We start from the raw sequence: 115,343 nt of genomic DNA on the forward strand, positions 1-115,343 counted from the left end.
GGAACGCCGATCGAGAATCCGCCCGGCGTCCGCGAGGGCGCGGGAAACAAGCTCTATCTCGCCTATTTGCGCGATCTCGACGGCAACAAGATCTGCGCGATGCATCGGATGCCGAGCTGATTGAGCGACAACCACTCCTGTCATGCCCCGCGAAGGCGGGGCATCCAGTACGCCGCGGCTTCTCGATTTCTATCGCTGCGGCCTCTGGAATTCTGGATCGCCCGGTCTTCGCCGGGCGATGACAGCGGAGCGTGTGGCGCACGCAACAGCGGCCTCCTCACCCCCATTCAAACAACATTTCAAACGCGCTCGCGAAAATTCCATCGCGTGGCATGGCGCGCGTGAGAAATACACGCTCGCACTTTCGCGGCGCTGCGACTATTCTCCCGGCCAACACGATCTCAGCGTCCCCCGGGAGGAACAATGACAAAGCACAGCTATATTCCCCGTACGACCAACTACACGCTCAATCCGGGCGATGAGCTCAATGACCTCAGGATGTCGGACCAGGTCCGGCCGCTCTACGATCACGTCAAGAAGTTCATCCGCGAGACGGTCGAGCCGATGTCAATCGAATTCGCCAAGGCGGGCGAAGGCAAGGAAGATCGCTGGAGCTTCACGCCGAAGCAGCTCGAGGTGCTCGAGGTCGCCAAGAACAAGGCCAAGAAGGAAGGTCTGTGGAATTTCTTCCTGCCCGATGACGAGACCGGCCAGGGCCTGAAGAACCTCGATTACGCCTATATCGCCGCCGAGCTCGGCAAGAGCCCGCTGGCGTCGGAGACCATGAACTGCTCGGCGCCCGACACCGGCAACATGGAGGTGCTGGAGCGTGTCGGCACCAAGGAGCAGAAGGAAAAGTGGCTGAAGCCGCTGATGAACGGCGAGATCCGCTCGGCCTATGTCATGACCGAGCCGAACGTCGCCTCCTCCGACGCCAAGAACATCTCAACGACCGCAAAGCTCGTCGGCGACGAATGGGTCATCAACGGCGAGAAGTATTACATCTCCGGCGTCGGCGATCCGCGCTGCAAGATCCTCATCGTGATGGTGAAGACCAATCCGGATGCGGCGCCGAGCAAGCAGCAGTCGCAGATCCTGGTGCCGCGCGACACCCCCGGCGTCGAGGTGCTCGGCCCCATGTACGTGTTCGGTCAGGACCACGCGCCGCGCGGCCACATGCACATGCGCTTCAACAATGTGCGCGTGCCCAAGGAGAACATGCTGCTCGGCGAAGGCCGCGGCTTCGAGATCTCGCAACTCCGCCTCGGGCCCGGCCGCATCCATCATTGCATGCGCACCATCGGCAAGGCCGAGAAGGCGCTCGATTTGATGGTGCAGCGTGGCCTCACCCGCGAAGCTTTCGGCAAGAAGATCGCCTATCTCGGCGGCAACATGCAGATCATCGCGCAGGCCCGCTGCGAGATCGAGGCGATGCGGCTGATGGTGCTGAAGGCGGCCAAGGCGATGGACGTGCTCGGCAACAAGGAGGCCCGCGTCTGGGTCTCCATGGTCAAGGCCATGGTGCCCGAGCGCGCCTGCAAGATCATCGACCAGGCGATCCAGATGCACGGCGCCACCGGCATCTCGCACTGGACCCCGCTCGCCGAGATGTACCAGGACGTCCGTCACCTCCGCTTTGCGGACGGCCCGGACGAGGTGCACTGGATGGTGGTGGGCCGCCACGAGCTGAGCATGGCGTAAGAGACTCTCTCCTCTTCCTCTCCCCGTTCTGAGGAGGAGAGCCCGGATCGTAGGGCGGATTAGCAAGGCGTAATCCGCCCTTTTTCTTGCGAGATGGCGGATTACGCCTTCGGCTGATCCCCCTACGAAGTCTCCCGGTAATCGGAGCCGCCATGGACTACGCCGCCAGCGACCTGACGCCACGCGAGCGCTACAAGGTGCTGACCTCCTTCATGCTGCCGCGGCCGATCGCGTGGGTGACCTCGGCGGGACCGACCGGCGTCGTCAACGCCGCCCCGTTCAGCTTCTTCAACGCCTTCTGCGAGGATCCGCCGCTGTGCATGTTTGCGGCGAACCGCAAGCCGAACGGCCAGGACAAAGACACCTTCCTCAACATCCCAAGGGATAGCTGACACAGGGAGCGAGACGATGCCGGAAACCTTTCACGACAACGAGGAGCGCAGCCGGTTCGAGCTCGATGTCGACGGGCCCGTTGCCTTCGTCACCTACCGCAAGAGCGACGGCGCGATCACGCTGGTGCACACCGAGGTGCCGCCCGAGCTCGGCGGCCGCGGCGTCGGCTCCAGGCTCGGCCGCGCCACGCTGGAGGCGGTGCGTGCACAGGGACGCAAGCTTTTCGTCGAATGCGACTTCATCCGCAATTTCATGACCAAGAATCCTGGCTACAACGATCTTCTTGCCGAGGGCGAGGACGCGCATGAGCAGCGGCTCGCAAGCTACCGTGGGGGTTGTTTTTGCGGCGCCGTTGAGGTCGAGGTTACGGGCAAGCCGGTCTTCGCCGGCTATTGCCGCTGCGCCGATTGCCAGGCCTGGTCGGCCGCACCGATCAATGCCTTCAGCTTGTGGAAGTCGGACAGCGTCCGCATCACCAATGGAGAAGCGGAGCTCGGGACCTTCAACAAGACCGAGCACTCCTATCGCAAATTCTGCAAGCGCTGCGGCGGCCATGTCATGACCGAGCACCCGCGCATGCGGCTGATCGACGTCTATGCCAATCTTTTGAAGGGCTACCAGCACCAGCCGACCCTGCATGCGAACTACGCGAGCAAGATGGTATCGGTGAGGGACGGCCTGCCGAAATACGCCGATCTGCCGGCGGAGCTGGGTGGATCCGGGGAGATCTTACCGGATTGATCGTGCATCCTCGCCCCGCTTGCGGGGGGCGAGGCGAAGGACGCGACCTGTTACGTCGCCGGCGCGACCTTGTCCTGCGTCTTGGTCTCGAAATCGGATGCGTCGTGGCGCTCGTGGAGCTGGCTGGCGGGATCGCCGGAGACGCGGTTGACCATGCGGCCGCGCTTCACGGCCGGACGTTTGGCGATCTCATCGGTCCAGCGCTGCACGTTCTTGTAGTCCTGCACGGACAGGAACTCGCCGGCGCCATAGACCAGCCCTTTGGCGAGCGCGCCGTACCACGGCCACACGGCCATGTCGGCGATGGTGTACTCCTTGCCCGCGAGATATTCGTTATCGGCAAGGCGCCGGTCGAGCACGTCGAGCTGGCGCTTTACCTCCATCGCGAAGCGATCGATGGCGTATTCGATCTTGAACGGCGCGTAGGCGTAGAAATGGCCGAAACCGCCGCCGAGATAAGGCGCGCTGCCCATCTGCCAGAACAGCCAGGACATCGCCTCGGTTCGGGCCTTGATCTCCTTGGGCAGGAAGGCGCCGAACTTCTCGGCAAGATAGAACAGGATCGAGCCGGATTCGAAGATGCGGATCGGCTCGGGGCCGGAGCGGTCCATCAGCGCTGGGATCTTCGAGTTCGGGTTGATGTCGACGAAGCCGCTGCCGAACTGGTCGCCATTGCCGATCTTGATGAGCCAGGCGTCGTATTCTGCGCCCTTGTGGCCCAGTGCGAGAAGCTCCTCCAGCATCACCGTGACCTTCACCCCGTTCGGCGTCGCCAGGGAGTAGAGCTGGAACGGATGCTTGCCGACCGGCAGCTCCTTGTCGTGGGTGGGGCCCGCGATGGGCCGGTTGATGCTGGCGAACTGACCGCCATTCTCCTTGTTCCAGGTCCAGACTTTGGGCGGCACGTAGGGGGTATCGGTCATGCGGGAGCTCCGGCGAAAGATGCGCCTGCATTAATTAGCCCGCGGATGGCCGATGGCAAGCCCCGCCGGCTCTGCGTCCGGCGCGGGCCTCAGGCCGGCGCCATGCAGACTGGCCTGTCGCCCGCCGGCGCCGCCGATGATCTGGATCGTTCGTTGACATCTGTTGACGCTCGCGCTTCGCCCACGACGCAACGCCTGCGCGCAAGATGCTCGCCCAAATCCGGCGTGGCATCATCGGCAACGAAGGGCTGGCGTCGAACGGCCCCTGCAAGGCAAAACAACAAAACAAGAAGAGCAAGGCCGCCGGGAGAGGACCATGAAATCGCCGATCTGCGACATGCTGGGGATCGAGTTCCCGCTGCTCGCTTTCAGCCATTGCCGCGACGTCGTCGCCGCTGTCAGCCGCGCCGGCGGCTTTGGCGTGCTCGGCGCCACCGTGCACACGCCCGATACGCTCGAGCGCGAGCTCAAATGGATCGACGATCACGTCGATGGCAAGCCTTACGGCATCGACGTGCTGATCCCGGAGAACATCTCCACATCGGGCGAGAAGGACGTCACCTGGAAGAGCCTGGAAGCGCGCGTGCCGCTGGAGCATCGCGCCTACACGCGCGACCTCCTGAAGAAGTACGACATCGAGCTGACGACGACGGAGGTGGACGACAACCAGCCGCAACCGTTCGACGCCGGGACCGCGCTGGAGCTGCTCAAAGTCTCGTTCAATCATCCGATCCGCCTGATCGCGAATGCGCTCGGCGTGCCGCCGAAGGCGATGATCGAGATGGGCAGAAAGCACAACGTGCCGGTTGCAGCCCTCGTCGGCGCCAAGGAGCACGCGTTGCGCCAGGTCGCGGCTGGCGTTGATATCCTCGTCGTGCAAGGCACCGAGGCCGGCGGCCATTGCGGCGAGGTTTCGACCATGGTGCTGGTGCCCGAGGTGATCAAGGCCATCAAGCCGATCCGCGACGTGCCGGTGCTTGCGGCCGGCGGCATCATGACCGGCCGGCAGATGGCGGCCTGCATGGCGATGGGTGCGGCCGGCGCCTGGACCGGTTCGGTGTGGCTGGCGACCGTCGAATCCGAGACCAGCGAGATCTTTCGCGAGAAGATGATCGCGGCCTCGTCGCGCGATGCGATCCGCTCGAAAGGCCGCACCGGCAAGCCGGCGCGGCAGCTCCGCTCGGTCTGGACCGACGCTTGGGACCGCGCGCCGGAAAGTCCGGGCGCCCTGCCGATGCCGCTTCAAAGCATCATCAGCCGCGACGCCTTCAATTCGATCGACCGGGCGGCGGCCGCCGGCAACGCCAAGGCGCGAGATCTCGTCAGTTATTTCGTCGGCCAGGGTGTCGGCCTGATCGACAGCGTGAAATCCGCGGGCGCCCTGGTGCAGGAGTTCAAGGAAGAGTTTGCCGAAGCCGTCGAGCACATCAATGCGCTTGTGGCGGAGAGCGGAGCGAAGCAATGACGAAACAACAGAAATCGTGAATCTGGATTATGACTGACAAGAGCCCTATCCCCGAAGACCGCATTCCCGTCATCGTCGGCATCGGCGAGATCGTCGACCGCCCCCAGGAGATCACCGAAGGCCTCGAACCGCTCGACCTGCTCGAACAGGCGCTCCGACGCGCAGAAGCTGACGCCGGCGCAAAGCTGCTTGGCGAAGTGCAGTCGCTCGACGTCGTCAACTTCCTGAGCTGGCGCTATCGCGATCCCGAGAAGCTGCTGGCGCAGCGCCTCGGCATCTTACCCGCACATTGCTATTACGGCCCGGTCGGCGGCGAGACCCCGATCCGCTACATCCACGAGGCGGCAAAGCGCATCGCGCGCGGTGAATGCAACGTGGCTGCGGTCTGCGGCGCCGAGGCGCAATCGACCGTGACGAAAGCCGATCGCGCCGGCGTCAAGCTGCCATGGACGCCGTTCGCCCATGATGTCGCGGAGCCCAAGCGCGGCGCGGCATTCCAGAAGCCGCTCGCCATCAAGCTCGGCGTGTTTCGGCCCGTCACGGTCTATCCCTTCTATGAGGCCGCCTCCTCCGCGCATTGGGGCCAGACGCCGCACGAGGCGATGGCGGAATCGGGCACGCTGTGGTCGCGCTATTCGGACGCCGCTGCGCAAAATCCAAATGCCTGGCTGAAAAGGCGCTATGCGGCCGAGGAGATCACGACACCGACAGCGGACAACCGGCTGATCGCCTGGCCCTACAACAAGCTGATGGTGGCAAACCCCAGCGTCAACATGGGCGGCGCGCTGCTGCTCACCAGCCTTGCCAGGGCACGCGCGCTCGGCATTGCGGAGCAGAAGCTGGTCTATCCGCTCGGTGGCGCGTCAGCCGAAGACCCGCCCGACTATCTCGTGCGCGACCAGTTCTTCGAGAGCCATCCGCAGAACGCCGTGCTGAAGGCCGTGATGGATCTTGCGGGCGGCGACGGCAAGAAGTTCGACGCGATTGAGCTCTATAGCTGCTTTCCCTGCGTTCCGAAGATGGCGCGGCGGACGCTCGGCCTTTCCGCCGACGTGCAGCCCACCGTGAACGGCGGTCTCACCTTCTTCGGCGCACCGCTCAACACCTACATGACGCATGCAGCTTGCGCGATGGTGCGCCGGATCCGCGGCGGCGACAAGCTCGGCCTGCTCTACGGCCAGGGCGGTTTTGTTACCAAACATCACGGGCTGGTCGTGGCGAAGGCGCCGCCGCGCGATGCACTCGCGCAGGAGACGAGCGTGCAAGCGGAAGCCGACCGCAACAAGCGTGCGGTGCCGGAGTTCGTTAACGAGGCCTCAGGCAAGAGCAAGGTCGAGAGCTTTACGGTGCTCTATGGCCGCGGCGGAGATGTCGAGCACGGCGTGGTGATGCTGCGGACGGAGGATGCCAAGCGTACCCTGGCGCGGATTCCGGCGGGCGACAGTACGACGCTGGTACATCTTCTGAACATGGACCGCACGCCGGTCGGCTCACTGGGCGAGATCACCATGGCCGCGGATGGCGTGCCGGAGTGGCGCGTGGCGTGATCTCGTAGGGTGGATTAGCCGAAGGCGTAACCCACCACTGTTTGTATCCGCTGGGAAAGAAGAGGTGGGTTGCGTCGAGCAGATGCGCTTCGCGCATCTGCAGGGCTAACCCTCCCTACGGCACTGCGCCTAGCTCTTCGGCGGCTGCTTCTCCGACGCGGTGGCCGGCTTGCCGCCGGCACCGACCACACGCACCTGGTCGCCGTTGGACAGGCCATCCGGCGGGGCAGTGATGACGCGGTCGTCAGGCGCGATGCCCGAGGCGAGTTCGATCTCCTTGCCGAGATCGCGGGCGATGGTCACGGTCTTGAACTGCACTTTGTCATCGGCTCCGACCGTTGCGACGCGCAGGCCGCTGCCGTTGAAGATCAGGGCGCTGGCGGGAATGCTGAGCGGCGCCGAGTCGCGCTGCAGGCTGAGCTTCACGCTGGCATAGCCGCCAGGCATCAGCTCGCCAGTGGAGTTGTCGAGGCCGAGTTGCATGCGCGTGGTGCCCGACGCGACATCGACGGCCTGCGAGGATGCCTCTACCGTGGCCTGAAAAGTCCGGTTTGGATATTCCGGCAGCGAGATGGTGGCCTTGGCGCCGATCTTGATCGCCGGCACGTAGTTCTGGGGAACGTTGACGTAGACGCGCAGCTTGGTGATGTCGGAGACCACGAACATCGCCGGTCCCGAGCCGCCGCCCGCATTGATCAGCGCGCCGACGTCGGTGTCACGCGAGGTCACCACCCCGTCGAACGGCACCGTGATTTTCTTGTAGCCGGCGAGCGCCTCGAGCCGTTCGACATTGGCCTGGCCGGACTTGACCGCCGCGTTCTTGTTGGAGAGATCGGCGGTGCGCTCGTCGATCTCCTGCGCGGAAACGAAGTTGGAGGCGACCAGCGTCTTGCGCCGGTTCAGCGTGGCCTCTGACAGCCTGGCGCTGGCCTGCTGGCTGGCGAGGTCTGCGCGCGCCTGCAGGAGTTGCTGGTCGAGGTCGGGGGCTTCGATCTCCGCGATCACCTGCCCTGCCTTGACCCGCGCGCCGATGTCGGCGCTCCAGCTTTTGAGATAGCCGGAGACACGCGCAAAAATCGGCGCGCGGTAATAGGCTTCCAGCCGGCCCGGCAGGTCGATGGCGAAATTGAGCGCCTTGGCGTTCGGCAAGGTCACGGCCACGCTGGGAATGGCCTGGTCGTCGGTCCATTCCTTCAGCTTGGAGTCCTGGTCCTCGCGAGCCCGGATGCCGGTGCCGACCACGAGGCCTGCCGCAATCAGCGCCACCACGCCGAAAATGCCCAGTTTCCGGTGCGACACCGGGGAGCGGGATTCAGTGGGCGACATGCGGAGTCTCCAAAGGGGCGGCGGCTTTGGCGCCTTGTTTCTTGTGTACCATACTGAACACCACGGGAACAAACATCAGCGTGGCGAAAGTTGCAAAGATCAGACCGCCGATCACGGCGCGGCCAAGCGGCGCATTCTGCTCGCCACCCTCACCGAGCCCTAATGCCATCGGGGCCATGCCGATGATCATGGCGAGCGCCGTCATCAGCACCGGGCGGAACCGGACGAAGCCGGCTTCGAGCGCCGCGGCGATGGGATCGCCCAGCTCCTGATAGCGCTCGCGGGCAAACGAGATCACCAGCACGCTGTTGGCGGTGGCGACGCCCATGCACATGATGGCCCCGGTCAGCGCCGGGACCGACAGCGTCGTCTGGGTCGTGAACAGCATCCAGACGATGCCGGCGAGCGCGGCCGGCAGCGCGGTGATGATCACGAACGGATCGGACCAGGACTGGAAGTTCACCACGATCAGGAAATAGATCAGCACGACGGCGCCAAGCAGGCCGAACAACAGGCCGGTGAAGGCACTGTTCATGGTCTGCACCTGGCCGAGCAGCACGACCGACGAGCCCTTAGGCACCTCCTTGGCGGTGTCCGCAATCAACTGGCGGATGTCATTGGAGACCGCGCCGAGATCGCGGCCCGAGGTCGTCGCAAAGATCTGCACCATCGACTGGATGTCGTATTGCGAGACCACCGCGCTCGAGGTCGAGCGCTTGATGTCGGCGATGCCGCCGAGGATCGGCGACTGCGAATTGCCTGATGCCGTGATCGGCAGCGTCTGCAGCGCGCTGAGCGAATCGATCTGATATTGCGGCGTCTGCATCACGATCGAATAGGACACACCGTTATCAGGATTCAGAAAATACGTCGGCGCGACCTGCGAGGAGCCGGCGAGGTTGACCACGAGGCTGTTGGTGACGTCGCGCTCGGTGAGGCCGACATATTGCGCGCGGGTGCGGTCGACATCGATGTTGAAGGTCGGGTTGCTCGGCGACTGCTGGATGCGCGCATCGGCAACGCCCGGGATCCGGCGGACCTTGGCCAGCAGGTTGTTGGCATAGGCGAAGTTGGCGCCGAGATTGGCGCCGCGGATCTGCAGGTCGATCGGCGCCGGCGCACCGAAGTTCAGGATCTGGCTGACGATGTCTGCGGGGAGGAACGCGAAGCTCACGCCCGGGAACAGCCGCGGCAGCTGCTCGCGCAGCACTTTCACGTGCTCTTCGGTCGGCTTGTGGCCTTCCCTGAGCTTGATCTGGATGTCGCCGTCCTGCGGACCGATCACGCCGGTGTTGTTGTAGGTCATGTTGATGCCGGAGATCGGCATGCCGATGTTGTCGGTCATGGTCTCGATCTCGCCTGGAATCAGCTTGCGGACAGCCTTCTGCACGTCGGCGAGCTGGTTGGCCGTCTCCTCGACGCGGGTGCCGACCTGGGTGCGGACATGCATCAGGATGTTGCCCGCGTCCACCGCAGGGAAGAAGTTGCGTCCGAGGAACGGCACCAACGCGAAGGACGCGCCGACCACGCACAGGAAGCCGATGACGAACACCGGACGATGCGCCAGCGCCAGACCCAGCAGACCGCGGTAACCGCCCCGAATGCGTTCGAACCGGGCCTCGAAACCGCGCTGGAACCAGACGAGGGGATTGCGCGACTTCGGCGGTTCGCCCTCGTGATGGACATGCGCATGCAGCAGATAGTTCGCCATGGTCGGCACCAGCGTACGCGACAGGATGAACGACCAGATCATTGCGAACATCACCGCTTCGGCCATGGGCACGAACAGGAAGCGCGCGACGCCGGTGAGGAAGAACATCGGCACGAACACGATGCAGATACAGAGCAGCGAGACGAAGGCCGGCGTCACGATCTGGTTGGCGCCATCGAGGATCGACTGCTCGACAGGCTTGCCCTGCTCGAGGTGGTAATTGATGTTCTCGATGGTGACAGTTGCGTCGTCGACGAGGATGCCGACCGCGAGCGCGAGACCGCCGAGCGTCATGATGTTCAGCGTCTCGCCGATCGCCGACAGCATGATGATGGCGCCGAGCACCGAGAGCGGGATCGAGACCGCGATGATGATGGTCGAGCGCCAGCTGCCAAGGAACAAGAGGATCATGACACTGGTGAGCAGCGCTGCGATCACGCCTTCGAAGGCGACGCCTTCGATCGCGCCGCGGACGAACACCGACTGGTCGCCGATGAAGCCGATCTTCAGCGCATCCGGCATCTGATCCTTGACGTCGATCACCTTCTGCTTGATGCCGGCGATGATGTCGAGCGTGGAGGTCGCGCCCGCCTTCAGCACCATCATCAGTACCGAGCGGTTGCCGTCGACATGGACGATATTGGTCTGCGGGGGATTGCCGTCGCGCACGGACGCGACGTCGCGCACATAGACCATGGCGCCGTTGACCGTCTTGATCGGCAGGTTGCCGAGCTCGTCGATCTTGAGCGGCGAGTTGTTGAGCTGGATGTTGTACTCGAAAGTCCCGATCTTCTGGGTACCGACTGGCGTGATCAGGTTTTGCGCGGCGAGCGCATTGGCGACATCCTGGCCGGACAGGCCGCGCGCCTGGAGCGCGGTCGGGTCGAGATCAATCGTTACCTGGCGCTGCTTGCCGCCGAATGGATACGGGATCGCCGCGCCCGGCACGGTGACGAGCGGGGTGCGAAGCTGGTTGATGCCGATGTCGGCGAGGTTCTGCTCGGTCAGGCCGTCGCCCGACAGCGCCACCTGGAGGATCGGCACGGTCGAGGCGGAGTAGTTCAGGATCAAGGGCGGGGTCGCGCCCGGCGGCATCTGCTTGATCAGCGTCTGCGAGATCGCGGTCACCTGCGCATTGGCGGTGCGGATGTCGACATTGGGCTGGAAGAAGATCTTGATGATGCCAAAACCGTTATAGGAGTTGGCGGTGATGTGCTCGATGTCGTTGACGGTCGTCGTCAGCGCCCGCTGGAACGGCGTGGTGATGCGGCCCGACATCTGATCGGGCGGCAGACCCGTATACTGCCAGACCACACCGATCACGGGGATGCGGATGTCCGGAAAGATGTCGGTCGGCGTCCGCAGCGCCGCGAGCGGTCCGATGATCAGAAGCAGGAGCGCCAGCACGACAAACGTGTAGGGCCGGCTCAGGGCAATACGAACCAGAGCAATCATTCGTCAGGCAATTCCAGGTCAAGCGAGAATGCGGAATCCGCCCCCACGGCGATCCCGCCCCCGGTTTACCTGAGCACCGCCGGAAACGCTAACCTCCGGCGGCATGCCTGAATTCACTTCCCTGCTACCGCACTGCGGAATCTACATCGCAGCTATGCGAAAGCCCGTTCAGGCAGCACGCACGGAATTCAGGAACTTGCCGACTTCGAGCTTGAGCCGGCTCGAGTCGCGGGACAGCATTTGTGCCGCCGAAAGCACCTGGGAGGACGCGGAGCCCGTCTCTGAGGCGCCGCGCTGGACATCGCCGACGTTGGACGAGACCTGCTGGGTGCCCTGAGCTGCTTGCTGCACGTTGCGCGCGATCTCCTGGGTCGCCGCGCCCTGCTGCTCGACGGCTGCCGCGATCGCGGAAGAGATCTCTGACAGGCGCGCGATGGTGCCGCTGATTTCGCTGATGGCTGTCACCGACTCCTGGGTCGCGGCCTGGATGCCGCCGACCTGCTGGCCGATTTCGCCGGTCGCCTTGGCGGTTTGCTCGGCGAGCGCCTTCACTTCGGAGGCGACCACCGCGAAGCCGCGGCCGGCCTCGCCCGCCCGCGCGGCCTCGATCGTCGCGTTCAGTGCGAGCAGGTTGGTCTGGCCGGCGATGGCATTGATCAGTTCGACGACGTCGCCGATCCGCGATGCGGCCCGCGACAATTCGCTGACACGATCAGTGGTGGCCCGGGCCTGACTGACCGCGTCGCCGGCCATCCTGGAGGAATCCTGAACCTGCCGGCTGATCTCGCGTACCGTGGACGACATTTCCTCTGCGGCCGATGCCACCGAATGAACGTTGGCGGAAGCCTCCTCGGACCCGGCTGCAACGACGACTGACAATTCCTGCGCCCGCCCGGCGGTCGAGGACAGCGTCGATGCAGAAGCCTCGAGCTCGGTTGCCGCCGACGACACAGTCTCGACGATCTCGCCGATTGCGGCCTCGAAGCCATCGGCGAGCTTGGTCATGTCGGCCTTGCGCTGGCCCTCGGCACGGCGCTGCACCGCCTGCACCTCGTCGCGGCTGAAACGGATGATCGTCTGCACGGTCTGGAGATTGCGCAGCGCCTCGCCGATCTCGTCGTCCCGCGTGACGACGATGCGGTTATCGAGCTTGTCCTGGACCAGGTTGACGAGGGTGTCGTTCAGGTGCTGCATCGGCTCCCGGATGGCCCGCATGGTTGCAAGGCCGGCGAAGCCGACGATGCCGGAGCCGACGACGCCCAGCAGCGACAGGATCGAGCTGGCCGAACCACTGGTGGACAACGCGCCGCCGACCGCAAGCGCGAGGATGAACAGAGTCTGGAGCGTCATCATCGTGACGAGCCGCGCCTTCAGCGTCCTGGTGAGGATGGCAAAACGGTCGAGCCAGGAGCGGCGGCGGATGATGCCGGCATCGACTCGATAGCCGTGCGGCTTCTTTTCGCGAATCGCGGCGTAGACCTCTTCTGCAAGCTTGCGCTGATCGGCCGGCAGCCTGGTGCGAATGGAGGTATAGCCCTTGACCTGACCGTTCTCGCGGATCGGGGAGGCTGTCGCCAGCACCCAGTAGAAGTCGCCGTTCTTGCGTCGGTTCTTGACCGCGCCAAGCCAGGGCTTGCCGGCCTTCAACGTATCCCAGAGGTTGTCGAACGCCTCCGGCGGCATATCAGGGTGACGGACGATGTTGTGCGGCTGGCCCATGAGCTCCGCAGACGTGAAGCCTGCGGCGGCGAGGAAGTCCTCGTTGAAATAAGTGAGCTTGCCCTTGAGGTCGGTGCGGGAGACGATCAACGTCTCGTCGCTGACGGGATATTCGACGTCTGTAACGGGAAGGTTCTTGCGCATCGGGCCTCCAAACGAACGACCGGGGTTCATTCCAATCGAACGGCCGATATTCGAGTCGTCTGCAGCAATCCTCATAAAGCGAATTTAACTATCAATGAAGCTGGACTCCCGTGGCTCTACGGGCAGCTCCCCATGATGCTACCTGCAAGCGACACCGGGCTACCAATGGCATAAAGAAAATGAGCGGCGCTGGGGGCGCCGCTCATTTTTTTAAACCACAGATGCTCGAGAGCTACGCGGCGCGCACGTTGGTCAGGAACTTGCCGACCTCGGTCTTCAGCCGGCTCGAATCGTTGGACAGCATCTGCGCCGCCGAGAGCACTTGCGAGGAGGCCGTGCCGGTCTCGATCGCACCGCGCTGCACGTCGGTGATGTTGGAGGAGACCTGCTGGGTGCCCTGGGCCGCCTGCTGCACGTTGCGGGCGATTTCCTGGGTCGCAGCGCCCTGCTCTTCCACCGCAGCCGCGATCGCCGAGGAAATCTCCGAGAGACGCTCGATGGTCGAGGAGATCTCCTTGATCGCGCCGACCGAGTCGTTGGTTGCCGCCTGGATGCCGGAGATCTGCTGGCCGATCTCGCCGGTCGCCTTGGCGGTCTGCTCGGCGAGCGCCTTCACTTCGGAGGCGACCACCGCGAAGCCGCGGCCAGCTTCACCGGCGCGCGCCGCCTCGATGGTGGCGTTCAGCGCCAGCAGGTTGGTCTGGCCCGCAATGGTGTTGATCAGCTCCACGACGTCGCCGATGCGCGCGGCAGCCTTGGACAGCTCGCTGACGCGCTCGGTGGTGGCACGGGCCTGGCCGACGGCGTCACCCGCCATCCGCGCCGATTCCTGCACCTGGCGGCTGATCTCACCGACCGAGGAGGCCATTTCTTCGGTCGCGGAAGCGACCGACTGGACGTTGGTGGAGGCTTCTTCCGAAGCCGAGGCAACCGTCGTCGCCATCCGCTGCGAGCGGTCGGCGGTCGAGGTCAGCGTCGAGGCGGAGGCCTCCAGCTGGGTCGAGGCAGACGATACGGTCTGGACGATCTCGCCGATCATCGTCTCGAATTCGCGGGTGATGTTGTCGACGCGGCGGCCGCGCTCGATCTTGGCCTCGGCGTCGGCCGCGGCGGCCTCGTCGGCTGCCTTCTTGGCGATCAGCGCCTCCTTGAACACCTGGAGCACGTCGGCCATTGCGCCAATCTCGGTCTTCTCGCCGCGGTGCGGGACCTCCGCGGAGAGATCGCCGCGGCCGAGCGCCTGCATCGGCTGCGTGATCGAGTTGATACCGTTGGAGACGTCGTGGACGAGGGTGAAGCCGACGCCGATGCCGGTGATCACGGCAGCACCGAGGATGACCGCGACCAGCATGAACGCGAACGAATAGCTGTCGGCGGCATCCTGAGCCGCCTGATCTCCGCCCTTGGTGTTCAGCTCGATATCCTTGGCCAGGATTGCATCCGCCTCAAGCCCGATCTTGTTGACAGTCTTCGCGTTCAGCTCGTGCGCCTCGTGGGGGATCTTGCCGGCCTCCTGACGCGACAGCGCCATAACTTCCTGCGTGCCCTTCTTGTAGGCATCCCAAGCCTTGGACCACTGGTCGTAAAGCGCGCGCTCTTCGGGCGACGTAATCATGGTCTCATACGTCTTGCGGAATTTGGTATTCGCCTCGACGACGGTCGCAAGCGTCTTCTCAGCCGCGAGTTTCTCTTCCAGAGTTTCCGCCAACATGTGCTCGCGGATAACGTTGCGATAGGTGATGACGCCGGCGCGGAGATCGCCGATCACCCGCACGCTCGGCATCCAGCTTGTCGTGATGTCGCTGGTGTTTGCATTCATCGACCGCATCTTCATGACGGCGAGCAGGCCCATGCCGGCCATTGCGACCAGCAGGAACGCCACGACACTGATGATCTTGGCGCGGATGGAAATCTTGGCGAGCATAGGCAGGTCTCTTTGCGTTGGCGCGGCGGCGCGTCCTGAAATAAGGGATCAACCAAAAGCAGCGGCGCCGACACCCAACAACAAAGCGACTGGGCAGTTGTTAACTACGACTCCGTACGAGCACGGAACCTCAAAGAAGTGAATGAGGACCTAAAAATGCCCTGCGCTCAGCGCATGAGCCTCATCGCATCCGAGAAAAACTCCGGCCCGCCGAAGTTGCCGGACTTAAGCGCGAGCAGCATCTCACCTGCCGTGGCACCTACCGCGCGCAGCACCGGGACGCCCGCGGCGATCTCCGCTCCCACGAGAAATCCGGGAATCCTCAACCGATCAACCACCGCCCCTGAGGTCTCGCCGCCTGCGACGATCAGCCGCCGCACACCTGATTTCACGAGATTTTCGGCGATGTCGGCCATCGTCTGCTCGATCGCGTGTCCGGCAGCGTCGCGGCCGTGGCGCGCCTGAAGCGCGGCGACGTCGGCAGGCGTCGCGCTCGACGCAATCAGCACGGGACCCTGGGCCAATCGCGGCCCCGCCCAATCCAACGCGCGCTGCGCTTCATTGGCACCCGTAAGAATACGGTCGGTGTCGAGATGTAACACCGGCATGACACGCTCGGCATTGGCGATCTGCTGCAAGGTGGCTTGCGAGCAGCTTCCGGCGAGGCACGCCACCTGTCCGCCGACGGTGGCATCCCGCCCGCTACTGGCAGCCGACTTGACCTTGCCGGTCGACACCAGCGCACGGGCGAGCCCAAGGCCGATACCCGAAGCGCCGACCGACAGCCGGTGCTCCGCCGCGACGAGGCCGATGGTCTCGAGGTCGCGGTCGAACACGGCATCGATGATCGCGGCTCCGATACCCTTGCCCGAGAGTTCGGCAAGCCGGCTTCGTACCGCCTCCGCTCCGCGCGAGAGGGTCGGGAGATCGACGAGACCGATCTGCGTCCTGCTCTGCCGCGACAGGACGCGCACCAGGTTTGAATCGTGCATCGGGTTGAGCGGGTGATCCTTCAGGGGGCTCTCGTTCAGCGGCACGGCGCCGACGAACAGATTGCCCTGATAGACGGTGCGGCCGTTCTCGGGGAAAGCCGGCGTCACCAGGACGACGGCCTCGTCGCAATCGGCGCGCAGCGCGTCCATGACCGGTCCGATATTGCCCGCGTCCGTGGAATCGAAGGTCGAGCAGATCTTGAACAGCACATTGCTCGCGCCGCGGCCGCGCAGCCATTTATCGGCCGCACGCGAACGCGACACCGCGAGCCCCGGCTCGATCGAACGGCTCTTCAGCGACACCACGACGGCGTCGACCTCCGGCAGATCAAGATCGTCGGCGGGCACGCCGATGGTCTGGACTGTGCGCAGGCCCGCGCGCGTCAGCGTATTGGCGAGATCGGACGCGCCGGTGTAATCGTCGGCGATGCAGCCCAACGCAAGGGTCACGGCTTCACTCCGGCATAGGGCTTGAACCAGGCGAGGCCATCATTGGTCTTGCCGCGTGGATTGTACTCGCAGCCGACGAAGCCTGCATAGCCGAGACGGTCGAGCTCGTCGAACAGGAACGGATAATTCAGCTCCTCGCCGTCGGGCTCGTTGCGCGAGGGAACGCTGGCGATCTGGATATGGCCGATGATCGGCATCATCTCGCGCAGCCGCATGGTGACGTCGCCATGGATGATCTGGCAGTGATAGATGTCGAACTGGAGCTTCAGGTTGGGAAGCCGCAACTCCTGGATCAGATCGCGCGCGAAGCCGAAATCGTTGAGGAAGTAGCCGGGCACGTTGCGCGGATTGATCGGTTCGAGAACGATATCGATGCCGTGGGCTGCGAAGAACTCGGCGGCCCATGCCACCGATTTGTAGAAGGCCTCGATCGCGAGGCGCTCGCCGCGGTTGGCGATGCCGGCCATCAAATGCAGCCGCTTGACGCCGGTAGCCTTGGCATAAGGCAGCGCCGTCTCCAGACTCGCCTTGAGATCGTTGAAGCGTGCGGGAAGCGCCGCAAAACCCTTCTCGCCGGCATTCCAGTCGCCCGGCGGCAGGTTGAACAGCGCCTGGGTCAGTCCGTTGCGCTCGAGCCGCTCGCCAACCGCTTCGACCGGATGATCATAGGGAAAGAGAAATTCGACGGCCGTGAATCCGGCCTGCGCGGCAGCATCGAAGCGATCGAGGAACGGCACCTCGGTGAACATCATCGAGAGGTTGGCGGCGAAACGGGGCATTGGATATCCTCTTCTACTTGTCGCCGGGAAGCTTGACGCCGGTGACTTGCGCGTACATCCGCGCCACCGAAGCGTCGTCGTCGCGGCCCATGCCGGCGGCCGACGTCATCAGGAACATCTGAAGGGCCGCGGCCGAAACCGGCACCGGAAATCTTGCGCTGCGTGCCATGTCCTGGATGATGCCGAGGTCCTTCACGAAAATCTCGACGGCACTGCGCGGCGTGTAGTCGCCGTCGAGCACATGCGGCATGCGGTTCTCAAACATCCAGGAATTGCCGGCGGATGCCGTGATCACCTCGTAGACCTTGCGGATGTCGAGGCCTTGCTTGGCCGCAAACGCCATCGCCTCCGAGGCAGCGGCGATGTGCACGCCGGCGAGCAGCTGGTTGATCATCTTGAAGGCCGCGCCCTGTCCTGCGGCATCGCCGAGCTCGTAGAGCTTTGCCGCCATGGCATCGAGTGCCGGACGCGCTTTGGCGAACGCGGCCGCGCTGCCGGAAGCGAGGATCGTCAGCTCACCTTGCGCGGCGCGCTGCGCACCGCCGGAGATCGGCGCATCCAGATAATGCCGGCCGGTCGCCTCCAATTGCCTGGCGAGGCGCCGCGCCACATCCGGATCCATGGTGGCCGAAGAAATGAAGACGCTGTCATCAGGCAGGGTCTCGGCGACGCCGCCCTTGCCGAACAAAATCGTCTCGGTCTGCGCCGCGTTGACGACGACGCTGACGACGATGTCCGCCCCCTTGGCCGCCTCGGCCGGCGTTGCAGCGCCAGCGCCGCCGTCCTTGACGAAACGCGCGACCGCATCAGCCGAAACGTCGCAGCCGGTGACGGCGTGGCCGGCGCGCTTCAGCGACGTCGCCATGCCATATCCCATCGAGCCGAGCCCGATGACGGCGATGCGCTGATGTTGTGACGTTGAGGCGGACATGCAACTGACCCTTCGACTAGACCTTGCGAACGTTTCCCGGACGGCCGCCCTTTGCGGCGGCTCACGATCTCGAATAACACGGCTTGGCCGCGCTGCCAAAGCGTGAGACAAGCGGGCATGACGGCCATGAGCACTGAAACGAGCAACGAAACAAGGCTGCGTGAGGATATCTGCCGGTTCGGACGGTCCCTGTTCGAGCGCGGGCTGACGCCGGGCTCGTCAGGCAATATCAGCGTCAGGCTGGATGGCGGCGGCTGGTTGGTGACGCCGACCAACGCCTCGCTCGGTTTCCTCGACCCGGCCAAGCTGTCGCGGCTGGACGAGCAAGGCCGGCTGGTGTCGGGCGACGCCCCCACCAAGGAAGTTCCGCTGCACACCGCGCTCTACGACACGCGCGGCAGTGCACGCGCGATCGTGCATTTGCATTCGACGCACTCGGTCGCGCTCTCGATGCTGCCCGAGATCGACCCGCGCGCCGCGCTGCCGCCGCTGACGGCCTATTATTTGATGAAATGCGGCGCCACCGCCCTCGTGCCCTATTACCGCCCCGGCGATCCCGCGGTCGCCGATGCCATCAAGGGGCTGGCCGGGAAATACTCATCCGTGCTCCTCGCCAATCACGGCCCTGTCGTTGCCGGCGACACGCTGGAAGCGGCGGTGTTCGCGACTGAGGAGCTGGAGGAGACGGCGAAGCTGTACCTGCTGCTGCGCGGGATGAACCCGCGGTATCTGTCGCCGGAGCAGGTCGCGGATCTGGTGAAGGTGTTCGGGGTGACGCTACCGCAGCATGGGCATGGGCATTAGTCCCTTGCTGAGGTGAGCACACCAGCACGCTCCCCCACCGCTGTCATTCCCCGCGAAGGCGGCAATCCAGTACGCCGCGGCCTATCCGCATTTCTCTGACGTCTCTGGATACTGGATCGCCCGATCAAGTCGGGCGATGACACCGAGAGTGTTGAGCGAGCTTGCTCCACACGTCCCGCCTACAGCCCCAGATACGCCTTGCGCACGTCCGGATTGCCCTTGATCTCGGCCGACGGGCCCTGCATCAGCACGCGGCCGGTTTGCAGGATGTAGGCGCGGTCGGCGATCTCGAGGCACTCGGCCATCCGTTGCTCGACGATCAGCACGGTCATGCCGGAGTCGCGGATCAGCTTCACGGCCTGAAAAATCTCGTCGACGAGTTTGGGCATGATGCCCTGCGACGGTTCGTCCAGCATCAACAGCCGCGGCCGCGTCATCAGCGCACGGCCGATCGCGAGCATCTGCTGCTCGCCGCCGGAGAGCGTCTCGGCGCGCTGCTCGAGCCGTTCGGACAGGCGCGGGAACAGCTTGAAGACGAGATCGAGGGGCCCTTCGCGATCCGCCTCGCCGCGATAGAGGTAGCTGCCGAGGCGAAGGTTGTCGCGCACCGACAGACGCGGAAACAGGCGGCGGTTCTCCGGCACATAGGCGATGCCGGCCGCAGTGATGTGGTGCTGCGCCATGCCGTTGATCCGCTTGCCGTCGAAGGTAATGGTGCCCCCGCGCGGACGCTCGGCACCGGCGATCGATTTCAGCAGCGTCGATTTGCCGGCCCCATTGGCGCCGGCGACGCAGACGATCTCGCCCTTGGTGACCTCGATGCTGACCGCGGAGATCGCGACCAGGCCCTGATAGGCGGTCGTGACTTCACGCACCGACAGCATGACGATCTCCCAGATATGCCTTGATCACCTTGGGATCGCGGACGACCTCGGCGGGCTTGCCCTCGACGAGCACTTTGCCGAGGTCGAGCACGATGGCGCGATCGACCAGCGGCATCACGATCTCCATGACGTGCTCGACCATCAAAACGGTGATGCCGGTATCACGTACTTTTCGCACCAGCGCCACGCCGGTCTGCGCCTCGGTCGGCGTCAGACCGGTGAGGACCTCGTCGAGCAGCAGCAGCTTTGGCTCGGTCGCAAGCGCACGGGCGACTTCGAGCCGGCGCTTCTCGGCCGGCACGAGGTCACTCGCGAGCACATCGGCGCGCGCGGCGAGGCCGGTGAACTCCAGCACCTCATGGGCCTTGCGGCGTGCTTCGCGCATCACCGTATTACGCACGAGCGCACCGACGATGACGTTGTCGATGACCGTCATGGTCTCGAAGCTCTTGACCACCTGGAAGGTCCGCCCCACCCCGCGCTGGCAGCGCTCGGCCGCCGGCAATTTGGTGACGTCCTCGCCGTCGAACCAGATCGAGCCCTGCGTCGGCGGCAGGACGCCGGCGATGAGATTGAACAGTGTCGACTTGCCGGCGCCGTTCGGGCCAATCAGGCCGACGATCTCGCCCCGACCGACCGAGATCGAAACATCGCTGTTGGCAACGAGGCCGCCGAACCGCTGCCAGACGCCGCGGGTTTCAAGGAGCGCGGTCATCGCGTTGCCCCCTTCGCTTTGGAGCGGGAGAACAGGCTCACCAACCCCTGTGGCAGGGCCAGCGAGATCGCGACGATCAGCGCGCCGTAGACGATGAGGTCGACGCCGCGGCCGGAGCCCCCGATATAGGAGCGCGTCAGCTCCGTCATCGGGATCAGGATCGCCGCCCCTAACACCGGCCCCCAGAGCGTGCCGATGCCGCCGAGCACTGCCGGCAGTGCCATCAGCAGCGAGAACTGGAAGCCCATCACGCTTTCAGGATCGATATAGGCGAGGAACTGCGCATAAAAGGCGCCGCCGATGGCAACAAGGAACGCCGAGACCGCTGCCGCACCCATCTTGGAGTTGAAGACGACGACGCCAAGGCTTTCGGCGGCTTCCGGATTGTCCTTGACCGCGCGCCACCAGAAACCCCATTTGGAGTCCTCCAGCCACCAGGTGACGAACCAGGCGAGGCAGCACAGCCCCAACGCAAAATAGAAATACGGCAGCTTGCTGCGCATGAACTGGAATTTCAGCCAGCTGTCGCCGCGCACGGGAATGGTGATGCCCATTGCAGCGCCCGCCCATTCCCAATTCTGGAACAGCAGCAGGCCGATTTCGGCGATGACGATGGTCGCGATCACGAAGTAATGGCCGCGCAGGCGGAAGAAGGGATAGCCGAGCCCCATCGCGATGATGGCCGCGATCCCGCCGCCGGCGAGCATGCCGAACCAGGGCAACACGCCGAACTTGGTGTACAGGAGCTCGGTGGTATAGGCGCCGATGCCGAAATAGAGCGCATGCCCGAGCGAGATCTGCCCGCAATAGCCGGACAGGATGTTCCAGCTCTGCGACAGCGCCGCATACATCAAGGTCAGCACCAGGATGTTCTGGACGTAGACGTCCTTGACGAACAACGGCGCGGACGCGGCAAGCGCCGCCAGCACCGCGGCAATGATGAGGTCGCGGCGACGCCGCGCGGCAAAATTCTTGTCCATCACATCGACCCGAACAGGCCACGCGGCCGAATGAAGACGACAAGCAAGTACACGGCATAGATTCCGACCGACTTCAGCGAGGGCGGCAGCATCAAGGCTGTTACGGCTTCGACCAGGCCGACGACGATGCCGCCGGCAAAGGCACCGAACACGCTACCGAAGCCGCCGAGCGCGACGGTGACGTAAGCAATCAGGGCAAAGGAGGCACCGACGTCGGGATAGATGTAGAAGAAAACTGCCATGATCGCGCCGGCCAGACCTACCAGCGCGGCGCCAAGGCCCCAGCCGAGCGCGAACACGCGGTTCTTGTCGATGCCGACGAGCGCGACAGCCCCGGGATCTTCACGGGTGGCTTCCAGCGCGCGGCCGAAATCGGTGCGATTGATGAAGAAATAGAGACCGGCAAAGGCCGCGATCGACACCAGGGCGCCGACCAATTGCGGCTCCGGCAGGAAGATGCCGGCGATCGAGACGGTCTTTCCGCCAAGCCAGGACTGCGGAATGCTGCGATAATCCGGCGTGAAGAAGAACTGAGCGAGGCCCCGCATCACGATGGCAAGGCCGAAGGTGGAGAAGATCTGCACCATGCCGGCATTGGCCTTGGCCCGCATGGCGAAACGTACCACCAACAAATAGACCACGGCCCCCAGCACGAAGAGCGCGGCGGCAACCAGCGGCGCCGACAGCAGGGGATCGATGGCGAAGAACGTGAACAGGAAGAAGGACACGTACATCGCGATCATCAGGAACTCGCCATGGGCGAAGTTCACGACGTCCATCAGGCCGAAGATCAGCGCGAGGCCGACTGCGATCAGTCCGTAGAGCAGCCCCATGAGGAGGCCGCTCGCGAGACTTTGGATAATGGCTTGGGCTGTCACCTCTAGTCCCCCGTTCGAAACGTCACGACAGGCTTCGTCATTGCGAGCGAAGCGAAGCAATCCAGAAAGGAAGCAGCCTGGATTGCTTCATCGCCAGCGCAAAATTGCTCCACAATTTTGTCGCGGGCTCCTCGCAAGGACGGTGTGGGAGCACTCCGATCGTCCTACCCCCTCACAGCGCCTGGGCCCCGACCGTGCGCCGCTTACTTCATCGGCCACGTCGCTTCCGCAATAGCGGCCTGCGGCGGGAAGATGGTGACGAACTTGCCGCCGACATATTGCAGCAGCACCGGGTTGGCGTCGTTGTTCTGGCCCATGTCGTCGAACTTGATGCGCTTCCAGGGCATGATGGTCTGCTCGCCCGGGATATCCGTCGCAGCCAGGGCATCGCGGATCTTTTCGCCATCGGTCGACTTGGCGCGGCTGATCGCATCGGCCAGCACGATGAGGCCCATGAACTGGCGTGAGGTGAGATCGTTGAGATCCTTGCCCGACTTCGCTTTGAACATGTCGTTGACCTTACCGACCATCGGACGCTTCTGCGCGAGATCGAGCGAGAAGGTGCCGCGCGAGATCACGCCTTCGAGCTTGTCGCCGACGGCGTCATAAAGCGCCTTCTCGGAGAAGCCGGCATCCTGCGCCACGATGGCATTCGGCTTGTAGCCCAGCTCGGCCATGGTCTTGACCAGCAGAATACCGTCGGTGGTGTAGCTCGACGGCATCAGCACGTCGGCATTCGCAGTCTTGAGCTGCTGCACTTCGGCGGAGAGCGACGGCGAGTTGGCGCGGTACTTGATGTCGGAGACGATCTTGTAGCCGCGCTCGCCGGCGATCTTGGCTTGCGCGTTGCCGGAGTCGGTGCCGAAGATGGTGTCCTCGTGGAACAGCGACAGGGTCTCGATCTTGTTGCCCTTCTTCTTCATGGTATCGAAGAAGTCGAACATGGCGGCCGAGTACATCTCGTCATGCGGCGCGGCACGGAAGTAGTATTTGAGGCCGCGGCGATGCAGGCTCGGCGAGGAATTGTCGGCCGAGACGAACGGGATCTGGTAGCGTTCGCAGATCTGGCTGACAGTGACGGCCACCGCGCTCTGATAGGTCCCGATGATGGCGCAAACCTTCTCCTGCGTGATCAGGCGCTCGGCTTCGGCGCGGCCCTTCTGCGGATCGGCCTGGTGGTCGGCGAACACGAGGCGGACCTTGGCGCCGCCGAGGCCCGGCAGACCTTCGCCCTTGGCCAGCGGCAGATCCAAATCGGTGTCCTTGTTGATGACCTCGAGCGCAGTCTCATAGGCCTTCTGCGCGTCGACACCCTGCTGTGCACTGCCGCCGGAGAACGGATAGATCACGCCGATCACGACTTCCGATGTCTGGGCCCGTGCAGCGAGCGGCACCAGCGCGGCAGTGGCGGTAGCACCGAGCAGAACGTCGCGGCGAGAGATCGTCATGGCAGAGTTCCCTGTTTCTGAATTTCAACTGATCGAATGAAGCGATTGACTGGTATCGTAAAGCCCGAAGAAGCAGCAAACGCTGCCTACTAAATCACGGCCATGTTCCTGTTTCTGAGATCCGTCACCAGCATCAGGCCGGGCGAATGCGTGATCGCGAAAGGTACCTTGGCGGCGTTGATCACCGATTGCGGCGTCACGCCGCAGGCCCAGAACACCGGGATCTCGTCGTCGGCGACAGGGACGGGATCGCCATAATCGGGCTTGGCGATATCCTTGATGCCGATCAGATGCGGATGGCCGAGATGCACGGGCGCACCGTGCACGGCGGGATAGCGCGAGGTGATCTGCACCGCGCGGATCGCATCGGCCGGCCTGAACGGGCGCATCGAGACCACCATCGGCCCCGCGAACGGACCTGATGCGCCGCAGGCGATGTTGGTGCGGTACATCGGCACGCGCACGTTCTCTTCGATGTGACGGATCGGCATGCCCTCATCGAGCAGCGCCTCTTCGAACGAGAACGAACAGCCGAGGACGAAAGTCACGAGATCGTCGCGCCAGTACTTGGTGACGTCGGTCGGCTCGTCCACGACTTCGCCGTCGCGCCAGACGCGGTAGCGCGGCACGTCGGTGCGGATGTCGAGATCGGCGCCCAGCGAGGGGATGTGTGGGCTGCCAACGTCGGACATGCCGATGATCGGGCACGGTTTCGGATTGAGCTGGCAGAAGCGGTGAAAGGCGCTGGCGTAGTCCGCCGGCAGGATCGCCAGATTGCCCTGGACGAAGCCGGGGGCAACACCCGCCGTGGAACCGACCTGGCCGCCGCGATAGGCAAGCCGCGCCTGGTGGCTCGGGAGCGTGTCGGGCGTTTCAGTTTGCTGCGCTGCCACCAAAACAGTCATTTCATCGACCTGCCTATGAACTCGACAAGCCTAGCCAACATCAAGCATACTATAAAGTCTAATCGTCCTTTTTAATCAATATCGATAAAGCTACTTTATCGATCGGGAAAATCCTTCCAATGATGGACTTCAGGTCGATCGAAACCTTCCTCTGGGTTGTGAAGCTTGGCAGCTTCCGAGGTGCCGCGGCGCGGCTCAATACGACCCAGCCGGCGATCTCCCAGCGCATCGCCCAGCTCGAGCGCGAGATGGGCGTGAAGCTGCTGAACCGCGATCATCGCGTGGCGTCACCGACCCCGAGCGGACGGCAGATGATGGTCTACGCCGAGAAGTTGATCGGCCTGCGCGCCGCGATGATGGCCGAGATCGGCGACGCTTCCGCAATGCGCGGCGTGATGCGGCTCGGTGTCGCCGAAACCATCGTGCACACCTGGTTGCCGCGGCTGGTAAAGAGCGTCAACGAGCTCTATCCGAACCTGTCGCTGGAGATCGAGGTTGACATCACGCCGAACTTGACCGCGCGATTGCTCGCGCAGGAGATCGAGCTCGCTTTCGTGGTCGGCCCCCTCTCGGCCTCGGGCGTGCACAACCGCACGCTCGCCGACTATCCGATCGGCTTCCTGGCCAGCCCGTCGCTCGGGCTCGGCCATGGGCCCGTGACGCTCACCGATCTCGCGCGGTTTCCGATCATCACCTTCCCGCGCAAGACCAGGCCCTACGAGGTGGTGCGCGAGGTGTTCGACCGGCCCGACTTGCCGCCGATCCGTCTTCACGCCTCCGCCTCGCTCGCCACCGTGATCCACATGGCGGTGGAAGGCCTCGGCATCGCCGTGATCCCCGATGCCATCGTCGAGAACGAGCTCGCCGACGGTCGGCTGCAATTGCTCGATACCGACCTGCAGATCGCGCCGCTGACATTCACGGCGAGCTGGCTCGCCTCGCCCGACGTCGTGGCGGTGCAGCGCGTCGCCGAGCTTGCATGTCAGATTGCGCAGAGCAGCCTCGCGGTTGACGCGCCCGCGCTGGCGCGTCATTGACAAAGGCGCCGGACAAACTGAGAGACTGAACGCATGAGCCGAGCCGCGACAAACCTGCAAATCGATTCCGCCCGCCTCTGGGGCTCCATCCACGAGACGGCGCAGTTCGGCGCGACGGCCAAGGGCGGTGTGCGGCGACTGACCTTGAGCAGCGAAGACAAGCAGGTTCGCGACTGGTTTCGAAAAGCCTGCGAGGACGCCGGGCTCGAGGTTCACACCGATGCGCTCGGCTCGCAGTTCGGCCTGCGCAAGGGCCGCGATATGTCGAAGCTGCCCGTCGGCATCGGCTCGCACCTCGACACCCAGCCGACTGGCGGCAAGTATGACGGCATTTTGGGCACACTCGGCGCGCTCGAAGTGATCCGCACGCTGAACGACGCCGGCATCGAGACCGAAGCGCCGATCTGCATCGTCAACTGGACCAACGAGGAAGGCTCGCGCTTCGCGCCGGCGATGATGGCGTCCGCCGCTTACGTTGGCGATTTCACCACCGACGACATCCTGTCGCGCAAGGACATCGTCGGCACCACCGTCGGCCAGGCGCTCGACAGCATCGGCTATCGTGGCGACAAGCCTGTCGGCTTCCAGAAACTTGGTTGCTTTGTCGAACTCCACATCGAGCAGGGTCCAATCCTCGAAGCCGAGGGCAAGACCATTGGCGTGGTCGATTCCGGCCAGGGCGTGCTGTGGTACGACGGCAAGATTTCCGGCTTCGAGAGCCATGCGGGCTCGACACCGATGCCGCTGCGGCGCGATGCGCTTGCGACATTGTCGGAGATCGTGCTCGCGATGGAGGCCATTGCGAAGAAGCACGGACCTAACGCAGTCGGCACCATCGGCGAAGCGGTGATCGCAAATCCCTCGCGCAATGTCATTCCCGGCGAGATTGCCTTCACCATGGATTGCCGCAGCGCCGACGGCGCCATCATGGATGCGCTCGATCGCGATCTGCGTGCCGCCATCGCCGAAATCGCCGCGCGGCGCAAGGTCGAGGTCAAGATCGATCTGGTCTGGCGCAAGGCGCCGACGCATTTCGATCCCAAGCTGATCGCAGCCGTCGAGAATGCGGCCAAGACGCTCGGCTATTCCTCACGCCGCATCACCTCGGGCGCCGGCCACGATGCCTGCAACCTCAACACTGTCATGCCGGCCGCCATGGTGTTCGTCCCCTGCAAGGACGGCATCAGCCACAACGAGCTGGAGGATGCGGCGCAGCCCGACTGCGCCGCGGGCACCAACGTGCTGATGCACACCGTGCTGGCGATTGCCGGCGTCGCGTCCTGACCGGAGAGAGCCATGCGCGGAGTATTCGTCGACGCCAACGAGGCGCTCGCCGTCATCATGGAGCGGCTGGAGAAGCCCGGCGATCCCAAGGTGCGGATCCACCGGGATCCCGACATCAAGCCCGAGCAATATCCTGAAATCCTCGACGGCGCCGAGATCGCGATCGTGGACCACACGGCGCTTCCGACCGAGGTCGCCAAGAAGTGCACGGGCCTCAAGCACGTGGTGTTCCTCGGCACCGGCGCGCGCAGCTACATGAACCCGGAAGAGCTCGCCGAGCTCGGCATCTCCGTCCATCTGATCAAGGGTTATGGCGACACAGCCGTGGCGGAATCCGCAATCGCGTTGATGTGGGCTTCGGCCCGCGTCATCGCGATGATGGACCGCGAGATGCGCGCCGGAAACTGGCTGCGCGAGGACGGCATGCAGCTCACCGGCAAGACGCTCGGCCTGATCGGCTTCGGCGGCATCGCTGCCGAAGTGGCGCGCATCGCATCCGGCAGCGGCATGAAGGTGATCGCCTGGAACCGCTCGCCGAAGAGCCACGCGAGCGTCGAGTTCACCGACCTCGACACGCTGCTGGCGCGGAGCGACGTCGTATCACTGCATTTGCTGCTCAATGACGAGACGCGCGGCATGATCACGCGCGAAAAGATCGCAAAGATGAAGCCGGGCGTGGTCTTCATCAACACCGCGCGCGGGGCGATCGTCGACGAGCAGGCGATGATCGATGCCCTGAAATCGGGCCACATCCGCCATGCCGGCCTCGACGTCTTCAACATCGAGCCATTGCCGGCGGATCATCCGCTGACCAGGATTCCGAACGTGACGCTGTCGGCACATTCCGCCTTCCGCACGCCGGAAGCGAGCGAAAACCTGATTGAAGCGGCATGGATTCATTGCCGCCGGATCGTAAATTCGTAGGGTGGGTTAGCCTTGCGGATACGCGACGCGCATCTTCAGGGCGTAACCCACCACCGTCTACTTCCGCGGGGACAGAAGAGGTGGGTTACGGCTTCGCCCAACCCACGCTACGCTCACCGCCGGACCATAAGAGGATAAGAGCAACAACAATGGCCGACTATCGCACCATCAAGGCAGAGCCGCTCACCAACGCCATCCGCGCCATCGTCAAGGCCGGCGGCTCCTCGGACCGCGAAGCAGAGCTCGTGTCCACCAATCTCGTCGAGGCCAACCTCAAGGGACACGACTCCCACGGCGTCGGCATGATCCCGCGCTATGTCCAGAGCGTCGTCAATGGCGGCCTCGCCGTGAACGCTCACGTCAAGATCGTGCTCGACACCGGCCCGCTTCTCACCCTCGACGGCCTCACCGGCTACGGCCAGGTGATCGGTCATGAAGCGATGGAGCTGGCAGCCGCGCGCGCCAAGCAAAACGGCGTGTGCCTCGTCGGCCTCTCCAACGCGCACCACATCGGCCGCATCGGCCACTGGGCCGAGCAATGCATCGACCACGGGCTGGTCTCGATCCACTTCGTCAACGTGATCTCGCGCCCGATCGTGGCACCCTGGGGCGGCAGCGATCCGCGCCACGGCACCAACCCGTTCTGCGTCGGCATCCCGCGCCGGGGCAAGGACCCGATCGTGCTCGATCTCGCCACCAGCAAGATCGCGCAAGGCAAAACCCGCGTCGCCCACAACAAGGGCGTCGAGCTCGAGCCCGGCACCATCATCGACAACGAGGGCAAACCGACCGTCAATCCGCGCTACACCGTGATCCCGCCCTACGGCGCCATCCTGCCGTTCGGCGAGCACAAGGGCTCGGGGCTCGCGCTGGTGTGCGAAATCCTTGGCGGCGCGCTCTCCGGCGGGCAGGTGGTCAAGGGCCCGTCCGACGGCAAGTACAACGTCATCAACGGCATGCTCTCGATCATCATCGATCCGGGCAAGCTCGGCACCGGCGAGAACCTCGCGAGCGAAGTCGAAAGCTTCGTCGCCTGGCACACCGGCTCGCCTCCTGGCCCCGGCGTCGACAAGGTGAAGATTGCCGGCGAGCCCGAGCGCGAGACCAAGAAGAAGCGCCTCGCCGAAGGCATTCCGGTCGATCCGACCACCTGGCAGGAGATCATCGAGGCCGGCAAGAAGTTCGGGCTGGATCAGGCGGCGATCGAGAGGATCGCGGGCTGAACGAAGGCACGGCACGGCCTCTTGGTGCCATTCCCGACAGGCTTGTCACCCGGCAACGCGCTTGCGCTGTCGGTTGGAGAAAGCCCGACGAAGCGGTCATTCATCCAGCGTACACGCAGGTCGTGCACTTTGTTCGCAAGGCTCGCGCCTTCTGCGGGGCGTCGGGGGAGCCGCCGCCTCAGCGGAACACTCACGCGAACTTCGGTTTCGACATGCTCAGATATCCGCTCTTTGTTCTCGCCGTGCTGGTCAGCCTGCTGCCACGCGACGCTGCGTTCGGTCTGGACATCGCCATCAAGGGGCACACTTTTTACAGAGACGGCCAACCGTGGCAGGCCAAGGGCGTTGACGTCAACGCCTTCGTCAAGCCACCGAGGTTTTTTGCCATCGACAAGTCAGCACAGCTCCAGCGCAGCTACTGGGGCGAAACGGAATTGAACGAGGTGCGCCAGCACCTGGGCGTGGATACGCTCCGCTTACATGTCAGCCAGGCCGGGCTCGACCCGCAGGGAGCCATTTACGATCAAGGTTACGCGCATGAGATCGTCGACGCGGTCAAGCTCGCGCGCAGCCACGATTTTGCGGTCGTGCTGGTGATCGACGCGCAGCAGGACGGCACGCAGGATTTGAAATGCATGCCATCCGCCAGCACGGTGCGCGCCTGGGAGACGCTGGCGCCCCTGTTGCCTCCCGACAGCGCTATCATGCTCGAGCTCTTCAACGAGCCCTGCAAGAAGGGCGACGGCGTGCAGGCGGAATGGGCGAGCGAGATGCAAACGCTGATCGACACCGTCCGCGGACGAAAGGCCGGCAACATCCTGTTGCTCGACGGGCTGGATTGGGCCCGCATTACAAATGACTTGTTTCCGCTGGTTCACGATTCCATGACGAACCGCATGGCGCTCGCCATTCACCCCTATCTGGTCGGCGGCGCCTTCGACCGTCGGCAGCAATGGGATGTGAAGTTCGGCGCTAGCGCCAGGACCTTTCCGGCGCTGGTGACCGAATGGAATGCGACCCCCACCAACGGCTGCACGGGCAAGAACACCCCGGCTGTGGCGCTGGATCTGATGCGCTATCTGCAGTCACTCCAGCTCGGCTTGATCGAATGGGGCATCGAATCCACGCACGGCAAGATCGTCACCGACCACGTGAATTTCACACCGACGACCTATGCATCCTTCAGGGACTGCAACGACGGATCGGAGTCCGGCGGCGGCGAGCTGCTTGCGAAATACCCTCACAATTGAGGGCATCCTCTCCCGCACGGGGAGAGGATGAAGCTCTGCCTAATCCACCATATCCGCAACCGCCTTGCCGCACGCCGTGGTGTCGGCATTGCCGCCGAGATCCTTGGTGCGCAGCGTGCGTTCGGCCAGTGTGCGCTCGATCGCCTCGACGATCGACTTGCCGGCTTCCTTCTCGCCGAGATGCTCGAACATCATCGCGCCCGACCAGATCATGCCGATCGGGTTGGCGATGCCCTGCCCCGCGATATCGGGGGCCGAACCATGCACCGGCTCGAACACCGACGGGAAATTGCCCTCGGGATTGATGTTGCCCGACGGCGCGATGCCGATGGTGCCGGTGCAGGCCGGGCCGAGATCGGAGAGGATGTCGCCGAACAGGTTCGAGCCGACGACGACGTCGAACCAGTCAGGATGCAGCACGAAGTTCGCGGTGAGAATGTCGATGTGGTACTTGTCCCATTTCACGCCCGGGAACTTCTTGGCCATCGCCTCCACGCGCTCGTCCCAATAGGGCATGGTGATGGAGATGCCGTTCGACTTGGTCGCCGAGGTCAAATGCTTCTTCGGCCGCGACTGCGCGAGCTCGAAGGCGAATTTCAGAATGCGGTCGACGCCGGTGCGGGTCATCACCGTCTGCTGCGTCACGAACTCGCGGTCGGTGTCGGGGAACATGCGGCCACCGACGGAGGAATATTCGCCTTCGGTGTTCTCGCGCACCACCCAGAAGTCGATGTCGCCGGGCTTGCGGCCCGCCAGCGGTGACGGCACGCCGGGCATCAGGCGCACCGGGCGCAAATTCACATACTGGTCGAACTCGCGGCGGAATTTGATCAGCGAGCCCCACAGCGAAACGTGATCGGGAATTTTTGCCGGCCAGCCGACGGCGCCGAAATAGATCGCATCGTGCTTGCCGATCTTGTCCTTCCAGTCGTCAGGCATCATCTGGCCGTGCTTCTCGTAATAGTCGTAGGACGAGAAATCGTAGTGATCGAAATGCAGGGACACGCCGTGCTTCTTGGCCGCCGCTTCCAAAACGCGCAGGCCTTCGGGCATCACTTCCTTGCCGATGCCGTCGCCGGGAATGACTGCGATCCGGTATTGTTTCTTGCTCATCGAGAACGTCCTTGGTTGGTCCGGCAGCCGCCGTCGTTTTGACCGCACTGCAATGGACCAAACTCGGCAGCAGTGCAACGCTGCACTGCAATGTTGACCATGGCGCAGCGGAGCGCCTACTGATTTCATCCTGTTCCCATCCTCGTGAGTAGCTCTCATGGATCTGCATCTGCGTGGCAAGCGCGTCCTGATCACAGGCGCGTCCAAGGGCATTGGCGCCGCCGCCGCCGAGGCGTTTGCCGAGGAAGGCGCAAACCTCCTGCTCGCCGCCCGCAGCGGCGATCAGCTCAAGGCGCTGGCCGACCGCCTGCGCTCGGCGCACCAGATCGATGCCGCGACGAGTGTCGTGGATCTGCGCAAGGCCGAGGACGTCGCCCGGCTCGCCAGGGAAGCCGCCGACATCGACGTGCTCGTCAACAATGCCGGCGATATCCCCGGCGGCTCGATCGACAAGATCGACGAAGCCACCTGGCGCCACGCCTGGGAATTGAAGGTGTTCGGCTACATCAACCTGACGCGGCAGGTCTACGCGCAGATGAAGGCCAAGGGCGGCGGCGTCATCGTCAACGACATCGGTGCGGCGGGCGAGAAGTTCGATGCCAATTACATCTGCGGCAGCGCCGGCAATGCCGCGCTGATGGCTTTCACCCGCGCGCTCGGCGGCAAGAGCCTTGCCGACAACATCCGCGTGGTCGGCATCAATCCCGGCCCGGTCGGCACCGACCGCCACGTCACGCTGCTGAAGACGCGGGCCAAGCACCAGTTCGGCGACGAGAACCGCTACAAGGAATTCCAGAAGGGCCTGCCACTCGGCCGCCCCGCGCATGCGCGCGAGATCGGCGACCTCATGGCATTCCTGGCCTCGGATCGTGCGGGCTATACGTCGGGCGTGATCTACACGGTGGATGGCGGCATCAGCGCCGGCTGGGGCTAAAGTCGATCCGCGTCATTGTGAGCGAAAAGTAAGCTTAGGAGTCGAATACTTGTCTCAAGACCTGATCCGCGAAACCGCCTGCACCGTCGTCGACATCTTGCGCTCCGGCGACGTCTCGCCACTCGAGCTGCTGGACGTGGTGGAAAAGCGCGTCAAGGAGGTTGACGGCAAGGTCAATGCGCTGCCGACCCTTTGCCTCGATCGTGCGCGGACCCACGCGAAGGCGCTGATGCAGAAGCCGGCCGGCGCGCGGGGGCTGCTTGCAGGCCTGCCGCTGCCGATCAAGGATCTGACCGACGTCGCAGGCGTGCTGAACACTCAGGGCTCGCCCATCTTCAAGGACAATATCCCTGCCAAGTCCGACCTCATGGTCGAGAATCTCGAAGCCAATGGCGCGGTGGTCTACGCAAAATCCAACACGCCGGAATTCGGCGCCGGCGCCAACACGTTCAACGAAGTGTTCGGCGCGACGCTCAATCCATGGGATACGACGAAATCGGCGGCCGGCTCGTCCGGCGGCGCCGCGGTGGCGTTGGCCACCGGCATGGCGTGGCTCGCACAGGGCTCCGACATGGGCGGCTCGTTGCGCAGCCCCGCGGCCTTCTGCGGCGTCGTCGGCATGCGGCCGAGCATCGGCCGCGTCGCGCACACGCCCAAGTCCGGCATCGATCGCAATCTCGGCGTGATCGGCCCGATGGCGCGCAATGTCGAGGATCTCGCGCTGCTGCTCGATGCCATGAGCGGCGACTATGCGGACGATCCGCTGTCGATGCCGACGCCCGCGACCTCGTTCCTGTCGGCGGCCCAGTCGGCCAGGAAGCCGAAGCGCATCGCCTATTCGCCCAATCTCGGCATCACACCCGTCGATCCCGAAGTGAAGGCGATCACGCAGAAGGCCGCCGAACGTTTCGCGGAGGCCGGCGCGATCGTCGAGGAAGCGCATCCGGACTGGCGCGAGGCGCACGAATGCTTCCACGTGCTCCGCGCGTTCGACTTCGCGATCACCAAGGCCAATCTGCTGCGCACCAAGCGCGACCTGCTCAAGCCCGAGGTGATCTGGAACATCGAGGAAGGCCTTAAGCTCACCGTCGATCAGCTCGCACGCGCCGAAGCGCAGCGCGTCGGCATGACCGCGCGCGCGATCGAATTCTTCAAGACCTATGACCTGCTGCTGACACCGACCACGATCGTGCCGCCCTTCCCGATCGAGCATCGCTATGTCGCGGAATGCGCGGGCAAGAAATTCGAGAACTACGTCGAATGGCTCGGCATCGTCTACGCCATCACGCTGGCCTGCTGCCCATCGCTGTCGCTGCCCTGCGGCTTCACGGCCTCCGGCCTGCCGGTTGGCGTGCAGGTGGTCGGCGCCCCGCGCGCGGACGCGCAGGTGATTGCCGGCGCGAAGGTGCTGGAGGATATTCTGGGCCTGCGCGGGCAGACACCGATCGATCCGCGGGTGAAGTAGCCGCTTTCGTGCCCCGGACGCAGCGCAGCGCTCGCGCGCTGCCCCTTGTCCGGGACACGGGCATCGTCACCTCCCGCTCGTCGCCTCCAGGCTGCGGCTGTAGCGTGACATCGCGAAGCAAAACACGAAGTAGATCGCGGCGACGAAGATATAGACCTCGACCGAAAACTGCTGCCAGGCCGGATCGATGATCGCGGTCTTCGCCGTGGTCAGCAGGTCGAAGATGCCGATGATCAGCACCAGGCTGGTGTCCTTGAAGAACGCGATGAAGGTGTTGACCAGCGGCGGGATCACGTGGCGGATTGCCTGCGGCAGCACGACCAGCCGATGCTTGCGCCAATAGGACAGCCCGAGCGCGTCGGCGGCCTCGTATTGCCCGCGTGGCACGGCCTGGAGACCGCCGCGGATCACCTCGGCTAGATAGGCGCCCGCGAACAGGATGATCGCGATTTGCGCGCGCAGCAGCTTGTCGATGTTGAATCCGCTGGGCATGAACAGCGGAAACATCACGCTCGCCATGAACAGCAGGCTGACCAGCGGCACGCCGCGGATCAGTTCGACATAGAGCACCGAGAGCGACCGGATCGCCGGCAGCTTCGAGCGCCGGCCGAGCGCGACCAGAATGCCGAGCGGAAAACCGAACGCCAATCCTGATGTCGCGAGGATCAGCGTCACCGGCAATCCGCCCCAGCGATCCTGCGAGACGAAGGGCAGCCCGAACACCCCGCCCCACATCAGCACGCTGGTCAGCACAAGCGCGCCGATCCAGAGCAAGGCGAGCTCACGTCGCCACAGCGCGCGGCGGCTGGACAGATAGAACAGCGTGATGAACAGCGCGACCGACAGCGCCGGCCGCCATTGTTCGTCGAACGGATAGGTGCCGAACAGGATGAAGCGGTACTTTTCGGGAATGATCGCCCAGCAGGCACCTAAACCACGGACGGCCTTGCAGGCGCTCGAATCGTTCGCCGGCGTGAGCCACACCGCGTTCGCAATGCCCCATTGCACGAACCCGATCACGCCTTTGGCCAGCACTGCCAGCAGGACGATGGTCAGGATGCCATTCGGAATCGACGAGAACAGATTGGTACGGAGCCAGCGCAGCACCGGGTTGCCGATTTGCGGGCGGCGGGCGGCGCGCGGCAGGTCGGGCATGTCGGTGATCGCGGTCATGCTCAGCGCTCCGCCAGCGCGATGCGCGCATTGTACCAGTTCATGAAGAAGCTGATGCCGAGGCTGATGGTGAGGAAGACGGCCATGATCAGCGCGATTGCCTCGATCGCCTGCCCGGTCTGGTTCAGCGTGGTGTTGGCGACGGAGACCACGTCCTGGTAGCCGATCGCCACCGCGAGCGAGGAGTTCTTGGTCAGATTGAGATACTGGCTGGTCATCGGCGGCACGATCACGCGCAAAGCCTGCGGCAGGATGATCTGCCGCAACATGAAGCTGCGGCGCAGCCCGAGCGCGCGGGCGGCATCCCACTGCCCGTGCGGCACCGACTGGATGCCGCTGCGCACGATCTCGGCGATGAAGGCCGAAGTATAAGTCACGAGCGCAATCAGCAGCGCGAAATATTCCGGCGCGAGCGTCAGCCCACCCACGAAGTTGAAGCCGCGCAACTGCGGCCATTCGATGGTCCAGGATACGCCGAGCAAGAACGACACCGCTGCCGGCAGCACGACAATGAGCCCGACCGCAAAGGGCCACGCCGGCCGCGGCTTGCCCTCCCGTATCTGCTGCGCGACCAACCATCGCCTGATGGCAAGAAATGCAATGAAGCCCAGCACGGCCGTGCCGAGCACCCAGAGCTGCGGCGCCCCGATCGGGATCGCCGGCAGGATCAGGCCGCGATTGGAGAGGAACACGCCCTCGACCGGCCGCCACGCCGCGCGTGCGGCCGGCAACGCCTGCATCAGCACGTACCAGAACAGCAATTGAAGCAGCAGCGGGATGTCGCGCAGGACTTCGACATAGACGGCGGCGAGCCGAGACAGCAGCCAGTTGGCCGACAGCCGCGAAATTCCGATCAGCGTGCCCAGGATGGTCGCCAGCACGATGCCGATCAGGGCGACGCGCAGCGTATTGGCCACGCCGACGGCGAAGGCCCAGAGGTAGCTGTCTTTCGGATTGTAGGCGAGCAGGCTGTCGGCGATCGGCATCCCCGCCTCGCGGCCGAGAAAGGCAAAGCCGGTGGTGATGCGGCGGGCCGAGAGGTTGGTGACGGTGTTGGACCAGAGAAAGACGATGACGGCGAGCGCAATGCCGACCACCAGCACCTGCCAGAACAGGCCCTTCAACTCGTTCGGCCCGAGCGCGCCGAAAAAACTGCGGCGCGGCGGCGGCCTGGGATCATCTGAGGTCACAGCACAAAAATCCTCCCTGAAAACAGCGATTTCCGGCAGCGCGCATCAACTGTTGCATCAAATGCTTATTCGTGCAACAAATGTTTCATGGCCGTATCAGCGAAATCCTCGCCGTTGAGCGAACTGCGCATTGCGTTGCCATCACTCCCCCTGCGCTTGCAGGAGGTCGGACGTTTCGTCGCGGCCAATGATTACGACGCCACCACCCGCTCGATGCGTGATCTTGCGGCAGAGGCCGGCGCCGATCCCGCCGCATTCACGCGGCTTGCGAAGGCGATCGGCTACTCCGGCTGGGACGAATTGCGCGCGGCGCTGACCGAGGAACGACGGCCGTCCCAGACCTCGCCCTTCTCCGGTCGCGCCAAGAGCCGCCGCCACGGCCCGAATGCCGATGTTGCACTCATCACCGACAAGCTCGAAGCCGAAGCTGCGGGCCTGCCGCATATCTCCGCGCAGGCGATCGCGGACGCGGCCCGCACGCTGCACGATGCAAACCGGATCTGGATTGCGGGCTATCGCAGCTGTCGCAGCGTTGCCGAATTGCTCAATTACGAGCTCAGACTGTTCCGGCCCGAACAGGTGCAGATCGTCGGCACCTCGGGTCCCGACGATTTGGATCTCGGGGCTTTCCGTCCCGGCGAGGCCGTCATCGTCGTTGGCTTCCTGCCTTACACACATGCCAGCGTTCGCGTTGCACAAGCGGCCCATCGCGCCGGCGCAACGCTGATTGCCATCGCGGACAGTCTCTTGGCACCCATGGCCGAGGGCGCCGATCACGTGCTGCTGTTCGAAGCGGCCTCCTCCCCTGGTTTCTTTCCGAGCCTCACCGGGGCGATTGCGATCGCGCAGTCGCTGGCGGCGGTGACGTTCGCGCTCGGCGGCTCGGCCGCCAAGAAGCGCCTGGAAAATACCGAGGGCCGGCTCGCCGCGGCCTCCACTTATGTCGCAGAGAAAGGTTGACTCATGAGCGCCCGCACCAGCCGCGTGCTGCATCGTTCGCTGCGCGAAACGCCGCCCGTGGCGGTTGGCGGCGAAGGCGTCTATCTCTTTGCCGGGGACGGACGGCGCGTGATCGACGCTTCCGGCGGCGCGGCGGTGTCCTGCCTCGGGCATCAACATCCCCGCGTGATCGCGGCGATGGCAAAGCAGGCCTCGACCCTCGCCTATGCCCATACCGCCTTCTTCTCTTCCGAGCCGGCCGAGGCGCTCGCCGAAACGCTGGTCGGCCATGAGCCCGGCGGCCTCGCCTACGCCTATTTCGTCAGCGGCGGATCGGAGGCGATCGAGGCCAGCATCAAGCTCGCGCGGCAATATTTCATCGAGCGCGGCGAGCCGCAGCGCCAGCATTTCATCGCACGGCGGCAGAGCTATCACGGCAACACGCTCGGCGCGCTCGCTGCCGGCGGCAATGCCTGGCGCCGCGCGCCCTACGCCCCACTGCTCTCGGCCGCCTTCAGCCATGTGACGCCGGCCTTTGCCTATCACGAGAAACTCGACGGTGAATCCGATGCGCAATTCGTCGCACGCCTTGCCGCGGAGCTCGAAGCCGAGTTTGAGCGGCTTGGTCCCAACACGGTTGCCGCGTTCCTGGCCGAACCCGTCGTCGGCGCCACCGCCGGCGCGGTGACGGCGCCGGACGGCTACTTCAAGGCGGTTCGCGAGATCTGCGACAAGCACGGCGCGCTGCTCATTCTCGACGAGGTCATGTGCGGCATGGGCCGCACCGGCACCACGCATGCCTGGGAGCAGGAAGGCATTGCGCCGGATATCCAGGCGATCGCGAAAGGTCTCGGCGGCGGCTACCAGCCGATCGGCGCGATGCTGGCAAGCAGAGCGATCATCGACACCATCCGCGCCGGCTCCGGCGCCTTCCAGCACGGCCACACTTACCTGGCGCATCCCCTCGCCTGCGCGGCCGCGCTCGCCGTGCAGGACGTGATCCGCGAGGACAATCTGCTTGCGCAAGTGAAGCTGCGCGGCAAGCAACTCGAGCAGCGGCTCACCGAGCGCTTCGGCAATCACCGCCATGTCGGCGACATCAGGGGCCGCGGTCTGTTCTGGGCGATCGAGCTTGTCGCCGATCGTGCCAAGCGCACCTCGTTCGATCCGGCGCTCAAACTCCATCAGAAGATCAAGGCGGAAGCGTTCGCCAATGGCCTCGGCTGCTATCCCGGCGGCGGTACCGCCGACGGCATCCGCGGCGACCATGTGCTGCTGGCGCCGCCCTATATCGCGTCCGCGGACGAGATCGAACTGATCGTCGACAAGCTCGGCACGGCCATCGACGTTGTGTTGCGTAGTGTCAATCACTGAGGGGAGAGTAGCATCATGAGGAAAATGGTTATCGCAGCGGGCGTGCTCGCGGCATCGACGGTGATCGCCCAGGCGGCGACGCTCGACACGGTCAAGAGCCGCGGCACGCTGGTGTGCGGCGTCAGCGCCGGTTTCGCCGGATTCTCGGCACCGGACTCGCAGGGCAATTACAAGGGCCTCGACGTCGATTACTGTCGTGCACTCGCAGCCGGCGTGCTCGGCGACCCCAACAAGGTGCGCTACGTCTCGCTGACGGCGCAGAACCGCTTCACTGCGCTGCAGTCGGGCGAGATTGACGTGCTCTATCGCAATTCGACGCAGACATATTTGCGCGGCGTCACGCTCGGTTTGCGCCAGGGCCCGATCAACTTCTACGACGGCCAGGGATTTGTCGTGAAGAAAGACCTCGGCGTCAAGGACATCAAGGACCTCAAAGGCGCCACCGTCTGCGTAGCGCAGGGCACTACGCACGAAGTCACGCTCGGCGATTACGGCCGCGCCAATGGCATCGACTGGAAGCCGCTGGTGTTCGACCGCGTCGATACCATGTACCAGACCTTCTTCGGCGGCCGCTGCGACGCCATGACCCAGGACGCCTCGGCGCTCGCCGGAGCCGTGACGACCGCGGCGCCGAACCCCGCCGATTACGTCGTGCTGCCGCAGACCATCAGCAAGGAGCCGCTCGGCCCCTTCACCCGCAACGGCGACGAAGTCTGGAGCGATATCGTCACCTGGCTGCACTACGGCCTGATCGAAGCCGAAGAGCTCGGCGTGACCCAGGCCAATGTCGACGAGATGACGAAGTCGCAGGCGCCCGCCGTCCAGCGGCTGTTAGGGGCCTCCGGCGACCTCGGCTCGCGGCTTGGGCTGGACAACAAATGGCTGGTCACGGTGCTCAAGGCCACCGGCAATTACGGTGAGATCTACGAGCGCAACGTCGGCAAGGCGAGCCCGCTCAAGCTCGAGCGTGGCCTCAACGGCCTCTGGACCAAGGGCGGCTTGATGTACGCGGTGCCGTTCAAATAGAAAGGGCTCGTGTCCCGGACGCGGAGCAGTGTGCAACGCTGCTCCGCGGAGCCGGGACCCAGCCACGGCTTCTAACGCTCCAAGAGAATGGGCCCCGGCTCTGCATCGCATCACTTCGTGCTGCGCTGCGTCCGGGCACAAGACCCGGGTAAGCACGTTTCAATGACCACACCCATGCGCATCGCCCTGATCCACGCCCTTAAACACTCCATCGCCCCGATCGAGGCGGCGTTCGCGCTCGCCTGGCCGGAGGCGCGGCTGATGAACCTGCTCGACGACAGTCTGTCGGCGGATCTGGCGCGTGACGGCAAGCTCAACGACGCCATGACCGATCGCTTCCTTGCGCTCGGCGACTATGCAGTCGCGACGGGAGCGAACGCGATCCTGTTCACCTGCTCGGCCTTCGGCCCCTGCATCGAGGCCGTCGCCCGCGCTCATGCGCCGATGCCGGTGCTCAAGCCGAATGAAGCCATGATCGAACGGGCCGTGACGATGGGCAAAAAAATCGGCCTGCTCTCGACCTTTCCACCGACGCTGGTGTCGATGCCGCCGGAGTTTCCGGCGTCCGTCCAGATCGTGCCGAAACTCGCCGAGGGCGCGCTGGCCGCACTCGATCGCGGCGACCGCGCCACCCACGACCGGTTGATCGTCGAAGCGTCGAAGGATCTGCGCGATTGCGACGTCATTGCGCTGGCTCAGTTCAGCATCGCGTCATCAGCACCGCTGGTCGCGCAAGCCACCGGCCGTCCGGTCGTGACGACGCCGGACAGCGCGGTTGACAAGCTGATGGGACTGCTGAAGGCGAAGGCCTAAGCGCCTGCCTTCTTGCGGCGCTGCGCGTCCTTGATCGCAACGGCGAGCGCCGCCTTCGTCTCGTTGACGAAATCTTCAACCAGCTCCTCGCGCGTGGCATGCGCCGCCTCGCCGGTGAACAGGCCCTGCTCGGCCAGCATCACCACGCCATGCAACGCCGCCCAGATCTTGAGGGCCTGACGCTCGCGCAAATAGCCGACCGCGGGCGCCTCCAGCGCTTCGATCACGAGCGCAAAAGTCTCCCGCGTGGCCTCGTGCAGCTCGCTGCCCTTGGCCGCGCATGAGACGGTGCGGGACGCGAACATCAAGCGGTAGACACCGTTACGGCGCAGACCGAAGTCGAGCGTCGCCTGCGCCAGCCGTGACAATTTCGATTGCTTCGAGGGCTTGATCATGGCTTCGCGCAACATCGCGCTGAACTGCCGGAACGCCTCTGCCGTCGCCGCGGTCAGCAACGCCTCGCGGTCGGCAAAATGGCGGTAGGGCGCCGGCTGCGAGACGCCGAGCTGCTTTGCCAGGGCCTTGATGCTGATCGCTTCCGCCCCGCCCCGCTCCGCCTCGCGCAACGCGGCCTTGATCAGGGCGTCACGGAGATCGCCATGGTGGTAGGTGTTCTCGGGCTTGCGGGCGAGTTGTGATCGCATGTTACGGGCAAGCCTATAAGTTTGCGCTTGACAGGGGAAGCCTGTCGCGAATGTAATAGTATATAACTTAGAATGAGCGGCAAATGCCGCAGACAACAGACAAGAGGAACGCGCCGCCCGTCGGGCTACGCGCACACGACCGAGGGAGCCGCAATGGCAGCGCGACTGAAAGTTCACGTCGATCCCGACAAATGCCAGGGCCACGCGCGCTGCAAGGCGCTGGCACCGGAGCTGTTCGAGCTCGACGAATACGGCAACGCCCACGAGGCCGGAGACGGCACGGTTCCGCCGGGCCTCGAGGACAAGGCGTGGCTTGCCAAATCCAATTGCCCGGAAATCGCGATCGATGTGATCGAGGAGTAGCGCGCCCCTGCCCGCGCGCGCTTTGCGTAGCTTCTGCGAACACGAGCCCCAATGGATTTTCAAGGGATCTTCCTGCCATGTCCGACGTGAGCCAGCCCGCCGCCCATCCGCCCGTGACCGACTGGGTCAACGACTTCGACCATACCGATCCGCAATGGACGGACGATCCATTTCCGATCTGGGAGGAGCTGCGCGCCGCAAGCCCGGTCGTGCACACGGAGCGCTTTCTGGGCTGCTACATGCCGACGACCTACGAGGCGGTGCGCGAGATTGCCAACGACACCGAGCATTTCTCCTCGCGCCGAATCATCGTCCGCGACGTCCGGCCCGAGGTCGCCAGGAACGCGGCCCCGCCGATCACGTCGGATCCGCCCGTGCACAAGCCGGCCAAGCAATTGCTGCTGCCGCCGTTCACGCCGGATGCGATGAAAAAGCTGGAACCGCGGATGCGGGCGATCTGCAACGAGCTGATCGACGGGTTCATTGCCGGCGGCAAGGTCGACGCCGCCGCGCGCTACGCCAAATACATCCCTGTTCGGGCCATCGCGCATATGCTCGGCATTCCCGAGAGCGACAGCGATCTGTTCATCAACTGGATCCACATGATCCTGGAGCTCGGCATCAGGGACGAGACCAAGCTGCTCCAGGCCGTGCAGGAGATGAGCGCCTATTTCAGGACGCATATCGAAGAGCGCAGGTCGAAGCCGACCGACGACCTCATCTCCTATCTGATGAACGCCAAGGACCGGGAAGGCCAGCCGCTGGAAGAGTCGCACGTGCTGGGCTCATTGCGGCTGCTCCTGATCGCCGGCATCGACACCACGTGGAGCGCGATCGGCTCCTCGCTGTGGCATCTCGCCCGGACGCCTGTAGATCGCGAGCGGCTGATCGCCGAGCCGGAGCTGATTCCCACCGCCGTGGAGGAGCTGCTGCGCGCCTATTCGCCTGTTACGATGGCCCGCGAAGTGGTCAAGGAGACCACGATCTCGGGCTGTCCGGTCAAGGCGGGCAACATGGTGCTGCTGTCCTTCCCGGCGGCCAACCGGGACCCAGAAATGTTTCCGGACGCCGACAAGGTCGTGATCGATCGCCGGGAGAATCGCCATGCGGCCTTCGGCCTCGGCATCCACCGCTGCGTCGGTTCCAACCTGGCGCGGATGGAGATGCAGGTTGCGCTTGAGGAATGGCTGAAGCGGATTCCGGACTTCCGGCTCGATCCTGCCGGGACCGTGACCTGGTCGCAGGGCACGGTGCGAGGACCCCGCCAGTTGCCATTTCTGCTGGGAAAGGCGATGTAGGCACCCAGACAACGGATTTCTGGGAGGCCGGACGTGACAGTGCAAGTAAACCAACCGGCCTCCGACCATTTCGACATCGCCGACGCCGAGCGGCGGATCAAGGCGATCTTCATCGGCTCGATCGGCAATCTCGTCGAATGGTATGACTTTTACGCCTATACGGCGTTCGCGCTGTATTTCGCGCCGGCCTTCTTCCCCGGCAACGACCCCGTGGTCCAGCAATTGAATGCCGCCGTGATATTCGCGGCGACGTTCCTGATGCGCCCGCTGGGCGGCTGGTTCTTCGGCTACCTCGCCGACCATTACGGCCGGCGCATCTCGCTGACCCTGTCGGTGGTCTTCATGTGCTTCGGCTCGCTGATCATCGCGCTGACGCCGACCTATGCGACGATCGGCTTCGCTGCGCCGGTGATCCTGGCGCTCGCCCGCGTGATCGAAGGCCTGAGCTTGGGCGGCGAATACGGCGCCAGCGCCACTTATTTGAGCGAGGTCGCCGATCCCAGGCATCGCGGCTTCTATTCCAGCTTCCAGTACGTCACGCTGATCGGCGGCCAGCTGACCGCGATCATCGTGCTGCTGCTCCTGCAAAAGGTCTTCCTCACACCCGATGAGCTCAAGGCCTGGGGCTGGCGTATTCCGTTTGCGATCGGCGCGGCGCTCGCGATCTTTGCCGCGGTGATGCGGCGCAATCTGCACGAGACCGAAGCCTTCGAGGAAGCCAAAAAGGTCGTGAAGCCGACCGGCTCGATCACCAATCTGCTGCGCTATCCGCGCGAGCTGCTGCTGGTGGTCGGCCTGACTGCCGGCGGCACCGCGGCGTTCTACACCTTCACCACCTACATGCAGACCTTCGTCAAGCTCTCGGTCGGGCTGACCGAGGACCAGACGACCTTCGTGATCTTCGGCACGCTGATCTTCGCGACCCTCCTCCAGCCGATCTACGGTGCGATCTCCGACAAGATCGGGCGCAAGCCGCTGCTGATCTTCTTCGGCGTCGCCGGCACGCTCGCGACGGTTCCGCTGCTCATGACGCTGAAGGAGACCAAGTCGCCGTTCATGGCGTTCATCCTGATCTGCTGCGCCTGGCTGTTCGTCGCCGGCTACACCTCGATCAACGCGGTGGTGAAGGCCGAGCTGTTCCCGACCAATGTCCGCGCGCTGGGCGTCGGCCTGCCCTATGCCATCACCGTCTCGATCTTCGGCGGCACGGCGCCGGCGATCGCGCTCTATTTCAAGACCATCGGGCATGAGCAGTGGTTCTACTACTACCTTGCGGGCGTCATCTTCCTGTCGCTGATCATCTATTCCACCATGCGCGACACCAAGCGCGAATCCGCGATGCATCGCCACGAATAGCCGACTTCGAGCAGGCCATGGCCGACGAAACGCCATCCGACAGCAAGCTGACGCGCACCAAGGAGAAATGGGCGCGCGAGGGCCGCTTCCTCACCGGCAGGATCGCGCGCCCCGAGGACCAACGGCTGCCGCCTGGTCAGCATCTGACAAAGGACTGGCCGGTGCTCGATCTCGGTGTGGTGCCGCCGGTATCGCGCGAGCGCTGGCGGCTGGACGTCTACGGCGCGATCGAGACTCCGATATTCTGGACCTATGCCGAGTTCGCCGCCCAGAAGCAGGATCAGTTCACCTCCGACATCCATTGCGTGACGACTTGGTCGCGCTACGACAATCAATGGGAAGGGCTGGCGACGCGCGAGTTGCTCGCGGTCTGCCAGCCGCGCGAGGACGCGCGCTTCGTGGTGCTGCATTCCTATGACGGCTACACCACCAACCTTGCGCTGGAAGATTTTGCCGCCGAGGATGCGCTGCTCGCGCATAGCTGGTCGGGCGAGCCGCTGTCGGACGAGCATGGCGGCCCTGTCAGGCTCGTCGTGCCGCATCTGTACTTCTGGAAGAGCGCCAAATGGCTGCAGGCCATCGAATTCGTGACTGAGGACGCGCCGGGGTTTTGGGAAGTCCGCGGCTATCATAACCGCGGCGATCCCTGGGCCGAACAGCGCTATTCGGCAGACTAGGCTCGCAAACAAGGGGGAAGCCCATGCCGACCGAACGCTTCCAATTCATCGGTGAAGGCGGTCATCAGCTCGCAGCCGCGCTGGAGCTGCCGGGCGGCGAGCCCTCAGCCTACGCGCTGTTCGCGCATTGCTTTACCTGCGGCAAAGATACGCTTGCAGCCAAGCGCATCTCCGTCGCGCTCGCCGCCAAGGGCATCGCGGTGCTGCGTTTCGACTTCACCGGGCTCGGCTCCAGCGAAGGTGATTTCGCCAATTCGACCTTCTCTTCGAACGTCGCCGATCTCGTGCGCGCGGCCGATCATCTCCGCTCCACGCGCAAGGCGCCGTCGATCCTGATCGGCCACAGCCTGGGCGGCGCCGCGATCCTGGCTGCCGCCGCCAAGATTCCAGAGGCAAAAGCCGTCGTCACCATCGCAGCACCGTCGGACCCGGCCCATGTCACCGGCCTGTTCAGGGAACATGTGGATGCGATCCGCACACAGGGTGAGGTCGAAGTATCGCTTGCCGGACGCCCGTTCCGGATCAAGCGCGAATTCCTCGACGATGTCGTCGAGCAAGAGCTGATGAAGGACGTCACCGGCCTGCACAAGGCGCTGCTGGTGATGCAGTCGCCGGTCGACGACACCGTCGGCATCGACAACGCGACCAAGATTTTCGTTGCGGCGAGGCATCCCAAGAGCTTCGTCTCCCTCGACCATGCCGATCACCTTCTGACGAAGCCGGCCGATGCGCTCTATGCCGCCGATGTGATTGCGGCCTGGGCGAGCCGCTACATCGACGTAGTCGAGCCCGCAACAGCGATGGATCTCCCCGAGGAGCCGCGCAGGGTCGTGGTGCAGGAGACCCGCAAGAGCAAGTTCAACCAGCTCATCACCGTCGGGCGGCATCATCTGGTGGCCGACGAGCCGAAAGCTGCCGGCGGCGAGGATGCCGGTCCTGGCCCCTATGATTTCCTGCTTGCAGGTCTCGGCGCCTGCACCTCCATGACCATGCGCCTTTATGCCGACCGCAAATCGCTGCCGCTCGACCGCGTCACCGTCACGCTGAAGCATTCAAAGATCTATGCCAAGGACTGCGCAGAGTGCGAGACGCGCGACGGCATGCTCGACCAGATCGAGCGCGACATCGCGATGGACGGCGCGCTCGATGCCGAGCAGCGCAAGAAGCTGATGGAGATCGCCGACAAGTGCCCGGTGCACCGGACGCTGACCTCGGAGATCCGCATCGTCACCAAGGCCGTGGACTAGAAGCACGCCGCCATCGTTCGTACGGCCGCGCTGATCTCGCTCTCGCGCCAGGCCGCAAAGCCCAGCAGCAGGCCATGATCGCGCGGCTTGCCCAGCGCCAGGCTGGATAGCGCGCGCGTTTCAACGCCGGCATCGACCAGCCGCTTCACCGCCGCCTGATCGCCGCGGCTGCGCTTGAGGCGCGCGACCAGCTGGATGCCACCCGAGGGCACCTCGACTGAGAGCATCTCACCGAGATGTCGCTCCAGCCCCGCGACGAGATGATCGCGCCTGATATGATAGAGCCGGCGCATCCGGCGCAGATGTGCGAGGAAATGTCCGTCGGCGATGAACTCGGCGAGCGCCTCCTGGATATGGCTGGACGCGATCAACCCGATGTGCCGCTGCGCGATCTCGAATGTGCTGACCAGCGCCGCAGGCACGACGAGATAGCCGAGCCGGATATCCGACGTCATCGCCTTCGAGAACGTGCCGACGTAGAACACGCGGCCGAGGGCATCGAGCCCTTGCAGGGATGGCACCGGGCGGCTGTCATAGTGGAATTCGCCGTCGTAATCGTCCTCGACGATCCAGGTCCTGCCGGGCCTGCTCGACCCGAGAAAGGCGGTGCGGCGGGCCAGCGACATCAGCCGACCGGTCGGGTGCTGATGCGACGGCGTCATGAAGACGAGCTTTGGCGCGGCCATATCAGGCATCTGCTGCATGCCCTCTTCATCCAGCCTGATGCCTGATACCCGCGCGCCGGATGCGCGAAAGGCGGCCGCGGCACCGGGATAACCGGGATCTTCGACCCAGACCCCATCGCCCGGCGTGATGAGCACTGCGGCGATCAAGGTCAACGCGGCCTGTGCGCTCGGCAGGATCATGATCTGGTCCGCGGTGGCGCGAACGCCTCTGCTGCTCTCCAGGTAATGCGCCAGCGCCTCGCGCAGCCGGGTGCGATTGACCGGACCCAACTCACGCTTGACCGCGCGCACGGCGCTGCGACGCAGGCACCGCGCCCAGACCTCGTTCGGAAACTCCCTGAAATCGCCATGCCCCGGCCGCAACGGCTTGAGCTGCGCCTGATAGGACATCGGCCAGTCGGTCTGCTTGAGTTTCGAGGCCCAGGGCGAAAGCTGCGGCCTCGCGGAGCGCGCGTTCGATGCGGCAACGTCGGGGCCTTCAATGCGTTCACTGCCGTCGACCGTCACCACAGGGCGACGTCCATGCGATGCCGCAACATAACCTTCCGCGGCCAGTTGCTCGAACGCATAGGTGACGGTGTTGCGCGAGACGCCGAGATCGCCCGCGAGCCGACGGCTGGACGGCAGCGCGCGGCCCTTGGCGATGCGGCCGGCCGCGATCAGGCCGCGAAGCTGGCCCGTCAATTGCGCCACCAGCCCCTGCTCGTCGGCCCGGTTCAGGTCGATCAGGCCGGCGATCACGCCGTCGGAAACTGGCACCTTATTCCTTTCCAATCTGGCACTTTTTCAGGTGCCAGACCGGATGCTATCCACCGCGTCAGGCCGCTGCAAGGACCTTGCGATGAACTCTTCCCTCTCCCCCCGTGCCGCCATCGGCCTGTTCCTGATCGTCGTGCTGGCCTGGGGCGTGAACTGGTCGATGACGAAGCAGCTCGTCCAGTTCCTGCCGCCGCTGTGGACGTCGGCGATCCGGAGCTGGATCGCGCTGGCCGGATTGTTCGTGATCCTTAAGGCGAGCAACAATCTGGTGATCCCGGAGCGGCGCGACATCCCTGTCATCCTGAGCGTGGCGCTGCTGCACATGACCATCTTCTCCGTCCTGGTTGCGGCCGGTGTGCGCTTCCTGCCCGCGAGCAAGGCCATCGTGCTCGGCTACACCACGCCGCTCTGGGTCGCGATCGCTGCGCCCATGCTCGGCAAGGAGACGCTGACGGCACCGAAGCTTGCCGGCGCCTTGTTCGGCCTGGTCGGCCTTGCCGTCATCCTGAATCCCACCTCGATCGACTGGACCAACAGCAACGTCCTGTGTGGTGCCGGCATGGTGATCCTCGCCGCGATCTCCTGGGCCGCGAACATCATCTATCTCAGGGCGCATCGCTGGATCGGCTCTCCGCTCCAGCTCCTGATCTGGCAGGTGCTTGTTGCAACCATCGTGCTCACGGCATTGGCTGTCGTCACCGATGGCCTGCCGCACGCGGAATGGTCGTGGAAGCTGGTGCTGCTGTTTCTCTATTCCGGCCTGATCGGGACGGCGCTGGCCTATTGGGCGATGTCGATGGTCAACAAGAGCATCTCGGCACTGACGACGGCGCTCGGCACCACGGGGACACCGCTCGTCGGCATCGCCAGCGCGGCGATCCTGCTGGGCGAGCCGATCGACATCAGCCTCGTCGTCGCAGCCGCGCTGATCGTGACCGGAATTGGCCTGGCGACTCTCGGCGACCGGTTGCTGCGCCGTCAGGCAGCCGCGAGCGGCTGAACGCGCAAACTACCGCGCAGGCCTGCCGTCGTGCCGAGCAGGATGCCGGCGACTGCGATGAACGAGCCGACCGCAAGCGTCGAGACGCCGGTGAGCCCCTGCCCGATCGAGCAGCCAAACGCCATCACGCCGCCGATCCCCATCAGCGCGGCGCCCCCGGCCGACCGCAGCATGTGGCGCGGCGAGGAATAGCCTTCGAGCTTGAAGCGCCCCGTGACGAGCGCAGTGACCAGGCTGCCGGCGAATACGCCACCGACCGTCGCGATGCCGAAGTTCAGCGTCAGGCCGGTCGAGAGCATTGCGTATTGCAAGCTATCGGCGATCGGCGCGATGAAGGTGAGTGAGGTCACAGGGACGGGATTGAAGTCGTCGGCCCCGAGATAACCGGTGACGTACCAGCCGCCGGCAACGAGAACGCCCATGACGGCGCCCGCCGCGATCTGGCCCGGCGAGCGACGGAATGCCGGATCGGCGAAGGCAAATAGGATCAGCGCAACGACGATCGCGGTCGCGGCCAGCCCGCGCGAAACTGCTTCGCCCATACCCAGCGTCGCCAACATCGACGGCAACGAATTCGCGTCAACATTGGTTTGCGACGCCTGAACCAGCGCGATACGCGCCGGCGCGATCAGCCCCTTGAGCGTCATCTGCGCTGCGATCGCGAGCACGATCACGACGACGAAGGAACGGAGGTTGCCGCGGCCGAGCAGCACCAGCGCGCGCGAGCCGCAGCCGTTCGAGAGCACCATGCCGTAGCCGAACAGCAGGCCGCCCAGGAACAGCACGGGCGCCGAAAAGGTCTGCTGCAGATAGATCGACTTGCCGAGATCGACCATGCCGTCCCCCGCGAGGAACTGACTCGCGGCGATCGCGACTGCGATCGCCAGCGCATAGGACCGCACCAGCCGCCCGTCCCCCTCCGCCAGCCATCCGCGCATGCTGCTCATCAGACAGAAGCCGCTGAGCAGGCCGACGGAGCCGTAGACGAGACCGATGGTGAGGCCGGCGAGGATGACGAGTTGGGTGGTTTCCATCGTCACGGCTTCAGGATCACGCGATCGCGCGAGGAGCCTGCGACGGCGACATAGGCCTGCTTCGCGCGCTCGAGCGGATAGATCGCACTCGCCTTGATCGGGAACGGCTTCAAATGGCCGCTCGCAAAGCCCGGGCCGAGATCGCGCAGCACGGCGCCCGTTGTGACGGAGGAGAGACCGAGCGTATCGATGCCGACATAGGTGTGCTGGCCGCGATAGAATTCGAGGATGTTGAACTGCACGATGCGATCGATCGCGGCGATCAGGATTTGACGGCCACGCAACGCAAGCGACTTGTGCGCCGCCTGGAAATAGGGGTCGCCGACCGTGTTGAAGACGATATCGGCGCCCTTGCCGCCGGTCAATTCGCGCACGCGCGAGGCGACGTCCGTTGCGGAAGCGTCGATGATTTCGACCGGCGCATTGCTGTGCCCCCCATAGGCTTCCGCCTTGCGCACCACGCCAATGACGCGCGCGCCCTGCCAGGTCGCGATCTGCACCGCTGATTGCCCGACCTTGCCGTTGACGCCGAACACCAGCACGGTTTCGCCGGGCTTCGGAACGCCGGCGCGGCGAAAACCTTCCATCGCGGTGACGAAGGGCACGCCGATGCCGGCGGCCTCCTCCCACGACACCGTTTTCGGCTTCTCCACCACAGCGTCCGCCTCGACCACGAGATGGCTCGCATGCGTGCCGTCGCGGCGGATGCCGAGATCGCCGGAAGAGCCGAACACTTCGCGGCCGATCGTGCCGGCCGGACCGTCGATCACCACGCCGGCGTAATCTCGGCCCGGCGTGCGCGGGAACACGGCATAGGGCATCAGCCCGGTCGCAGCCTTGACGTCGGACGGGTTGACGGCGGCGGCCTTCACCTCGATCAGTAGATCGTTCGGGCCGCGCGTCAGCGTGTGACGCTCGACATCGGGCGCGAGCGCAGCAGCGTTTTCGGCCTTGGCATTGAGGCGAACGCAGCGCGCTTCGACGGTCTTGGTTTCGGCTGGCGACATGGCAAAGGCCCGTGATTTCTCGCGGGCCTTGTCGCCTTTGGGGGCGGTCAAGTCAATCCGTCAAGTCAACGCTTGATCGGTGCTGATCAGTCCTTGGGCCGCTTGTCGTAGAGCCGCTTGGCCTTGCCGAGCGAGCGCTCCAGCGTCGCCGGTGCGACCACCTGGACCCTGGAGCTGACGCCGATCGTGTTCTTGATATGGGTCGAAATCCGGTCGGCATGGTCGACGAGGCCGCGACCGTCCCAGCTCTCAGGCCGCGCCTCGGCGATGATGGTCAGCTCGTCCATGCGGCCTTCGCGGGTCAGCTCCAGGATGAAGTGGCCGCCGCACCAGTCTGTCGCGAGCAGCACTTCCTCGATCTGGGTCGGGAACAAATTGACGCCGCGCAGGATGATCATGTCGTCGGAGCGGCCCGTCACCTTCTCCATGCGCCGCATGCCCGGCCGCGCGGTGCCCGGCAGCAGCCGCGTCAGGTCGCGGGTGCGATAGCGGATGACGGGAAAAGCTTCCTTGGTCAGCGAGGTGAACACCAGCTCGCCCTTCTCACCGTCCGGCAGCACCGCGCCGGTCTCGGGGTCGATCACTTCGGGGTAGAAATGGTCTTCCCAGATGTGCAACCCGTCCTTGGTCTCGATGCATTCCTGCGCGACGCCGGGGCCGATCACCTCCGACAGGCCATAGATGTCGGTCGCATCCATGTCGAAGGCATCCTCGATCTCGCTGCGCATCGCATTGGTCCAGGGCTCCGCACCGAAAATGCCGACCTTGAGCGAGCACTGGCGCGGATCGAGCTTCTGCCGCTTGAACTCGTCGAGGATCGCCAGCATATAGCTCGGCGTCACCGTGATGATGTCGGGGCGGAAGTCATTGATGAGCTGCACCTGCCGCTCGGTCATGCCGCCGGAGATCGGAACCACCGTGCAGCCGAGCTTTTCGGCGCCGTAGTGCACCCCTAACCCGCCGGTGAACAGGCCATAGCCATAGGCATTGTGGATGATCATGCCGGTGCGGCCGCCGGCGGCGCGGATCGAGCGCGCCATGACCTCCGACCAGGTGTCGATGTCGCGTTGGGTATAGCCGACCACGATCGGCTTGCCCGTCGTTCCCGACGAGGCATGCACGCGCACCAGTTTTTCGCGCGGCACGGCGAACATATTGAAGGGATAGTTATCGCGAAGGTCCGTCTTCACCGTGAACGGAAACTTTGCGAGGTCCGACAGCTCGCGAAAATCGGATGGATGCACGCCCGCCTTGTCAAAGGCCTCGCGATAATGCGCGACATTGTCATAGGCGTGCTTCAGCGACCAGGCCAGCCGCTGCGTCTGCAGCGCCATGATCTCGTCGCGTGAGGCGCGCTCATGCGCGTCCATCTCGGCCCTATAGACGTGGCCGCCGTCCTTCAGCTTCGTCGAAGCCATACTCGTTTCCCCACATGTGCGTTCTTCTCTTTATTGGTCTCTTATTTTTCTTGCGCCGGCAGCCACGTGCCCGGAATGACACGCGAATGCCCGCGAAATTCAGCAATGACGGTATCACCTGCGGTGACGCGCACGTCATAGATGCCGGAGCGGCCACCGCGGGTCACCTCCCGCGCCTTGGCGACGAGACGATCGCCGAGCTTGCCGGGCTTGATAAAGGTGATCTGCCCCTGCGCTGCGACAACACGGTCATTGCGGGAATTGCAGGCAAAGGCGAAAGCGGAATCGGCCAGCGTGAAGATGAAGCCGCCATGGGCGATACGCTGGCCGTTGACCATGTCCGGCCGCACCGTCATGGCCAGCGTCGCAAAGCCCGGGCCGATCTCGACGATCTCCATGCCGAGGCCCTTGGAGGCATCGTCCTCCGCCCACATCGCATCGGCACAGGCGCGGGCAACATCTTCAGGCGACAGGGCGGCTTTGACGTTCACGCGCTTCTCCCGGCGAAATGTTTGCCCATGATGTTCTGCCTGATGATCAAGGCTGTCAAACGTGGTCGTAGTCGACCACGACCCGCTCGGACGACGGCTTGGCCTGGCAGGTGAGGATGAACCCGGCCTTCAATTCCCAGGGCTCCAGCGAATAATTGATGTCCATGGGAGCCTCGCCCTCGACCAGCTTGGCGCGGCAGGTCGAGCACATCCCGCCCTTGCAGGCGAAGGGCAGATCGACGCCGGCGCGCAGCGCGGCATCGAGGATCGCCTCGTCCTCCGCGACCGGCACGTCGCGGCGCTTGCCGTCGATGATCAGCGAGGCGATCGCCTTCGGCGGCGCGTCGGGCGCAACGACTTTCTTGGGCCTGGGCTTGCCGCCGAACTCGGAGACGAAGCGCTCGACGTGGATACGATCATCGGCGATGCCCAGCTTGCGACAGGTCGCCTCGATGTCTTCGCTCATGCCTGATGGACCACAGATGAAGACATGGTCGACGCTTGTCGCCGGCACCAGCGAGCGCAACAGCACCCTCACCTTGTCGCCATCGAGCCGGCCATGCAGGATCGGGATGTCCTGCTCCTCGCCGGAGATGACGTGGAAGATCGAAAGGCGGTCGATGAAGCGATCCTTCAGCTCCTCGAGCGCCTCGAGGAACATGATGTTGTCGGTCGTGCGATTGCCGTAAAACAGGAAGAAGCGGCTGTCCGGCTCGCGCGCCAGCACGCCCTTGACGATCGACAGGATCGGCGTGATGCCGGAGCCCGCGGCAAAGCCGACATGGATGCGCCCGGCCTCGGTGAGAGGGATCACACCAAAACGGCCCGTCGGCGTCATCACGTCGAGCTCGTCGCCGTGTCTCAACTCATCCGCCGCCCAGCTTGAAAATGCGCCGCCGTCGACCTTCTTCACGGCAATGCGGATCTCGCCGTCATCAGGGCCGGAGCAGATCGAATAGGAGCGCCGCACCTCCTCGCCATCGAGCATGGTGCGCAGCGTGAGGTACTGGCCCGGGCTGAAAGCGTAATCGTCGGCGAGTTCGCGGGGGATGGCGAAGGTCATCGAGACCGCGTCCGACGCTTCGCGGCGGAGGTCGTTGACGGCCAGGCGGTGAAAGCGCGGTGCGGCTGCGGACATTACAAGCACCCTAAATTTGAGCCAGAGCCGTCATTGCGAGCGCAGCGAAGCAATCCAGAAACCCGCCGCGGAGACGGTCTGGATTGCTTCCGCCTTCGCTAAAGCTTCGGCGGACAAGTCGCTGCGCTCGCAATGACGATGGGGATGGCATCGTGCGTCTCTCAATGACACTTGAAGTAATCGAAGGGCTCACGGCAGGCCTTGCAGCGCCACAGCGCCTTGCACGAGGTCGAGCCGAATTCGGACAGCAGTTCGGTCTTGTCCGAGCCGCATTGCGGACACGTCACCGTCTGTTCGCCAAAGAGTGCACGGCGTGAGTGTGAAGATTGCGGCGGCGCAATCCCATAAGCGCGCAGCTTCTGACGGCCTTCCTCGCTCATCCAGTCTGTGGTCCAGGCCGGGGACAGCACGGTCCGCACCTTCGGTTGGTGGAAGCCGGCACGTTCCAACGCGATCTCGATTTCCAGCGCGATCATGTTCATCGCCGGGCAGCCCGAATAAGTCGGGGTGATCGCGACCTCGACATGGTCGCCATCGAGGGTGACGTCGCGCAGCACACCGAGATCGGCGATGGTCAACACCGGAATCTCGGGATCGACCACGCTCGCCGCGGCGTCCCAGGCGCGCTGGCGCAGCTCGCTGTCGCGCTCCAGAACCGTCACCATGTCTGCCCCGGGAACGTGCGCTGCATCGATTGCAGCTCGGACAGCAGATGGCCGAGATGCTCGCTATGGCGGCCGGCACGACCGCCCTGCTGCATCCAGTCGTTCTCAGGCAGGCGAAGCGTTGCTTCGCTGACGACGTCGGAGAGCGTCGTCAGCCAGCGGCCGCGCAAGGTGCCGGGATCGACGGCGATACCGGCATGGATCAGCGCGCGTTCGCCGTCATCGACGGCGAACATCTCGCCGGTAAAGGCCCAGAGATGATCGATCGCCCGTTGCGCGCGCGCGTGGCTCTCGTCCGTGCCGTCGCCGAGGCGGATGATCCATTCCGAGGCATGGCGCAGATGATAGGCGCTCTCCTTCTCCGACTTCGCGGCGACGGCGGCGAGCGTCGTATCGCGCGAGGTCATCATCGCGCGCCAATAGAGGTCGGCGAACGCAGAATAGAAGAACTGCCGCACCAGGGTCTGGGCGAAGTCGCCATTCGGCTGCTCGACCAGCAGCAGATTGCGGTACTGCCTGACATCGCGCAAATACGCGAGCTTGTCCTCGTCGTTGTCCCCGCCCTCGACCTTGGCCGCGTAGCTGTAGAGCTCGCGCGCCTGGCCGATCAGGTCGAGCGCGATGTTGGAGAGCGCCATGTCCTCTTCCAGCATCGGCGCGTGCCCGCACCATTCCGACAGCCGGTGACCGAGGATCAGCGCATCGTCGGCACGGCGCAGGGCAAAGAGCACCAGCGGTGTTTCGGAGACCTGGATGTTGGCGCAAGACATCACATCAACCCCATCACATGTGCCCCACTTCCTCGGGCACCTCGTAGAAGGTCGGATGCCGGTAGATCTTCGATTCCGCAGGCTCGAACATCATGCCCTTCTCGGCGGGATCGCTTGCAGTGATCGCGGTCGACGGCACGACCCAGATCGACAGGCCCTCGCCGCGGCGGGTGTAGATGTCGCGGGCGGCTTGCAAGGCCATGGTCGCGTCGCTCGCATGCAGCGAACCCACATGCTTGTGCGCGAGCCCGTTGCGGCTGCGAATGAAGACTTCCCACAGCGGCGTGTTCGGCGTGGCCATCTTGATCTCCTTATTCCGCGGCTTGTGCGGTCTGACGCTGCGCGCGCTTGGCGGCATAGGCGGCCGCGGCCTCGCGCACCCAGGCGCCGTCATCATGGGCCTTGCGGCGCGCAGCCATGCGGTCGCGGTTGCAGGGACCGTTGCCGGCGAGCACCTGCTTGAACTCGGTCCAGTCGATCTCGCTGTAACGCCAGTGCCCGTCCGCATCCTGGGTCATGCCGGGATCGGGAATGGTGAGACCGAGATATTGCGCCTGCGGCACGGTAGCATCGACGAACTTCTGGCGGAGCTCGTCATTGGAGAAGCGTTTGATCTTCCATTTGGTCGAGGTGTCGCTGTGCTGGCTCGTCGCATCCGGCGGGCCGAACATCATCAGCACCGGCCACCACCAGCGGTTCAACGCATCCTGCGCCATCGCCTTCTGCTCGTCCGAGCCGCGGCACAGCGTCAGCATGATCTCGTAGCCCTGGCGCTGGTGGAACGACTCCTCCTTGCAGACGCGGATCATCGCGCGCGCATAGGGGCCGTAGGAGCAGCGGCATAGCGGAATCTGGTTCATGATCGCGGCGCCATCGACCAGCCAGCCGATGGTGCCGATATCGGCCCAGGTCAGCGTCGGATAATTGAAGATCGAGGAATATTTGGCCTTGCCGGCGAGCATGGCGTCGACCAGCTCTTCGCGTGAGCTGCCAAGCGTTTCGGCGGCTGCATAAAGGTAGAGCCCGTGGCCACATTCGTCCTGCACCTTGGCGAGCAGCGCGGCCTTGCGGCGCAAGGTCGGCGCGCGCGTGATCCAATTGCCTTCGGGCAGCATGCCGACGATTTCGGAATGGGCGTGCTGGGAGATCTGGCGGGTGAGCGTCTTGCGATAGGCCGCCGGCATCCAGTCGTTCGGCTCGATGCGCTCCTCGGCATCTATGCGGGCCTGGAACTGCGCAGCGCGGCCTGCGTCCTCAAGACCCCGATCGTCGGTCTCGGCCGCGTTCAGCGCCTGGGTATACATGCGCAGTCCTCCCGTTTCGTTAGGGGCAATATATAACAGAAATTACGCTATGCAAGATATTTCTGTAACATGTTGATCAGGCCTCGAACCTCCTTTCCAGGAGCTTTCGCGCTGGCGGCAGCGGGCCTTTCTCGTTGGTCCCATGGCCATCAAGCCATTGTTCGGACGGAGCAAGCAGCGCGCGATAGATCTCGCCGCAGAGTTCGCGGGCGGCCCTGCCCGGCCAGTCCGCCGGCAATAGGCTTTCGGGCAGCAGCGGATCGCGCAGCACGACGCGGCGGTAATAGTGGATCAGCAGGATGCGCGCAGTGAAAGCGTCGGATTCGGACAGCTCGGAGCCGCGCGCGAGTGCGGCGCGTAGCGGCTCGAACGTCTTCATGAATTTCAGATAGGCGTCCGCCGTGCGCTCGAGCGGCCAGCTCGCGCTGAGCAGGCGGCGCCCGCTTTCATCCTCGGCCGACACCTCAAGGCGGATGGCGCCTGCCGCCTCCTCCGGCACCGGCACGCCCGACGGCGCGACCCACACGCCCGGCAGCGGGCTGCCGAAACCGGCATTGCGCAAGGCTTCGCGCGAGGCATCACGATCCCAGCCATTGCCGATCAGCAACAGCTCGAAGCGGCCGGTCCAGTCGGAGGGCAGCGGATCGTAGATGTGACGCGTCGCGGCTTCGAACGTCTCACGGCCTTTCTCGGCGAGGCGATAAAAGCTGTTACGGCCAACTTTTTCGCGCGACAGCCAACCGTCGGCGGCAAGCCGCGACATCGCCGTGCGCACCACACCGGCATCGATGTCCAAACCCTCGAAGAAGGCCAGCAGCGTACCAAGCCACACCGAACCGCCGCGCGGCACGATGGCGTCGCCGAACATGGTGATGACGATGGAGCCCGTGCGTGACGGCTCACGCTTGAGCTGGTCGATGATGCGGGAGAGCGGATGCGCCATGCCGCAGGCTTAGCGCGTTTGGTGCGGGCGGGACAATGGACGGGTAACTGCGCTCCCTCTCCCGCAAGCGGGAGAGGCGAAGAAAGATCAGCGATGCGGATCGGGATAGGCGAGGCTGCGCCAGCCGCTGCGATCGAACGGGCGCCACTGGCTTTCCTTCTGCGCGAGGCGGTCGGCGACCGCGTAGACGACGGCGGGATGGTGGCCCATGCCGCAATGACTGCTTTCGACCTCGATGCTCTCGGTCTGCGCTCCCGTCTTCTCCATGCAGCCCTGCCAGGCGCAGACGCCGTCGGTGCGGCTGAAGATGGCGGTAGTCGGCACCGGCGGCGGCACTGCGAGCTCGCCACCGAAGCGCGGATCGACTTCGTCGGACTTCCGTCCGCTCGCCCATTCATAGACGCGCCAGGCATTGGTCGACCGGGGATGGCCGGCAAAGGGGCTGCCGAGCGTGATGACCTGACGCACGCGCTCGGGCATCATCTTGGCCAGTTGCCGCGCATAGAGGCCACCAAGGCTCCAGCCGACCAGGCTGATCTTGCGACCGTGCTTGTCGTTGAGCTCCTCGACCAGATCGACCATCGCATTCTGTACGCCCTCGCGCAGGCCATAATTGCGGCCCTGGCGCCAGCCGCTCACGGCGTAGCCCTTGGCGGCCAGAAAGGTGCGCAGCGCGCGCGTGGACTCGTCGGAGGCCACCAGACCCGGCAGCACCAGCACCGGATGCCCGTCGCCGCGCGGCGCAAGGCTCAGCAGCGGCAGCGCGCCGAGGAAAGCGCCGAACTCGTGAATCGCGCGCCCTTCCAGAAACATCAGGGTACGGGACGGCGGACGCAGCGTCTGGGCAGGAGCGGTCATCAATGGATCCCCTTGGGAAGAATTCCTGAAGAGCCCACCGGCCGCGATGCCGGCAATGGGCATGAATTCCAATACGCCGGCTTCTTGATCGTTCCGCAACGCAACATGAATCAGCTAGGCGGCCGGTTCCACACATTCAAGCGGCAGAGACGCGAGGCGACAATAGGCCCGCGCGTTAATGCTGTTGGGCGTGACGCAAAAGTCACAACAATCGGAGCAGGAATTCTACGGAGTAGAGCGCAAGACCTGCGAGTCCACCGATCAGCGAGCCGTTGAAGCGGATGTATTGCAGGTCGCGGCCGATGTTGATTTCGATCAGCGAAATCAGCTGCGCCATGTCCCACGCCTTGACCTGGTCGGAGATGAAGGTCGAGACGCCGCTCTTCTGGTCGGCGACGAAGCTGCGCAGCACCGTGACCAGGCCCTTGTTGATTTCACCGCGCAGCTCGGCGTCGGCGGCGAGTGCATCGCCCGCCGAGACGAACATGCCGGCGAGATGATGCTGCAGCACCTGCGTCTCGCCCGAAGCACTGCGCTCGATGAAGGAGCGCGTGTTGGCCCAGACCGTGCGGGCGAGATCGGCAAGCTCGGGCCGTGCCAGCAGATCGCGCTTCAGCCCATCGATGCGGTCGATATAAGCCTGGTCGGTGCCGAGCCGGTCGACGAAGCTCAGCACCATGCGGTCGAACTCGCCGCGGAACGGATGCTTGGGATCACTGCGCACCTCGTTGAAGAAGGCTGTGGCGGACGAGACGATCTTGTTCACCAGAAACTTGTCGGCGCGATAGAGGTTGAGCAGGGTCGGCAATTCCGCGCGCACCTTCTCGCGGATCATCGTCATGGTCTCGGCTCGAGTCAGCGTCTCGTGCATGATGCGCAGGAGGTCGTCGAACAGGATCTGGTGGCGTCCTTCCGCGACGAAGCCGCGCAGCGTGCCGGCCGCGAGTGGCGCGAGGTCGATGGCCTGGATCTGCGAGGACATGCGGCGGATGATGAAGGTCATCAGGCCGGAGCTTTCCGTCGCGGACACGGCCTCCGGCAGCAGTCGCAGCGCAAAGCGCGCAAGATCATCGCTGCGCTTGCGATCGCGCAGCCAGTCGGCGACGAACGAGCCGAAATCGATCTCGTTCAGCTTGGCCTCGACCGGACCGGCCTCGAGGAAATGAACCTGGATGAACTCGCCGAGCTTGTCGGCGATGCGGGCCTGGTTGCTCTGGATGATCGCGGTATGCGGGATCGGCAGGCCCAGCGGCCGCTTGAACAGCGCCACCACGGCATACCAATCGGCGAGCCCGCCGATGGTCGCGGCCTCCGCGAAAGCGGCGATGAAGCCGAACACGGGGTGCACCGGCAGCAGCCATTTCGCGACGATGAACAGCGCCAAAGTCGAGGCCAGCACCAGCGTCGCCAGCGCTTTCACGCGGCGCAGCTCGGCCGCGCGTTCGGCGTCGCCGGGACTGTCGAAGGAGAAGGTGGATTGAATCGCCATGATACAAACTTAGCGTGCCGATCCCCGTGTGTCCCGGACGCGGTGCAGTGCGAAGCGATGCGCCGCAGAGCCGGGACCCAGCAAACCGATGGACCCCGGATCAGCAGTGCACCACGCCGCAAGAGCGGCGCGCTGCACTGCATCCGGGGAACGCAAGAGACAAAACAAAAGGCCCGCCGAAGCGGGCCTCAAATTTCAGTTTGGTCTCAGGGAGCCAGATCAGGCGGTCTTGTTGTAGACCTTGGCGAAGTTGTCCTGAGCGGACTTCGCACCGTTGGCGGCGAGCTTGCCGAGATAGTCGGTGGTCGCCTTGGCGCGCGAGACGAACGCTTCGCCGCGGGCGCGGAGCAGGCTCGACTGGATCTCGACGGCTTCGCTGAACGACTTGGCGGATGCGAGCTGGTCGATACCGGCGAAGAACGCCTGGGCGTCGTCGTAGATCGCCTGCTGGATGTTGCGGCTGATCTTGCCGGCTTCAGTGACGGACTCGGTCACCGCGTTCTCGACGGCAGCGGTCACGCGCTCGGAGCCGGCGAACACCTCGGCAGCACGGTCCTTGGCGGTGTTGGCGGTCTTCTTGACGAATTCGCGGGCAGCCTCGGGAACTTCCAGGTTCTGGATGTTCTTGAAAGCGTCTTTGAAGCCCTCGAAGGCAGTGTTGGTTTCGGTGGTCATGGGGTTCTCTCCATCCTCATTGGGTTGAGCTATGGGCTCACCCCGTCCTCGATGGCCCGGGGTACCGCCTATATGGCATAGTTAATTGTGCGATGCAATATTCATGTTGCATCGCGATATCACGAATTCGTGATCAGCCCGATCTGGAGGCAAACCGCTGCCTTTCTGGCCAACCGCCTACTGTGCATGGGGTTGTTTTCGAGTTTTCAGTGCTGGACGGCGCCCTCTAATGCTGGACGGCGCCTTTAGTGCTGGACGGCGCCCGGCAGCCCATAGGCCTCCATCTGGGCCTGGACCTGCGCGATGTTGTGGCCGAGCACGACGATGTCGTGGGTCTTGCCGTCGACGTCCCGGACATGGTCGCGGAGCAGCGCCTCGGCCTTGAAGCCGAGGCTCTCGAACAGCGCGATTGCCGCCTGCTGGTCGACGGTCATCTGGACCGAGAGCTTCTCCAGCCCGGCCCCGAGCGCGAGCGCAAAGGTCTCCTGCGACAGCGCCTTGCCGACTCCCTTCCCGCGCACGTCCTGCGACACTACCATGCGGATCTCGCCGACATGGGGCGACCAGGAATGCGGGTCGCGCACCAGTGTGCCGCAGCCGACGACCGTGCCACCCCTGACCGCGAGCAGGCTCTGAATGGCGCCACGCGCGATCTCCTTGACCCAGGCCGACAGCACCTTCGGCTCGCTGATGTTGCGCGGCAGGAACAGCAGGTCGTGGGTCGGCAGGCCCTGGCCGAAGGCGAGCACGGCCGCTTCATCGGCTGGCGACATCAGGCGGATCTCGATATCGCCCGCGTCGGTCCTGACGCGACGCGGATAGGAACGCTGCTCACTCATGTCGATCTTGTCCCCAGCCAGGAATCCAGTTTCGGCCACAGCCGCTTGATGGCGTTGGCGCCGGCGACCAGCGAGACGTGACCGCCTTTCAGCATCACCTCTTCCTTGTCCGCCGAGCCGATCTTGGTGATCAAATGCTTGGCCGCGTCATAAGGCACGATGTGATCATGCTCGGCGACCGCGTGCAGGATCGGCACCTTGATGGCCTCGAGCTTCGCTGGCCGCCCTCCGACCGACATGGTGTCGTTGTAGAGCTTGTTGTCCCACATCAGGTCCTTGGTGATGGTGCGGAAATATTCGCCCGCCAGCGGCAGCGTGTCGGTCGCCCAGCGGTCGAACATCCGGTAGGACTTGACGAACTCGTCGTTCCAGATGTTTTCCCAGAGCTGGATCTGGCTCGCGGCGCGCGAGGCCGGACGCAGCATCTCGAACGAGGACAGGATCATCTCCGGCGGCACGTTGCCGACGCTGTCGACGAGGCGGTCGACGTCGAAATAGCGGCGGTCGGAGAAATTGGAGAACAGCTTCATCTCGCGGAAATCGATCGGCGTGGTGAAGCAGATCAGATTCTTCATCGGCCCGTCCGGGAAGATCGAGCCGTAGAGCAGCGACAGCACCCCGCCGAAGCAATAGCCGATCACGGAGACGTCCTGCTCGCCGGAATCGGCCTGCACGCGGCGGACGCAATCCGGAATGAAGTCGAGGACATAGTCCTCCATGCGCAGGCTTCGCTCCTCCGGCCGCGGCGCGCTCCAGTCGAGCATGTAGACGTCGTAGCCGCGTCTCAGCAGGAACTCGATGAAGCTCTGCCCGGGCACGAGATCGAGGATGTAACCGCGGTTGGTCGTCGCCATCACGATCAGCACGGGCACGCGGTAGATCTCGTCCGACATCGGCCGGTAGTGGTAGAGGCTCATCGTGCCGCGCGAATGCAGCACGTCCTTCGCCGTCGAGCCGAGCGCGGGACCTGAGGTCGAAAAATATTCCACACCCTTGATGCTGCGCTGGATGGCGCGCTGCACCTCGGCCTGGATGCGCTCCGGGATCGCCGCGAAATCAAGTCCCGTCGTCGCGTTCATTTTGGCCCTCCGCCTTCAGGCGGCGGGCGTTTGGTGCGCGGCGGCCGCGGAGCGGCATCGATCGGCGATCCGCCTGACGCCGCCGACATCTGGCTCAGCATCGACCTGATCTCGCCGATCTGCCCTTCAATGGCTTGCAGGCGCTCGGCGATGCCGGTCATCTGCTCGCGGCTCGGCAGGTTCATCGAGAGCAAATACTTCTCCATGAGATCGCCGAACTGCTTCTGAGCACCTGCAGCAGCGCCGCCGGCCCGATTCATGGCCTGGGAGAATTCGGGCGTCTCCATCGCCTTGGTGGCGAAGGAGTTGAAGCCCTTCTCCATCTCGCCAACCATCTTCTGCCACAGGGCGACAGGGTCGGTGATCTTGTCGGTCATCGGCGTCCTCCAGGTCACGAGGGCTTCTTACGCCCTTCTTTTGCCGCCATACCACACCGTTGCGACGGGCCGGTCAACGGCTAAGCGACAGGGCGATGTCGCACGCACGGCTTCTTTGCGACGGCAAACCATGCGATACAATTCGGACCTGCCACGAGGGAACAATCCGGTGAACGCCTCCGCCCATCAGCCGCCGCAGACGGTCCGCGCCAACGGCATCGACATCTGCTACGAGATTTTCGGCAACGACGATGCCGAGCCGCTGCTGCTGATCATGGGGCTCGGGGCGCAAATGATTCATTGGGACGATGCGTTCTGCGAACAGCTCGCCGCCCGCGGCTTTCGCGTGATCCGCTTCGACAACCGCGACATCGGACAGTCGAGCCATCTGACCGGCGGCAAGCGCCTGACACCGCTCGAGCTGCTCAAGCTGCGCTTCCTCAGGATTCCGGTCGCCGCAACCTACAAGCTGATCGACATGGCCAAGGACACGGTCGGTCTGATGGATGCGCTCGGCATCAAGTCGGCACATCTGGTCGGCGCCTCCATGGGCGGCATGATCGCGCAGGAGGTGACACTGTCGTTTCCGCAGCGCGTGCGCTCGCTGACCTCGATCATGTCGACGACAGGCAATCCGCGCGTGCCCCCGCCGACTCGTGAGGCTGCCGCCGTGCTGATGGCCCCCCCGCCGCGCAGCAAGGACGAATTCATCGCTCGCTACGGCCAGACCTGGAAAGTGTTGCGCGCCGGCTCCTTTCCCGAGGAAGAAGCGCTCGATCCAGGCCGCGCCGAACGCGTCTTCGCCCGCGGGCTCAATCCGGCCGGCGTCGGCCGGCAGCTCCGCGCGGTGCTCGCCTCCGGCAGCCGCAAGGAGCGGCTACATGGCGTGAGCACGCCGACGCTGGTGATCCACGGCACAGTCGATCCGCTGGTGCGCCTTGAAGGCGGCAAGGACACGGCGGCGTCAATTCCGGGCGCAAAGCTGTTGATGATCGAGGGCATGGGCCACGCGCTGCCGATGCGGTTCTGGCCCGAGATCATCGGCGCGATCGACAAGCACGCGCATGGTGCCGCGGCGAAGGCAGCTTAAGCTTTCTTCGCGATCCAGATCACGTGGCGCGCGCCGCCGCCCCTGCCGGTGGCGCGCACATTGACCTCGTTGACATCGAAGCCGGCACGACCGAGACGTTTTGTGAACGCGGGGTTCGGCCCCGACGACCAGACAGCGAGCACGCCGCCAGGCCGCAGCGCCGCCTTTGCCGCCGTCAATCCGCGCGCACTGTAGAGCGCGTCATTGCCCTTGCGGGTCAGCCCTTCCGGCCCGTTGTCGACATCGAGCAGAATGGCATCGAAGGCCGAGCTTCCCGCGCGGATGATTTCGCCGACGTCGATCTCGCGGATGCTCACCCTGGCATCATCGAGACTGTCGCCGAAGACCTCCACCATCGGACCTCGCGCCCAGGTGACGACCGCAGGCACTAGTTCAGAGACTACGATCTTTGCCTTGCTGCCGAGCACGGCGAGCGCAGCGCGCAGCGTAAAGCCCATGCCGAGGCCACCGATCAGAACGGCTGGCTTCGTTATTTTCTCGATCTGTTTGGCCGCAAGCGTTGCGAGAGCTGCTTCGGAGCCCGACAGGCGGCTGTTCATCAGCTCGTTGGTGCCGAGCTTGATGGAAAACTCTTTGCCCCGCCGCATCAGGCGGAGCTCCTCGTCGGAGCCGGGGATTTTGGCGGTGTCGAGCTTTTCCCAGAGAATCATGGGGGACGTTTAGCACGATTAGGCTGGCGGTCACCCGCCGGCCCAGACGTCCAGCACATAGCGGTTGCCCGCACCCATGTCCTCGATCCAGCGGGCTCCCGCAGCCGCATCGCCACCGCCTTTCTCGCGGTAGATCGCAACCAGCGCCGCCTTCACGTCAGGCTCCATCCTGCTGCCGTCGCCGCAGACATAGATGATCGCGCCCTGCTCGATCAACGACCAGACCTTGTCCTTCTGCGCGGCGAGCACGTGCTGTACATAGGTCTTGGGGCCATCCGTCCGCGAGAACGCGGTGAAAAGCTCGGTAATGCCGCTCGCAGCCAGCGCCTTCAGCTCATCCGCATAGAGGAAGTCCTGGTCGGGATGGCGACAGCCGAAAAACAACATGGACGGTCCGAGGCTGGCGCCCTTGGCCTTGCGCGCGGCGCGCTCCTGGAGGAAGCCGCGGAACGGCGCGAGCCCCGTGCCCGGGCCGATCATGATGACAGGCACGGAGGGATCGTCGGGCAGCCGGAAACCGGCTTTGGTCTCGCGCACCGTTGCGTAGACCATATCGCCCGCACGACGGTTGGCGAGATAGTTCGAACAGATACCCTTGTAAGTGCCGCGCCCTGAGGCCGCCGGTCCTTCGACCACGCCGACGGTGACGCTGCAACGGGCCGGATCGACCGACGGCGAGGACGAGATCGAGTAATAGCGCGGCGCCAGCAGTGAGAGCATTTCCAGATAGACGTGGAACGGCAGTTCGCAGGCTGGGTATTCGAGCAGCAGGTCGAACACCGATTTGCGCTTGGCCAAAATTTCGGAACGATAGCGCTCGAGCGGCTCCGCCTCCTCGCCGACGAAAGCCAGCAACTTCGGCTTGGTGACCGGGCAGCGGGTATGCTCGGCCATGATCTGGATCTGCTTCCGTGTCGCCACCTGCTGCAACTCGACGAACTCGCTGAGCAGGCGTCCGACCGACACGGCAGTGCCGACCGGCAATTGCGCGCGCCGGCCCTCGGCGACCTCCAGCCTGATCTGGTCGGCCGGCAGGAAGCCGAAGCGGCGGGCGACGGAGTCCACCAGCGTCGGATCGTTGCGCGGAACGATGCTTAGGTGATCGCCGACGCGATAGCTGACGTTGGCGGGCAGTTGCACCTCGATATGGCGCGTCGAACGCTCCGACGGGTTGGCCCCTGACTTGTTCTGAAGCTCATCATTGGCCAGAACCTTCATTGCGACAGCGCCGCCCTGGGCAACGATGGTGTTGACGGCGCTCACCGCGACGGGCTCGATCGCGTAAAGCGGATCGTCTTCGGCAGTGCGCGTAAAATTCCAGTCGATGCCGAATTCCTTGGTCGCGACCTGGGCCGCCGCCGGAAACCATTTCTGGAACTGGCCGTCGAGATCGCTGCGCGCATCGCCCTCGCCGCGCGGATAGACCGCGCGGGCGCCATGCTTGGACATCTGTTCGTCGATGAAGCGTGGCACCGATTGATAGGTCGCGGCCCAGTCGCTGTTGCCGCAGCCGAACACGGCGTAGCGCACGCTGGCAAAAGCATCCTTGGGCAGATCCTCGCCAAGCCATTTGACGAATTGCGTCGCATTGTCGGGCGGGGCGCCGTTATAGGATGCGCAGATGATCAGCACGCCGCCCTGCTGCGGCAGCTTCCCGACGTAGTCGTCGAGCGGCCCGAGATGCACGGCAAAGCCGTTGATCTCGGCAAGATCGGCCATGCGCGTTGCAAGCTCCTCGGCGGTGCCGAGATTGGAGCCGTAGAGCACCAGCATCGGCGTGTTGTGGCCGGGCCGCGTGGTCGGCTGGCGCGGCGCCCTTGGCGCAGAAGCCGCAGCCGCGACAGGCCCGCCATAGGCGCCGCGCTCGCGATCCGCGCGCGGTCGGACCTTGATCTTGAAGCCCTCCGGCTTCATCGTCAGCGTCTCCTTCAGGTGCATCTGATAGCGCTGATGGTCGATCAGCTTGAAGCGTTGAAGGATCATGCCGAGCGCGAGCGCGGCCTCGTGCATGGCAAAGCCGCGACCGATACAGGCGCGCTGGCCGTTGCCGAATGGCTTCCAGGCATTGATCGGCCGCTTGGCCTCGGCTTCCTTGCTGAAATTCTCGGGATCGAACGCATCGGGATTGGGTCCCCAGACGCTGGGGTCGCGATGAAGTGCGGTCACCAGGATCGTGGTGAACGTGCCCTTCCTGAGCTTGTACTTGCCGCCGACGGTCTCGTCGTTGAGCGGCGAAATGCCATAGGCGGGCGCTGGCGGCCACAGCCGCAGCGCCTCCTTCAGGATCTGCGTGATGTAGGTGAGCTGCGTCACCTGCTGATAGGTCGGCTTTGCACTGACGTCGGGGCCAAAGACGCGGTCGACCTCGTCATAGGCCTTCTTGAGAATGTCCGGGTGCTTGAGCAGCGCATAAATCGTGCAGGACAAAAGGCCGCTGGTGGTCTCGTGGCCCGCGATCAGGAACGTGTTGATCTGGTAGCGGATGTTGACGTCGTCGAGCTGCTCGCCGGTCGAGCGGTCGACGCCGGTCATCATGGCGGCCAGCATGTCCTTCTTGTCATCAATCCCTTCGGCGCTCTTGCGGCGCTCGGCGATGATCTCGTCGACCATCTTGTTCATGAAGGCGACGTCTTCGCCGAGCGTCTTGCGGCGCTTCTGCATCCAGAGCTGCTCGAACGGCAGGCCGCGCGTCATCATGATGGTTTCGAGCGAGCGCACCAGCGACTCCACGAAAGGATGGTAGTCGCGCCGGTAGAACGAGTTGAAGCGGTAGTCGAAGCCGCAGAGACCGATGGTGTCGAGTGTCAGCGCGGTCATATCGTGGACGACGTCGATCTCGTCATCGGCGTTGAGCCGCTCCCATTTGTGGACAAGCTGCTCGGCGATATCGACCATGCTCGGATGGTAGGACTGCATGGCGCGGTTGCCGAAGGGCTGGAGCAGGATGTTGTGCGCCTTGCTCCAGTTCGGCTCCTTGGTATCAGCCGTGAACAACCCATCACCGCCGACCGCGCGCACGCGCCGCAAGGCACCGCGCACCGTCTTGTCGAAGCGCTTCTCATCGGAGAGCTCGTCGACGAGATCATGGCCGGACACGACGACGATGGGCGAGCCCATCATGTCGAGCCAGAAGATCGGGCCCAGCTCCTTGGCGAGCCGCGTCAGATGCTGCACCGGGGCGGCCGAGTCCAGTGACAGCATGTTGCCGACCACCGGCTTGGTCGGCGGCTGCGGAATCGGATCCAGACGGTTCTTCGATGACATTGCTACGCTTCCCCCCGCTCGCAATGACGAGCTAACCAAACCGCCTTCTACGCCATTCGATCAAGACGGCGCTGACCTCTTCCGGCTTCTCCTGCTGCGTCCAATGGCCGCTGTCCTTCACCAGATATTTCTCGAGGTCAGCCACCAGTCTCTCCATGCCGTCCGCCGCCGACGGCGGCAGCACGGCGTCATTCTCGGCCATGATCATCAGCGACGGTACGGTGATGTGGTGATCCAGCCCCTTCGATCGTTCCCAATTGCGGGTGAAATTGCGATACCAGTTGATGCCGCCGGTGAAGCCGGTTGTCGTAAAGGTGTCGACGAACACCTTCTTCTCGTCGGCGGACAGGATCGGCGTACGCGGATCGACCTTGGCGTCGTAAGCCGCGATCATTTGCGGGAACGCCAGATTGGTCTTTGACGACGCGCCGACGCCTGCGATCGGCGCTTCTTCCGATTTCGCCGCCGGCCGCAGGAGCGGCTTGCGCATGAAAGCATCAAAGGTCTGCTCGACGCGGCTGCCGAAAATCCTGTCCGGCTCGCGCGCGGGATCCTGGAACTGAACGATGTACATCTGGTCGCCGAAGCGCTGGCGGAACAGCGCGATCGGATCCATCGGCGCGCGATCCCAATGCGGCGTGTTGACACCGACGACACCGGCAACGCGCGCCGGGTGCCTTAGCGGCATCTGCCAGACGACGAAGCCGCCCCAATCATGGCCGACGAAGATCGCCTTCTCGATGGCGAGATGATCGAGCAGCCCGACGAGATCGCCGGTCAGGTGCTCCATGTCATAGGCTTCGACCGGCTCAGGCCGGTCGGTTGCGCCGTAGCCGCGCTGGTCCGGCGCGATCACGCGGATGCCGGCTTCGCTCAGTGCCTTGATTTGGTGGCGCCAGGAGAAGGCGAGCTCGGGCCAGCCATGGCACAAGACAACCGGCGGTTTGTCAGTCACCGGGCCTGCCTCGTAGTAGCCCATGCGGATTCCGTTCGCCTGCGCGAACTTGAGCGGCGGCATTTCAATCATTGCAAGCTTCCTGACTGATGTCCTATTCGGCCGCGCCTTTGATGTCCGTCGCCGGCGGCGCATAGGCCGCCTCCAGCGCGGCGAACTCCTCCGGCAGCATGTCGCACATCACCTGCACGTGCGGAATGATGTTGGCGCCGACGATGAAGCCGAAATCGAGCTGGTCGCGGTAGCTCTGCACGGTGATGTTAAGCGCCTGCCCATGGGTCGAGATCGAGACCGGGAAGATGTGCAGCAACTCGGCCCCGGCCGCGTAAAGCGTCTGCCGCGGTCCGGGCACGTTGGAGACGGTGATGTTGGCCGCCGGCGGCAGCACGTCCGACAGATCGGAGCGGCTGTAGAGCAGTGCCAGAATCTGGACGATGATCGGCGCCCCCAGCATCGAGATATTGGAGACCTGCGGCATCAGGGCTCGCAGCGGATGCGACATCTCCTTGGACTTGGTCGACTGCGCGATGATCGCCTCGAGCCGCGCCTTGGGATCGGCGATGTTGGTCGCGATCGAGCAGATCATGCCAAACACCTGGTTGTTGGCCTCGGTGTTGCCCTCTTCGCGCAATGAAATTGGCACTGCCGCGGTCAACGATTTCGCGGGCAGCGTGCCGTATTGCAGCAGGTAGCGGCGGACGACACCGGAGGCGAGCGCCAGCACCACGTCGTTGAGCTTGCCGCCGGCCTGCTTGGCCAGCGCCTTGGAGCGCGATAGCGAGATCGACACCCCGGCAAAGCTCCGCTCCGACGAGATCGTCTTGTTGAGCATGGTCGGCGGCGACACCATGCTGGCGAGGCTCTCGCGCGACTTCGGATCGGAGATCTTGCCGAGCACGTCGGAGACGCTCTTGACCATGGTTGGAATATTGCCTGCGAAGCGGACCGCGCTCTCGATCTGGTACATCGCATTGTCGAACAGGATCGAGCCGATATCGCTCTTGCCGGTGCGCGGCAGTTGCAGGTTCTTTGCGGCAGCCGAGGCTTCGAGCGGCTGGCTGAAGAGCTGCTGATACGAATCGAGCAGATTGGCCGCAATGTCACGCGGCTCCTGCCCGGGCGGCCTGGACCCGCCGGTCGGCGGCTCGACCTTCCGTGGGATCGGCGAGATGTCGTAGATCATGTTGGTCAGGGCGGCGCCGGCGCCGCCGTCGATGGCGGCATGGTGCATCTTGGAATAGAGCCCGACCTCATTGTCCTTCATGCCCTCGAACACGTAGAATTCCCACAGCGGGCGGGCGCGGTTCAGGAGCTTGGCATGCATCCAGCCGACGATGCGCTCCAGCGTGGCGCGATCGCGCGGCGCCGGCAGGCTGGCGCGGAAGATGTGACGGTCGATGTCGAACTGGTCGTCCTCGACCCAGGTCGGATGATCGATATCGAGCGGCGCCTTCTCCAAACGCGCCTTCAGGATCGGCGCGATGTGCAGCCGCGAGACGATCATCGCCTTGAAGTCTTCGAAGAAGTCGCCCTTGTAGTCGTCAGGCAAGCGAAAGATCGCCATGCTGCCGACATGCATCGGCATCTCGGGCGTTTCCAGATAGAGAAATGACGCGTCCAGCGACGACAGTTTCTTACCGTCAGCCATGGTTCCCTCCACTCATATTCGACTGGCGCCTTGCTGGCGCTTCTTGTCAGGCCGATATTGCCCGCTCCGGCGGGGCATATGCAATGGCAAACGGCCCGGCCCGATCAAATGGCCAGAACTCTCCCTCCGGTTGCGCCAGACGGTCCGCCACGGCCCACAACGCCGCGGCGTTCACCCCGAGCCCGATATGGCTGGCGAGATACACTTCGATATTCTCGGCGCAGTCGGACGGGCGCAGGAGGCAAGTCCGCCAGTTCACGACACCGTCGGCGCGCGAATAGATCGATGTCGCCGGCACCTTGAGATCCCCGGCGATCGCCTCGCGCAGCTCGGCAAAGTCCTCGACCCGCTCGCCGGACAACGCCTCGTACAGCGCCGTAGCATTGGTCGCCCGCACGTCATTGGCAAAAGGGCTGCCAAGTGTGACGACACAGCGGACCATCTCGGGTGCCTGCAGCGCGAGATCGCGAGCATAGACACCGCCGAGGCTCCATCCGACCAGGCTCACCTTGCGTCCGCTTGCGGCATGGATCTCGGCGAGACGGGCGCGCAAGGCTTCCCGCATCCGCGTCAGCCCGCCGAGATTTCGGCCCATCCGCCAGGCATGAGCCTCATGGCCGAGCTCGCCGAGATAGCGCCGCATCGGCGCCATCGACAGATCGCTGGCGAGAAAGCCCGGCAGCGCCAGCACCGGATGGCCGTCGCCCCTTGGCGCGCGCATCAGCAGCGGCGACAGCAGGAGGCTGGCGTTGAATTCGAACAGGCCGCGCGCCTCGGCGAGCAGCAAGCCAAGAGCCGGCGGACGAAGCCCGCCCGAGCCTGGCGCTCCGTCGCGCGCGTCGGGCATTACTTCTTCTTGTCGCCGCTGCGCGGGGCGCCGAGACCGGCCATGGTGACGAACATGTCCTGAAACCGTTCCGCCAGCTTGGGATCGAAGGTGAACCAGCTCTGGATCAGAGATTCCGGCGAAACCTTCTCGATGTTGCTCAGGACCTGCTGCTGGAGCTTGTCCATCACAGCGGTCTGCATTGGCGACACATCAGGCAATCCGAAGAACTGGCGGGCCTCGAGGGGGGTGCAGTCGATTTCGATATTTACTTTCATGTCCCCTCCGGATGAGATTCGAGCGGCGTCAGGCAGTATCGCCGCGACACGGTGTGCGACGCAAGCGACCTGAGCCTGGGACAGGGAGCCGGCTTCCGCAATCGGCGGATATGGTCAATCAGATTGTCGGCGCCAATGGACGCCGGCGGGCCATTTCCACCCTCATTTTCCTGGCCTGACCGGGCCGAAAGTCCAATGTCGCTCGCGCGCCTCTCTCCCCTAAAAAGCTGGTCAGCATTGCTGCACAGCGGCGCAACTTGGCGCGTTCCTTGCTGGAATGGTGCTTGCACGGGTCGAGAACTCTGGGCAACATGGATCGATCAACCCCACCGAACAATCAAAAATCACGGTGCGGGCGAGTGGAGAGGGTCAAGAATGTCAGTCGGACGAAGTTTGTTTGCGGCGACGCTCGCCGGTGCGCTTGCGTTGGCGGTCTCGCCGGCGTCGAGCCAGACGCTGCGCTACGCCAACCAGGGTGAGCTGAAGTCGCTCGATCCCTATACGCTGAACGAGTCGACCACCAGTGCGCATCTCGGCCATGTCTATGAGGGCCTTGTCGCCCGCGACAAGGACCTGAAGATCATCCCGGCGCTCGCCGAAAGCTGGGAGACGCCGGAGCCGACACGCTGGCGCTTTCATCTGCGCAAGGGCGTGAAATTCCACAACGGCGACCCATTCACCGCTGATGACGTGGTGTTCTCGGCCGAGCGCGTGCGAGCAAAGGGTTCAAACTTCCTCAGCCGCGTCCCGGCCGATGCCAAGGTCGTCAAGATCGACGATTACACCGTCGATTTCATCCTGACCTCGCCCAATCCCATCCTGACGGCGCTGTGGGCGACCTGGTACATCATGGACAAGAAATGGGCAGAGGCGAACGATGCGGTGGCACCGACGCCCGCAGCCGCGACGACCCCGAGCTATGCCTCGCTTCATGAAAACGGCACCGGGCCCTTCACCATCGAGAGCCATCAGCCGGGCGTGAAGACCGTCTTCAAAGCCAACCCGAACTGGTGGCGCAAGCCGGAACATAATTTGAAGGAGATCATCTTCACGCCGATCGCCAATCCCGCTACGCGTGTCGCGGCCTTGTTGTCGGGCGAGGTCGATGTGATCGAGCCGGTTCCGGTGCAGGACATCGAGCGCGTGAAGGCGAGCCCCAACGCCACCGTCCTGACGGGACCTGAGCTCCGTACGATTTTCGTCGGCATGGATCAGGCGCGCGACGAGCTCCTTTACTCGAACGTCAAGGGCAAGAACCCGTTCAAGGACGTTCGCGTCCGCGAAGCCGTCTACCGAGCGATCGACGTCGATCTGATCAAGAATCGCGTCATGCGCGGGCTCTCCACACCATCCGCATTGATGGTGGCACCAGAGATCTTTTCCGCGAAGGACTTGATCCGGCCGAAGTTCGACCCCGACGCCGCCAAGAAGCTTCTGGCGGACGCCGGCTATGCCGACGGTTTCGAAGTGACGATGGACTGCCCGAACGATCGCTACGTCAATGACGCGGCCATCTGCCAGGCAATCGTCGGCATGCTTGCCCGCATCAACATCAAGGTGGATCTGTTGGCGCAGCCCAAGGCCCAGTATTTCGCCAAGGTGCTGAAGCCCGGCGGCTACAAGACCTCGCTGTTCATGCTCGGCTGGACCCCGGATACGCTCGACTCCCAGAACGTCCTCCACGACATCATGGGCTGCCGCGACGACCCCAAGGACCCCAACCGCGGTGAAGCCAATCTCGCCGGCTATTGCAACAAGCAGTTCGACGAGCTCGCCGACAAGGTATTGGTTGAATCCGATACGACCAAGCGCGATCAGCTGATCAAGCAGGCCTTCGAGCTCTCGATGAAGGACTGGGCCTATATCCCGCTGCACCAGCAGGCGCTCGCCTGGGGCGTGTCGAAGAAGGTGAAGCTGACTCAAAGTGCGGACAACATGGTCAGGCTCTATTGGGCGACCAAGCAGGAAGAGTAAGTACCGACATCTTGTGAGGTCCCGGAAGCCATCGCCCTCAAGATCTGGCTTCCGGGACTTGTTATTTCGGGTTAACGCAATGATGCGTGCTGCTGAAGAGATGTGAAAGGAACAGATGCTCGCTTTCACACTGCGCCGAGCCATCCAGGCCATCGGCGTCATGATCGCCGTCGGGGTCATCGCGTTCTCGATGTTCCGCTTCGCGGGCGATCCCGTGAACCAGATGGTCGGGATGGATACCTCGGGCGTCGAACGCGCGGCGATCCGCAAATCGCTCGGCCTGGACGATCCTGTCATCGTGCAGTTCGGCCGCTACGTTGGCAACGCTGCGCAGTTCAAGTTCGGCGTGTCCTACCAGTTCCGCCTGCCCGTCTCCGACCTGCTGATGGAGCGGATGCCCGCGACGCTGGAGCTCGCGATTTGCGCCACCATCTTCGCGATGATCAGTGGAATCCTGATGGGGGTCTATTCGGCGCTTCGCCGCGATAGCTGGCTCGCACACATCTTCCAGGCGGTCTCGCTGATCGGCATCTCGCTGCCGACCTTCCTGATCGGCATTCTCATGATCTACCTGTTCTCGGTGACGCTCGGCTGGCTACCATCGTTCGGACGGGGCGACGTCGTGCATATCGGCCGGTGGACGACGGGGCTCCTGACGGTCTCCGGCTTGAAAGCGCTGATCATGCCCTCGATCACCCTCGGCCTGTTTCAGATGACCCTGATCATGCGGCTGGTGCGCGCCGAGATGCTGGAAGTGCTGCGGACCGACTATATCCGCTTCGCCCGCGCCCGCGGTCTGACCACGCGGGCGATCCATTTCGGCCATGCGCTGCGCAACACCCTGATTCCCGTGATCACCGTGGCGGGCCTGCAATTCGGCTCGGTCATTGCCTTCGCGATCATTACCGAGACGGTGTTCCAATGGCCGGGCATGGGGCTCCTGTTCGTGCAGGCCGTTCAGAACGTCGATATTCCGATCATGGCGGCCTATCTGATGATGGTCTCCCTGATCTTCGTCACCATCAACCTCGTGGTTGATATCCTCTACACCATCGTCGATCCGCGGCTGCGCTCGACGGTCAGCCGGGCGCACTGACATGAGCGAGGCCGTCGTTCCCCACCCGACCGAGAAACGTCCTGCAGCCGCACCCGGCTGGTTCAGGCGCGTTCTCGACAGCGACCTGTTCTATTCGTTCCGCCGTTCCAAGGTCACCATGATCGCGGCGGGTGTGACGCTGCTGTTCTTCCTGATCGCGATCTTTGCCTCCGTGCTGTCGGTGCAAAATCCATTCGACCCGGCGCAGCTCCAGCTGATGAATTCGCGCATCTCGCCGCTCTGGACCGCGGACGGCCAGAGCCCGTTCCTGCTCGGCACCGACGAGCAGGGTCGCGACGTGCTGTCGGCGATTCTCTACGGCCTGCGCATCTCGCTGCTCGTGGGCGTGCTCGGCGTGGTCTTGTCCGGCGCGATCGGCATCCTGCTCGGGCTGACGGCCGGCTATTTCGGTGGTGCCGTCGATGGGCTGATCATGCGCATCGCCGACGTGCAGCTTTCCTTTCCGGCCATCCTGATCGCGCTTCTCATCAACGGCATCGCCAAATCGGTCTTCGGCAACAAGCTTGACGAGATGAGCATGCTGGCGGTCCTGGTCTTCGCCATCGGCCTCAGCTTTTGGGTGCAGTATGCGCGCACGGTGCGCGGGTCGGTTCTGGTCGAGAAGAACAAGGATTATGTCGCAGCCGCGCAATTGATCGGCCTGCCTGCTCCCGTGATCATGCTGCGCCACGTGCTGCCGAACACCACGGGGCCGATCCTGGTGATCGCTACCATCAATCTCGCGCTTGCCATCATCACCGAAGCAACGCTGTCGTTCCTCGGCTCGGGCATGCCCGAAACCATGCCGTCGCTCGGCACGCTGATCCGCATCGGCAACGGCTATCTGTTCTCGGGCGAATGGTGGATCGTCGCCTTCCCCGGAATTGCGCTTGCGGCGCTGATCCTGTCGATCAACCTGCTCGGCGACTGGCTGCGCGACGCGCTCAACCCCAAACTCCGATGAGTCTGCAGCGTTCATGACCGAACCCGTTCTCTCCGTCCGCAATCTCAAGGTCGAGTTCGCCTCTCGCCGCGGTACGCTGCGCGCCATCGACGGCGTCTCTTTCGACATCGCCAAGGGCGAGGTGCTCGGCGTCGTCGGCGAATCCGGCGCCGGCAAATCCGTGACCGGGCTTTCGGTGATCGGCCTGATCGATCCGCCCGGGCGCATCGCCGGCGGCGAGATTCGCCTCGCCGGCATGCGCATCGACAATCTGCCGCCGGAGGAGATGCGCCGTGTCCGCGGCAAGCGCATCGGCATGATCTTCCAGGATCCGCTGACATCGCTCAATCCGCTGTACAAGGTGGGCGACCAGATCGTCGAGACGATCCGGACCCATCTCAATCTGTCCGAACAGGCCGCCCGCCGCCGCGCCATTGATCTGCTCGCCGAAGTAGGCATCCCCGCCCCCGAGAAGCGAATCGACGGCTATCCGCACGAATTCTCCGGCGGCATGCGTCAACGCGTGGTGATTGCGCTTGCGATCTGCGCCGAGCCGGAGCTGATCATCGCGGACGAGCCGACCACCGCGCTCGACGTCTCCGTGCAGGCGCAGATCATCTCGCTGATCAAGCGGCTCGGCCGCGACCATGGCACCGCCGTGATGCTGGTGACCCACGACATGGGCGTCATCGCGGAGACCTCGGACCGCGTCGCCGTGATGTATGCCGGCCGCATCGCCGAGATCGGCCCGGTGCAGGACGTCGTCAGGAACCCGCTGCACCCCTATGCCAAAGGCCTGATGGGCGCAATCCCGACGCTCGCCGGTGACGACAAGCGCCTGGTGCAGATCCCCGGCTCGATGCCGCGGCTCTCAGCCATCCCGCGCGGCTGCTCGTTCAACCCGCGCTGCGCCTCCGCCTTCGATCGTTGCCGAGTGGACCGACCGGAGCCGCTGGCGCGTGGCGCGCAATCGGTCGCCTGCCATCTCTATGATCCCGTGTCGGCGGAGACCGCGGCATGAGTACTCCCTTCGTCCAGGGCACCAATCTGCGCCGCGTCTTCGACGTTTCAAAGCCCTGGCTCAACCGTGTGCTCGAGGGTGGCCATCTCGAATACCTCAGGGCCGTTGATGGCGTCACATTCGACATCAAGAAGGGCGAGACCTTCGCGCTGGTCGGGGAGTCCGGCTCGGGCAAAACCACGGTAGCGCGGATGGTGGTCGGCCTGTTGCCGCCGAGTTCCGGCGACGTCCTGATCGACGGCGTCTCGATGACCGATCCGCGGCAAGCCCCGGCCCGCCGAAAGCTGCGTCGCCGCATCCAGATGATCTTTCAGGATCCCTATGCGAGCCTGAACCCGCGCTTCCGCGTCGATGCCATCATCTCGGAGCCGATACGCGCCTTCGACCTGATCCAGGGCGAACGCGATATCCAGGCCCGCGTCGGCGAGCTGCTCAGCCTCGTCGGACTGCATCCCGACGACCGGCTCAAATTTCCGCACGAGTTCTCCGGCGGCCAGCGGCAGCGCATCGCGATTGCGCGCGCGCTCGCCTCCGACGCCGAGTTCATCGTCTGCGACGAGCCGACCTCGGCGCTCGACGTCTCCGTGCAGGCGCAAATCCTGAACCTGATGCGCGACCTCCAGGACAAGTTCGGCCTGACCTACATGTTCATCAGCCATAACCTCGCCGTTGTCAGGCACATGGCGAGCCGGGTCGGCGTGATGTATCTCGGCCGCATCGTCGAGATCGCGGAGGGGCGCGAGCTGTTTGCCCGCCCGCGCATGCCCTACACCAAGATGCTGCTGGGCGCCGTGCCAGATCTCGCCATGAGCGGTCGACAGCGCATACCGGTGAAGGGGGAGATCCCGAACCCGATCAATCCGCCGCCTGGCTGCGCCTTCAATCCGCGCTGTCCGCTGGCGTTCGATCTTTGCCGCAAGGAAGTTCCAAAGCTGATCGACGGCGTCGCCTGCCATGCCGTTAACACCGCGCCGGTCCCGGCATAACGCGCGCGTGCCATGCGGCCTGTGCATTTGGCATCCCAGAGCCTGATGTGATCAATTGCGCACGCCGTCAACGAGGTAGCCCATGGCCAGCAAAGTCAATCCCGATCCCTTCACGACACGTCCCGAGATCGAGGGCACGTTCGGGGTCGTCGCGTCAACGCATTGGATTGCAACCGCCGTCGGCATGGCCATCCTGGAAAAGGGAGGCAACGCGTTCGATGCCGGCGTTGCCACCGCCTTCACGCTTCAGGTCGTCGAGCCGCATCTGAACGGTCCCGGCGGGGATGTGCCTGTCATCGTGCATGACGTGAAACGCGGCCGCACCGAGGTGATCTGCGGCCAGGGCCCGGCCCCGGCGCGCGCCACCATTGCGCATTACAAGAGCGAGGGCCTCGACATGGTGCCCGGCACCGGCCTCCTCGCGGCCTGCGTCCCCGGCACCTTCGAATCCTGGATGATGCTGCTGCGCGACTACGGCACCATGCGCGTACGCGACGTGCTGGAGCCCGCGATCTCCTACGCCCGCGACGGCTATCCGCTGGTCGAGCGGGCCTGCGCCACGATCCAGACCGTCGAGCAACTGTTCCGCAAGCACTGGCCAACCTCGGCCGCGGTCTATCTGCCGAACGGCGAGGTGCCGAAGCCCGGCACGATCTTCACCAACAAGACGCTGGCTGCAACCTACGCCCGGATTCTGAACGAGGCCGAAAGCGGCGGCGGCGATCGCGACGCCGAGATCGAGCGCGCGCGCAAGGCCTGGTCGCAAGGTTTTGTCGCAGAAGCCATCGACAAGTTCTGCCGGACGCAGGAGGTGATGGACGTCAGCGGTTCCCCGCATCGCGGCGTGCTCTCCGCCGACGACATGGCGCGCTGGCAGCCGACCGTCGAGGCGCCACTTACTTACGATTATGGCCGCTATACCGTCTGCAAGGCCGGCGTCTGGAGCCAGGGCCCCGTTACCCTCCAGCAGCTCGCGCTGCTGAAGGGCTTTGCGCTCGACGGCCTCGACCCGACCGGCCCGGAATTCATCCATCTCCAGATCGAATGCGCGAAGCTCGCCTTCGCCGACCGCGAAAAATTCTACGGCGATCCCAAGTTCTCCGAGATCCCGATCGGAACGCTGCTGTCGGACGCCTACAGCGACGAGCGCCGCAAGCTCGTCACCGACAAGGCCTCGCTCGACTTCCGGCCAGGCTCGATCGAAGGTTTTGGTGGCGTGGTCAAGCTGCGTCGCGCCGAGGGACAGCGCGAGGCGGTTGGCGCGCTCGGTGCAGGTGAGCCGACCGTGGGACGGTTCGGCGAGGTGCGCGGCGATACCGTGCATTTCGACATCATCGACAAGGCCGGCAACATGGTGTCCTCGACGCCGTCGGGCGGCTGGCTGCAATCCTCGCCTGTTATTCCCGAGCTCGGCTTCTGCCTCGGCAGCCGCGCCCAGATGTTCTGGCTGGAGGAAAACCATCCCGGCTCGCTCGCACCGGGCAAGCGGCCGCGCACCACTCTGTCGCCGACCATGGCGCTGCGCGACGGCGAGCCGTATCTCGCCTGGGGCTCGCCCGGCGGCGACCAGCAAGACCAATGGATCACGCAGTTCTTCCTGCGCCACGTTCATTGCAGCCTGAATCTGCAGGAGGCGATCGACGCGCCGGCCTGGCACTCCGAGCATTTCCCGATTTCGTTCTGGCCGCGCACCGCGCGTCCCGGCGTGCTCGTGGTCGAGAACCGCGTGCCGAAGGCAACGATCGAGAATTTGCGCGAGCGCGGCCATATCGTCGAGGTCGGACCCGACTGGTCGGAGGGCCGTCTCACAGCGGCCTCGCGCGTCGGTGTGCGCCGGCGCGCCGCCGCCAATCCGCGCGGCATGCAGGGCTACGCCGCAGGACGCTGAAGGCAGCTCATGACCTGGTCGATCATCGCGCGCGATCCTGCCACCGGCCAGTTCGGTATTGCGGTAGCGACCCGCTTCTTCGCCGTCGGCGCCCGGGTCCCCTACATCGCAGCCGGCCTCGGTGCGATCGCGACCCAGGCCTTCGTCAATCCCTATTACGGAATCGACGGCGTCAAGCTGCTCCGCGACGGCCTGAACGCGCATGACGTGCTCGCCGCTCTGCTCGCGACCGACGATGGGCGCGAGAGCCGGCAGATCCACATCATGGACGCAAGCGGCGCGATCGCCGCGCATACCGGGCGCGATTGCATCGACTGGTGCGGACATATCGCCGGCAGCGGCTTCTCGATCGCGGGCAACATGCTCGCGGGCGCCGACGTGCTCGCGGAGACGGCGAAGACCTACATCGCCAATGACCGCCTGCCCTTTCCGCGTCGGCTGCTCGCAGCGATGCGTGCCGGCGAAGCCGCCGGCGGTGACAAGCGGGGCAAGCAATCCGCCGCGCTGCTGATCCACGGCGAAGAGGAATGGCCGGCGCTGGACATCCGCGCCGACGACCATCCCGATCCGCTCGGCGAACTCGAGCGGCTCGAACAGGTCAGCCACGAGCTCTGGGTCCACTTCCGCCCGTCCATGCCGACCCGTCAGAACCCTGCCGGCAACACCGACCGCCGCGTCATTGACGCGAGCATTGCTGCGGCGCGGGCGAGACAAGCATGAGCCCTCTCATCGAGATCAGGGATCTGCGTATCCGCTTTCACGGCGACGACGGCCGTATCACCCACGCCGTCGACAGTGTCGATCTCAGCGTCGCCAATGGCGCGACGCTCGGTCTCGTCGGCGAGTCCGGCTGCGGCAAGAGCGTGACCTCGCTGGCGATCATGGGCCTGTTGCCGAAGCAGACGACGGAGATATCAGGCGCGATCCGCTTCGACGGTTTCGATCTGCTGAAGACGCCGGACCAGACGCTGCGCGATTTGCGCGGCAACCGGCTCGCGATGATCTTCCAGGAGCCGATGACGTCGCTCAATCCGAGTTTTACGATCGGCGACCAGATCATCGAGACGATCCTCCGCCATCGCGGCGGCTCGCGGAAAAGCGCGCGCGAGCGGGCAATCGAGCTGTTGCGCCGCGTCCACATCCCCTCGCCCGAGCGGCGCATCGACGAATATCCACACAAGCTCTCCGGCGGCATGCGCCAGCGCGTCATGATCGCGATGGCGCTCGCCTGTGATCCGCAGCTCTTGATCGCGGACGAGCCGACCACTGCGCTCGACGTCACCTTGCAGGCCCAGATCCTGGAGCTGATGCGCGAATTGAAGGCGGCGAGCGGCGCCGCCATCATCCTGATCACCCACGATCTCGGCGTCGTCGCCGAAGTCTGCGACGAGGTCGCGGTGATGTATGCCGGCGAGATCGTCGAGCGCGCGCCGGTCGACGACTTGTTCTCTGCACCGCAGCATCCCTACACCGTTGGCCTGCTCGGCTCGATCCCGCGGCTCGACCATCGCGCCGAGCAACTGGCGACCATCGAAGGCATGGTGCCGAACATGGCGCAGCCGCCCGCCGGCTGCCGCTTCGCCGCGCGCTGTCCTTTCATGCTGGAGGCCTGCACCAAGGCGCCACCGCCGCTGGTGGCCGTCAGCCCCGGCCACGTCTCGCGCTGCATCCGCGCGCCGCTCGAACTTCTGGTGTCGTGATGGCGCTGCTCGAAGTCAAAGGCCTGGTGAAGCACTTCGTCGCCGAGCGCTCGCTATTCGGCCGGGCGCGTGCGCATGTCAAAGCCGTCGACGGTGTGTCGTTCTCACTAGAGGCCGGCAAGACTCTCGCCCTCGTCGGCGAATCCGGTTGCGGCAAATCCACCGTCAGCCGCCTGGTGCTGCGGCTGATCGAGCCGGATGCCGGCACGGTGCGTTTTGACGGCCGCGATCTGCTCTCGCTCAATGCCGACGCGCTCCGCAAATTCCGTCGCGAGGCGCAGCTCATCTTCCAGGACCCCTACGCCTCGCTCAATCCGCGCATGACGGTCGGCCAGATCCTGACCGAACCGCTCGCGCTGCATGATCTCGTCCCGCCGGCACAGCGGCGCGAGCGCGTCGCGGAAATCTTGCGGCTGGTCGGGCTGGAGCCGCGACTGGCCCGGCGCTATCCGCACGAATTCTCCGGCGGCCAGCGCCAGCGCATCGCCATCGCCCGTGCGCTGGCGGTCGAGCCGAAGCTGATCATCTGCGACGAGCCGGTTTCGGCGCTCGACGTCTCGATCCGCTCGCAGATCTTGAACCTGCTGCGCGAGCTTCAAGATAGGCTTGGCCTCGCCTATATCTTCGTCTCGCATGACCTCGCCGTGGTCAAGCACATCGCCGACCGCGTCGCTGTGATGAATCTCGGCTGCATCGTCGAAGAGGCCGACGCGGACGAGCTGTTCGCCGAGCCCCGCCATCCCTATAGCCGCGCGCTGCTGTCCGCGATCCCCCTGCCGCAACCCCACGCCAAGCGAGCGAAGGTCGTACTGCAAGGCGAGATTCCGAGCGCGCTTAATCCGCCGGCCGGTTGCCGCTTCCACACCCGCTGCCCCTTCGTGATCGACCGCTGCCGCACGGAAGCGCCGGCGCTGGTGGTCCACGGTGCCGGACACGCCGCCGCCTGCCATCGCGTCGGCGAGCTGCCCCCGGCCGACACGATCCTGCCCGCAACGGCCGGATTTTCGCCGGCACTGGCAAAATTAGTCGCGGCCTTCAGCCGAAAGACGGAAGGCGCAAACCCGGCCGGTGTTGGTATACAGAGTGCAAGGCCTACAACGACGTAGCCGGAGCAATGGGGACTGTCCAATGAAGATGTTTCGCCTGGCCGCGACGGCTGCCGTCGTCCTGCTGTCGCTTGGGGCCGCCCAGGCCCAGACCACGCTGCGGATTGGGCTTGCCGAGGATCCTGATATCCTCGATCCCACCATGGCGCGCACTTATGTTGGCCGCATCGTGTTCGCAGCCTTCTGCGACAAGCTGTTCGACATCGACGAGAAGCTGAACATCGTTCCGCAGCTCGCGCTATCGAGCGAGACGGTCGACGACGGCAAGGGCCTCGTCATCAAGCTGCGCCCCGGCGTGAAATTCCACGACGGCGAGCCGTTCGACGCCGAGGCCGCCAAGTTCTCGCTGGAGCGCCATCTGACCTTCCCCGGCTCGTTCCGCAAGCCGGAGCTCGCCTCGGTCGACCATATCGACGTCGTCGATCCCCTCACCATCAAGCTCGTGCTGAAATCGCCGTTCTCACCACTGCTCGCCCAGCTCACCGACCGCGCCGGCATGATGATCTCGCCGAAGGCAGCAAAGGAGGCCGGCGACAAGTTCGGCCTGCATCCGGTCTGCGCCGGCCCCTACAAATTCGTCGAGCGCGTGCAGCAGGACCGCATCGTGTTCGAGAAGTTCGCCGACTATTGGAACAAGGACAACGTCTTCATCGACAAGATCGTGTTCCAGCCGATCGTAGACGCCACCGTGCGACTGGCGAACCTGAAGTCAGGCGGCCTCGATCTGATCGAACGCGTGCTCGCTACCGACCTCAAGGAGGTGCGCAGCGATTCACGGCTGAAGGTCGCGACCGCCATCGAGCTCGGTTATCAAGGCATCACGCTCAACATCGGCAAGGACAAGGCCAAGGGCCCGCTCAGCCAATCCGCCAAGGTGCGGCAGGCGCTCGACCTTGCGATCGACCGCGAGGCGATCAACCAGGTCGTGTTCAATGGCGAGTTCCAGGTCGGCAATCAATGGGTCAACCCCGATCACCCCTACTATCAGAAATCCCTTCCGGTCCGTGCCCGTGACCTGGAAAAGGCCAAGGCCCTGCTGAAGGAAGCTGGCGTGAAGCCGCCTGTCAGCGTCGATTTCCTGGTGCCGAAGGGCGCCGAGACGGAGACGCCCGCGCAGGTGATCCAGTCGATGGCCGCGGAGGCCGGCTTCGACATGAAGATCCGCGTCACCGAATTCGCCACCGGACTGAAGCAGGCCGAGGCCGGCGACTATCAGGCCTTCATGCTCGGATGGAGCGGCCGCGTCGATCCTGACGGCAACAGCTTCATCTTCCTGCACAGTGGCGCGCCTCAGAATTATGGCGACTGGAGCAATCCGCAGGCTGACAAGGCACTGGAGGACGCGCGGCTCGTGACCGACCCAGCCAAGCGCAAAGCCAGCTACGAAACCCTCGCCAAACTGGTGCAGGATGAGGAGCCCATTCTCTATCTTTACCATCGCCGCATCATCATCGCGCACACCACCAGGCTCGAAGGCTACAAGCAGATGCCCGATGGTCTCGTGCGCGTCGTCGGCCTCAAGCTGAAGTGACGCTGCCGGGATGCTGAACTTCCTCGCCCGCCGGCTTGCGCAGATCGTAACGACGCTGTTCTTCGTGTCGGTGCTGATCTTCTCGCTGCAGCAATTGCTGCCGGGCGATCCCGCTCTGGTGATGGCGGGCGAAGAGCGCGATCCCGCCGTGATCGAGCAAATCCGGCACCAATACCGGCTCGATCAGCCCGTCCCCGTACAGTACGCCTACTGGATCAAGGGTGTCCTTGTCGGAGACTTCGGCGAATCTCTCCGCAACAAGATGCCGGTGCGCGAGCTGATTGCGCAAAAGCTGCCGGTGACGCTGCAGCTTGGCGCCATGGCGATCATCATCGCCTTCCTGATCGGCATTCCCGCCGGCATTGTCGCGGCCGTGAAGAAGGGGACGGCATGGGACTACGGCGCCAATTTCTTCGCGCTGTGGGGCATATCGACGCCGAACTTCTGGCTCGGCATCATGCTGATCTTCCTGTTCTCGATCGAGCTCGGCTGGCTGCCGGCTTCCGGCTATGTGCCGCTGACCGAGGACTGGCGCGCGAGCCTGGCCGCCACCATCATGCCGGCCTTCGTGCTCGGCAACGCCATTGCCGCGGTCCTGATGCGGCATACCCGCAGCGCCATGCTCCAGGTGCTGGAAAGCGATTATGTCCGCACCGCGCGCGCCAAGGGCCTCTCCGAGCGCACCGTGATTCTCAAACATGCCATGCGCAACGCGCTCACGCCCATCATCACGCTCGGCGCGCTCGAGCTCGGCACGCTCTTGTCGGGCGCGGTGCTGACCGAACAGATCTTCTCCATTCCCGGCTTCGGCAAGCTGATCGTGGACGCCGTCTTCAACCGCGATTACGCCGTCGTGCAGGGCGTGGTGCTGGTGACCGCCACGGTCTATATCACGCTCAATCTGGTCGCCGACCTCGCCTATATCCTCGTCAATCCCAGGCTGAGGGGCTAGGCCATGACCGACGCCGCCTTGCCGGCCCATCTTGTACAAGCCGAAGAGTTGGACAGCCCGGCACGCCGGGCGCGGCGTCGCCTGTTCAAGCGCAAGGCGGCGGTTGCGGGCCTCGCGGTCCTCACGGCTTTCATCCTGCTCGCACTGCTGGCGCCCCTTATCGTGCCTTATGATCCCATCGCAACGAGCTGGAGCCTGGTGCGCAAGGCGCCCACTGGGGCGCACTGGTTCGGCACCGACGAGCTCGGCCGCGACATCCTGAGCCGCGTGATCTATGGCGCGCGCGCCTCGCTGTTGGCCGGCTTGATCTCGGTTGCGATCGCGCTGGGCATCGGCGTGCCGCTTGGCCTCCTCGCCGGCTATCGCGGCGGATTCGTCGATGCGCTGATCAGCCGGATCACCGATGCGATGCTCGCCTGTCCGTTCCTGATCCTGGCCATTGCGCTGGCCGCGTTTCTCGGGCCAAGCCTCGGCAATGCCATGATCGCGATCGGCATCTCGGCAACGCCAGTCTTCATCCGCCTCACGCGCGGCCAGGTGTTGAGCGTGAAGGCCGAGGATTATGTCGAGGCGGCTCGTGCGCTCGGCAATCCACCCTGGCGGATCGCGGTCTCGCACATCCTGCCGAACATCCTGCCCGCGCTGCTGGTCCAGGCGACCTTGTCGATCGCCGCAGCCATCATCGCGGAAGCCGCCTTGTCGTTCCTTGGGCTCGGCCAGCAGCCGCCGTCGCCCTCCTGGGGCAGCATGCTCAATGCGGCGCAACGCTTCTTGACCCAGGCGCCCTGGATGGCGATCTGGCCGGGTCTGGCGATCTTCCTCGTGGTGCTGTCGCTGAACCTGCTTGGCGACGGCCTGCGCGATGCGCTGGACCCACGCCAGCGTTAGATCACCACCTCGCGCATCACGCGCCGGCAATCCATCTCATATTCGAGATCGACCACCGGCGGCCGCGCGAAGTGCCAGGTGAGCCCCGAGCGCAGCGCGCCGCGCCGAACCAGCTCGTCGACCAGCGCGTGATGGAAGTCGTGCACGGAATAGGCCTGCACGCCGGTGGTGTCCTTCCAGCCGAATCCGAACGCCGTCATCCGGTTCTCCATCTGCGAGGTCGTGGTGAAACGGACCTTCTCGCGCAGGCCGTCCGGGCTCAGGTCTCGGTAGCGCACGGTGCGCTCGACATAGGTGCCGCTGCCCTCGCGTGCCTCGGCGCCACCGGCGATCACGAAGGATGGCGCCTTCGAATTCGTGGGGCGCGTGAACGAGAACGCGTAGAACGACGGCTCCGCGGGCGGATCGATCTCGGGGCATACATTGCTACGCGCCACCGGATTGGTGCTGCCGTCGAAAATGCCCCACTCCGACAGCGTCTTCACATAGTGCAGGTTGAACGCGCGAAAGCCTTCTTCGCTGAAGGCCGCCGGCGAGCGCAGCTCGCAGGCGCAGAAGGCCGTCAGCGGACGCCCTTGCGACCGGATGTAGTCTGCAGCCAGCGCAAATCCATCGGCCAGCGGGACCAGGCGATCGAACCTGACGCGCTCGATCTCGTAGCCGTCAACGGCAGCCGCGCCCGCCGAATACTGGAATACGGAGGGAATGAACCGGTAATTTCCGGCGGAAAATTCACGCGTCATGTCGAGCCCTAATCCAGTTGGATGCGAATGCCTTTTGCGCCGTTGAGCAGGCGTCTCAAGTGAAAGCCGGCGAGCGGATCGTCGGCGTGCATCCCGACCAGCGCGGCGAAGGCCGGCATCGCCGCGGCATCACCCGCCTCCATCCTGGCAAACGCCTCGGAATATTGTGCTGTCGCGGGCGCATCAAACTTGTCCTGTGGCAGCGGCTCGAATGCGCGCAGCGGTTCGCTGCGTCCGCGGAGCATCAGATCACCCACCGGGCGCCCTTGAAAATTCGCAGCCGCCTCGGCGACACCGGAGCTGACACAGATGCGGGTGCCGAGCTGCTTGTTGGCGGCCTCCAGCCGCGCCGCGATGTTGATCGTGTCCCCATAGGCAGTGTAGTCGAAGAAGCGATTGCCGCCGAAATTGCCGACCAGCGCGGCCCCTGCGTGAATGCCGATACGGGTTGTGCCGAAGTTCACGCCCCTGGCCTTCTGACGCACGCAAAACTCCTGCGCCCAACGGTCGAGATCGTGCGCGCAGGCGACCGCGCGCGTCGCATAGTCGGGCTGATCGCCGGGCGCATTGAACAGCACGTGGATCGCATCGCCGATGATCTTGGCCACCGTCCCCTCATGCGAGAAGATCACGTCGGTCATGCCACCGACATATTCGTTGAGGAGCGCGCCCAGTGTCTCCGGCGCGGCGCTCTCGACCAGCGATGTGAAGCCGGTGATATCAGTGAATATGACGGCGACATCGCGCCATTGCACCTCAATGCCCTCGCCATCGCTGCCTGCCGCCAGACGCTTGGCCAGCTCGGGCGAGAAATGGCGCGACAGCGCGGCGTGGGCCCGCTCGGCCTCCGCCTGTCGGCGTCGCACTTCGCGCAGCATCTCGATGTGGCGAAGGGTCTTCTCGATCGTGGTTTCGAGGTCGGTGAAGTCGATCGGCTTGGTGAGAAAATCGAACGCGCCGCGGTTCATGGCGGTACGGATATTGCTCATGTCGCCATAGGCCGAGACGATGATGGTCGACTTCTTCTCCTCGGCTTCCTGCAGCTTCTGCAGGAGCGACAGCCCGTCCATCCTGGGCATGTTGATGTCCGAGACAACCATGTCGACATGCGGATTTTGCTCGAGCGACTCCAGCGCCTCCAGACCGTCGCGCGCAAATATGATGGCGACGAGCCCGTCACGGATCTTCCTGCGGAATTTTTGCAGGATCAGCGCCTCGAGATCGGGCTCATCGTCGACGAAGAGGATTGTCGGGGTCATGCCGCCTGCTCGAGCCTCGTGTCGATCTGCTGGCGCAGCAAGGCGAAATCGATCGGCTTGGTGAGGAGACCGGTGGCGCCACGCTCTATCGCCTTGCGATATGTCTCGGCATCGCCATAGGCAGTGATCATGATCACGGGAACGTGCGGATGCTCGGCGCGCACTTTCGGCAGCATGTCGAGCCCACTCATGCCGGGCATGTTGATATCAGACAAGATCAGGATCAGCGAGGGATCGCGCACCTCGGCGGCACGCTTCAGCGCATCGGGCGCAGAGGGTGCGAATTCCATCTGGAAACGGCCGGCACGCAAGTCGCGCCGGAATTGCTGCCGGAACAGCGCCTCGACATCGGGCTCGTCATCGACGACCAGGATGTAAACGTTCACGTCTTGCCTCCGGAAGTGCCGCCTGCCGCCATTGCGCGCGGTAGGGTGATGATGAATTCGGTGAAGACACCGGGTGTGGTGTTTACGTCGATCGTGCCGCCGTGTTGCTTGACGACGATGTCGTGGCTCATGGACAGGCCAAGCCCGGTTCCCTCGCCGGCCGGCTTGGTGGTGAAGAACGGGTTGAACATCTTCTCCTTCACCTCTTGCGGAATGCCCGTGCCATTGTCCCGGATCCGGATCTCGACCCTATCGCCGAGATTTTTCGTCGCTGCGCTCAAGGTCGGCTCGAAGCCGTCGGCAGCACTGTCCTTGTGCTTGGTCGCCGCATAGAAGCCGTTCGAGACCAGATTGAGGAAAACGCGGGTGATTTCCTGCGGGTAAACATCGACCATGCCTGCTGCGGGGTCGAGATCGCGCTTGAGCGTGACGTTGAAGTTGGGTTTCTCGGCGCGCGCGCCGTGATAGGCCAGATTGAGGCTCTCCTCCACGATCGCGTTGATGTCCGCCGGGCGGTGCTCGCCGGAGCCTTCGCGCGAATGCAGCAGCATGTTCCTGACGATGGAATCAGCGCGCTTGCCGTGCTGCACCACCTTCTCGAGATTGCCCTTGAGCATGCTGGTCAGCTCGCCGATCTCTTCCTTCGTCTTGTCGTCGAGAGAAGCCGTTTGCAGGATCTCGTTGAGCTCGTCGATCAGCTCGGTCGAGACCGAAGAAAAGTTATTGACGAAGTTGAGCGGGTTCTTGATCTCATGGGCGATCCCGGCGGTGAGCTGGCCGAGGGACGCGAGCTTCTCGGTCTGGATCAGGCGGCCTTGAGCGGCGCGCAGATCGTCGAGGGATTGCGACAGCTCCCTGGTCCGTTCCTGGACTTCGTCGAACAAGCGTACGTTCTCAATCGCAATCAGGGCCTGGTCTGCGAATGTCGTTGCCAGCTCGATCTGCTTTTCGCTGAAGGGACGCACGACATGCCGCGTCAAGACAAAGACGCCGATGGGCGCCCCCTCCCGCAGCAGGGGGACACCTAGCATCGTACGCACGTTAGCGCGTCTGCGCGCGGACGAAGGCGCATATTCCGGATCCGCCTGTACATCGGGAACATGGACCGTCTTGCAATCGAGCAAGGTGCGTCCGACGACGCTTCCGCGCTCCGGCACGGAAGAAAATGTCCGAAGCTTGTTCTCCTGTTCCGCGTCGAGACCGCAGCTCGCTGCCAGATAAAAGGCGCCGTCGCGGGGCCGGAAGATCGTTCCTTCATCGGCATCACACAAGCGGGCAGCCGACCCCACCAGCGTGTCGAGTACGGTTTGCAGATCGAACGCGGAACGGCTGATGACCTTGAGCACGTCTGCCGTCGCGGTCTGCTGCTGCAACGCTTCGCTCAGGTCGTCAGTGCGTTCGCGCAGTTCGCTCAGCAGCCGCGCATTCTGGATCGCGATGACCGCCTGACTGGCGAAGCTCGTTACGAGGTCGACTTGCTTGTCCGTGAACAGGCGCACATCCTGCCGGAAAATCGCGACCACTCCATCGAGATCGTTGTCCCTAAGCATCGGCACCAGCAGAATGGTGCGGGCGCCGCCGAGCTCGGCCAGTTCCACGATCGGCGGAAAACCGGTGAGGTAGGCCGGCTCACGCGTCACATCCTCAACATGGACGTACTTGCGCGTCGCTATGACCCGGCCCAGCGGGTCGATCGGCGGCGGGAAAATGACCGGCGTGCGCTCGAAACTGGCGATGAAAGCGGGCGGCAGGTTGGTGGTCGACACGCAGCGGAAGCCGCCGTCCTCGGCCAGGAACAGATTGCCGAACTCGGCGTCGCAGATGCGGGTCGCTCGCTCCAGGATGGTGCGGAACACGGGATCGAGATCGCCTGGCGAGCGGCTGATAACCTGCAGCACATCGGAGGTGGCCGTCTGATGCAGCAGCGACTCGCGCAGTTCCATCGTCCGTTGCTCGACCTTGTTTTCGAGGTCTGCGTAGGATTCCTGCAAGCGCGAGCCCATGTCGTTGAACTGGTCCGCGAGCCCTTCCAGCTCGTCGCCGGTCTTGATCGAGATGCGCTGGGAGAAATCGCCGCCGCCGATTCGCTCGGCGCCGCTGCGCAGTGCCTGGATCGGGCCGACCATGCGGCGCGCCAGGAAAATTCCCGCGAGCACCGCAAAGATCGATGCGGCGAGCAGCACGATCGCGAGCCGCTGCAACGAGGCGTAGAGCGAGGCATAGGCCTCCTCGACCGGCAGCTCGACGAACATGGTCCAGTGCAGCGGCTCGATCGGGGCCGACGCGGTCAGAACCTTCTGGCCCTGGATGTTGACCGCTTCCTGGAGCGCATCGGGCATGACGCCACCGCCGGCCTGCGCCGCGCGTACCTGTGCCAGGCCGGACATGTCGGTGTTGCGCAGCACCAGGCTGATGTCGGGATGCGCGATCAGCCGCCCTTCGGGGCCGACCACATAGGCGTGCCCGTGCTGGCCGACCTTGATCTGTGAGACGACATCCCAGATCAGCTTGAGGTTGACTTCCGCGATGCTGACCCCGGCATCCTTCCTTGCCCCGGCCAGCGCCAGCGTCATATAGGGCTCGGACTCGCGACGAAAATAGACCGGCCCGTAATAGACCTTGTGCGCCACGGCTTCAGTAAACTTGGGATCGCTCGACAAATCGATGCCGCTGTCGATCGAGTCCATCGCCAGCCGCGAGACGCGCAGGCGCTCCTTGCCGGTCGAATCCACCTGGGCGAGCTCGGTGATCGCGGGCACCTGGCGCAGCAGCCGCAGCGCGTCGAACCGGCGCGGCTCGATCGAACCGGCAGACCACGGTAGCTGCGTGGTCCAGCCGAGCTGGCTCTCGATCTCCTTCACGAATTGGCTGATCTTGGCGGCGGCCGCCTCAGCCTGCTCGTGCTGGACCCGGATCAGCGCGGCCTTGTGTTCCCTGTAGTAGAAGAAGACCTCGAACAGGCCATTGGCCAGCAGGGCGACGGCGACTACAGCCACGAACAGCGCGACATATTTGGTGAACAGGCGGGTCCTGATCCCCCGCCCCGCCTCGGCGGGCGCGGCGCCGCTCCCGGCCGCGCTCGGCAGGGTTCTGGTCTGCGGGGTGTCGGGATGCACGGAAAGGCTCATTTTCCCGAGCCTAGCAAGAAGGCCGGACCTTGTCTCTTACTACGGCGTGCCGGGTTACTCGATGACCTCGTCGGCAAGTGCAAGCAAGGTCGGGGGAATTTCAAGGCCGGTGGCCCTGGCCGTCTTCAGATTGATCACCAGAGGATAGCGGGTCGGCAGCTCGAATGGCAGATCGCCGGGATCGGCTCCGTTGAAAATGCGGGCGACCAGGGCGGCCGCCCGCTCGAAGGACTCCGAGGAATCGGCGCCATAGGACATCAGACCGCCGTCGCGGGCGAACTGGTCGAACTCGTAGATCGCCGGCAGCTTCCGGACGGCGGCGAACTCGAACACGCGCTCACGGTTGAGAATGGTCAGCGCATCCGCCACCATCAGGATGCCGTCAGGCAAATCGTTGTTCATCACCGAGAACGCTTCGTCGAAATCGTCAGGCTCGCGCACGCCGAGCGCCTGCACGGTCAGCCCAAGCGCCTGGGCTGCCTTGGCGGACGCCTGATAGCGCATGGTCATGCCAAGGTCGTCCTTGTTCCAGAGCATCGCGACCTTGGTCAACTTTGGCGACAGCTCCTTGAGCAGCGACAGCCGCTTGGCGCTGAGCGTCGCCGCGACATCCGAAATCCCGGTGATCTTGCCGCCCGGATGCGCCAGGCTCTCGATCAGCCCGGTTTCGACGGGATCGCCGACACCGCTGGCCGCAACGGTCGCGATGCCGGCCGCCTTGGCGGCCATCGCCGTCGGATAGCCAATGATGACGACGACGTCGACGTTCTTGGCCTTTAGTTCTGACATCAGCGACGGCAGCATCGCGACATCGCCCAGCGCGCCCCGCGCCTCAAAGGTCAGGTTCTGGCCAAGCTTGAACCCCCGCTCTGCAAGCACCTTGACCAGGATCTTGCCGCCGGGGCTCTCCGCCGTAATAGGCGCGATCGGCGCGACGGTGCCGAGACGATAGGTGCGGCCGGGCGTATCGGCTGACGCCATGTCCGGCCGCACCAATGCCGCCCCGCCCAGCACCGCCAAAAATTCACGCCTCTTCATCCGACGCCTCGCCTCGAGCGCACATTCGCGGCGCTCCAGCCATCATAATATGGGATTCTGCACGACAAAAAAAAGCGGCAACAGCGATGGCTGTTGCCGCTTCGCACGCTCATGGAGCATTGGTCAGGTCGGCCGTAGCGCCTTGGCGTTGAGGTCGAGCTCGTGGACTTGCTTGTTACGCTCGGAATCGGCGGCTGCACGATGGTCGGTCGCCAGCACGACATAAACTGCGGGCAGGACGAACAGGGTGAACAACGTGCCGATCGACATGCCGGCGACGACCACAAGGCCAATCGAGAAGCGGCTGGCCGCGCCGGCGCCGGTCGCAGTCAGCAGCGGGATCAGACCGGTCACCATCGCAGCCGTCGTCATCAAAATCGGCCGCAGGCGGATGCGGGCCGACATTTCGATGGCCGAGCGGCGATCCAGCCGTTCATTCACCTGCAGCTCGTTGGCGAATTCCACCATCAGGATGCCGTGCTTGGTGATCAGGCCGACCAGCGTGAGTAGACCGACCTGAGTGTAGATGTTCATGGTCGCCACGCCGAAGAACAGCGGGATCAACGCACCGACAATCGCCATCGGAACCGAGATCATGATCACCAGCGGGTCACGCAAGCTCTCGAACTGGGCCGCCAGCACCAGGAAGATGATGATCAGCGCGAAACCGAAGGTGATCGCGAGCTGGTTGCCTTCCTGCACATACTGCCTGGAATCCGCGAGATAGTCGTGGCTGAAGCCCTGCGGCAGCTTCTTGGCCTCGCCCTCGAGGAAGTCCACCGCGGCGCCGACGGTCACGCCGGGCATCGGCACGGCCGAGAAGGTCGCCGAGTTGAGCTGATTGTAGTGCGTCAGCGAGTTCGGGTCGGTCCTGGTCTTGATCGAGACCACGGTCGATAGCGGCAGCTGCTGGCCGGTGTTGGTCGTCACGTAGTAGCCGCCGAGCGACTCCGGCGACAGCCTGTCGGCGCGAGGCACCTGCGGGATCACTTGGTAGGAGCGGCCCTGGAGATTGAAGCGGTTGATGTAGTTGCCACCGAGCAGAACCGCGAGGGTAGAGCCGAGGTTCTGCATGTTGACGCCGAGATCCTGCGCCTTGTTACGGTCGATCGTGACTTCAACGCTCGGCTGGTTGAAAGCGAGGTCGCTGTCGGAGACGATGAACATGCCGCTCTTGCGCGCCGCGTCCTTCAGCTTCTCCATCTGCTCGAAGACGGTCTGGTAGCTCGCGGTGGAATTGATGACCATCTGCACCGGCAGACCGCCCGGGCCACCCGGCAGCGGCGGCAGGTTGAACGCGAACGCCTGCACGCCCTCGATCTTGGAGAGCTCGGCCTGGACCAGCGGCTTCAACGCGATGGACGAGCGCTTACGCTCTTCCCATGGTTTGAGCAGCATGCCGGCGATACCGCCCTGCGGGCCGTTGATGCCGTTCAGCACGAAGCGCAGATCGGTCTCGGGGAAGCTTTGAAACTTCTTGTCGAGCTTGTCGCCGTAGAAATCGACATAGTCGATGTTGGCGTATTTCGGCGCCTTGGTCACCGCGAATACGATGCCCTGGTCCTCCTCAGGTGCCAGCTCCTTCGAGGTGTGCATGTAGAGAAAGCCGACGAGTCCGAGAATCGTGACTGCGAACAGGCCAGTAATCAACTTGTAATCGAGCGACCGGTCCAGCCTGCGGCCATACCAGCGCGTCACAGCACCGAACACGTTGTTGACCAGCTTGGCGAAGCGGCCCTCTTCGGTGTTCTTGAGCAGCACCGAGCACATCATCGGCGACAGGGTCAGCGCGATCACGCCTGACACGATCACCGAGCCCGCGAGCGTGAAGGCGAATTCCCGGAACAGCGAACCGGTGAGACCGCTGAGGAAGCCAATCGGGGCATACACCGCCGCAAGCGTGATGGTCATCGACACGACGGGACCGACGATCTCGCGCGCGCCTTCGAGCGCCGACTGCACCGGAGTCTTTCCCTCTTCGAGATGTCGATGGATGTTCTCCACCACCACGATGGCATCGTCGACCACGAGACCGATCGCGAGCACCATCGCGAGCAAGGTCAGCAGGTTGAAGCTGAATCCCAGCGCCAGCATCAGGGTACAGACGCCGATCATCGACAACGGGATGGTGACGACGGGAATGATGACCGAACGCAGCGAGGCCAGGAACAGGAAGATCACCACGATCACGATGATCACGGCTTCGCCCAGCGTCTTCTCCACCTCGTTGATCGAGGATTGAATGAACTTGGTCGAGTCGTAGGCGACCTTCATCTTCATCGACGGCGGCAGGTTGCGCTCGAGCTCGGGGAACAATGCCCGCACGCCCTTGACCAGGGTCAGCGGATTGCCCTGCGGCGTCGCGTTCACACCAATGAAGATCGCATGCTCGCCGTTGAAGGCGACGCTCGCGTCGGTGCTCTGCGCCGCGAGCTCGACCGTGGCGATATCCTCCATCCGGACGAAGCCACCGTCCTTGGCCTTCACGATCATCTTCCTGAACTGGTTGACGTCGGTCAGACTGGTATTCGTCGAGATGTTGGAAACGATGAGATAGCCCTTGGTCTGGCCCGCCGCGGACTGGAAGTTGTTGGCCTGAATCGCGGCCGCGACATCGGCCGGCGACACGCTGCGGCCTGCCATCTTCACGGGGTCGAGCCAGAGCCGCATCGCAAAGGTCTGGCCACCGAGAATGTCGGCCGAGGCGACGCCGTCGACGGTGGACAGCACCGGCTGCACGACGCGCGTCAGATAATCCGAGATCGCCGAGCCCGACAGCTCCTCCGAGGAGAAGCCGAGATACATCACGGCCGTGGTCTGGCCTGTGGTCTTGGTGACGATCGGGTCGTTCGACTCCTTCGGGATCAGATATTTGACCGAGTTCGTCTTGGCCAGCACCTCGGTGAGCGCCTGGTTCGGATCGAAGTTCAGCTTGATGTAGACCTGAATCGTCGAGGTGCCGAGCACCGAGGACGAGGTCATGTAATCAACGCCTTCGGCCGAGGCGACCGCCTGCTCGATCGGCGTCGTGATGAAGCCCTGGATCAGGTCCGCGGACGCGCCGGGATAGACGGTCGTGATGTTGATGACCGTGTTCGACAGCTTCGGATACTGCCGGATCGGCAGCACCATCGCGGCGCGCAGGCCGATCAGCAGGATCAGCAGGCTGACAACGACCGACAGAACCGGGCGCTTGATGAAAATATCAGTAAAGGCCATCGCGGCGATCTCGATTTCGCTTGTCTCAAGAAACGTGATCCGGCCGAGCCGGATCACGTGAGTGTATTGTCAGTAGCGCGGCGGGTTCGCCGGGATCTGTGGGGCGGGATCGGTCGAAATCGCAACGGCAGCGCCCGATTGGAGCTTGAGCTGGCCGACGGCAACGACCTTGTCGCCCGCCTTCACACCCTTGATGATTTCGACGCGGCCGTTGACCCGATTGCCGGTCTGCACGAACGTGCGCACCGCACTCAGCGTCGTCTTGCCGTCCTCTTCCTTCTTCTCGGTGATCATGAAGACGGAGTCGCCGTACAGCGTGTAGTCGACGGCCGTTTCCGGAACGGTGATCACGGCCGGCTTGTCCGGCAGCACCACCGTGGTGGTCACGAACATGCCGGGCTTCAGGATCTTCTCGGGGTTGGCGACCGTAGCCTGCACGCGAATGTTGCGGGTGTCGGTGGCGATCTGAGGCTCGATCGTGGTGATCTTGCCGTCGAAGGTGCGGCCCGGATAAGCGTCGACCTTCAGCCGAACCGACTGGCCAACCTTGAGGTTGCCCGAGTCCTTTTCCGTCACCGTGAAGTTGGCCCACAGCTCCGACAGATCGGTCAGCGAAACGATCGCGGTGCCGGCGGTGAGGTATTGTCCGACCTCGACCTTGCGGACACCGAGATCGCCGGAGAACGGCGCGCGCACCAGCTTCTGCGAGATCAGTGCTTCGGTCTTGGCAATGCCGGCCATGGCCTGGTCATAGGTCGCCTGAGCGGCATCGACGGTCGACTGCGGACCGAACTGGCGCGCCGCCAATTGCTTGGCGCGGTCGAGCGCCAGCTGTGCGCCGGTCGCCTGCGCCTTGTAGTTGGCGAGGTCGCCCTGGTCCGGTCCGTCGAACAGCTGCACCAGCGGCATGCCGGCCTCGACGTGCATGCCCGGCTGGAACTTGATCTCGGTGACCCGTCCATTGACGTCGGCGGTGACGTCGACCTGGTGCACGGCGGCGAGGCCGCCGACCGCGGTCAGCAGATTCGGCACCACCTCGGACTTCGCTTCGGCCGCGCTGACCAAAGTCGGCGGCGGCTTGTTGTTGGCGAAGAACTGCTTGATCATCTGGCCACGGAAATAATTGAACCAGACGAGCCCTCCGACGAGCGCGCCCAGCAGCGTGCCGACGATGATGAACCAGAGCACCGGCCGAACCGGACGCTTGGGGGCCTTGCTGTCGATCGGTTCGCCCGAAATCTTGTGTTCGGCTACGATGTTCATGTCATGCACTCTCTGCAATCGCCGTCTTGTCCGCACCCGGGGCCAATTCGTGGCCCAGATGCGAAGCAATTGCGGCGTCGTTAAGTCCGATGCCTCTCAGGAGAAATTCACAGAGCTGCCGCTCCAGATCGTTCGCCCCGCCATAGGCGAGACAATGCACCGAGGGCAGCCTGGTCAGCGCGGCGGTCATCACCGTGTGATGCGCAAACCAGAACAGGTTGAGCGGTTCGCTACCACAGGCTCGCGCATCCCCGGCAGCGACGGCGCGTTCGAGCGAGGCGACAAAGACCGCGCCGATCAGCGTCTCGATCTTGGCATATAGCAAACGGGCGAACTCGCCGTCATCCAGATGACTGGTAACCATCAGCCGCAGGCGCTGGGCCTCTTCCTGGTCCGGACCGTCGGCGATCAGCAGGAAATGCTGGACCATGCCGCGGATCAGCTCGACCAGGGTGGCAGTCGACGGCTCCCGCTCGAGCAGTTCTGTCAGCGCCGGGTCCGCCTCGCACTCGTCGCTGAGGATTTCGGCATAGAGCGCCGCCTTGGAAGGAAAATGCTTGAACAGCAATGCCTCGGAAATGGCAGCAGCTGCCGCCACGCTCTTGGTCGTGGTGCCGTTATACCCGTGTCGGGCAAAGCAGCGCTTTGCGGCTCCGAGGATCAATTGACGCCTCAGGTCGCTCGTCATACGCAATGTGCTCATGGTAGTGAGTAAGCACTCACCCACGCAAAAGTCAAGCCAAATGGTGCGACGCAACCTAGATGGGTGGGAACCTGTTGGAAATTGGTCACACTCTACCTCCGCGGGGAGAAACGTCACCCGCGGGGGCCAGATCAGGGACCGGCGTCAGATCGGCCGGAAACCGAGGTCGCCCCGGATCCGGTTGACGATAAACGTCCCGTCCCGGCTCGGCAGGATCCGCTCGACGTTGGCGCTGTCGATCTTCACATTGGCAAAGCGCGGTCCCGCCGACAGGTCGTGGACGGCTTTGGCGAAGGCTTCCACCTCAGCCATGGTCGAGATGGCCCGGCTATCGGCGATACCGCAGGCCCTGGCAACGCCGACGAGGTCGGCCGCGGCCGAGGTGTGGCTGGTCTGGCCGCCGGTCTCGCCATAGGCCTCGTTGTCGAGCACCACGATTGAGAGATTGGACGGCTTCTGCAGGCCGATGGTGGCAAGGCTGCCCATGCCCATCAGCATCTCGCCGTCGCCGGTGATGACCAGCACCGGCAACTTTGGCTGCGCCAGCGCGAGCCCCAGCCCTATCATCGCAGCGCCGCCCATGCCGCCCCAGAGATAGAAGTTGCGGGCGTGATCGCCGGCCGCGGTGATGTCGTTGGTGGAGGCTCCGAGGCCCCCGATCGCGACCACGTCCTTGCGATCAGCCAGCAGCGCGGAGACCACCTGGCGGCGGTCGAGGAGATTGGCCTTGCTCATTTGGTGAAAACCTTGGCGCCGATCAGGCGTTGCGACAGCAGGACGGCAGTGGGCGTGAGCGCGTTGTAGGCCTGGGCAGCTGCCGCCTCCAACACGGCCGGCACCTCAGCTGCGTTCGAGGCACGCAGCACCTTGATGCCCGAAAGCTCGAGCACGCCCTGCGTGGTCGAACCCATCGGCACCTGCCACGGATTGAACTCGCCCCACTCGCCGCGCATGGTCACGAGCGTGAGGAACGGAAAGCGCAGGATCGGGATCAGCGACAGCATGTTGATGCAATTGCCGACGCCGCTCGACTGCATCAGCAGCACGCCGCGCTGGCCGCCGGTCCAGGCGCCGGCGAGCAGCGCCACGCCCTCCTGCTCGGTCGTCAGCGGAATGCCGCGCATCGTGGATGAAGCCAGCACACGCTGGATCAGCTTCGAATGGCCGGCGTCGGGCACGTAAGGGACCTGCCGGACGTCGAAGCGTTGCAAGGTCGCGAAAATGTCGTCGGGCCATGTCGGCGCCGTCGTGTCGGCAGCATCAGCGCGGGCGTGCATTTTTCTGTCCGGTCGGCTAGCAAATCACGGCGAGACTGTAGACGGTGATGCGCACGGCTCGAAAGAGCGAAAACGGCATATCGGTCTCATCAGGCGAGTATGGCGGATGAACGCAAGTGCGAAAGAATTGGCGGCCAATTTCGATCTGGCGAAGCTGACGAGCGAATTCTACGACGATCCCTACCCGACTTATCGTGCACTGCGGGAGAACGAGCCGGTCAAGCGCCTTGCAAGCGGCACCGTGTTCCTGACGCGCTACGACGACCTCGTCACCACCTACAAGAACACAAAGTCGTTCAGCTCGGACAAGAAACGCGAGTTCGCGCCGAAATACGGCGACACGCCGCTCTACGAGCACCACACCACGAGCCTCGTCTTCAACGATCCGCCCGCCCACACCCGCGTGCGGCGCCTGATCATGGGCGCGCTGTCGCCGCGTGCGATCGCCGGCATGGAGGGCGATCTCATCAGGCTGGTCGACAGCCTGCTCGATGCCATCGCCGCCAAGGGGCATTGCGAGCTGATCGAAGACTTTGCCGCCTCGATCCCGATCGAGGTGATCGGCAATCTGCTCGACGTGCCCCACGACGAACGCGCGCCGCTGCGCGACTGGTCGCTGGCGATCCTTGGGGCGCTCGAGCCGGTCGTATCGGCCGAGGTCGCCGCGCGCGGCAACAAGGCGGTGACGGACTTCCTGGCCTATCTCGAAACGCTGGTCGCGCGCCGGCGCCGGAAGCCGGGCAATCCCGATCGCGACGTGCTGACGCGCCTGATCCAGGGAGAAGGCAACGGCGAGGAGAACGGCGAGCGGCTGACCGAGAAGGAGCTGCTGCACAATTGCATCTTCCTGCTCAACGCCGGCCACGAGACCACGACCAATCTGATCGGCAACGGCCTCGTCGCGCTGCATCGAAACCCGGACCAGAAGCAGCGGCTGATCGACAATCCCGACCTGATCAAGACCGCCGTCGAGGAGATCCTTCGCTACGAAAGCTCGAACCAGCTCGGCAACCGCATGACGACCGAGCCGGTCGAGCTTGGCGGCGTCATGCTCGAGGCGGGCACGTCGGTGACGCTGTGCATCGGCGCCGCCAACCGCGACCCCGCACAGTTTGCCGATCCTGAACGCTTCGACGTCGCGCGCACGCCGAACCGGCATCTTGCGTTCGCCACCGGCGCGCATCAATGCGCGGGCATGGCACTGGCGCGGCTCGAAGGCGCGATTGCGATCTCGCGTTTCCTGGCGCGCTTCCCGAACTATGCCGTGGCCGGCCAGCCGGTGCGCGGCGGGCGGGTGCGATTTCGCGGCTTCCTGAGCGTCCACTGCTCGATCGGCTGAGGCGTCATGAAGATCGATCAATTGCGCGAACGCTGGGCCGATCCCGCCCTCACGGTGCTGACGGTTCTGCTGGTGATCATGATGTTCGTGATCTCGCCACTGCAGGCGCTGGGGCTGTTTGCATTCCAGGTGTCCGAGCTCGTGCTGGCGCTGCTGCTGGTCGTCGGCATCTTCGTGATCTCAGGCAGCCCGGTCGCTGTCGCGGGCATGCTGATCGCGCTCGTCATGATCGTAACAGGCGCGATCCTGAGGATCAGGTCGCCGTCGATCCTCGACCTCAATCTGTTTGCCGGCTCGTGGTTCATCGTGGGAACGACCATGGCCTGGGCGGTGGCGCGCCAGACCTTTGCACCGGGGCGCGTGACCTATCATCGCGTGATCGGCGCGATACTGCTCTATCTGACGGTCGCCGTGATCTTCTCCGCGCTTTACGTGTTCATCGGCTCGCTCGATCCGGCTGCGTTCGTCAGCATGAAGGTGGAGGATAGTCCGAGGCTCGCAAGCGACGTCATCTATTTCAGCTTCGCGACCATGACCACGACCGGATATGGCGACGTCGCACCGCTGCACCCCGTCGCGCGCAGCCTGTGCAACATGGAAGCGATTTTCGGCCAGCTCTATCCGGCGACGTTGCTGGCGCGGCTGGTCACGCTCGAGATCGAGCATCGCAGGCAGGACTCCTAAGCCTCCGCTGACCCAAAACTCGAAAACAACCCCATGCACAGTAGAACATGGGATGGCGTAACAGACCTTGTGGATCCGCCGAACCATTTGACATCAAGGGCAAATCAGCGCGGCAGGCGCGATCACCCGGCAGGATGGCTAGACCACCGTCTTGTGCCGCTCGATGCAGGTGCGCAGCACCTCGTCCATGGGCTTGCTCCACCAATCGTTGGAGAAAATTTCGATCTCCGAAAAGCCACCATAGCCCTGTGCCTCGACGGCGGCGCGCACCGGTTTGATGTCGATGACGCCGTCGCCCATCATGCCGCGGTCGTTGAGGATGTCCTTGGTCGGCACCAGCCAATCACAGACATGGAACGCGAGCAGGCGATCCTTGCCGGCGCGCGCGATCTGCTCCATCAGCTCGGGGTCCCACCAGATGTGATAGACATCGAGCGCGACGCCGAGCATGCCGCTGCGATCGGGGTCGAGCCGGTCGCAGATGTCGAGCGCCTGCTTCGTCGTGTTCACGCAGGCGCGATCGGCCGCATAGGCCGGATGCAGCGGCTCGATCGCCAGCGGCAGGTTTGCCTGTTTGGCGTAGTCGAGCATCTCGGCAAGGGCTTCCTCGACCTGCCGGCGCGCCGCCACGATGTCCTTGGACGCCTCGCTGCCGGGCCGCGAATATTGCGGCAGACCACCGACGACGAGCACGATGCAGGGCGCGCCCAGCGCCTTGGCCTCATCCACGCAGCGCCGATTGTCGTCACGCACGTCCCCCCGGCGCGATGAGTCCGACGTGAACATGCCGCCGCGGCAATAGCCTGAGAGCTCGAGACCGGCATCACGCACGGCGCGCGCGGCACGATCGAGGCCGACCGAGGCGACCTGGTCGCGCCAGGGATCGATGGCGCGGATGCCATGCCTGGCACAGGCATCGATGATCTGAAGCAGATCGCCCTGCTTGCGGACAGTCGCCGTGTTCAGCGAAAGCCAGTGATGGTCGGACGAAAAATCGCGCATCAATCTTCCAGTCCGTGTGAGGCCAGCACGGTTTTCATCCGCCGCGTCGCCAGTTCGGGATTGGCGAGCAGGCCGGCCTGATCGGCGAGGCGGAACAGCTCGGCCAGATGCAGCATCGAGCGCGCACTCTCCTGCCCGCCGACCATGGTGAAATGGTCCTGGTGACCGTTGAGATAGGCCATGAAGACGACGCCTGTCTTGTAGAAGCGCGTCGGCGCCTTGAAGATGTGGCGCGACAGCGGCACTGTCGGCCCCAGCACGTCGTGGAAGCCGGCCTCGTCGTCGGCCGCCAGCCGCGACAGCGCGTATGACGCAGCCGGCGCGATCGCGTCGAAGATGCCGAGCAGCGCGTGCGAAAAGCCCTGTTCGTCGCCCGCGATCAGCTCCGCATAATTGAAATCGTCGCCGGTATACATCTTGATGCGCTTGTCGAGGCGACGACGCATGTCGATCTCGCGCTGCTTGTCGAGCAGCGAGACCTTGACGCCGTCGACCTTGGCGGCGTTGTTGTTGATGATGGCCACCGCAACGCCCATCGCCTTGTCGAGATTGCTGGTGCCCCAATATCCCGTCAGGGCAGGATCGAACATGTCGCCGAGCCAGTGGATGATCACGGGCTGCGCTACCCCCGACAGCACGCGGTTGTAGACCTTGGCGTAGTCGTCGGCGCCGCGACCAATCTTTGCCAGCGCGCGCGACGCCATCAGGATGATGCGGCCGCCAACCTTCTCGACTGCGGAGATCTGCTCCTCATAGGCGCGGATCACGTCGTCGAGACTCCTGGCATCCTCCACGGCAAGATGATCCGTGCCGGCACCGGAGAACACCAGCGCATTGCGGCGCTTGGCGGCGCCGACCGAGCGGGTGATCAGCTCCAGCGAGGTCGGCCAGTCCAGCCCCATGCCGCGCTGCGCGGTGTCCATGGCTTCGGCAACACCCAGGCCAAGATCCCAGACGTGCTCGCGGAAGGCGATGGTCTTGTCCCAGTCGACGGCGACCGAAAGCCAGGGGTCGTTATCCGCGAAGGGATCGGCGACCGTATGCACGGCCGAGAAGGCGATGCGGTTCAGTGGTCCCTCGAGCTTTGCAGGGAACGTGCGCGAGGCCGCGAGCCGATAGGTCTCGATCGAGCGATCGGCCTTGGGCAGCTTCAGCGACAGGGATGACATCGGCTGGACGGGCTTGTTCATATGTCCCTCCTCAGGCCTTGATCGCGGCGACGTCGATCCAGCGTCGCTCCTTCCAGCTTTTCAGTGCGCATTCGGCGAGCTGCACGCCCTTGGCGCCTTCGAGCAGCGTGAACTTGTACGGCGCATCCTCGCAGACGTGGCGGATGAACATCTCCCACTGCTCCTTGAAGCCGTTGTCGTAGGAGACGTTGTCGGGCAGCTTCTGCCAGTCGCCATAGAAATCGTGCAGCCGCTTCTCGTCGGGATTCCAGACCGGCCTCGGGGTAGCCTGCCGGGCCTGGATCATGCAGTCGGTGAGGCCTGCAACCGCCGAGCCATGGGTGCCGTCGACCTGGAAGGTGACGAGATCGTCGCGATAGACGCGCGTGACCCAGGACATGTTGATGTGGGCGATGATTCCGCCCTCGAGCTGGAAGGTCGCGTAGGCGGAATCATCCGCTGTCGCCTTGTAGGGCTTGCCCTGCTCGTCGAAACGCTCGGGAATGTCGGTGTTGCCGATGCAGACGACACTCTGGACGTTGCCGAAGAGGTTGTCGAGCACGTAGCGCCAATGGCAGACCATATCCAGGATGATGCCGCCGCCGTCCTCGCTGCGGTAGTTCCAGGATGGCCGCTGCGCCTCCTGCCATCCGCCCTCGAACACCCAATAGCCGAACTCGCCACGCACCGAGAGGATGCGGCCGAAGAAGCCGCTGTCGCGCAGGAAAGCGATCTTCTTCAGGCCCGGCAGGAACAGTTTGTCCTGCACCGTGCCGTGCTTGACGCCCCTGGCATTGGCGAGCTTGACGACTTCGAGCGCCTCTTCGAAGTTCGTCGCGATCGGCTTCTCGCAATAGACGTGCTTGCCGGCGTTGATGGCCTGGGTCAGCAGGCCGGGCCGCGCCTGTGTGGTCGCGGCATCGAAGAACATGGTGTCGTTGATGTCGGCGAGCGCCGCGTCGAGGTCGGTGGTCCAGCGCGTGATGTTGTAGCGCCGGGCGAGCGCCTCGACCTTCTCGGCGCTGCGGCCGACCAGGATCGGGTCGGGCATGACGCGATCGCCGTTCTTCAGGCGGACACCTCCCTGGTCGCGGATTGCGACGATCGAGCGGATCAGATGCTGGTTGAGCCCCATGCGGCCGGTGACGCCGTTCATGATGAGGCCGAGGCGTTGGGTGGTCATGCCAGATGCTCCTGAAGTGATTTTGGCTGTTCGAGGGCGCGAAGCGCCGACCAGTCCGGATGGACCGCCGTCGCGAAGCCCGCTGTGTGAAGCGATCCCGTCAGGAGATCGCCGTTGTGGATGTCGAGCCGAATGCCCTGCCCATTACCGGCATAGAGATCGGGATGCGCGGTGGCGAAGGCCGCAGCTTCGGCGGCGGGCGCGTCGCCAAAGCCGTCGACATAATGGTGGCCGTTGCGCTCGGCGTGGGTGACGCCGAGGAAAGCACCGAGCGCGAGGTCCTGCTGCACGGCAAGGCCGGCCTGGCAGGTGAGGTCTTCGCCGGTGACGAAGAACTTTTCACCGGCCGCGCTCCATTTCGCCGCGCGCGTCGCGTTGACGATGGACTTGTAGAGGCCCTTGCAGGATTTCGAGGAGATGCCGTGATAGCCGAGCGCCCGCGCGGCAGGGAAGGCGTCATAGGAATCGTCGGCCTCGTCGATGATGAAGCCGCGCGCGGCGAGCGAGCCGAGCGGCGACTGCCTCGTGACATCGCGCGGCATCGGCTGCTCGATATAGAGCAGGCGCGAGGCGATCGACCGCAGCGCGGGCTCGCGATCGAGCCGGTCGGTCAGGGCCTGCAGCGCGGCAAGGTCGGCATATTGCTCGTTGGCATCGAGTGTGACCTTGTACTCGCGCCGCAGCGTGTCCAACTCCTTGCCGATGCGCACCAGCCGCGCCGCATCGGCGGCCGGATTGCCCGACAGCTTCAGCTTGAAGTAATTCGCACCCGCTTCGGCAATACCACCCTCGCCTTCCACGGCGTCCTCAAGTCCCACGGTATGCCTGACGGCGACGCGCGGCAGGGGCTTGCGGCCGGAGAGAAAGGTCGTGAGGTCCGCGTCTTTCAGGTCGGGCGACAGGCGCGCATCGATGCCGGCGATGTTGGCGGCCATCCCATCAAAGAAATTCGCCTCAACACCGCGCAGGAGCGCATCGAGGATCGCCTTGTCGATTTCTGCAGGGCCATAGGCCGCGGCAAGCGCCGGAATGTTCTTCTTTGCACAGGTCGCGACCTGAGAACCGATGCACGCGGCGTGCAAATCGAAGGCCGTCAGAAATCCGGTCCGGGCCAGATAAAGTCCGCTTGCGATCTGGAGCGAACGCCGCAAATCATCGACCGTCTGCGCCGGCGACAATTCCGTCCGCTTGTCGAACCATTTCGGCACCAGCAGCTCGGCGCTGGCACCGACCGCAGCGCCCTTGTTTGTGGTCTTGCCCTCGAGCTCGATCTCGACGCGCACGAACAGCTGCGGCGTTGCGTTGATCGTCACCGCGCCGAAGCGGAACGGCCGCGCGAAATGCACGGGACGTTCGAAGAAGGCGATATCTCGCAGCTTCAGGCGCGGGGGCATGGTGTTACAACGAAGCAAGGAGAAGTTGATGCGAATGGTGTTGCCGCGGGCGCCTCGCCTCTCCTGCTTGCGGGAGAGGCCGGCACGAGGTGCCGGGTGAGGGTTCTTTCCTCTGGGGGATTATCCCAATGTGGAGACACCCTCTCCCCAACCCTCCCCCGCAGGCGGGTGAGGGAGCGCACCGTTCGTGCGGTTGCTGTCGGGGCAAACATCATCGCCCTAATCCAACGTCCCTTGCGAGAAGAAGTGCTTGCGGATGCGCTGCACCAGTTCGGTGAAGACGGGATCGGCCATCACGTCGAGCGAGCGCGGGCGTGGCAGCGGCACGTCGTAGATCGCGGCGATCGCGCCGGGCCGCTCGGTCATCACGAGCACGCGGTCGGCGAGGAACACGGCCTCCGGAATCGAATGCGTGATCAAGAGGACCGTTTTCCTGGTCTCGCGCTGGATCCGCATCAGCTCGACATTCATCCGTTCGCGCGTCAACGCGTCGAGCGCGCCGAACGGCTCGTCCATCAGCATGATCTTGGGATCATGCACCAGCGCGCGGCAGATCGAGGCGCGTTGCTGCATGCCGCCGGAGAGCTGCCAGGGCAGCTTCTTCTCGAACCCGTCGAGCCCGACCAGTTTCAGCAGCGCCTTGGCTCGCGCGAGATATTCGTCGCGCGGCAGCCGCTTCATGTCGATCGGCAGCATCACGTTGGAGAGGATATTGCGCCAGGGCAGCAGCAGCGCGTTCTGGAACACGATTCCGACATTGCCATGCGGCTTGGTCACCTTCTCGCCTTCGACCAGAACCTCGCCCGATGTCGGCGGCAGCAGGCCGGAGATCAGCTTGAGCAGCGTGGACTTGCCGCAACCTGACGGGCCGACCACGACGAAGAACTCACCGTCATTGATGTGGAAGTCGAGCGGCCGCAGCGACGGCACGTCGCCGTCGCGCGTCCGGTAGGTCTTCGATACGCCTGACAGATGAATGCCCGAGGCATCGTCACCGGCCCGGTCGCTCACCAGCCTGAGATGCGCGGCCGGCTGCACCGTGTCGTTGGTCCGCGTTGCTGAGTTCATCCGATCAAACCCATAAGAGAAAACGCACGGTCATTCCGGGGCGCGACGAAGTCGTGAGCCCGGAATCCATCACGCAGCAGAGCGCGACGCACAATGGATTCCGGGTTCGGCGCGACGCGCCGCCCCGGAATGACGAAGACGCTCACGTGCCACTCTTCGGCAAATAGTCATTCGTGTAGAACGCCTTCGGATTCTCCTTGGCCTTGGCATCGAGCCCGCCATATTCGACCATGAGGTTGACGCTGTCGGTCATGTTCTGGTTGGTGACCTGGAACGGTCGCTTGCCCTTGGTCTCGGCGGTCCGGTAGAGCGGAATGGTCAGCTCGAACCCCTGCGTCAGCGTATCGATCTTGCCGCCCTTGGGATTTGCATCGAGGATCGACTGCGCCGCCGCCTTCGGCTCCTTCTCGGCAGCTTCGACCGCCTTGGTCGTCGCCGACATGAAGCGGCGGACGAGATCGGCATGGGCCTTCACATAGTCGGTGTTGGCGATGATGCCCGAGGACACCATGTTGATGCCGTAATCGGCGAACTTGATCGGATAGACGTCCTTGCCGGTGGCATCCTTGATCTTCATCGACTGGTCCATGACGTAGCCAAGCAGGAGATCAGCCTGGCCGTTGATGACGGCGTTGAGCTTGGTCTGACCATCGCCGGCAACGGTCTGGAAGTCGCTCTCCTTCAGGCCGGTCTTCTTCAGGAACAGCGGCCAGATCTGGGTCATGGAATCGGCCGGCGTGATCGCCACCGTCTTGCCCTTGATGTCCTCGGGCTTCCTGATGTTCTTGTCGGCAAAACCCATCGCGGACATCGGCGAGGTCTGAAGCAGCACGCCGGTCGCAATCACGGGCGCGCCCTTGATCGCGGCGCGCATCATGGTGGGAACGTCGACATAGCCGAAATCGGCGGTCTTGGCGGCAACGGCCTGCGTGGTCGCGGCCGAGCCGCGGCCTTCCTGGATCTCGAGGTCGATGCCCTCAGTGGCATAGATGCCCTTGGCCTTGCCGTAATAGAACGGCGCGTGCTCGCCGTAGACGTACCAGTTGAGCATCAGCACGACCTTGTCGGCCGCCTGCGCCGGCGAAACCGCAAACGCCATCAGCGCCACAGATGCAGCCCCAATCCACCGCTTCATCGTCACTCTCCCTCGTCGTTATGTTTCGGCCGTTGGTGGCCGTTGCTTGAGTTTAAGTTGCGAAGATCACCTCTTCGCGCTGGCTGACGTGCCAGGGAATGATCAGCTTCTCGATCCGGTCGACGATCCAGAACAGGATGACGCCGAGCAGCGCCAGGATCACGAGCGCCGCAAACATCGTCGGCAGGTCGAACGTGCCGATCGAGCGCTGCATCACGTAGCCGATGCCGGAATTGGAGCCGACGAACTCGCCGACGACGGCGCCGACCACGGCAAGCGTCACCGAGACCTTGAGGCCCGAGAAGATCGCCGGCAGCGCGTGCGGGAGGTTCACCGCGCAAAACACCTGAAAGCGGCTGCCCTGCATGGCCCGCGCAAGATCGACCATGTCAGGGTCGACCGACTTGAAGCCCTGCACCGCCGACACCACGACGGGAAAGAAGCCGAGCAGGAACGCGGAGATCACCTTCGGAATGATGCCGAAGCCGAACCACACGACGAACAAGGGCGCGATCGCGATCTTCGGCACGGATTGGGAGAACACCAGCAGCGGATAGACGTAGCTCTCCACCGTCTTGGAGCCCGCGATCAGCATCGCCACGGGAATGCCGAACAGCGCCGACAGCAGGAAGCCGCAGACGGTCGCGTAGGTCGTCGGCCAGCACTGACGCAGCAGTTCCGGCCAGTCGGAGCGCAGCACCGCGACGACGTCGGCCGGCGCCGGGATCTGATAGGCGGGAATCCTGAACAGCCGGATCGCGAGATCCCAGGCCACGACGATGAAGACGAGGAACAAAAACGGCCGAACCCAGGCCGCATTCAGCAACTTGGACAGCGCACCCTGTGGCTTCGGCTCGGCCAATTTTCACTCCCGGCAGTCTTGTTCGTTATGGGGAGAAATTAACCCGTTGGATAAATACTGTCTAGGGGGTTCGCTGTGACGTTTTGTGGCGGTTCCGAGCCTCGCAAGGCACATGGAGGGCAATCGAGGGTGGTGTGGCAGGATCGTCGCGCCACACACTCGGTGTCATTCTCCGCGAAAGCGGGGAATCCAGTACGGCGCGGCTTCTCCGTATCCGATCGGCGTCTCTGGAATACTGGATCGCCCGATCAAGGTCGGGCGATGACAGCGGCGTGTTCGGCTACACCGTCTGCGCCACCGCGCCGCGCGACTTCGGCGCTTTCGCGATCTCGAACAGCGCCACCGACTTTCCCGTCAGCGCGGCCAGCACGAGGCCGACCATGTGGGCGAGGCGCTCATCCTTCGCGTCCTTGGCCAGCAGGTCGCGGCCGAAGATCACGCCGAGCGTCGCGGAGTTGGAGAGATAGAAGAAGCTGAGCGCTGCGATCGAGATGTAGAGCTGCACCGGATCGACCGCGACCTGGAAATCGCCGGACTCGACGCCGCGCCGCACCACGGTGCGGATCATCTCGACGAAGGGCGAATGCATCGACTTGACCTTGGTCGAGCGCTTCAGGTGCTTGGCGCGCGCGAGGTTCTCGGTCTGGAGCAGCGACAGGAATTCCGGATTGCGCAGGAAATAGCCCCAGGTGAACTCGATCAGCCGCCTGATGGCCTCGGGCGGATCGAGATGCTCGAGATCGAGCCCGCGCTCTTCGCTGCGGATCTTGTCGTAGGCGCCTTCCAGCACCGCGAGGTAAAGGTCGTCCTTGTTGCCGACGTGATAATACAGCATGCGCTTGTTGGCGCCGGCCTTGGCGGCGATGCGGTCGACCCGCGCGCCGGCGAGGCCGTGAGCGGAAAACTCCTGCTTGGCCGCCTCGAGAATGCGCAGCCGCATTCCCTGGGGATCGCGTTGCCATTTCAGAGTTCGCTTTGCCGCTGCCTTCGCCAAACCGGGTGCTCGCTGGGTGGTCTGGGTAGCGTGTAGCACGCGGGCGGGCGCTTGAGAATGTGCCGTCATTCCGGGGCGTGCCCTCTTGGGCGCGAACCCGGAATCCATCTTGCGGCAGAGCGTGTGGAAAAATGGATTCCGGGTTCGTCGCTGCGCGACGCCCCGGAATGACAGAATCACTCCACCGGCTTCGGCGAGCGCTCCAGCAGCACGGTCTGGATCCCGCAGGTGCCGCTGCGCACCGTCATGATGCGTGTGCCCGGCTTTCGGCCGTTGCGCACTTCGCTGACGTCGAGGCCCGCAGCGATCAGGCGGGCGCGGGTGGCGTCGATGTCGGCGACGCGCCAACTCAGGCCCCAGAGCCGGTCATGCCTGATATCCCCGCCCGCGACGGGACGGCGCACCACCTCGACGATCAGATCGCCGCAGCGGAAGAACATCAGCTGGCCCCAATCATGGTGGGAGCGGTCGAGCGCGAGATCGAGCCCGAGCCGCGCGCCGTAGAGCGCGGCGGCGCGATCGGAATCCTCCGACGTGATGACGACGTGATCGAGCCCGTCGATCGGCGCGATATCTGTCACCACCGACTTCGGGCGCTCCTCGGCAAGCTCGAGGAAGAACATGCGCACGCCGCGCGTCAGCTCGGTTGCCGCCCGCGTGCGCTTCCAGTGCAGCGTCGCACCCGATACATCGTCGCTGCTCTCGACCTCCGCGACGGGATCCGGATTCAGCGCCACCCGGTCCAGGCGCCGATGCATCTTGCCGATGTCGGCGACACGAAAGCACAGGCTGGCGAGCACGCCCTCCTGATCGTCGAGCAGCGCACGCATCCGGTCCGCGGTCGCGGTGAAGCCGCTCGGCGCCATCAATTCGATGGTCATGTTGTCGAGGGTGAACAGCACGCGGTCGGCGCCCTCGCCGGAATTCTGCCAGGCTGGCGCGCGGGCGAGCAGCGTCTGATAGGCCGCCTTGGCCGCGCCGATATCCTTGACCAGAACAACGATATGATCGAGGCCGGTGATCATGTTTGTCCCTTTTGATCGATCTGGAACCGTGGGGGCCGGAAAACGGCAATCGCCCGGGCTTGGCATGGGGCTGACATGGTCGTATTCCGGCCATCGGCCGACCTCAAGCGCTTCGGGCCGGTTTTGTGAATAATTTCCGCGTCCTTCGCGCGGAACCGGTGCTAGAGTAAATGTGCCGGCCGGGACCACCCAGCGCATCACGGACAAGCAATGCAGGCTCTCTTTATCGGACAGACCTATATCGACGTCGTCTTCATCACCGACCACATGCCGACCGGCGACGAAAAGCACGTGGCCTCGGACTACGCGGTTTCCTTCGGCGGCAACGCGGTGACGGCGGCGTTCTGCTGCGCCAAGCTCGGCATCGTGCCCGACCTGATCGCTACCGCGGCGAACGACTGGCTCGGGCGCATGTTCCAGGACATGTGCGCGAAATACGCGATCTCGCTGCACGGGCGGAAGGTGAACCAGTCCTCGCTGTCCTTCATCATGCCCAAGGACGGCAAGCGCGCCATCGTCCGTTGCCGCGACGACGAGCACATCCACCCCTTCCCGATGCTCAATCTCGGCGGCTGCCGTGCGCTGCATGTCGACGGCCACCAGCCCGATGCCGCGATCCACTATGCCAAGGTTTGCCGCGAGGCGGGCATCTTGACCTCGCTCGACGGCGGCGGCCTGCGCACCAACACGCATGAGCTGCTGGAATTCATCGACGTCGCGATCGTCGCCGAGCGTCTGTGCGAGCAAATGGACCTGACGCCGGAGAAGATGCTCGATTACCTCAAGAGCCGCGGCTGCAAGATCGGCGGCGTCACCATGGGCGAGAAGGGGCTGCTCTGGTACGACGAAACCGGGACGGTGCAGGTGATGCCGGCGATGCCGATTCCGCGCGAGCGCGTGATCGACACCAATGGCGCAGGTGACGTCTTCCACGGCGCCTATGTCTATTCCTACCTGGCGCATCCCGGCAAAAGCTGGCGCGAGCATTTTGACTTTGCCAGGGCCGCCTCGACCTTCAAGATCCAACGCCTCGGCAACGAGGCCGGCCTGCCGACCCTTGTCGACATCGCGAAAGTCAGGCACGAGTTCGAAGTTCGAGTCTAAGCTTCGCTGGGGTGTATCATGGGGCGCGTCTTCGTTGCCGGCAGCATCAACATGGATGTGGTGGCGACCGCGGATCGCCATCCCAAGGTCGGCGAGACCGTGGCGGGCCGCGAGGTGCTGTATTTTCCCGGCGGCAAAGGCGCGAACCAGGCGGTCGCCGCAGCGCGGCTCGGTGCAAAGACCACGCTGATCGGGCGGCTCGGCAAGGATGCGTTCGGTGCCGAGCTTCGGACGTTCCTCGGTGCGCAGGGCGTCGATCTCGGCTCGGTGCGCGAGGCCGACACGCATAGCGGCACCGCGATCATCACGGTCGCGGCCTCCGACAACACCATTGTCGTCGTTCCCGGCAGCAACGCGCTGGTCAGCGCCGAGGATGTCGCGGACGCGCCGCTTGCGAAGGGCGATGTCGCCGTCAGCCAGTTCGAGATTCCGCTGCCGACGATTGCCGCGTTCTTCCAGCGGGCGCGATCGGCCGGGGCGACGACGCTGCTCAATCCGGCACCGGCGCAGAAGATGTCGAGCGAGCTGCTCGCGCTGGTCGACATTCTCGTGCTGAACGAGACCGAGCTCGGCTTTCTCGCCGGCGTGGAGCTCACCGACAGCGACGAGGCAGCAAGGATCATCGGCGTCGCGCGACAACTTCGGGCGCGCGCGGACCAGACCATCTGCGTCACGCTGGGAAAACGCGGCGTGCTCGCGCTCGCGGCCAGCGAGGAATTTGCGGTGCCGGGGCGCGCCGTGAAGGCGGTCGACACCACCGGTGCCGGCGATTGCTTCGTCGGCGCGCTAGCCTCGCAGCTTGCCGATGGCGTGCCGCTGCGCGGCGCCCTCGCCTTCGCCAACGCCGCCGCTTCGATCAGCGTGCAGCGCATGGGCGCCGGGCCGTCGATGCCGACGGCCGCGGAGGTTAGCGCGGTGCTCGGCGCCGGCTGATCAGGCCAGCGCGCTCTTCAAGTCAAAACTTTCATCGGCCGCCTGCTCCGGCGTGATCTGACGGTCCATCGCCTGCAACCTTCGGCCGAACATGTGATCGCCGGCACGGTTGATCGATTCGATGCCGAGCAGCCTGTCGCCGTGGTAGCAGAACGCGGAGAACGCCTTCCTGGCGGGATCGCCGCGCAGCACGACGCGGTCATAGCCGGTGGTGAGGCCTGCGATCTGGAGCTTGTCGTCGCCCTGGTCGCTCCAGAACCAGGGATGGCCGTCGTAGGGCTTTCTGTCGCCGGTGAGCCGCGCCGCGAGACAGCGGGCGTGATCCGTGGCGTTCTGCACCGATTCCAGCCGCAGCGAACCGCCGAAGCGCGGGCTGGCGAACAGCGCGCAATCGCCGATCGCTGACACGTCTGGATCGGCCGTCGACAGATATTCGTCGACGATGATGCCGGCGGCGACCGGCAGCCCCGCCTCGGCCGCGAGCTCGATATTCGGCAGCACGCCGACGCCGACCACGACGAGGTCGGCGGGCAGATGCCGGCCGTCGCTGAGACTGACGCCGGTGACCTTGCCGTTCTCGGCCTCGATCGAGGTCGCCTGCACACCGAGATGAATGCGGATGCCGGCCTCGCGATGCCGCGACTGGAAATACTCCGAGACCTGCGCCGTCACCGCACGCGCCATCACGCGCGGGGCGAGCTCGAGCACGTCGACCTCCAGGCCCTTGATCCGCGCGGTGGCGGCGAATTCGAGACCGATGAAGCCGGCGCCGATCACCACGACCCGCGTCTTCGACGGCATGATCTTTCGCAGCGCTTCGCTCTCGTCGAGGATGCGGAGGTATTTCACATCGGGCAGATTGGCGTTCGGCAGATCGAGCAGCCGGTTGCGCGCGCCGGTCGCCAGCACGAGATGGCCGTAAGGCAGCGTCTCGCTAGATGCGAGCAGCAGTTTTCGCGAGGCCCGGTCGATCGACACGGCACGGCCCGCGATCAGCTCGATCTTCTGGTCCTGGTAGAATTTTTCGGGGCGGAACATCAGGCTCTCGGGCCCGGACGAACCCTTGATGTAGGCCTTGGACAGCGGCGGCCGCTGATAGGGCAGATGCGCCTCGTCATTGATCAGACAAATGCGATTCGAAAAGCCCGCCTGCCGCAGCGATGCCGCGACCTGGTAGCCGCCATGGCCGGCACCGACAATGATCACTGGACCATCAGTCATTGGACAGCCCATTTCTCCAGGACATGAGCATCACCCATGTCGTCTCCTCTCGCTAAAGATGGCTTGGCTAGCCTTTCGAGGAGCCGGCGCTCGTGTCCGTCCCTTTGGCGAAGGCAGCCCTATTTGAGCCGATCATTCCGCCGCACGCAAGGGCCGCGGGCACTGGCGGTCGGGGATTGTCTCCCCTCGCCTTCTGCGATTTAGTTGCAGCAACGAACCTCCAGCCGGGGATATTCCAAATGCCAGCTCCCGTCTCAAAACCCGACGATCCCGCGCTGCTGCGGATCGACGGTGCGATCGCGACCATCACGCTCAACCGCCCCGCCGCTTTCAACTCGGTCAACCTCGCCATCGCTCAGAAGCTCGAGCAGCTCGCGTCCTACATCGAGGGCGATGACGCCATCAAGGTCGTGGTGATCGAGGGCGAAGGGCGCGCCTTCTCGGCCGGCGGAGATCTGCAGACGATTGGTGCAGCGGCCGAGGCCAACAATGTGACGCCGGTCGTCGGCGAGCTGCTCAAGCACTATCATGCCTTCATCGAGATCATCAGGCGGATGCCGAAGATCTCGCTGTCGAGCGTGCACGGCTCGGCCGCCGGCGCCGGCATGGGCCTCGCCTTCGTCACCGATCTCTGCATCGCAGCTGACGATGCCAAGTTCACGCCCGCCTATGCCAAGATCGGCGTGTCGCCGGACGGCGGCTCGACGGTCGGGATCGTCGGCACCGTCGGCTCGCGCCGCGCGCTGCAGATCTTCCTGGCCGAGGACAATTTTACCGCGCAGCAGGCCTATGAATGGGGCCTCGTGGTCAAGACGGTGCCGGCGACCGAGCTGAAAGCCGCGACGCGGCAGCTCGCCGAGCGGCTGGCGCAGAATCCGCCCGCGGCGATATCGGGCACCAAATCGCTGGTCTACGCGGCAGCCACCACGCCCGTGAAGCAGCAGCTCGACGCCGAGGAGCACAAGATCATCATGGCCATGAACACGGAGGAGTTTCGCCTCGCCGTGAAGAAGTTCACGAGCAAGGGCAAGTGACGTCTACCTCGGACAAATATAACCCGTTCCCGCCGGCGACTTGAAGCAGCCGACCGATTCCGGCAACACCTTCTGCGGCAGCCACAGCACCACGCTCGGGAAATAGATCGCGAACGCGATGGTGGCGAAGAACACGACATAGATCGGCAGCGCCGCGCGCAGCGCTTTCGCAAAACTGACGCCGACGAATTTCGACGCCATCAGCAGCACCAGGCCATAAGGCGGCGTGATCAGGCCGAAGGCGAGCGTTGCGATCAGCACCACGCCCATGTGCACGCCATTGATGTCGCCGGCTTCCGTCAGCGCATTGACCAGCGGCATGAAGATGATGATGGTGGGCACCGGCTCGATGAAATCGCCGACCACGGTGAACAGCAGCACCATCAGCAGCATGATCAGATGCGGATCGTTGCCGGCGATCGAGGTGATCATGTCCGCGATGTAGCTCGCGCCGCGCAAATAGGCGAGCATCCAGCCGAAGGCGTTGGCGGCGCCGATCGTGATCAGCGGAAGCGAGAAGATGAGCCCCGCGAGGCAGAAATCGTACGGGATCTTCCTGAAATGCCCGCGATTGAGCGCGGGGATCACGACCAGGATGATCCAGACCACGGCGACGACGCCGGCCTCCGTCGGCGTGAACCAGCCGGTCAAAATGCCCCCCAACAGGATCACGGGGATCATCAGCG

General features: G+C 64.3%; 103 protein-coding genes and 1 pseudogene (2 of these 104 running past the window's edge). 42 read left to right on the forward strand and 62 right to left on the reverse strand.

Annotated features, from left to right (window positions below; genetic code table 11):
- From XH91_RS24445 to XH91_RS24460, 4 genes and pseudogenes are all read left to right on the forward strand, one after another.
- Positions 1–120, forward strand: the 3' portion of a protein-coding gene (locus tag XH91_RS24445; RefSeq protein ID WP_128952949.1) for a VOC family protein. The gene continues 261 nt to the left of window position 1, outside the view; only the last 120 of its 381 coding nucleotides appear in the window; its start codon lies beyond the left edge, outside the window; it ends in the stop codon at positions 118–120.
- A 303-nt stretch (positions 121–423) separates the two neighbouring features.
- The gene (locus tag XH91_RS24450) at positions 424–1,701 is read left to right on the forward strand and encodes an acyl-CoA dehydrogenase family protein (RefSeq protein WP_128952950.1); all 1,278 of its coding nucleotides are present in this window, start codon (positions 424–426) and stop codon (positions 1,699–1,701) included.
- A gap of 152 nt (positions 1,702–1,853) precedes the next feature.
- A pseudogene (locus XH91_RS24455) lies at positions 1,854–2,084 on the forward strand (flavin reductase family protein); the annotation flags it as partial.
- A gap of 25 nt (positions 2,085–2,109) precedes the next feature.
- Complete coding sequence (locus XH91_RS24460) at positions 2,110–2,835, forward strand: N-acetyltransferase (RefSeq protein ID WP_347338585.1); 726 nt, start codon at positions 2,110–2,112, stop codon at positions 2,833–2,835.
- A gap of 50 nt (positions 2,836–2,885) precedes the next feature.
- Here XH91_RS24460 and yghU read toward each other — a convergent pair whose 3' ends face one another.
- Positions 2,886–3,758 (reverse strand): glutathione-dependent disulfide-bond oxidoreductase, encoded by an 873-nt coding sequence (yghU, locus tag XH91_RS24465; RefSeq protein WP_128952951.1) that lies wholly within the window; start codon positions 3,756–3,758, stop codon positions 2,886–2,888.
- A gap of 316 nt (positions 3,759–4,074) precedes the next feature.
- Here yghU and XH91_RS24470 point away from each other — a divergent pair, with 316 nt between their 5' ends.
- Positions 4,075–5,223 (forward strand): nitronate monooxygenase, encoded by a 1,149-nt coding sequence (locus XH91_RS24470; RefSeq protein ID WP_128952952.1) that lies wholly within the window; start codon positions 4,075–4,077, stop codon positions 5,221–5,223.
- Between the two features lie 29 nt (positions 5,224–5,252).
- A complete protein-coding gene (locus tag XH91_RS24475) occupies positions 5,253–6,770 on the forward strand; it encodes an acetyl-CoA acetyltransferase (protein ID WP_128952953.1) in 1,518 nt (505 codons plus the stop codon).
- A gap of 129 nt (positions 6,771–6,899) precedes the next feature.
- Here XH91_RS24475 and XH91_RS24480 read toward each other — a convergent pair whose 3' ends face one another.
- The 7 genes from XH91_RS24480 to ltnD all read right to left on the reverse strand — a co-directional run bounded on the left by XH91_RS24480 (position 6,900) and on the right by ltnD (position 18,201).
- Positions 6,900–8,096: an efflux RND transporter periplasmic adaptor subunit gene (locus XH91_RS24480; protein ID WP_128952954.1), complete on the reverse strand. Its 1,197-nt coding sequence runs from the start codon at positions 8,094–8,096 to the stop codon at positions 6,900–6,902.
- Entirely contained in the window at positions 8,083–11,262 is a 3,180-nt protein-coding gene (locus tag XH91_RS24485; RefSeq protein ID WP_128952955.1) for an efflux RND transporter permease subunit, read from the reverse strand. Before XH91_RS24485 ends, XH91_RS24480 begins: the two co-directional genes overlap by 14 nt.
- A 168-nt stretch (positions 11,263–11,430) precedes the next feature.
- Positions 11,431–13,125 (reverse strand): methyl-accepting chemotaxis protein, encoded by a 1,695-nt coding sequence (locus tag XH91_RS24490; protein WP_128952956.1) that lies wholly within the window; start codon positions 13,123–13,125, stop codon positions 11,431–11,433.
- 232 nt (positions 13,126–13,357) lie between these two features.
- A complete protein-coding gene (locus XH91_RS24495) occupies positions 13,358–15,049 on the reverse strand; it encodes a methyl-accepting chemotaxis protein (RefSeq protein ID WP_128952957.1) in 1,692 nt (563 codons plus the stop codon).
- A 167-nt stretch (positions 15,050–15,216) separates the two neighbouring features.
- On the reverse strand, positions 15,217–16,491 hold the full coding sequence (gene otnK / locus XH91_RS24500; RefSeq protein ID WP_128952958.1) for a 3-oxo-tetronate kinase: 1,275 nt from the start codon (positions 16,489–16,491) through the stop codon (positions 15,217–15,219).
- Positions 16,488–17,270, reverse strand: coding sequence for a 2-oxo-tetronate isomerase (gene otnI, locus XH91_RS24505; RefSeq protein ID WP_128952959.1), 783 nt, complete (start codon positions 17,268–17,270; stop codon positions 16,488–16,490). Before otnI ends, otnK begins: the two co-directional genes overlap by 4 nt.
- Before the next feature lie 13 nt (positions 17,271–17,283).
- Positions 17,284–18,201 carry an L-threonate dehydrogenase gene (gene ltnD, locus XH91_RS24510; protein WP_128952960.1) on the reverse strand — a complete coding sequence of 306 codons (918 nt, stop codon included), beginning with the start codon at positions 18,199–18,201 and terminating at the stop codon, positions 17,284–17,286.
- Between the two features lie 117 nt (positions 18,202–18,318).
- Between ltnD and otnC the strand changes: the two genes are divergently transcribed.
- Positions 18,319–19,005, forward strand: a complete 687-nt coding sequence (gene otnC / locus XH91_RS24515) for a 3-oxo-tetronate 4-phosphate decarboxylase (RefSeq protein ID WP_164933776.1) — start codon at positions 18,319–18,321, stop codon at positions 19,003–19,005.
- A 179-nt stretch (positions 19,006–19,184) separates the two neighbouring features.
- Here otnC and XH91_RS24520 read toward each other — a convergent pair whose 3' ends face one another.
- The 6 genes from XH91_RS24520 to XH91_RS24545 form a co-directional block, all read right to left on the reverse strand.
- A complete protein-coding gene (locus XH91_RS24520) occupies positions 19,185–19,889 on the reverse strand; it encodes an ABC transporter ATP-binding protein (RefSeq protein ID WP_128952962.1) in 705 nt (234 codons plus the stop codon).
- Positions 19,873–20,604, reverse strand: coding sequence for an ABC transporter ATP-binding protein (locus XH91_RS24525; protein ID WP_128952963.1), 732 nt, complete (start codon positions 20,602–20,604; stop codon positions 19,873–19,875). Before XH91_RS24525 ends, XH91_RS24520 begins: the two co-directional genes overlap by 17 nt.
- Positions 20,601–21,584, reverse strand: a complete 984-nt coding sequence (locus tag XH91_RS24530) for a branched-chain amino acid ABC transporter permease (RefSeq protein ID WP_128952964.1) — start codon at positions 21,582–21,584, stop codon at positions 20,601–20,603. Before XH91_RS24530 ends, XH91_RS24525 begins: the two co-directional genes overlap by 4 nt.
- On the reverse strand, positions 21,584–22,417 hold the full coding sequence (locus XH91_RS24535) for a branched-chain amino acid ABC transporter permease (RefSeq protein WP_245470668.1): 834 nt from the start codon (positions 22,415–22,417) through the stop codon (positions 21,584–21,586). The genes XH91_RS24530 and XH91_RS24535 overlap by 1 nt, the downstream gene beginning before the upstream one ends.
- A gap of 248 nt (positions 22,418–22,665) precedes the next feature.
- Positions 22,666–23,910: an ABC transporter substrate-binding protein gene (locus XH91_RS24540; RefSeq protein WP_128952966.1), complete on the reverse strand. Its 1,245-nt coding sequence runs from the start codon at positions 23,908–23,910 to the stop codon at positions 22,666–22,668.
- Between the two features lie 89 nt (positions 23,911–23,999).
- A complete protein-coding gene (locus tag XH91_RS24545) occupies positions 24,000–24,815 on the reverse strand; it encodes a putative hydro-lyase (RefSeq protein WP_128952967.1) in 816 nt (271 codons plus the stop codon).
- Positions 24,816–24,934: 119 nt separating this feature from the next.
- On the opposite strand from XH91_RS24545, the gene XH91_RS24550 reads away from it, so the two are divergent.
- The 5 genes from XH91_RS24550 (at position 24,935) to XH91_RS24570 (ending at position 30,533) form a co-directional block, all read left to right on the forward strand.
- Positions 24,935–25,852: a LysR family transcriptional regulator gene (locus tag XH91_RS24550; RefSeq protein WP_128952968.1), complete on the forward strand. Its 918-nt coding sequence runs from the start codon at positions 24,935–24,937 to the stop codon at positions 25,850–25,852.
- 33 nt (positions 25,853–25,885) lie between these two features.
- The gene (locus XH91_RS24555) at positions 25,886–27,136 is read left to right on the forward strand and encodes a Zn-dependent hydrolase (RefSeq protein WP_128952969.1); all 1,251 of its coding nucleotides are present in this window, start codon (positions 25,886–25,888) and stop codon (positions 27,134–27,136) included.
- A 12-nt stretch (positions 27,137–27,148) separates the two neighbouring features.
- Entirely contained in the window at positions 27,149–28,060 is a 912-nt protein-coding gene (locus XH91_RS24560) for an NAD(P)-dependent oxidoreductase (protein ID WP_128952970.1), read from the forward strand.
- Positions 28,061–28,209: 149 nt separating this feature from the next.
- On the forward strand, positions 28,210–29,283 hold the full coding sequence (locus XH91_RS24565) for a malate/lactate/ureidoglycolate dehydrogenase (RefSeq protein WP_128952971.1): 1,074 nt from the start codon (positions 28,210–28,212) through the stop codon (positions 29,281–29,283).
- A 212-nt stretch (positions 29,284–29,495) separates the two neighbouring features.
- Positions 29,496–30,533, forward strand: coding sequence for a cellulase family glycosylhydrolase (locus tag XH91_RS24570; protein ID WP_128952972.1), 1,038 nt, complete (start codon positions 29,496–29,498; stop codon positions 30,531–30,533).
- A gap of 39 nt (positions 30,534–30,572) precedes the next feature.
- Here XH91_RS24570 and XH91_RS24575 read toward each other — a convergent pair whose 3' ends face one another.
- Entirely contained in the window at positions 30,573–31,646 is a 1,074-nt protein-coding gene (locus XH91_RS24575; protein WP_128952973.1) for a tartrate dehydrogenase, read from the reverse strand.
- 157 nt (positions 31,647–31,803) lie between these two features.
- On the opposite strand from XH91_RS24575, the gene XH91_RS24580 reads away from it, so the two are divergent.
- Both XH91_RS24580 and XH91_RS24585 read left to right on the forward strand, forming a co-directional pair.
- The gene (locus tag XH91_RS24580) at positions 31,804–32,580 is read left to right on the forward strand and encodes an SDR family oxidoreductase (RefSeq protein ID WP_128952974.1); all 777 of its coding nucleotides are present in this window, start codon (positions 31,804–31,806) and stop codon (positions 32,578–32,580) included.
- Positions 32,581–32,629: 49 nt separating this feature from the next.
- Positions 32,630–34,045 (forward strand): amidase, encoded by a 1,416-nt coding sequence (locus XH91_RS24585; protein ID WP_128952975.1) that lies wholly within the window; start codon positions 32,630–32,632, stop codon positions 34,043–34,045.
- Between the two features lie 66 nt (positions 34,046–34,111).
- Here XH91_RS24585 and XH91_RS24590 read toward each other — a convergent pair whose 3' ends face one another.
- Together XH91_RS24590 and XH91_RS24595 are read right to left on the reverse strand one after the other, a co-directional pair.
- Entirely contained in the window at positions 34,112–35,218 is a 1,107-nt protein-coding gene (locus XH91_RS24590) for an amino acid ABC transporter permease (protein ID WP_128952976.1), read from the reverse strand.
- 2 nt (positions 35,219–35,220) lie between these two features.
- On the reverse strand, positions 35,221–36,408 hold the full coding sequence (locus XH91_RS24595) for an amino acid ABC transporter permease (RefSeq protein ID WP_128952977.1): 1,188 nt from the start codon (positions 36,406–36,408) through the stop codon (positions 35,221–35,223).
- Between the two features lie 87 nt (positions 36,409–36,495).
- On the opposite strand from XH91_RS24595, the gene XH91_RS24600 reads away from it, so the two are divergent.
- The 4 genes from XH91_RS24600 to XH91_RS24615 all read left to right on the forward strand — a co-directional run bounded on the left by XH91_RS24600 (position 36,496) and on the right by XH91_RS24615 (position 40,560).
- On the forward strand, positions 36,496–37,368 hold the full coding sequence (locus XH91_RS24600; protein WP_128952978.1) for a MurR/RpiR family transcriptional regulator: 873 nt from the start codon (positions 36,496–36,498) through the stop codon (positions 37,366–37,368).
- A 3-nt stretch (positions 37,369–37,371) separates the two neighbouring features.
- Positions 37,372–38,721 (forward strand): aspartate aminotransferase family protein, encoded by a 1,350-nt coding sequence (locus tag XH91_RS24605; protein ID WP_128952979.1) that lies wholly within the window; start codon positions 37,372–37,374, stop codon positions 38,719–38,721.
- A 12-nt stretch (positions 38,722–38,733) separates the two neighbouring features.
- Positions 38,734–39,747 carry an amino acid ABC transporter substrate-binding protein gene (locus XH91_RS24610; RefSeq protein WP_128952980.1) on the forward strand — a complete coding sequence of 338 codons (1,014 nt, stop codon included), beginning with the start codon at positions 38,734–38,736 and terminating at the stop codon, positions 39,745–39,747.
- Between the two features lie 162 nt (positions 39,748–39,909).
- Positions 39,910–40,560, forward strand: a complete 651-nt coding sequence (locus XH91_RS24615; protein WP_164933777.1) for an aspartate/glutamate racemase family protein — start codon at positions 39,910–39,912, stop codon at positions 40,558–40,560.
- Here XH91_RS24615 and XH91_RS24620 read toward each other — a convergent pair.
- Complete coding sequence (locus XH91_RS24620) at positions 40,557–41,204, reverse strand: TetR/AcrR family transcriptional regulator (RefSeq protein ID WP_128952981.1); 648 nt, start codon at positions 41,202–41,204, stop codon at positions 40,557–40,559. The two genes, XH91_RS24615 and XH91_RS24620, sit on opposite strands and share 4 nt — an antisense overlap.
- 153 nt (positions 41,205–41,357) lie before the next feature.
- On the opposite strand from XH91_RS24620, the gene XH91_RS24625 reads away from it, so the two are divergent.
- The 5 genes from XH91_RS24625 (at position 41,358) to XH91_RS24645 (ending at position 46,145) form a co-directional block, all read left to right on the forward strand.
- Complete coding sequence (locus XH91_RS24625; RefSeq protein WP_128952982.1) at positions 41,358–41,567, forward strand: ferredoxin; 210 nt, start codon at positions 41,358–41,360, stop codon at positions 41,565–41,567.
- 77 nt (positions 41,568–41,644) lie between these two features.
- Entirely contained in the window at positions 41,645–42,865 is a 1,221-nt protein-coding gene (locus XH91_RS24630; RefSeq protein WP_128952983.1) for a cytochrome P450, read from the forward strand.
- Positions 42,866–42,898: 33 nt separating this feature from the next.
- Positions 42,899–44,221, forward strand: a complete 1,323-nt coding sequence (locus XH91_RS24635) for an MFS transporter (protein WP_128952984.1) — start codon at positions 42,899–42,901, stop codon at positions 44,219–44,221.
- A 17-nt stretch (positions 44,222–44,238) separates the two neighbouring features.
- A complete protein-coding gene (locus tag XH91_RS24640) occupies positions 44,239–44,898 on the forward strand; it encodes a sulfite oxidase-like oxidoreductase (protein WP_128952985.1) in 660 nt (219 codons plus the stop codon).
- 23 nt (positions 44,899–44,921) lie between these two features.
- The gene (locus tag XH91_RS24645; RefSeq protein WP_128952986.1) at positions 44,922–46,145 is read left to right on the forward strand and encodes a bifunctional alpha/beta hydrolase/OsmC family protein; all 1,224 of its coding nucleotides are present in this window, start codon (positions 44,922–44,924) and stop codon (positions 46,143–46,145) included.
- Here XH91_RS24645 and pdxR read toward each other — a convergent pair.
- Positions 46,142–47,572 (reverse strand): MocR-like pyridoxine biosynthesis transcription factor PdxR, encoded by a 1,431-nt coding sequence (gene pdxR / locus XH91_RS24650; RefSeq protein WP_206733501.1) that lies wholly within the window; start codon positions 47,570–47,572, stop codon positions 46,142–46,144. The two genes, XH91_RS24645 and pdxR, sit on opposite strands and share 4 nt — an antisense overlap.
- 100 nt (positions 47,573–47,672) lie before the next feature.
- Between pdxR and XH91_RS24655 the strand changes: the two genes are divergently transcribed.
- On the forward strand, positions 47,673–48,590 hold the full coding sequence (locus tag XH91_RS24655) for a DMT family transporter (RefSeq protein WP_128952988.1): 918 nt from the start codon (positions 47,673–47,675) through the stop codon (positions 48,588–48,590).
- On the opposite strand, the gene XH91_RS24660 is transcribed toward XH91_RS24655, so the two are convergent.
- The 16 genes from XH91_RS24660 to XH91_RS24735 all read right to left on the reverse strand — a co-directional run bounded on the left by XH91_RS24660 (position 48,569) and on the right by XH91_RS24735 (position 62,677).
- Positions 48,569–49,624, reverse strand: a complete 1,056-nt coding sequence (locus XH91_RS24660; protein ID WP_164933778.1) for a YeeE/YedE family protein — start codon at positions 49,622–49,624, stop codon at positions 48,569–48,571. The genes XH91_RS24655 and XH91_RS24660 overlap by 22 nt on opposite strands.
- A gap of 2 nt (positions 49,625–49,626) precedes the next feature.
- Complete coding sequence (locus tag XH91_RS24665; RefSeq protein ID WP_128954982.1) at positions 49,627–50,631, reverse strand: quinone oxidoreductase family protein; 1,005 nt, start codon at positions 50,629–50,631, stop codon at positions 49,627–49,629.
- 86 nt (positions 50,632–50,717) lie between these two features.
- The gene (paaK, locus tag XH91_RS24670; RefSeq protein WP_128952990.1) at positions 50,718–52,049 is read right to left on the reverse strand and encodes a phenylacetate--CoA ligase PaaK; all 1,332 of its coding nucleotides are present in this window, start codon (positions 52,047–52,049) and stop codon (positions 50,718–50,720) included.
- A gap of 41 nt (positions 52,050–52,090) precedes the next feature.
- Entirely contained in the window at positions 52,091–52,540 is a 450-nt protein-coding gene (gene paaI / locus XH91_RS24675; protein ID WP_128952991.1) for a hydroxyphenylacetyl-CoA thioesterase PaaI, read from the reverse strand.
- A 55-nt stretch (positions 52,541–52,595) separates the two neighbouring features.
- Entirely contained in the window at positions 52,596–53,678 is a 1,083-nt protein-coding gene (gene paaE, locus XH91_RS24680; RefSeq protein WP_128952992.1) for a 1,2-phenylacetyl-CoA epoxidase subunit PaaE, read from the reverse strand.
- 161 nt (positions 53,679–53,839) lie between these two features.
- Entirely contained in the window at positions 53,840–54,343 is a 504-nt protein-coding gene (paaD, locus tag XH91_RS24685; protein WP_128952993.1) for a 1,2-phenylacetyl-CoA epoxidase subunit PaaD, read from the reverse strand.
- Positions 54,337–55,113, reverse strand: coding sequence for a 1,2-phenylacetyl-CoA epoxidase subunit PaaC (paaC, locus tag XH91_RS24690; protein WP_164933779.1), 777 nt, complete (start codon positions 55,111–55,113; stop codon positions 54,337–54,339). Before paaC ends, paaD begins: the two co-directional genes overlap by 7 nt.
- Before the next feature lie 13 nt (positions 55,114–55,126).
- Positions 55,127–55,414 carry a 1,2-phenylacetyl-CoA epoxidase subunit PaaB gene (gene paaB, locus XH91_RS24695; RefSeq protein ID WP_008136594.1) on the reverse strand — a complete coding sequence of 96 codons (288 nt, stop codon included), beginning with the start codon at positions 55,412–55,414 and terminating at the stop codon, positions 55,127–55,129.
- A gap of 10 nt (positions 55,415–55,424) precedes the next feature.
- A complete protein-coding gene (gene paaA, locus XH91_RS24700; RefSeq protein ID WP_128952995.1) occupies positions 55,425–56,417 on the reverse strand; it encodes a 1,2-phenylacetyl-CoA epoxidase subunit PaaA in 993 nt (330 codons plus the stop codon).
- Positions 56,418–56,493: 76 nt separating this feature from the next.
- Positions 56,494–57,360, reverse strand: a complete 867-nt coding sequence (paaX, locus tag XH91_RS24705) for a phenylacetic acid degradation operon negative regulatory protein PaaX (protein ID WP_128952996.1) — start codon at positions 57,358–57,360, stop codon at positions 56,494–56,496.
- Positions 57,361–57,447: 87 nt separating this feature from the next.
- The gene (locus tag XH91_RS24710) at positions 57,448–58,218 is read right to left on the reverse strand and encodes an esterase/lipase family protein (RefSeq protein ID WP_128952997.1); all 771 of its coding nucleotides are present in this window, start codon (positions 58,216–58,218) and stop codon (positions 57,448–57,450) included.
- Between the two features lie 202 nt (positions 58,219–58,420).
- Positions 58,421–59,707: a DUF445 domain-containing protein gene (locus XH91_RS24715; RefSeq protein ID WP_128952998.1), complete on the reverse strand. Its 1,287-nt coding sequence runs from the start codon at positions 59,705–59,707 to the stop codon at positions 58,421–58,423.
- Positions 59,708–59,926: 219 nt separating this feature from the next.
- Positions 59,927–60,382, reverse strand: coding sequence for a phasin (locus tag XH91_RS24720; protein WP_128952999.1), 456 nt, complete (start codon positions 60,380–60,382; stop codon positions 59,927–59,929).
- A gap of 245 nt (positions 60,383–60,627) precedes the next feature.
- Positions 60,628–61,221, reverse strand: coding sequence for a GNAT family N-acetyltransferase (locus tag XH91_RS24725; protein WP_164933780.1), 594 nt, complete (start codon positions 61,219–61,221; stop codon positions 60,628–60,630).
- Positions 61,218–62,300 carry an alpha/beta fold hydrolase gene (locus XH91_RS24730; RefSeq protein ID WP_128953001.1) on the reverse strand — a complete coding sequence of 361 codons (1,083 nt, stop codon included), beginning with the start codon at positions 62,298–62,300 and terminating at the stop codon, positions 61,218–61,220. Before XH91_RS24730 ends, XH91_RS24725 begins: the two co-directional genes overlap by 4 nt.
- On the reverse strand, positions 62,297–62,677 hold the full coding sequence (locus XH91_RS24735; protein WP_128953002.1) for a hypothetical protein: 381 nt from the start codon (positions 62,675–62,677) through the stop codon (positions 62,297–62,299). The genes XH91_RS24730 and XH91_RS24735 overlap by 4 nt, the downstream gene beginning before the upstream one ends.
- Positions 62,678–62,807: 130 nt before the next feature.
- Between XH91_RS24735 and XH91_RS24740 the strand changes: the two genes are divergently transcribed.
- Entirely contained in the window at positions 62,808–63,767 is a 960-nt protein-coding gene (locus tag XH91_RS24740; protein ID WP_128953003.1) for an alpha/beta fold hydrolase, read from the forward strand.
- On the opposite strand, the gene XH91_RS24745 is transcribed toward XH91_RS24740, so the two are convergent.
- The 6 genes from XH91_RS24745 to XH91_RS24770 are packed head-to-tail and all read right to left on the reverse strand — an operon-like array spanning position 63,764 to position 71,409.
- Positions 63,764–64,438, reverse strand: coding sequence for a spermidine synthase family protein (locus XH91_RS24745; protein ID WP_128953004.1), 675 nt, complete (start codon positions 64,436–64,438; stop codon positions 63,764–63,766). The genes XH91_RS24740 and XH91_RS24745 overlap by 4 nt on opposite strands.
- Before the next feature lie 30 nt (positions 64,439–64,468).
- Entirely contained in the window at positions 64,469–67,702 is a 3,234-nt protein-coding gene (locus XH91_RS24750; protein ID WP_128953005.1) for a bifunctional cytochrome P450/NADPH--P450 reductase, read from the reverse strand.
- A 31-nt stretch (positions 67,703–67,733) separates the two neighbouring features.
- Positions 67,734–68,729, reverse strand: coding sequence for an alpha/beta fold hydrolase (locus XH91_RS24755; RefSeq protein WP_164933782.1), 996 nt, complete (start codon positions 68,727–68,729; stop codon positions 67,734–67,736).
- Positions 68,730–68,751: 22 nt separating this feature from the next.
- Positions 68,752–70,305 carry a WS/DGAT/MGAT family O-acyltransferase gene (locus XH91_RS24760; RefSeq protein ID WP_128953007.1) on the reverse strand — a complete coding sequence of 518 codons (1,554 nt, stop codon included), beginning with the start codon at positions 70,303–70,305 and terminating at the stop codon, positions 68,752–68,754.
- Positions 70,306–70,351: 46 nt separating this feature from the next.
- Positions 70,352–71,152 (reverse strand): alpha/beta hydrolase family protein, encoded by an 801-nt coding sequence (locus XH91_RS24765; protein ID WP_128953008.1) that lies wholly within the window; start codon positions 71,150–71,152, stop codon positions 70,352–70,354.
- Positions 71,152–71,409 carry a DUF6489 family protein gene (locus XH91_RS24770; protein WP_128953009.1) on the reverse strand — a complete coding sequence of 86 codons (258 nt, stop codon included), beginning with the start codon at positions 71,407–71,409 and terminating at the stop codon, positions 71,152–71,154. The genes XH91_RS24765 and XH91_RS24770 overlap by 1 nt, the downstream gene beginning before the upstream one ends.
- 375 nt (positions 71,410–71,784) lie before the next feature.
- Between XH91_RS24770 and XH91_RS24775 the strand changes: the two genes are divergently transcribed.
- The 12 genes from XH91_RS24775 to XH91_RS24830 all read left to right on the forward strand — a co-directional run bounded on the left by XH91_RS24775 (position 71,785) and on the right by XH91_RS24830 (position 85,494).
- Entirely contained in the window at positions 71,785–73,383 is a 1,599-nt protein-coding gene (locus XH91_RS24775) for an ABC transporter substrate-binding protein (RefSeq protein WP_128953010.1), read from the forward strand.
- 115 nt (positions 73,384–73,498) lie between these two features.
- Complete coding sequence (locus XH91_RS24780) at positions 73,499–74,479, forward strand: ABC transporter permease (protein ID WP_128953011.1); 981 nt, start codon at positions 73,499–73,501, stop codon at positions 74,477–74,479.
- Position 74,480: 1 nt separating this feature from the next.
- Positions 74,481–75,443 (forward strand): ABC transporter permease, encoded by a 963-nt coding sequence (locus XH91_RS24785; RefSeq protein ID WP_128953012.1) that lies wholly within the window; start codon positions 74,481–74,483, stop codon positions 75,441–75,443.
- 13 nt (positions 75,444–75,456) lie between these two features.
- Positions 75,457–76,443 carry an ABC transporter ATP-binding protein gene (locus tag XH91_RS24790; RefSeq protein ID WP_128953013.1) on the forward strand — a complete coding sequence of 329 codons (987 nt, stop codon included), beginning with the start codon at positions 75,457–75,459 and terminating at the stop codon, positions 76,441–76,443.
- Complete coding sequence (locus XH91_RS24795; RefSeq protein WP_128953014.1) at positions 76,440–77,429, forward strand: ABC transporter ATP-binding protein; 990 nt, start codon at positions 76,440–76,442, stop codon at positions 77,427–77,429. Before XH91_RS24790 ends, XH91_RS24795 begins: the two co-directional genes overlap by 4 nt.
- 82 nt (positions 77,430–77,511) lie before the next feature.
- The gene (locus XH91_RS24800; RefSeq protein WP_128953015.1) at positions 77,512–79,317 is read left to right on the forward strand and encodes a gamma-glutamyltransferase family protein; all 1,806 of its coding nucleotides are present in this window, start codon (positions 77,512–77,514) and stop codon (positions 79,315–79,317) included.
- 9 nt (positions 79,318–79,326) lie between these two features.
- Entirely contained in the window at positions 79,327–80,037 is a 711-nt protein-coding gene (locus tag XH91_RS24805) for a DUF1028 domain-containing protein (protein WP_128953016.1), read from the forward strand.
- Positions 80,034–81,017, forward strand: coding sequence for an ABC transporter ATP-binding protein (locus XH91_RS24810; RefSeq protein ID WP_128953017.1), 984 nt, complete (start codon positions 80,034–80,036; stop codon positions 81,015–81,017). The genes XH91_RS24805 and XH91_RS24810 overlap by 4 nt, the downstream gene beginning before the upstream one ends.
- Positions 81,017–82,123 carry an ABC transporter ATP-binding protein gene (locus XH91_RS24815; RefSeq protein ID WP_164933783.1) on the forward strand — a complete coding sequence of 369 codons (1,107 nt, stop codon included), beginning with the start codon at positions 81,017–81,019 and terminating at the stop codon, positions 82,121–82,123. Before XH91_RS24810 ends, XH91_RS24815 begins: the two co-directional genes overlap by 1 nt.
- Positions 82,124–82,145: 22 nt before the next feature.
- Positions 82,146–83,654 (forward strand): ABC transporter substrate-binding protein, encoded by a 1,509-nt coding sequence (locus XH91_RS24820; protein ID WP_128953019.1) that lies wholly within the window; start codon positions 82,146–82,148, stop codon positions 83,652–83,654.
- 10 nt (positions 83,655–83,664) lie between these two features.
- Positions 83,665–84,606, forward strand: coding sequence for an ABC transporter permease (locus XH91_RS24825; protein WP_128953020.1), 942 nt, complete (start codon positions 83,665–83,667; stop codon positions 84,604–84,606).
- A 3-nt stretch (positions 84,607–84,609) separates the two neighbouring features.
- The gene (locus tag XH91_RS24830) at positions 84,610–85,494 is read left to right on the forward strand and encodes an ABC transporter permease (protein WP_128953021.1); all 885 of its coding nucleotides are present in this window, start codon (positions 84,610–84,612) and stop codon (positions 85,492–85,494) included.
- Here XH91_RS24830 and cnbZ read toward each other — a convergent pair.
- From cnbZ to XH91_RS24880, 10 genes are all read right to left on the reverse strand, one after another.
- Entirely contained in the window at positions 85,491–86,237 is a 747-nt protein-coding gene (gene cnbZ / locus XH91_RS24835; protein WP_128953022.1) for a 2-amino-5-chloromuconate deaminase CnbZ, read from the reverse strand. The two genes, XH91_RS24830 and cnbZ, sit on opposite strands and share 4 nt — an antisense overlap.
- Before the next feature lie 8 nt (positions 86,238–86,245).
- A complete protein-coding gene (locus XH91_RS24840) occupies positions 86,246–87,496 on the reverse strand; it encodes an adenylate/guanylate cyclase domain-containing protein (protein WP_128953023.1) in 1,251 nt (416 codons plus the stop codon).
- The gene (locus XH91_RS24845) at positions 87,493–87,882 is read right to left on the reverse strand and encodes a response regulator (RefSeq protein WP_128953024.1); all 390 of its coding nucleotides are present in this window, start codon (positions 87,880–87,882) and stop codon (positions 87,493–87,495) included. The genes XH91_RS24840 and XH91_RS24845 overlap by 4 nt, the downstream gene beginning before the upstream one ends.
- A complete protein-coding gene (locus XH91_RS24850; RefSeq protein WP_128953025.1) occupies positions 87,879–91,010 on the reverse strand; it encodes a GAF domain-containing protein in 3,132 nt (1,043 codons plus the stop codon). Before XH91_RS24850 ends, XH91_RS24845 begins: the two co-directional genes overlap by 4 nt.
- A gap of 54 nt (positions 91,011–91,064) precedes the next feature.
- Positions 91,065–92,048 (reverse strand): ABC transporter substrate-binding protein, encoded by a 984-nt coding sequence (locus XH91_RS24855; RefSeq protein ID WP_128953026.1) that lies wholly within the window; start codon positions 92,046–92,048, stop codon positions 91,065–91,067.
- A 123-nt stretch (positions 92,049–92,171) separates the two neighbouring features.
- A complete protein-coding gene (locus tag XH91_RS24860; RefSeq protein WP_128953027.1) occupies positions 92,172–95,267 on the reverse strand; it encodes a MexW/MexI family multidrug efflux RND transporter permease subunit in 3,096 nt (1,031 codons plus the stop codon).
- Between the two features lie 69 nt (positions 95,268–95,336).
- Positions 95,337–96,530, reverse strand: coding sequence for an efflux RND transporter periplasmic adaptor subunit (locus XH91_RS24865; protein ID WP_128953028.1), 1,194 nt, complete (start codon positions 96,528–96,530; stop codon positions 95,337–95,339).
- 1 nt (position 96,531) lies between these two features.
- A complete protein-coding gene (locus XH91_RS24870; protein WP_128954983.1) occupies positions 96,532–97,233 on the reverse strand; it encodes a TetR/AcrR family transcriptional regulator in 702 nt (233 codons plus the stop codon).
- A gap of 144 nt (positions 97,234–97,377) precedes the next feature.
- Entirely contained in the window at positions 97,378–97,968 is a 591-nt protein-coding gene (locus tag XH91_RS24875) for a thiamine pyrophosphate-dependent enzyme (RefSeq protein WP_128953029.1), read from the reverse strand.
- On the reverse strand, positions 97,965–98,510 hold the full coding sequence (locus XH91_RS24880) for a phosphonopyruvate decarboxylase (protein WP_128953030.1): 546 nt from the start codon (positions 98,508–98,510) through the stop codon (positions 97,965–97,967). The genes XH91_RS24875 and XH91_RS24880 overlap by 4 nt, the downstream gene beginning before the upstream one ends.
- A 106-nt stretch (positions 98,511–98,616) precedes the next feature.
- Here XH91_RS24880 and XH91_RS24885 point away from each other — a divergent pair, with 106 nt between their 5' ends.
- On the forward strand, positions 98,617–99,849 hold the full coding sequence (locus XH91_RS24885; RefSeq protein ID WP_128953031.1) for a cytochrome P450: 1,233 nt from the start codon (positions 98,617–98,619) through the stop codon (positions 99,847–99,849).
- 6 nt (positions 99,850–99,855) lie between these two features.
- Positions 99,856–100,533, forward strand: a complete 678-nt coding sequence (locus XH91_RS24890) for a potassium channel family protein (protein ID WP_128953032.1) — start codon at positions 99,856–99,858, stop codon at positions 100,531–100,533.
- Between the two features lie 138 nt (positions 100,534–100,671).
- Here XH91_RS24890 and XH91_RS24895 read toward each other — a convergent pair whose 3' ends face one another.
- The 9 genes from XH91_RS24895 to XH91_RS24935 all read right to left on the reverse strand — a co-directional run bounded on the left by XH91_RS24895 (position 100,672) and on the right by XH91_RS24935 (position 110,365).
- Positions 100,672–101,535, reverse strand: coding sequence for a sugar phosphate isomerase/epimerase family protein (locus XH91_RS24895; protein ID WP_128953033.1), 864 nt, complete (start codon positions 101,533–101,535; stop codon positions 100,672–100,674).
- A complete protein-coding gene (locus tag XH91_RS24900; protein WP_128953034.1) occupies positions 101,535–102,725 on the reverse strand; it encodes a dihydrodipicolinate synthase family protein in 1,191 nt (396 codons plus the stop codon). The genes XH91_RS24895 and XH91_RS24900 overlap by 1 nt, the downstream gene beginning before the upstream one ends.
- Before the next feature lie 10 nt (positions 102,726–102,735).
- Positions 102,736–103,887 carry a Gfo/Idh/MocA family protein gene (locus tag XH91_RS24905; protein ID WP_128953035.1) on the reverse strand — a complete coding sequence of 384 codons (1,152 nt, stop codon included), beginning with the start codon at positions 103,885–103,887 and terminating at the stop codon, positions 102,736–102,738.
- A complete protein-coding gene (locus tag XH91_RS24910) occupies positions 103,884–105,281 on the reverse strand; it encodes an enolase-like domain-containing protein (protein WP_128953036.1) in 1,398 nt (465 codons plus the stop codon). Before XH91_RS24910 ends, XH91_RS24905 begins: the two co-directional genes overlap by 4 nt.
- A gap of 219 nt (positions 105,282–105,500) precedes the next feature.
- Positions 105,501–106,349 carry an ABC transporter ATP-binding protein gene (locus tag XH91_RS24915; RefSeq protein WP_128953037.1) on the reverse strand — a complete coding sequence of 283 codons (849 nt, stop codon included), beginning with the start codon at positions 106,347–106,349 and terminating at the stop codon, positions 105,501–105,503.
- Positions 106,350–106,491: 142 nt separating this feature from the next.
- Positions 106,492–107,484, reverse strand: a complete 993-nt coding sequence (locus tag XH91_RS24920) for an ABC transporter substrate-binding protein (RefSeq protein ID WP_164933784.1) — start codon at positions 107,482–107,484, stop codon at positions 106,492–106,494.
- Between the two features lie 52 nt (positions 107,485–107,536).
- Positions 107,537–108,346: an ABC transporter permease gene (locus XH91_RS24925; protein ID WP_128953039.1), complete on the reverse strand. Its 810-nt coding sequence runs from the start codon at positions 108,344–108,346 to the stop codon at positions 107,537–107,539.
- A 280-nt stretch (positions 108,347–108,626) separates the two neighbouring features.
- Entirely contained in the window at positions 108,627–109,286 is a 660-nt protein-coding gene (locus XH91_RS24930; RefSeq protein ID WP_164933785.1) for a TetR/AcrR family transcriptional regulator, read from the reverse strand.
- Positions 109,287–109,516: 230 nt separating this feature from the next.
- Entirely contained in the window at positions 109,517–110,365 is an 849-nt protein-coding gene (locus XH91_RS24935) for a VOC family protein (RefSeq protein WP_128953041.1), read from the reverse strand.
- A gap of 210 nt (positions 110,366–110,575) precedes the next feature.
- Here XH91_RS24935 and XH91_RS24940 point away from each other — a divergent pair, with 210 nt between their 5' ends.
- Together XH91_RS24940 and rbsK are read left to right on the forward strand one after the other, a co-directional pair.
- On the forward strand, positions 110,576–111,469 hold the full coding sequence (locus XH91_RS24940; RefSeq protein ID WP_092295859.1) for a sugar kinase: 894 nt from the start codon (positions 110,576–110,578) through the stop codon (positions 111,467–111,469).
- A gap of 18 nt (positions 111,470–111,487) precedes the next feature.
- Positions 111,488–112,402, forward strand: a complete 915-nt coding sequence (gene rbsK, locus XH91_RS24945) for a ribokinase (RefSeq protein WP_128953042.1) — start codon at positions 111,488–111,490, stop codon at positions 112,400–112,402.
- Here rbsK and XH91_RS24950 read toward each other — a convergent pair whose 3' ends face one another.
- Positions 112,403–113,623 carry an NAD(P)/FAD-dependent oxidoreductase gene (locus XH91_RS24950; protein ID WP_128953043.1) on the reverse strand — a complete coding sequence of 407 codons (1,221 nt, stop codon included), beginning with the start codon at positions 113,621–113,623 and terminating at the stop codon, positions 112,403–112,405.
- A 239-nt stretch (positions 113,624–113,862) separates the two neighbouring features.
- Between XH91_RS24950 and XH91_RS24955 the strand changes: the two genes are divergently transcribed.
- Complete coding sequence (locus XH91_RS24955; protein WP_128953044.1) at positions 113,863–114,657, forward strand: enoyl-CoA hydratase/isomerase family protein; 795 nt, start codon at positions 113,863–113,865, stop codon at positions 114,655–114,657.
- A gap of 3 nt (positions 114,658–114,660) precedes the next feature.
- On the opposite strand, the gene XH91_RS24960 is transcribed toward XH91_RS24955, so the two are convergent.
- A protein-coding gene (locus XH91_RS24960) for a TRAP transporter large permease (protein ID WP_128953045.1) crosses the window boundary here: on the reverse strand, positions 114,661–115,343 show its 3' portion. 658 nt of this gene lie beyond the right edge of the window; only the last 683 of its 1,341 coding nucleotides appear in the window; its start codon lies beyond the right edge, outside the window; it ends in the stop codon at positions 114,661–114,663.

Source organism: Bradyrhizobium guangzhouense (assembly GCF_004114955.1).
Taxonomy (GTDB): domain Bacteria; phylum Pseudomonadota; class Alphaproteobacteria; order Rhizobiales; family Xanthobacteraceae; genus Bradyrhizobium; species Bradyrhizobium guangzhouense.

Coding starts and splice junctions, on each gene's coding strand:
- XH91_RS24450 (WP_128952950.1), top strand. CDS start 424: ATGACAAAGCACAGCTATATTCCCCGTACGACCAACTACACGCTCAAT.
- XH91_RS24460 (WP_347338585.1), top strand. CDS start 2,110: ATGCCGGAAACCTTTCACGACAACGAGGAGCGCAGCCGGTTCGAGCTC.
- yghU (WP_128952951.1), bottom strand. CDS start 3,758: ATGACCGATACCCCCTACGTGCCGCCCAAAGTCTGGACCTGGAACAAG.
- XH91_RS24470 (WP_128952952.1), top strand. CDS start 4,075: ATGAAATCGCCGATCTGCGACATGCTGGGGATCGAGTTCCCGCTGCTC.
- XH91_RS24475 (WP_128952953.1), top strand. CDS start 5,253: ATGACTGACAAGAGCCCTATCCCCGAAGACCGCATTCCCGTCATCGTC.
- XH91_RS24480 (WP_128952954.1), bottom strand. CDS start 8,096: ATGTCGCCCACTGAATCCCGCTCCCCGGTGTCGCACCGGAAACTGGGC.
- XH91_RS24485 (WP_128952955.1), bottom strand. CDS start 11,262: ATGATTGCTCTGGTTCGTATTGCCCTGAGCCGGCCCTACACGTTTGTC.
- XH91_RS24490 (WP_128952956.1), bottom strand. CDS start 13,125: ATGCGCAAGAACCTTCCCGTTACAGACGTCGAATATCCCGTCAGCGAC.
- XH91_RS24495 (WP_128952957.1), bottom strand. CDS start 15,049: ATGCTCGCCAAGATTTCCATCCGCGCCAAGATCATCAGTGTCGTGGCG.
- otnI (WP_128952959.1), bottom strand. CDS start 17,270: ATGCCCCGTTTCGCCGCCAACCTCTCGATGATGTTCACCGAGGTGCCG.
- ltnD (WP_128952960.1), bottom strand. CDS start 18,201: ATGTCCGCCTCAACGTCACAACATCAGCGCATCGCCGTCATCGGGCTC.
- otnC (WP_164933776.1), top strand. CDS start 18,319: ATGACGGCCATGAGCACTGAAACGAGCAACGAAACAAGGCTGCGTGAG.
- XH91_RS24520 (WP_128952962.1), bottom strand. CDS start 19,889: ATGCTGTCGGTGCGTGAAGTCACGACCGCCTATCAGGGCCTGGTCGCG.
- XH91_RS24525 (WP_128952963.1), bottom strand. CDS start 20,604: ATGACCGCGCTCCTTGAAACCCGCGGCGTCTGGCAGCGGTTCGGCGGC.
- XH91_RS24530 (WP_128952964.1), bottom strand. CDS start 21,584: ATGGACAAGAATTTTGCCGCGCGGCGTCGCCGCGACCTCATCATTGCC.
- XH91_RS24535 (WP_245470668.1), bottom strand. CDS start 22,417: ATGGGGCTGCTCTACGGACTGATCGCAGTCGGCCTCGCGCTGATCTTC.
- XH91_RS24540 (WP_128952966.1), bottom strand. CDS start 23,910: ATGACGATCTCTCGCCGCGACGTTCTGCTCGGTGCTACCGCCACTGCC.
- XH91_RS24545 (WP_128952967.1), bottom strand. CDS start 24,815: ATGACTGTTTTGGTGGCAGCGCAGCAAACTGAAACGCCCGACACGCTC.
- XH91_RS24550 (WP_128952968.1), top strand. CDS start 24,935: ATGATGGACTTCAGGTCGATCGAAACCTTCCTCTGGGTTGTGAAGCTT.
- XH91_RS24555 (WP_128952969.1), top strand. CDS start 25,886: ATGAGCCGAGCCGCGACAAACCTGCAAATCGATTCCGCCCGCCTCTGG.
- XH91_RS24560 (WP_128952970.1), top strand. CDS start 27,149: ATGCGCGGAGTATTCGTCGACGCCAACGAGGCGCTCGCCGTCATCATG.
- XH91_RS24565 (WP_128952971.1), top strand. CDS start 28,210: ATGGCCGACTATCGCACCATCAAGGCAGAGCCGCTCACCAACGCCATC.
- XH91_RS24570 (WP_128952972.1), top strand. CDS start 29,496: ATGCTCAGATATCCGCTCTTTGTTCTCGCCGTGCTGGTCAGCCTGCTG.
- XH91_RS24575 (WP_128952973.1), bottom strand. CDS start 31,646: ATGAGCAAGAAACAATACCGGATCGCAGTCATTCCCGGCGACGGCATC.
- XH91_RS24580 (WP_128952974.1), top strand. CDS start 31,804: ATGGATCTGCATCTGCGTGGCAAGCGCGTCCTGATCACAGGCGCGTCC.
- XH91_RS24590 (WP_128952976.1), bottom strand. CDS start 35,218: ATGACCGCGATCACCGACATGCCCGACCTGCCGCGCGCCGCCCGCCGC.
- XH91_RS24600 (WP_128952978.1), top strand. CDS start 36,496: ATGGCCGTATCAGCGAAATCCTCGCCGTTGAGCGAACTGCGCATTGCG.
- XH91_RS24605 (WP_128952979.1), top strand. CDS start 37,372: ATGAGCGCCCGCACCAGCCGCGTGCTGCATCGTTCGCTGCGCGAAACG.
- XH91_RS24615 (WP_164933777.1), top strand. CDS start 39,910: ATGACCACACCCATGCGCATCGCCCTGATCCACGCCCTTAAACACTCC.
- XH91_RS24620 (WP_128952981.1), bottom strand. CDS start 41,204: ATGCGATCACAACTCGCCCGCAAGCCCGAGAACACCTACCACCATGGC.
- XH91_RS24625 (WP_128952982.1), top strand. CDS start 41,358: ATGGCAGCGCGACTGAAAGTTCACGTCGATCCCGACAAATGCCAGGGC.
- XH91_RS24630 (WP_128952983.1), top strand. CDS start 41,645: ATGTCCGACGTGAGCCAGCCCGCCGCCCATCCGCCCGTGACCGACTGG.
- XH91_RS24640 (WP_128952985.1), top strand. CDS start 44,239: ATGGCCGACGAAACGCCATCCGACAGCAAGCTGACGCGCACCAAGGAG.
- XH91_RS24645 (WP_128952986.1), top strand. CDS start 44,922: ATGCCGACCGAACGCTTCCAATTCATCGGTGAAGGCGGTCATCAGCTC.
- XH91_RS24655 (WP_128952988.1), top strand. CDS start 47,673: ATGAACTCTTCCCTCTCCCCCCGTGCCGCCATCGGCCTGTTCCTGATC.
- XH91_RS24660 (WP_164933778.1), bottom strand. CDS start 49,624: ATGGAAACCACCCAACTCGTCATCCTCGCCGGCCTCACCATCGGTCTC.
- XH91_RS24665 (WP_128954982.1), bottom strand. CDS start 50,631: ATGTCGCCAGCCGAAACCAAGACCGTCGAAGCGCGCTGCGTTCGCCTC.
- paaK (WP_128952990.1), bottom strand. CDS start 52,049: ATGGCTTCGACGAAGCTGAAGGACGGCGGCCACGTCTATAGGGCCGAG.
- paaE (WP_128952992.1), bottom strand. CDS start 53,678: ATGTCCGCAGCCGCACCGCGCTTTCACCGCCTGGCCGTCAACGACCTC.
- paaD (WP_128952993.1), bottom strand. CDS start 54,343: ATGGTGACGGTTCTGGAGCGCGACAGCGAGCTGCGCCAGCGCGCCTGG.
- paaC (WP_164933779.1), bottom strand. CDS start 55,113: ATGTCTTGCGCCAACATCCAGGTCTCCGAAACACCGCTGGTGCTCTTT.
- paaB (WP_008136594.1), bottom strand. CDS start 55,414: ATGGCCACGCCGAACACGCCGCTGTGGGAAGTCTTCATTCGCAGCCGC.
- paaA (WP_128952995.1), bottom strand. CDS start 56,417: ATGTATACCCAGGCGCTGAACGCGGCCGAGACCGACGATCGGGGTCTT.
- paaX (WP_128952996.1), bottom strand. CDS start 57,360: ATGGCGCATCCGCTCTCCCGCATCATCGACCAGCTCAAGCGTGAGCCG.
- XH91_RS24710 (WP_128952997.1), bottom strand. CDS start 58,218: ATGACCGCTCCTGCCCAGACGCTGCGTCCGCCGTCCCGTACCCTGATG.
- XH91_RS24715 (WP_128952998.1), bottom strand. CDS start 59,707: ATGGCGATTCAATCCACCTTCTCCTTCGACAGTCCCGGCGACGCCGAA.
- XH91_RS24720 (WP_128952999.1), bottom strand. CDS start 60,382: ATGACCACCGAAACCAACACTGCCTTCGAGGGCTTCAAAGACGCTTTC.
- XH91_RS24725 (WP_164933780.1), bottom strand. CDS start 61,221: ATGAGTGAGCAGCGTTCCTATCCGCGTCGCGTCAGGACCGACGCGGGC.
- XH91_RS24730 (WP_128953001.1), bottom strand. CDS start 62,300: ATGAACGCGACGACGGGACTTGATTTCGCGGCGATCCCGGAGCGCATC.
- XH91_RS24735 (WP_128953002.1), bottom strand. CDS start 62,677: ATGACCGACAAGATCACCGACCCTGTCGCCCTGTGGCAGAAGATGGTT.
- XH91_RS24740 (WP_128953003.1), top strand. CDS start 62,808: ATGCGATACAATTCGGACCTGCCACGAGGGAACAATCCGGTGAACGCC.
- XH91_RS24745 (WP_128953004.1), bottom strand. CDS start 64,438: ATGATTCTCTGGGAAAAGCTCGACACCGCCAAAATCCCCGGCTCCGAC.
- XH91_RS24750 (WP_128953005.1), bottom strand. CDS start 67,702: ATGTCATCGAAGAACCGTCTGGATCCGATTCCGCAGCCGCCGACCAAG.
- XH91_RS24755 (WP_164933782.1), bottom strand. CDS start 68,729: ATGATTGAAATGCCGCCGCTCAAGTTCGCGCAGGCGAACGGAATCCGC.
- XH91_RS24760 (WP_128953007.1), bottom strand. CDS start 70,305: ATGGCTGACGGTAAGAAACTGTCGTCGCTGGACGCGTCATTTCTCTAT.
- XH91_RS24765 (WP_128953008.1), bottom strand. CDS start 71,152: ATGCCCGACGCGCGCGACGGAGCGCCAGGCTCGGGCGGGCTTCGTCCG.
- XH91_RS24770 (WP_128953009.1), bottom strand. CDS start 71,409: ATGAAAGTAAATATCGAAATCGACTGCACCCCCCTCGAGGCCCGCCAG.
- XH91_RS24775 (WP_128953010.1), top strand. CDS start 71,785: ATGTCAGTCGGACGAAGTTTGTTTGCGGCGACGCTCGCCGGTGCGCTT.
- XH91_RS24780 (WP_128953011.1), top strand. CDS start 73,499: ATGCTCGCTTTCACACTGCGCCGAGCCATCCAGGCCATCGGCGTCATG.
- XH91_RS24785 (WP_128953012.1), top strand. CDS start 74,481: ATGAGCGAGGCCGTCGTTCCCCACCCGACCGAGAAACGTCCTGCAGCC.
- XH91_RS24790 (WP_128953013.1), top strand. CDS start 75,457: ATGACCGAACCCGTTCTCTCCGTCCGCAATCTCAAGGTCGAGTTCGCC.
- XH91_RS24795 (WP_128953014.1), top strand. CDS start 76,440: ATGAGTACTCCCTTCGTCCAGGGCACCAATCTGCGCCGCGTCTTCGAC.
- XH91_RS24800 (WP_128953015.1), top strand. CDS start 77,512: ATGGCCAGCAAAGTCAATCCCGATCCCTTCACGACACGTCCCGAGATC.
- XH91_RS24805 (WP_128953016.1), top strand. CDS start 79,327: ATGACCTGGTCGATCATCGCGCGCGATCCTGCCACCGGCCAGTTCGGT.
- XH91_RS24810 (WP_128953017.1), top strand. CDS start 80,034: ATGAGCCCTCTCATCGAGATCAGGGATCTGCGTATCCGCTTTCACGGC.
- XH91_RS24815 (WP_164933783.1), top strand. CDS start 81,017: ATGGCGCTGCTCGAAGTCAAAGGCCTGGTGAAGCACTTCGTCGCCGAG.
- XH91_RS24820 (WP_128953019.1), top strand. CDS start 82,146: ATGAAGATGTTTCGCCTGGCCGCGACGGCTGCCGTCGTCCTGCTGTCG.
- XH91_RS24825 (WP_128953020.1), top strand. CDS start 83,665: ATGCTGAACTTCCTCGCCCGCCGGCTTGCGCAGATCGTAACGACGCTG.
- XH91_RS24830 (WP_128953021.1), top strand. CDS start 84,610: ATGACCGACGCCGCCTTGCCGGCCCATCTTGTACAAGCCGAAGAGTTG.
- cnbZ (WP_128953022.1), bottom strand. CDS start 86,237: ATGACGCGTGAATTTTCCGCCGGAAATTACCGGTTCATTCCCTCCGTA.
- XH91_RS24840 (WP_128953023.1), bottom strand. CDS start 87,496: ATGACCCCGACAATCCTCTTCGTCGACGATGAGCCCGATCTCGAGGCG.
- XH91_RS24850 (WP_128953025.1), bottom strand. CDS start 91,010: ATGAGCCTTTCCGTGCATCCCGACACCCCGCAGACCAGAACCCTGCCG.
- XH91_RS24855 (WP_128953026.1), bottom strand. CDS start 92,048: ATGAAGAGGCGTGAATTTTTGGCGGTGCTGGGCGGGGCGGCATTGGTG.
- XH91_RS24860 (WP_128953027.1), bottom strand. CDS start 95,267: ATGGCCTTTACTGATATTTTCATCAAGCGCCCGGTTCTGTCGGTCGTT.
- XH91_RS24865 (WP_128953028.1), bottom strand. CDS start 96,530: ATGAACATCGTAGCCGAACACAAGATTTCGGGCGAACCGATCGACAGC.
- XH91_RS24870 (WP_128954983.1), bottom strand. CDS start 97,233: ATGAGCACATTGCGTATGACGAGCGACCTGAGGCGTCAATTGATCCTC.
- XH91_RS24875 (WP_128953029.1), bottom strand. CDS start 97,968: ATGAGCAAGGCCAATCTCCTCGACCGCCGCCAGGTGGTCTCCGCGCTG.
- XH91_RS24880 (WP_128953030.1), bottom strand. CDS start 98,510: ATGCACGCCCGCGCTGATGCTGCCGACACGACGGCGCCGACATGGCCC.
- XH91_RS24885 (WP_128953031.1), top strand. CDS start 98,617: ATGAACGCAAGTGCGAAAGAATTGGCGGCCAATTTCGATCTGGCGAAG.
- XH91_RS24890 (WP_128953032.1), top strand. CDS start 99,856: ATGAAGATCGATCAATTGCGCGAACGCTGGGCCGATCCCGCCCTCACG.
- XH91_RS24895 (WP_128953033.1), bottom strand. CDS start 101,535: ATGCGCGATTTTTCGTCCGACCATCACTGGCTTTCGCTGAACACGGCG.
- XH91_RS24900 (WP_128953034.1), bottom strand. CDS start 102,725: ATGAACAAGCCCGTCCAGCCGATGTCATCCCTGTCGCTGAAGCTGCCC.
- XH91_RS24905 (WP_128953035.1), bottom strand. CDS start 103,887: ATGACCACCCAACGCCTCGGCCTCATCATGAACGGCGTCACCGGCCGC.
- XH91_RS24910 (WP_128953036.1), bottom strand. CDS start 105,281: ATGCCCCCGCGCCTGAAGCTGCGAGATATCGCCTTCTTCGAACGTCCC.
- XH91_RS24915 (WP_128953037.1), bottom strand. CDS start 106,349: ATGAACTCAGCAACGCGGACCAACGACACGGTGCAGCCGGCCGCGCAT.
- XH91_RS24920 (WP_164933784.1), bottom strand. CDS start 107,484: ATGAAGCGGTGGATTGGGGCTGCATCTGTGGCGCTGATGGCGTTTGCG.
- XH91_RS24930 (WP_164933785.1), bottom strand. CDS start 109,286: ATGCGGCTGCGCATTCTCGAGGCGGCCAAGCAGGAGTTTTCCGCTCAC.
- XH91_RS24935 (WP_128953041.1), bottom strand. CDS start 110,365: ATGATCACCGGCCTCGATCATATCGTTGTTCTGGTCAAGGATATCGGC.
- XH91_RS24940 (WP_092295859.1), top strand. CDS start 110,576: ATGCAGGCTCTCTTTATCGGACAGACCTATATCGACGTCGTCTTCATC.
- rbsK (WP_128953042.1), top strand. CDS start 111,488: ATGGGGCGCGTCTTCGTTGCCGGCAGCATCAACATGGATGTGGTGGCG.
- XH91_RS24950 (WP_128953043.1), bottom strand. CDS start 113,623: ATGACTGATGGTCCAGTGATCATTGTCGGTGCCGGCCATGGCGGCTAC.
- XH91_RS24955 (WP_128953044.1), top strand. CDS start 113,863: ATGCCAGCTCCCGTCTCAAAACCCGACGATCCCGCGCTGCTGCGGATC.